The sequence below is a fragment of the Clostridium amylolyticum genome, from assembly GCF_900142075.1.
GTDB classification, from domain to species: domain Bacteria; phylum Bacillota; class Clostridia; order Clostridiales; family Clostridiaceae; genus Clostridium_AA; species Clostridium_AA amylolyticum.
In genome coordinates, this window is record NZ_FQZO01000012.1 from 1 (window position 1) to 84,372 (window position 84,372).

Annotated in this window: 68 protein-coding genes, 1 pseudogene and 3 riboswitches; of the genes and pseudogenes, 58 read left to right on the forward strand and 11 right to left on the reverse strand. The window is 31.3% G+C overall.

Annotated elements, in window-relative coordinates; translation table 11 throughout:
- Nucleotides 1-428: 428 nt before the first annotated feature.
- The 3 genes from BUA82_RS18760 (at nucleotide 429) to BUA82_RS18770 (ending at nucleotide 1,812) form a co-directional block, all read left to right on the forward strand.
- Nucleotides 429-629: a hypothetical protein gene (locus tag BUA82_RS18760; protein ID WP_073012208.1), complete on the forward strand. Its 201-nt coding sequence runs from the start codon at nucleotides 429-431 to the stop codon at nucleotides 627-629.
- Between the two features lie 2 nt (nucleotides 630-631).
- Nucleotides 632-1,270 carry a hypothetical protein gene (locus BUA82_RS18765; protein WP_073012212.1) on the forward strand — a complete coding sequence of 213 codons (639 nt, stop codon included), beginning with the start codon at nucleotides 632-634 and terminating at the stop codon, nucleotides 1,268-1,270.
- A gap of 77 nt (nucleotides 1,271-1,347) precedes the next feature.
- Nucleotides 1,348-1,812, forward strand: coding sequence for a toxin-antitoxin system YwqK family antitoxin (locus BUA82_RS18770; protein WP_073012216.1), 465 nt, complete (start codon nucleotides 1,348-1,350; stop codon nucleotides 1,810-1,812).
- 191 nt (nucleotides 1,813-2,003) lie between these two features.
- Here the strand turns inward: BUA82_RS18770 and BUA82_RS18775 are convergent, their stop codons facing one another.
- A complete protein-coding gene (locus BUA82_RS18775; RefSeq protein WP_073012219.1) occupies nucleotides 2,004-3,197 on the reverse strand; it encodes a L,D-transpeptidase in 1,194 nt (397 codons plus the stop codon).
- Between the two features lie 175 nt (nucleotides 3,198-3,372).
- On the opposite strand from BUA82_RS18775, the gene BUA82_RS21050 reads away from it, so the two are divergent.
- The 6 genes from BUA82_RS21050 (at nucleotide 3,373) to BUA82_RS18800 (ending at nucleotide 9,773) form a co-directional block, all read left to right on the forward strand.
- On the forward strand, nucleotides 3,373-4,122 hold the full coding sequence (locus BUA82_RS21050; protein ID WP_242949008.1) for a hypothetical protein: 750 nt from the start codon (nucleotides 3,373-3,375) through the stop codon (nucleotides 4,120-4,122).
- Between the two features lie 19 nt (nucleotides 4,123-4,141).
- On the forward strand, nucleotides 4,142-5,443 hold the full coding sequence (locus tag BUA82_RS21055) for an alpha-1,6-glucosidase domain-containing protein (protein ID WP_242949009.1): 1,302 nt from the start codon (nucleotides 4,142-4,144) through the stop codon (nucleotides 5,441-5,443).
- A 252-nt stretch (nucleotides 5,444-5,695) separates the two neighbouring features.
- On the forward strand, nucleotides 5,696-5,893 hold the full coding sequence (locus tag BUA82_RS18785) for a DUF4177 domain-containing protein (protein ID WP_073012222.1): 198 nt from the start codon (nucleotides 5,696-5,698) through the stop codon (nucleotides 5,891-5,893).
- A gap of 235 nt (nucleotides 5,894-6,128) precedes the next feature.
- Nucleotides 6,129-7,637: a DUF1846 domain-containing protein gene (locus BUA82_RS18790; RefSeq protein WP_073012226.1), complete on the forward strand. Its 1,509-nt coding sequence runs from the start codon at nucleotides 6,129-6,131 to the stop codon at nucleotides 7,635-7,637.
- A gap of 222 nt (nucleotides 7,638-7,859) precedes the next feature.
- The gene (locus tag BUA82_RS18795) at nucleotides 7,860-8,753 is read left to right on the forward strand and encodes a CPBP family intramembrane glutamic endopeptidase (RefSeq protein ID WP_073012228.1); all 894 of its coding nucleotides are present in this window, start codon (nucleotides 7,860-7,862) and stop codon (nucleotides 8,751-8,753) included.
- 510 nt (nucleotides 8,754-9,263) lie between these two features.
- A complete protein-coding gene (locus tag BUA82_RS18800) occupies nucleotides 9,264-9,773 on the forward strand; it encodes a GNAT family N-acetyltransferase (RefSeq protein ID WP_073012232.1) in 510 nt (169 codons plus the stop codon).
- A gap of 270 nt (nucleotides 9,774-10,043) precedes the next feature.
- Here BUA82_RS18800 and BUA82_RS18805 read toward each other — a convergent pair whose 3' ends face one another.
- Nucleotides 10,044-11,258, reverse strand: coding sequence for a M20 family metallopeptidase (locus BUA82_RS18805; RefSeq protein ID WP_073012235.1), 1,215 nt, complete (start codon nucleotides 11,256-11,258; stop codon nucleotides 10,044-10,046).
- 73 nt (nucleotides 11,259-11,331) lie between these two features.
- A riboswitch (SAM riboswitch) is annotated at nucleotides 11,332-11,443 on the reverse strand.
- Nucleotides 11,444-11,635: 192 nt separating this feature from the next.
- Nucleotides 11,636-11,745, forward strand: a riboswitch (SAM riboswitch).
- A gap of 285 nt (nucleotides 11,746-12,030) precedes the next feature.
- Here BUA82_RS18805 and BUA82_RS18810 point away from each other — a divergent pair.
- From BUA82_RS18810 to BUA82_RS18855, 10 genes are all read left to right on the forward strand, one after another.
- Nucleotides 12,031-13,089, forward strand: a complete 1,059-nt coding sequence (locus tag BUA82_RS18810) for a methionine ABC transporter ATP-binding protein (RefSeq protein WP_073012237.1) — start codon at nucleotides 12,031-12,033, stop codon at nucleotides 13,087-13,089.
- Complete coding sequence (locus BUA82_RS18815) at nucleotides 13,058-13,738, forward strand: methionine ABC transporter permease (RefSeq protein WP_073012241.1); 681 nt, start codon at nucleotides 13,058-13,060, stop codon at nucleotides 13,736-13,738. The genes BUA82_RS18810 and BUA82_RS18815 overlap by 32 nt, the downstream gene beginning before the upstream one ends.
- 64 nt (nucleotides 13,739-13,802) lie before the next feature.
- Nucleotides 13,803-14,642: a MetQ/NlpA family ABC transporter substrate-binding protein gene (locus BUA82_RS18820; protein WP_083600031.1), complete on the forward strand. Its 840-nt coding sequence runs from the start codon at nucleotides 13,803-13,805 to the stop codon at nucleotides 14,640-14,642.
- A gap of 346 nt (nucleotides 14,643-14,988) precedes the next feature.
- The gene (locus BUA82_RS18825; protein WP_242949010.1) at nucleotides 14,989-16,425 is read left to right on the forward strand and encodes an aspartate ammonia-lyase; all 1,437 of its coding nucleotides are present in this window, start codon (nucleotides 14,989-14,991) and stop codon (nucleotides 16,423-16,425) included.
- A gap of 138 nt (nucleotides 16,426-16,563) precedes the next feature.
- A complete protein-coding gene (locus tag BUA82_RS18830; RefSeq protein WP_341430631.1) occupies nucleotides 16,564-17,487 on the forward strand; it encodes a carbohydrate ABC transporter permease in 924 nt (307 codons plus the stop codon).
- A 148-nt stretch (nucleotides 17,488-17,635) separates the two neighbouring features.
- Nucleotides 17,636-18,307, forward strand: a complete 672-nt coding sequence (locus tag BUA82_RS18835; protein WP_423230467.1) for a carbohydrate ABC transporter permease — start codon at nucleotides 17,636-17,638, stop codon at nucleotides 18,305-18,307.
- 47 nt (nucleotides 18,308-18,354) lie between these two features.
- On the forward strand, nucleotides 18,355-19,704 hold the full coding sequence (locus BUA82_RS18840; RefSeq protein WP_073012244.1) for an ABC transporter substrate-binding protein: 1,350 nt from the start codon (nucleotides 18,355-18,357) through the stop codon (nucleotides 19,702-19,704).
- A 136-nt stretch (nucleotides 19,705-19,840) separates the two neighbouring features.
- Nucleotides 19,841-20,788 (forward strand): metallophosphoesterase family protein, encoded by a 948-nt coding sequence (locus BUA82_RS18845; RefSeq protein WP_073012247.1) that lies wholly within the window; start codon nucleotides 19,841-19,843, stop codon nucleotides 20,786-20,788.
- Between the two features lie 79 nt (nucleotides 20,789-20,867).
- On the forward strand, nucleotides 20,868-22,892 hold the full coding sequence (locus BUA82_RS18850; protein WP_073012249.1) for an alpha/beta hydrolase family protein: 2,025 nt from the start codon (nucleotides 20,868-20,870) through the stop codon (nucleotides 22,890-22,892).
- A 194-nt stretch (nucleotides 22,893-23,086) separates the two neighbouring features.
- Entirely contained in the window at nucleotides 23,087-23,638 is a 552-nt protein-coding gene (locus BUA82_RS18855; RefSeq protein ID WP_073012251.1) for a hypothetical protein, read from the forward strand.
- A gap of 70 nt (nucleotides 23,639-23,708) precedes the next feature.
- On the opposite strand, the gene BUA82_RS18860 is transcribed toward BUA82_RS18855, so the two are convergent.
- On the reverse strand, nucleotides 23,709-24,896 hold the full coding sequence (locus BUA82_RS18860) for an anaerobic nitric oxide reductase flavorubredoxin (protein WP_073012253.1): 1,188 nt from the start codon (nucleotides 24,894-24,896) through the stop codon (nucleotides 23,709-23,711).
- A 331-nt stretch (nucleotides 24,897-25,227) separates the two neighbouring features.
- On the opposite strand from BUA82_RS18860, the gene BUA82_RS18865 reads away from it, so the two are divergent.
- The 3 genes from BUA82_RS18865 to trhA are packed head-to-tail and all read left to right on the forward strand — an operon-like array spanning nucleotide 25,228 to nucleotide 28,807.
- Nucleotides 25,228-26,994, forward strand: coding sequence for a M3 family oligoendopeptidase (locus tag BUA82_RS18865; protein WP_073012256.1), 1,767 nt, complete (start codon nucleotides 25,228-25,230; stop codon nucleotides 26,992-26,994).
- Between the two features lie 20 nt (nucleotides 26,995-27,014).
- Nucleotides 27,015-28,106, forward strand: a complete 1,092-nt coding sequence (locus tag BUA82_RS18870) for an SGNH/GDSL hydrolase family protein (RefSeq protein WP_073012258.1) — start codon at nucleotides 27,015-27,017, stop codon at nucleotides 28,104-28,106.
- 59 nt (nucleotides 28,107-28,165) lie between these two features.
- Nucleotides 28,166-28,807, forward strand: coding sequence for a PAQR family membrane homeostasis protein TrhA (trhA, locus tag BUA82_RS18875; RefSeq protein ID WP_073012260.1), 642 nt, complete (start codon nucleotides 28,166-28,168; stop codon nucleotides 28,805-28,807).
- Nucleotides 28,808-28,884: 77 nt separating this feature from the next.
- Here the strand turns inward: trhA and BUA82_RS18880 are convergent, their stop codons facing one another.
- The gene (locus tag BUA82_RS18880) at nucleotides 28,885-29,484 is read right to left on the reverse strand and encodes a 50S ribosomal protein L25 (RefSeq protein ID WP_073012262.1); all 600 of its coding nucleotides are present in this window, start codon (nucleotides 29,482-29,484) and stop codon (nucleotides 28,885-28,887) included.
- A 239-nt stretch (nucleotides 29,485-29,723) separates the two neighbouring features.
- Nucleotides 29,724-29,907: riboswitch (cobalamin riboswitch) on the forward strand.
- Nucleotides 29,908-30,148: 241 nt separating this feature from the next.
- On the opposite strand from BUA82_RS18880, the gene BUA82_RS18885 reads away from it, so the two are divergent.
- From BUA82_RS18885 to BUA82_RS18920, 8 genes are all read left to right on the forward strand, one after another.
- On the forward strand, nucleotides 30,149-31,033 hold the full coding sequence (locus BUA82_RS18885) for an energy-coupling factor transporter transmembrane component T family protein (RefSeq protein WP_083600033.1): 885 nt from the start codon (nucleotides 30,149-30,151) through the stop codon (nucleotides 31,031-31,033).
- The gene (locus BUA82_RS18890) at nucleotides 31,014-32,720 is read left to right on the forward strand and encodes an ABC transporter ATP-binding protein (RefSeq protein ID WP_073012265.1); all 1,707 of its coding nucleotides are present in this window, start codon (nucleotides 31,014-31,016) and stop codon (nucleotides 32,718-32,720) included. Before BUA82_RS18885 ends, BUA82_RS18890 begins: the two co-directional genes overlap by 20 nt.
- Entirely contained in the window at nucleotides 32,707-33,393 is a 687-nt protein-coding gene (locus tag BUA82_RS18895) for an ECF transporter S component (RefSeq protein WP_073012267.1), read from the forward strand. The genes BUA82_RS18890 and BUA82_RS18895 overlap by 14 nt, the downstream gene beginning before the upstream one ends.
- A gap of 19 nt (nucleotides 33,394-33,412) precedes the next feature.
- On the forward strand, nucleotides 33,413-35,653 hold the full coding sequence (locus BUA82_RS18900) for a DUF4430 domain-containing protein (RefSeq protein WP_073012269.1): 2,241 nt from the start codon (nucleotides 33,413-33,415) through the stop codon (nucleotides 35,651-35,653).
- Nucleotides 35,654-35,680: 27 nt separating this feature from the next.
- On the forward strand, nucleotides 35,681-36,445 hold the full coding sequence (locus BUA82_RS18905; protein ID WP_073012271.1) for a DUF4430 domain-containing protein: 765 nt from the start codon (nucleotides 35,681-35,683) through the stop codon (nucleotides 36,443-36,445).
- Nucleotides 36,446-36,859: 414 nt separating this feature from the next.
- On the forward strand, nucleotides 36,860-37,945 hold the full coding sequence (locus tag BUA82_RS18910) for an ABC transporter ATP-binding protein (protein ID WP_073012273.1): 1,086 nt from the start codon (nucleotides 36,860-36,862) through the stop codon (nucleotides 37,943-37,945).
- 13 nt (nucleotides 37,946-37,958) lie between these two features.
- On the forward strand, nucleotides 37,959-38,828 hold the full coding sequence (locus tag BUA82_RS18915) for an ABC transporter permease (protein ID WP_073012275.1): 870 nt from the start codon (nucleotides 37,959-37,961) through the stop codon (nucleotides 38,826-38,828).
- A gap of 2 nt (nucleotides 38,829-38,830) precedes the next feature.
- Complete coding sequence (locus tag BUA82_RS18920; protein WP_073012278.1) at nucleotides 38,831-40,666, forward strand: extracellular solute-binding protein; 1,836 nt, start codon at nucleotides 38,831-38,833, stop codon at nucleotides 40,664-40,666.
- Between the two features lie 48 nt (nucleotides 40,667-40,714).
- Here BUA82_RS18920 and BUA82_RS18925 read toward each other — a convergent pair whose 3' ends face one another.
- Nucleotides 40,715-41,167 (reverse strand): MarR family winged helix-turn-helix transcriptional regulator, encoded by a 453-nt coding sequence (locus BUA82_RS18925; RefSeq protein ID WP_073012280.1) that lies wholly within the window; start codon nucleotides 41,165-41,167, stop codon nucleotides 40,715-40,717.
- Nucleotides 41,168-41,331: 164 nt separating this feature from the next.
- A complete protein-coding gene (gene greA / locus BUA82_RS18930) occupies nucleotides 41,332-41,799 on the reverse strand; it encodes a transcription elongation factor GreA (protein WP_073012282.1) in 468 nt (155 codons plus the stop codon).
- A gap of 203 nt (nucleotides 41,800-42,002) precedes the next feature.
- Here greA and BUA82_RS18935 point away from each other — a divergent pair, with 203 nt between their 5' ends.
- From BUA82_RS18935 to BUA82_RS18950, 4 genes are all read left to right on the forward strand, one after another.
- Entirely contained in the window at nucleotides 42,003-42,731 is a 729-nt protein-coding gene (locus tag BUA82_RS18935) for a DUF421 domain-containing protein (protein WP_073012284.1), read from the forward strand.
- Nucleotides 42,732-42,776: 45 nt separating this feature from the next.
- Entirely contained in the window at nucleotides 42,777-43,142 is a 366-nt protein-coding gene (locus BUA82_RS18940) for a DUF4363 family protein (protein WP_073012286.1), read from the forward strand.
- A gap of 20 nt (nucleotides 43,143-43,162) precedes the next feature.
- The gene (locus BUA82_RS18945) at nucleotides 43,163-43,534 is read left to right on the forward strand and encodes a DUF4363 family protein (RefSeq protein WP_083600034.1); all 372 of its coding nucleotides are present in this window, start codon (nucleotides 43,163-43,165) and stop codon (nucleotides 43,532-43,534) included.
- A 108-nt stretch (nucleotides 43,535-43,642) separates the two neighbouring features.
- Nucleotides 43,643-44,275, forward strand: coding sequence for a DUF421 domain-containing protein (locus BUA82_RS18950; protein ID WP_242949011.1), 633 nt, complete (start codon nucleotides 43,643-43,645; stop codon nucleotides 44,273-44,275).
- A gap of 32 nt (nucleotides 44,276-44,307) precedes the next feature.
- On the opposite strand, the gene BUA82_RS18955 is transcribed toward BUA82_RS18950, so the two are convergent.
- A complete protein-coding gene (locus BUA82_RS18955; protein WP_073012290.1) occupies nucleotides 44,308-45,213 on the reverse strand; it encodes a Gfo/Idh/MocA family protein in 906 nt (301 codons plus the stop codon).
- 143 nt (nucleotides 45,214-45,356) lie between these two features.
- Here BUA82_RS18955 and BUA82_RS18960 point away from each other — a divergent pair, with 143 nt between their 5' ends.
- Nucleotides 45,357-45,773: an acyl-CoA thioesterase gene (locus tag BUA82_RS18960; protein WP_073012293.1), complete on the forward strand. Its 417-nt coding sequence runs from the start codon at nucleotides 45,357-45,359 to the stop codon at nucleotides 45,771-45,773.
- A gap of 50 nt (nucleotides 45,774-45,823) precedes the next feature.
- Here the strand turns inward: BUA82_RS18960 and BUA82_RS18965 are convergent, their stop codons facing one another.
- A complete protein-coding gene (locus BUA82_RS18965) occupies nucleotides 45,824-46,435 on the reverse strand; it encodes a sugar transferase (RefSeq protein WP_073012295.1) in 612 nt (203 codons plus the stop codon).
- Between the two features lie 296 nt (nucleotides 46,436-46,731).
- Here BUA82_RS18965 and BUA82_RS18970 point away from each other — a divergent pair.
- The 11 genes and pseudogenes from BUA82_RS18970 to BUA82_RS19020 form a co-directional block, all read left to right on the forward strand.
- A pseudogene (locus tag BUA82_RS18970) lies at nucleotides 46,732-47,832 on the forward strand (UDP-N-acetylglucosamine 4,6-dehydratase family protein); the annotation flags it as partial.
- Nucleotides 47,833-47,836: 4 nt separating this feature from the next.
- Entirely contained in the window at nucleotides 47,837-49,006 is a 1,170-nt protein-coding gene (locus tag BUA82_RS18975; RefSeq protein ID WP_207650321.1) for a glycosyltransferase family 4 protein, read from the forward strand.
- A gap of 4 nt (nucleotides 49,007-49,010) precedes the next feature.
- The gene (locus tag BUA82_RS18980) at nucleotides 49,011-50,357 is read left to right on the forward strand and encodes a nucleotide sugar dehydrogenase (protein ID WP_073012299.1); all 1,347 of its coding nucleotides are present in this window, start codon (nucleotides 49,011-49,013) and stop codon (nucleotides 50,355-50,357) included.
- A gap of 2 nt (nucleotides 50,358-50,359) precedes the next feature.
- Nucleotides 50,360-51,343 (forward strand): NAD-dependent epimerase/dehydratase family protein, encoded by a 984-nt coding sequence (locus BUA82_RS18985; RefSeq protein WP_073012301.1) that lies wholly within the window; start codon nucleotides 50,360-50,362, stop codon nucleotides 51,341-51,343.
- A gap of 6 nt (nucleotides 51,344-51,349) precedes the next feature.
- A complete protein-coding gene (locus tag BUA82_RS18990) occupies nucleotides 51,350-52,459 on the forward strand; it encodes a glycosyltransferase (protein WP_073012303.1) in 1,110 nt (369 codons plus the stop codon).
- A gap of 5 nt (nucleotides 52,460-52,464) precedes the next feature.
- A complete protein-coding gene (locus BUA82_RS18995; protein WP_073012305.1) occupies nucleotides 52,465-53,673 on the forward strand; it encodes an O-antigen ligase family protein in 1,209 nt (402 codons plus the stop codon).
- Nucleotides 53,660-54,427, forward strand: a complete 768-nt coding sequence (locus tag BUA82_RS19000; RefSeq protein WP_073012307.1) for a hypothetical protein — start codon at nucleotides 53,660-53,662, stop codon at nucleotides 54,425-54,427. Before BUA82_RS18995 ends, BUA82_RS19000 begins: the two co-directional genes overlap by 14 nt.
- An 8-nt stretch (nucleotides 54,428-54,435) precedes the next feature.
- Complete coding sequence (gene murJ / locus BUA82_RS19005) at nucleotides 54,436-56,766, forward strand: murein biosynthesis integral membrane protein MurJ (protein WP_073012309.1); 2,331 nt, start codon at nucleotides 54,436-54,438, stop codon at nucleotides 56,764-56,766.
- A 111-nt stretch (nucleotides 56,767-56,877) separates the two neighbouring features.
- Complete coding sequence (locus BUA82_RS19010; RefSeq protein WP_073012311.1) at nucleotides 56,878-57,996, forward strand: THUMP domain-containing class I SAM-dependent RNA methyltransferase; 1,119 nt, start codon at nucleotides 56,878-56,880, stop codon at nucleotides 57,994-57,996.
- 90 nt (nucleotides 57,997-58,086) lie between these two features.
- Nucleotides 58,087-59,844, forward strand: coding sequence for a helicase-related protein (locus tag BUA82_RS19015; RefSeq protein ID WP_073012313.1), 1,758 nt, complete (start codon nucleotides 58,087-58,089; stop codon nucleotides 59,842-59,844).
- 133 nt (nucleotides 59,845-59,977) lie between these two features.
- A complete protein-coding gene (locus BUA82_RS19020) occupies nucleotides 59,978-60,205 on the forward strand; it encodes a glutaredoxin family protein (RefSeq protein ID WP_083600035.1) in 228 nt (75 codons plus the stop codon).
- Nucleotides 60,206-60,732: 527 nt separating this feature from the next.
- Here the strand turns inward: BUA82_RS19020 and BUA82_RS19025 are convergent.
- The 3 genes from BUA82_RS19025 to BUA82_RS19035 form a co-directional block, all read right to left on the reverse strand.
- Nucleotides 60,733-61,359, reverse strand: a complete 627-nt coding sequence (locus BUA82_RS19025) for a TlpA family protein disulfide reductase (protein WP_073012315.1) — start codon at nucleotides 61,357-61,359, stop codon at nucleotides 60,733-60,735.
- Nucleotides 61,360-61,374: 15 nt separating this feature from the next.
- Nucleotides 61,375-62,079, reverse strand: coding sequence for a cytochrome c biogenesis CcdA family protein (locus tag BUA82_RS19030; protein ID WP_073012317.1), 705 nt, complete (start codon nucleotides 62,077-62,079; stop codon nucleotides 61,375-61,377).
- Between the two features lie 249 nt (nucleotides 62,080-62,328).
- Nucleotides 62,329-63,636, reverse strand: coding sequence for an APC family permease (locus BUA82_RS19035; RefSeq protein ID WP_423230468.1), 1,308 nt, complete (start codon nucleotides 63,634-63,636; stop codon nucleotides 62,329-62,331).
- Between the two features lie 712 nt (nucleotides 63,637-64,348).
- Here BUA82_RS19035 and BUA82_RS19040 point away from each other — a divergent pair.
- The 12 genes from BUA82_RS19040 to BUA82_RS19095 all read left to right on the forward strand — a co-directional run bounded on the left by BUA82_RS19040 (nucleotide 64,349) and on the right by BUA82_RS19095 (nucleotide 84,323).
- Nucleotides 64,349-67,039 (forward strand): sigma 54-interacting transcriptional regulator, encoded by a 2,691-nt coding sequence (locus tag BUA82_RS19040; protein WP_073012319.1) that lies wholly within the window; start codon nucleotides 64,349-64,351, stop codon nucleotides 67,037-67,039.
- A gap of 35 nt (nucleotides 67,040-67,074) precedes the next feature.
- On the forward strand, nucleotides 67,075-67,485 hold the full coding sequence (locus BUA82_RS19045) for a PTS sugar transporter subunit IIA (RefSeq protein WP_073012322.1): 411 nt from the start codon (nucleotides 67,075-67,077) through the stop codon (nucleotides 67,483-67,485).
- Between the two features lie 22 nt (nucleotides 67,486-67,507).
- Complete coding sequence (locus BUA82_RS19050) at nucleotides 67,508-68,299, forward strand: PTS mannose/fructose/sorbose/N-acetylgalactosamine transporter subunit IIC (protein ID WP_083600036.1); 792 nt, start codon at nucleotides 67,508-67,510, stop codon at nucleotides 68,297-68,299.
- Complete coding sequence (locus BUA82_RS19055) at nucleotides 68,286-69,140, forward strand: PTS system mannose/fructose/sorbose family transporter subunit IID (protein ID WP_073012325.1); 855 nt, start codon at nucleotides 68,286-68,288, stop codon at nucleotides 69,138-69,140. Before BUA82_RS19050 ends, BUA82_RS19055 begins: the two co-directional genes overlap by 14 nt.
- A gap of 15 nt (nucleotides 69,141-69,155) precedes the next feature.
- Nucleotides 69,156-69,641, forward strand: a complete 486-nt coding sequence (locus BUA82_RS19060; RefSeq protein WP_073012328.1) for a PTS sugar transporter subunit IIB — start codon at nucleotides 69,156-69,158, stop codon at nucleotides 69,639-69,641.
- A gap of 58 nt (nucleotides 69,642-69,699) precedes the next feature.
- A complete protein-coding gene (locus BUA82_RS19065; RefSeq protein ID WP_073012331.1) occupies nucleotides 69,700-70,890 on the forward strand; it encodes a glycoside hydrolase family 88 protein in 1,191 nt (396 codons plus the stop codon).
- A 25-nt stretch (nucleotides 70,891-70,915) separates the two neighbouring features.
- Nucleotides 70,916-71,746, forward strand: a complete 831-nt coding sequence (gene kduI / locus BUA82_RS19070; RefSeq protein WP_073012335.1) for a 5-dehydro-4-deoxy-D-glucuronate isomerase — start codon at nucleotides 70,916-70,918, stop codon at nucleotides 71,744-71,746.
- A gap of 19 nt (nucleotides 71,747-71,765) precedes the next feature.
- Nucleotides 71,766-72,548, forward strand: coding sequence for a 2-dehydro-3-deoxy-D-gluconate 5-dehydrogenase KduD (gene kduD / locus BUA82_RS19075; protein ID WP_073012338.1), 783 nt, complete (start codon nucleotides 71,766-71,768; stop codon nucleotides 72,546-72,548).
- 13 nt (nucleotides 72,549-72,561) lie between these two features.
- Nucleotides 72,562-73,206, forward strand: coding sequence for a bifunctional 2-keto-4-hydroxyglutarate aldolase/2-keto-3-deoxy-6-phosphogluconate aldolase (locus tag BUA82_RS19080; RefSeq protein WP_073012341.1), 645 nt, complete (start codon nucleotides 72,562-72,564; stop codon nucleotides 73,204-73,206).
- A 10-nt stretch (nucleotides 73,207-73,216) separates the two neighbouring features.
- A complete protein-coding gene (locus BUA82_RS19085; protein WP_073012344.1) occupies nucleotides 73,217-74,236 on the forward strand; it encodes a sugar kinase in 1,020 nt (339 codons plus the stop codon).
- A 22-nt stretch (nucleotides 74,237-74,258) separates the two neighbouring features.
- Nucleotides 74,259-76,364 (forward strand): alginate lyase family protein, encoded by a 2,106-nt coding sequence (locus BUA82_RS19090; RefSeq protein WP_073012348.1) that lies wholly within the window; start codon nucleotides 74,259-74,261, stop codon nucleotides 76,362-76,364.
- A 933-nt stretch (nucleotides 76,365-77,297) separates the two neighbouring features.
- Entirely contained in the window at nucleotides 77,298-84,323 is a 7,026-nt protein-coding gene (locus BUA82_RS19095; RefSeq protein ID WP_083600038.1) for a DUF6531 domain-containing protein, read from the forward strand.
- Nucleotides 84,324-84,372: the final 49 nt, after the last annotated feature.

The following is an 84,372-nucleotide window of genomic DNA, read 5'->3' on the forward strand; positions in this document are numbered from 1 at the left end:
ATAAAAAACGATGGTCTTAGTTTAATTATAATTTAACTGTGAGGGGGGTCAAATTTCAGTGTAAAAGGGGGTCAATTTTGCTTGACAATCTACAAATATTAATAATGCAGTAAAAAGATGAAATGAATCAGCTGGATTTAAGTAGGCTGGTTCATTATTTTTAGAAGTTACTAGATGCTATAAATACATTTTTCAAAAGAACTATATTAAAAGGCGACGATAACACATCAAAAAAGAGAGTTTTAATAGACTATGAATAAGAGTGGCATTAAATTTAAAAGTGATGAATAAAGGCTAAAACAACTTATTTAATAAAAGATGAGACTTTAAGTCATTCAGAAAAAATTATTAATGGAAAAGATTTATGGGATCAAAAGGCTAAAGATATATTAACTGGTGATGGTTCAAATTTAGGTGATTGGTACAAGATGGAATCAGATTTTAAATATACAACTGAATATGGTACTGGAAGAATTCATTATTATAAAAATATTGAAACCGGAAAAATTAGTCCATTTGATATCAAAATGAAAATAAGTAAGCCTAAAGATCTAAGAAAGTATGTTGGAGATGATTTTTGGATACTAGATTTAGATGAAAACTTTAATCCAATAGGCATAAGGAGGTAATCATGAGGGTAAAATGTAAAAATAATAAAAATAAAGAACAGCGCTTAACTTTAAATAAAAATTATTCTGTTTATGAGGCAGAATATCTTATAAAAGATGGAATAAAGGAATATATTACATTTAAGATAGAAGATGATTATGGTAGTGTTATTCCATATGAAGCAAATAATTTTGAAATTATTTCGGATTTAAATAATAATTATACAAAAGAAGTAATAGGCGATAACGAGGTTGCATTAACGCATAGTTTCATTAGTACCAAGTATTTTTGGGCAAAGTTATATGATGATGACCATGAAATGATAAGATTATTTATAAAGGCAAAGAAAGATATATATAGTAGTGAGATGAAAAATGACGAGATTTTAGAAATAATAAATGGTAATAATTTTGATGAAAGAGATTTTGTAATAGATATGTTAATAGATCAGAGAAATGATTACTTTATAGAAAATATAATTAGAATTTGTAAGATTCAATTAGAAAAATGGATAGATAATTCAAATTTAGAGACATTATTTAAATATTTAAGTACGTTTGAAAATGATAAAGTTAATGAATTTTTTATTGATTATTTATCAGAAAATGAAAAGGGAAATGAGATTTTAGATAATATAGTTTATGACTATTTTAATAATTAGGATTTAAGGCACTTCTGATTTAGTTCATAGTAAGTTTATAACAGATGGAGCAAATTATTTTCCGGAGGTGTTAAAGTATGGAAATTAAAGTATTAACTAAAGAATATGTATTGAATAATGGAGTTGATTTTGAAGAGCTATGGAATGAATATTGTAGTGATAGAATTTTAGATAAACCAGAAAATGAGGGAGGAAAGCCATTTACAGGATTGGTATATGAATTATATAACAATAATGAATTAAATTATTATTGCTTTTATAAAGATGGCTTTGAACATGGAGATTATGTTGAATTTTATGAAAATGGAAATATACAAAGTGCTCAATACATGAAATACGGAAGTATAGTAGGTAAAGAAGAAACTTGGTTTAAATCTGGAATGCTAAAGTCTGTAGCAGAATATGAATATGGTGTATGTTTAAACTTAAAAGAGTGGAATGAAAAAGGAGTTTTAATTAAAGAGAAATTAGAGCCAACAGAAGATGATTTAAAAATTATAAATAGTCAAAAAGATTGGTATAAATCAATAGGAATGGAGTAGTATGGAAATAGAAGAAGTTCATAACTTTAATATTTATGAGGAATCGGAGTTTATTGAGGTACAGAATGAATTAAAGAAAAAAATAATGTGAAATGAACCAGCTGAAATTAAAGTGGGCTGGTTCATTATTTTTAGTAGTTAACATATCAACAAATTCAAATTTAGTATATTACATTAACAATTATTTAAAATTACTGCACTATTACCTTAGTACCATTAGGGATGTTATCATGGATCCATTTAGCATCTTCAACAGTCATCCTTACACAACCATGGGAGGCTGGCTTTCCTAGGGTGTAATCTAAAATATTTTTATTTCTATCCATGGGGAAGGAGTGGAATAAATAGTTTCCGTAGAAGCTTGTCCAGTATTTTGCTCCTTCTTGGTATTTCTGGCTGAAAAACCAGTTTCCTCTGCTGCTTATCCTAAAGGTTCCTTTAGGGGTTTCAGCTCCCGGTAAACCAGTAGAAGAGTTTATACTTTTAATAAGCTCCCAGTTTTCTTCTGATCCTTTAAATATTTTGGTAAGCTGCTCATTTAAGCTAACTATTATACGATAGCTCGTATAACTTTTTTCGCTGGCTAAAGTGTTGTTATTAGAAGCTGCTCTAGCTGCTTCTACCTTTCTTTCTTCTTCTCTCTTTTTAGCTTCTTCAGCCTTTTTCCTTACTTCCTCTTCAGCTTTTTTCTTTTTAATCTCTTCATTTTTCTTATCTATTAACTTATTGATATTATCTACTTTTTCTTTCCAATCCGTTTCAGTATAAACATCTTTAACTTCATTTAAAAAATTTAGCCCTTCTTTATATTTTTCATCTTTTATTAGCCCATCTAAGGTTTTGTCACTAAATTCTTTATAATCCTTATTTATACTATCCTTAAGTTCTTCTATTTCAAGGTTTTCTCTACTACCTTCAGGAATACCTTCTAGTATTTTTAAAGCATTTTTATATTCTTTATTATTATATAATTCTTTACTATTCCTATAGGAACTCTTTATTACTTCTTCCTTTGACATTTCATCTTTAACAGATTTAATTTCATTTTCATCTAATATGTTAAAGCTCATTATTTCTTCAAGATAACTATTTAATTTAGAAATATTAATTTTATCTTCTAAATAATCTTTTTCTAAATTATCTATGTGTTTTGTTAAGATATCTTTAGCAGCATTATTAAATCCAAAGGCTGTACTAATTATTTTATCCCTACTAGCCTTATTAATTACATTTAAAGCCTCTGTATACTCATCATTTTTTATATAATTTTCAAGGCTAGTTTTTAATTCAGAAGCTTGTACATTTTTGTTATAGATAAAACCAGCACTAATACTTAAGATTAATACTACAACTATAGTTAATATAAAAGGCTTTTTAAACTTCATTGTCATTCTCCTATCTGTCTTTTAATGTCATAATAAATTATTATATTAAATTCATAGGGAAGTAGCAATAAATAAAAAACTATTATTGATAATGTAACTATAATATAATAAAATCAATATAAGTATGCAAGCGATTGCATAAATTAAATAATGGTATTAAAGAGGTGTTATTAACATGGATTTAAATGTTATAAATAATAGTTTACAAGAGATTATTAAAAATAAAGTGTATGAAAGCGATGATTTTAAAAAAGAATATAATTTTTCTGGAGAGCTAGGAGCTATATATTCAAGAGAAAAGACAGTCTTTAGGGTGTGGTCTCCCGTAGCTCAAAGCATAAAAGTAAAGCTTTATAGTGAAGGTATAGGGGATAATTTATTAGAAAGCCTTAGTATGATAAGGAGGGATAAAGGAGTTTGGAGCATAGAGAAGGCTGGAGATTTATATGGGGTATTTTACACTTATGAAATAAAGGTTCTTGGAGAAACCCATGAAACTCAGGATATTTATTCTAAAGCTGTGGGAGTAAATGGAGATAGGTCTATGGTTATAGATTTATCTAGGACTAATCCTGAAGGATGGGACAAGGATAAAGGAACTAAGCTGACACATCCAACAGATGCCATAGTCTACGAGGTGCACCTAAGAGATGTTTCTATAGATGAAAACTCAGGAATAACCATGAAAGGTAAATATTTAGGACTTACAGAAAGAGGAACTAAAAGTAGAGAAGGAGAAGTAACAGGATTAAATCACCTAAAAGAAATGGGAGTCACCCATGTGCAAGTTCTTCCTTTCTTTGACTATGCAACCATTGACGAAACAAGGTTACAGGACAATAGGTATAATTGGGGCTATGATCCGAAAAATTATCAGGTGCCTGAAGGAAGTTACTCTACAGATCCTTTATTCAGGCACTGTTAGGATAAAAGAATTAAAGACTATGATAAAAGCTCTACATGACGAAGGTATAGGAGTTATTATGGACAGCGTATATAATCACACCTTTGATATAGAAAATTCCTGTTTTCATAAAACGGTTCCAGGATATTATCACTGTTATAAACAGGATGGAACAGCTTTTAGTACCTCTGGATGTGGAAATGATACAGCTTCAGATAGGTTTATGTTTAGAAAATACATTATTGATTCAGTTTGTTATTGGGCTTTAGAATATCACGTAGATGGCTTTAGATTTGACTTAATGGGACTTCATGATATAGATACTATGAATGAAATAAGAGAAGCTTTAGATAAGATAAATCCAGAAATAATAATGTACGGTGAACCTTGGAATCTTGGTGAAGGTGGAATAGAAGAGGAAAAGAAGGCTACTAAGGATAATATGAACAAGCTAAATGTAAGGATTGGTGCTTTTAGTGATGATATGCGAGATGCCATCAGAGGACATGTGTTTAGTGGTAATATTGGAGGCTTTGTTAATTATAACGGTAAGTGGATGAGAGATGAGAGAGGTAAAGAAATAAGCTATACTATGGAGGAATTAAAAGAACTTGTTAAGTTTGGTATAGTAGCTTCCACTAAACATCCTGGGGTGAATTATGAAAAAGTATATTACTCAAAAGCACCTTGGGCATTAGAACCTACTCAGACGGTGAATTATGCTTCTTGTCATGATAATAATACCCTTTGGGATAAACTAAAGTTATCCCATACTGATGCTTCTCTAGAAGAACTTATAGATATGGACAAAATGGCCAATTTTATAGTGTTAACTTCTCAAGGTATAGTTTTTTTACATGCGGGAGAAGAAATGCTAAGAAGCAAGCCTGGTGAAAAGGGTGAAGATTATGTAGAAAATAGCTTTAAATCACCAGATAGCGTAAATAACATTAAATGGATAAGAAAGAGTAAGTACAATGATGTAGTAGAATATTATAAAGGATTAATTAAACTTAGAAAAGAGCATCCTGCCTTTAGGATGGCAAAAACCTCTGATATTCAGAATAATTTACTCTTTCTCAACACCAGCGACAGCAGCATAGCTTATACTATTATTAACCATGCTAATGGTGATAAATGGGAGAATATAGTAGTACTAATCAATGCAGGAAAAGTAGCTGAAGAAATTATACTGCCAAAATCTCATTGGACAGTAGTGGTTAACAAAGAAAAATCAGGCACTGAGGCATTAGATATTATAATGGAAGATAAAGTTATTATTCCTGGTAGAAGCTCCATGGTGTTAGTAGACTCTCAAAGCTATAATTTATCCGATAGCTAACCGCCCCTAATCCCCCAACTTCTTTAAGTGATGGGATAAGGGGCGCTAAGCTCCCGGATAAGTTCTTCTAAGCTTCAGCTAGGAGGGTATTCTTTTTAAGTAAATCCATGTGAAGCTAAGAATCACTTGATATAAATAAATAACTAAAGACATACAAAAATTTTATCAAGAAACTTTTGTATGTCTTTGTATTTGTTATAAATATTGGGGATAATAAATAAAATCAATAAGATCATAGGAGGGGAATATTATATGTCATGGAAGTATAAAGTATTAACTATGGATCATTTTTTAAGTTCTGAAAGCGGATTAACTTTAGAGGAAGAGTTGAATAGGTATGGAGAACAAGGATGGGAACTTGTAGGTGTTATGGAAAAACCTTTTGATACTTTGGGGACATCACCAAAGATAGATAGTAATTCTATAGTATTTAAAAAAGAATACAAATAATCCTAGACAATATATAGGTCATAATTATATAGTAATTATGACCTATATTATATATTTTTAATAACCGTTACAGTTCATTTATTTGCTAAAATATACAAGATTAAAGTTTATATTCATTATTTACTTTAATTAAAATTTGTGCAATAATAGAACCTTGTAAGTAATGTTTTTAGTTTAAATTTTATCAAAATTAATACATAATAAACATAAAAAATCAGTGTGTAAGGAGTAAAAAATGAAGATAGGGTTTGATCACAAAAAGTATTTAGAAGAACAATCCAAGTATATTTTAGAAAGAGTAAACAACTACGATAAGCTTTATCTTGAATTTGGAGGTAAGCTTTTATTTGATTTACACGCAAAAAGGGTTTTACCAGGCTTTGATGAAAATGCAAAAATAAAACTATTACAAAAGCTAAAAGATAAAGCAGAAATAATCATCTGCGTATACGCAGGAGATATTGAAAGGAACAAGATAAGGGGAGACTTTGGAATCACCTATGATATGGATGTATTAAGGCTTATAGACGATTTAAGATCCTATGAGCTAGATGTAAATAGTGTGGTTATAACAAGATATGAAGGACAACCAGCTACCACTGTATTTATAAAAAAATTAGAACATAGAGGTATAAAAGTTTATACTCATAAAGCTACAAAAGGATATCCTACGGATGTGGATACCATAGTAAGCGATGAAGGATATGGAAAAAACCCTTACATAGAAACCACCAAACCTATTGTGGTGGTTACAGCCCCAGGACCTGGAAGTGGAAAGCTTGCTACCTGCTTAAGCCAGCTTTATCATGAATATAAAAGAGGAAAAGTAACAGGATATTCAAAATTTGAAACCTTCCCTGTATGGAATGTCCCTTTAAAACATCCGCTTAACATAGCTTATGAGGCTGCCACTGCAGATCTTAAGGATGTAAACATGATCGATTCCTTCCATTTAGATGCTTATAATAAGATGTCTGTAAATTATAACCGTGATATTGAAATGTTCCCTGTACTTAAAAGGATTATAGAAAAGATTACAGGAGAAGAGGCAGTGTTTAAATCTCCTACAGATATGGGGGTAAACAGAGTAGGTTTTGGAATAATTGATGATGAGGTGGTAAAAGAAGCTTCAAGACAAGAAATTATAAGAAGATATTTTAAAACCAGCTGTGAATATAAAAAAGGTTATGTAGATGAAGAAACCCTTCAGAGAGTTAAGCTTATTATGGAAGAGCTTAAGCTTAAACAGGAAGATAGAAAAGTGGTAATACCTGCTAGAGATTATTCTGCAGAGCTTAAACATAAATTTAATAAGAATGAACCATGTCCGGTGGTGGCTTTAGAATTAGAAGATGGAACCATACTAACCGGAAGGAGTTCAGAGGTTATGAACTCTACAGCAGCAGTTATATTAAATGCAGTTAAACATTTTGCTAATATATCTGATGGTATACATCTTATTTCTCCACTTATACTTGAGCCTATTATAAACTTAAAGCTAAAAACTTTAGGAAGCAAGAATACGGCTTTAGATTGTGAAGAAATATTAATTGCCCTAAGTATATGTGCAGCTACTAACCCCACAGCACAAGTAGCTATGGAAAAGTTAATTATGCTTAAAGGTTGCCAAGCTCATTCTACAACAATTTTAAGCAGAAGCGATGAACAAACTTTTAGAAAGTTAGGTATAGATATTACCTGTGACCCAGAGTACCCTTCTGAAAGTCTTTATTATAATAATTAGTTCTTACCTAAAAGCGTAGAGAGTTATAATGCTTGTATAAAAAAGCATTATAGCTCTTTTTTTATTAGAAAGTATCTTAATCATAAAATTTATAGTTATCATATGGAAATAATTGAGATTTAACTTGAAATAATGTATATTTAGTTTATAAAACCAATAATCATAATAGTGATTGTATATAAAGTTTTTATTGTAATAGCAGGTGAATTAAGGAGGTTGTGTATGTTATTTAAAAAAAGAGGATTGTTTAGAGAGGCTCAAGAATCTAAGTATCTTCCTAATGTGTTCCTTGCCTTGATTATAGCTTTAGGATTTTTAATTGCAGGCAGCATTATAGGAGGTATATTTGGAGGTATACTATCTTTTTTTGTTACTAATGAAGCATTAAAATTACTTATAAGCCTTGTATTTGGCTTTATATTTACTTCTATATTAGTATTTGTATGGGTAAGATATGTAGAAAAAAGAAGTATAGCAAGTATAGGATTAAAAAAAGAAGGAGCTTTAATAAAGTTTTTTACAGGATTTATAATAGGATTTATATTGTTTGCAGTGGTAATATTGATATTATTTATTTCAGGGAGCGTAGAAGTAAACCAAGCTTCTACTTATAAAATTGGGGCTTCAGCACTAGGAAGTATACTTATTGTTTTACCAGGTTGGATAGTTCAGAGCAGTACCGAAGAAATATTATCTAGAGGATGGCTTATGAACGTTATAGGAGCTAAATACAATGCTGCTTTAGGATTGTTTGTATCATCAATATTATTTGGATTACTCCATTTAGCAAACAATGAGGTAAGCATTTTAGCTATAATAAATATAGTATTAGTAGGACTATTATTCGGATTATATGTAATAAAGACTGAGGACCTTTGGGGAGCTTGTGGAATGCATGCAGCCTGGAATTGGGCTCAAGGAAATATTTTTGGATTAGAGGTCAGCGGCAGTTCAGTAAATGCAGGAAGTTTGATGGATTTAGAATTAAAAGGAAGCACACTCTTTACTGGAGGAAAATTTGGACCTGAAGCAGGAATTGCAACTACCATAGTGCTTACTTTAGGAATCATTATACTTTTAATACTTGTGAGAAAAGATGATCATAATGAAAAATAGATTTAAAATAGAAAGTTTATAATATAATAAAATCATATAAGCTGGACTATTTCCAGCTTATTGGTTATAATCATTAATGGGTAGACGTACAGATTTATTATTGAATATTGATTTTTCAAAATTAGAGCTAATTATAATTTTAGCAATAATTTTAAGACTACATTAAGTTTTTTGCTTAATGTGGTCTTTTGTATTTTTTAGGCAATTGCTATTTAAAGTAAGTTTTTAACTTTAAAAGGTATATATTATCCATTCATTAGAATTATTTTATTATATTTTCTGGAAAAGCTTAGAATATGGAGATAAATACAGGGAATATGCCCTTTCCCAAGTTATTCTTAAGTAAATGTAAAATAACTTATTTATTGACGAAAATAGGTCTATACAGTATTTGACTTAAATGATTAATGTTAGTACAATTTACATATGTTAGAAACAAAGCTGTAAATGGGCCTTTCTTAGGCCTTTTTAATTGGGCTTTTTTATTATCATCTTGGAGGATTAATAGTAATGAAAAGTAACAATGTAGAATTGCGCCAAGAGATCTTCACATCGGATGCTTGGAAAATTATTGACTGGCTAGGGGATAATGAAGTAACTCAATATCTAAATGAAAGGCAAAATGTTGAACAAAGTATAAGACAGATAATTTACAGAGTGAACATGCCTATACTTACTCATTTATTTAATCAAGATGGAAGTTTCTTCATGATAACAGAAACAGAAAAAAATCCTGTAGGTTTTTTAAGGCTAGTGCCCAAGTCCAATGGAGCAGAAATGGTTATTGTCATCGGTGAAAAAGAAAAATGGGGTCATGGACTAGGAAAAGAAGCCATATATGAAGGTTTAAAACATGCCTTCTTTCAGTGGAGAGTAGACGAGGTTATTGCAAAAATTAGCTTTGAAAATGAAAGATCTAGAAGGGCTTTTAAAAAAATGGGGTTTTCTAAAGATAAAGACCTGTCAGCAGAGGTACAATATTCTATATCCATGAAAGAGTTTTTAAAATTAGCAGCATAAAATAAGGGATACCGATTACTGGAAGTTATTTTTCATTTATATCTAGTGATTGGTATCTTTAGTTTTTATATGGTAGTTAATTTTTTAAATTAGCTTCTATAGAAGAAGTGAATAACTATACAGTTAACTTGAAGGAATTATCACTAAAACTCAAAGATACTATAGAACAATTTAAAATGTAATTATTGATGTAATAGTAAAACATCGAAGTGATATAAAGAATCTACAATTTTAAAATTATATTAAAATTGTAGATCTTTTTACAATTCTCTATTTATAGTCCTGTTTTGCTAAAAGAAATTCCTTTTTAACCGCGCTTAAAACTTCTTTTTCAGTTAATAGAGTAAAGGCTGTAAGAGCTAATGACTTTGAACCTAAGATTAAAGCATCATCACCATCTTTAGAAGCAGCAGCCATACAAAATTCAGGAGTATGTCCTACAAGTGTATCCTTACCTATTTTTATGTAAGGGTGTATGGTGGGTACCACTTGACTTATGTTACCAGCATCTGTGGAACCTAAACCTTTGTTTGTATATTCATCTATATCAATTCCAAGATACTTAGCATTTTTCGCAAAAACTGCATCAAGGTTTTTATTTATAAGAAAGTTATCTACAGGATTTTGAAAGGCAATAATATTACATTTAGAACCTGTAGATAAAGCAGCACCTTCTGCTATTTTTTTTACCTTTTCTGTTACTTTATTTAGTGCTTGTCTCGTAGATGCTCTTATGAAGAATCTTGCCTTTGCGTATTCAGGTATTATGTTGGGAGCATCGCCCCCATGAGTTATGATTCCATGAATTTTAACATCGCTGGTTAAATGTTGCCTTAAAGCATTAATTCCATTAAAAAGTTGAATAACAGCATCTAAGGCATTGATTCCTTCTTCAGGACAGGCGGCAGCATGAGCTGACTTTCCTATAAATTCAAAATCTAAAGGATCTACAGCTAAGGTGGTTCCGGTAACAGAATTCTTATTTGAAGGATGTATCATCATACAAGCATCAATATCCTTAACAAGATTATGTTTAACAAAGCTTCCTTTAGCGCTTCCATTTTCTCCGCCTTCTTCTGCAGGAGTTCCCAATACAACAACTTCTCCTCCTACAGTATCCAGCAGTTTAGACAAAGCTATAGCGGCAGCTATGCTAGCAGTTCCTATAATATTGTGGCCACAAGCGTGCCCTAAGTTCGGTAATGCATCATACTCAGCTAAAAATCCAATTACTGCTCCGGAAGTCTTTAAAGATTTTTTACGTGCAATAAATGAAGTTTTATGTGAAGCTACGGCCTTTTCTACCATGAAACCTTCTGCTTCAAGAGTTTCTATAAGAAGATTAGAAGCAAAAAATTCTTTATTCCCTATTTCGGGATTTGAATGAATTGAATGGCTTATATCTAAAAATTTGTGCTTATCTTCATCAATATGATGAATAACTTTTTGTTTAAGATTTTCCAAGTTATTTAATGTATTTATCATAATATTTCCCCCATTTCAATAAAAAAACCTCTTCTTTAACTAAGAAGAGGAATAATTATTAAAATAACCCCTCTTCTTATCTCTCAAGATTAATCTTGTTGGATTTGGCACAGTTTTCTCTAAATTTAAGAGAGTCCGCTGCCGAGGTTTCAAAGGGCCAATCCCTCCACCTCTCTTGATAAGAAGTCGTTTTTTACTATTTAGTGACTATAATAAAGCTAAATTTAAATAATGTCAATAAAAATCTTTTTAAAAAATATAAGGTTAATTAAAAAGTTAAACTCTACCAAGTAAAAAAGTGTTGACAATGAAAAAAATGATAAGTATAATCATATCCAAGCAATCCGGAATGCTTGAAAATTAAAATTTAATAATTATCCTTATCAAGAGAGACCGAGGGACTGGCCCTATGACGTTTCAGCAACCACATGTTTCATTCGCATGTAAGGTGCTAAATCCAGCAGAACTATGTTCTGGAAGATGAGGGAAGGTGCAAGTTTACAAAGTGAACCCTTCCATGGGTTTTTTTATTGCATATTATTTCCTCTTCTTTTTTGGAAGAGGATTTTTATTTTATCCCATAGTTAATTCCCACTAATCTACACTCTTATTCAAGTGACTGGATTAGGGAGACTAAGCTCATGGATAATTTCTTCTAAGCTTCACATGGAGGCATATTGTTTTTAAGCAAACCGTCTTTGAAGCTAAAAATCACTTCATAAAGTCTTAGTGTAATGAAAAAATTAAGTGAATAAATAAAGGAGGGTAAGCCTTGATTTGGATTAAGAATGTTAAAAAAGTTTTTAATACTAAAAGCAATAAGGTAGAAGCATTAAAGGGAGTTAATCTTCATATAAAACAAGGACAAATCTATGGAATTATTGGCTATAGTGGAGCGGGAAAAAGCACTTTAATAAGATGCATTAACCTTCTAGAAACACCAACATCGGGAGAAATTGTTGTAAATAATAAAAATCTTATGGAGTTATCTCCTAGAGAATTGAGAAAAAGTAGAGAAAAAATAGGGATGATATTTCAGCATTTTAATTTAATGAAAAATAGAAATGTATTTCATAATGTGGCTTATCCCCTTAAAAGTAATGGAGTAAGCAAAGAAGATATATATGAAAAAGTATTAAAATTATTAAGTTTAGTAGGGTTATCTGACAAGGCTAGCGCTTATCCTTCAGAGCTTAGTGGAGGACAAAAACAAAGAGTTGCTATTGCCAGAGCTTTAGCCAATGATCCTCAGGTACTTTTGTGCGATGAAGCAACTTCAGCTTTGGATCCTCAAACTACAAAATCTATTTTAAAGCTTTTAAAGGATATAAATGAAAAATTGAATTTGACCATAGTTATAATTACTCATCAAATGGAGGTAGTTAAAGAAATATGCCATAGCGCAGCAGTAATGGAAGGTGGAACTATCGTAGAACAAGGAGATGTACTTGAGATATTTTCAAATCCAAAAGAGAAAATAACTAAAGATATTGTATCCACTGTTTTTAATTATGATAAGATTTATGAATTTTTAAAAGAAAAAGAGTTTATAACTAGACTATTAGAAGGAGAGATTCTGGCAAAAATATCTTTTTTAGGAGCTAATACAGGTGAAGCATTTATATCAAAGTTATCAAGAAAGTTTAGTGTGGATGCTAGTATCCTATTTGGAAATGTTGAAATAATACAGAATACTCCTTTAGGGAATCTAATAGTTAAATTCAAAGGATCCAAGGAAAGCATAGATAAATCTTTGAGATATCTTACAGGTAATAATATTAGTGTGGAGGTGATTGACCATGCTTCAATGGTTTCAGAATTGTTTGCCTAATGTAATTGAGCTATTTCCAGATATGATTACTGCTCTTAAAGAAACCCTGCTTCTAGTAATTATATCAGGGGGCATTTCAACAATTATAGGACTACCTTTAGGGGTTATTTTAGTGGTTACAAGACCAGGACATATTTTAGAGAATAATTTTATTTGTAATTTAGTAGGAAAATTAATCAATGTATTTAGGTCTATCCCTTTTGTAATATTATTAGCTGCAATAATACCTATTACTCGTTTTATTGTAGGTACAACTATTGGAATTAAGGGAGCATTAGTACCTTTAGTATTTGGGGCAACTCCCTTTGTAGCAAGGCAGATAGAATCTGCATTACTAGATATTGATGAAGGAGTCATAGAAGCTGCTAAGTCTATGGGGTCCAGTAATTTTGAAATAATTTATAGAGTGCTTTTGAGAGAAGGATTGCCAGGTATAATTTATGCTCTTACTATATCAAACATAAGTCTTATTGGATTTACAGCGGTAGCTGGCACTGTAGGAGGGGGAGGACTTGGAGATTTTGCTATACGATATGGCTACCAGTACTTTAAAACTGATGTTATGGTGGTTACAATAATTATTTTATTGCTGTTAGTAACACTAATTCAAAATCTTGGAGAAATGCTACAAAAAAAATTAAGTCATTAAGAAGAAAAAAACAATACAAAATTTTTAATATTAAAGAAATATAAACCAATGGGAGGCAACTAAAATGAAAATAAACAAATTAATAACTGTACTAATTACAGCTGCATTGATAGTAGGAGCTTTAACAGGTTGTAATAATAGTAATATAAAGGATAGAAAAAGTGAAAAGAGTAAAAAAGAAGTGATCAAATTAGGAGTTACAGGTGATGAACATAAGATATGGGATAATATAAAAGATAGGCTGGCAAAGGAAAATATAGAACTCAAAATAATAAGTTTCGGAGATTATATAAGGCCTAATATGGCATTAAATGATGGAGAAATAGATGCAAATGCTTTTCAAACTGTAGCATATTTTGAGAAGTTTAAAGCTGACCATAAACTAGATTTATCTTCCTTAGGTTATACTGTTCTGGCTCCTATGGGCATATACTCCAGCACTTTAAAGAATATAAATGATGTAAAAGAAGGCGGAAAGGTAGCTATACCTAATGATGCCAGCAATGGGGGAAGAGCACTTTTACTTCTTCAAGATGCTGGACTAATTAAGTTAAAGGAAGGTACGGGAATAAACCCTACTTTAAAGGATATACTAGAAAATCCTAAAAACCTTAAAATATCTGAGTTAGTAGCTACACAAATACCAAGATCTATTAAAGATGTAGACATAGCTGTTATTAATAATGGTGTAGCTGTGGAGGCTGGATATTCTCCTTTAAAAGATTCTATTTTTATAGAAGATGTTAAAAAGGATAGTGCTAAAAATTATTTTAATATTATTGCTGTAAAAAGTAGTGAGAAGGATAATCCTATTTTGAAGAGGCTGTTGGAGATTTACCAAACTGAAGAAACAAAAAAACTTATTGAAGATATATATAAGGGGGCTAGTTTACCAGCTTTCTAGAATAAAGGCAACTACTACCTTAATAAGGATATTTGTTAATTCCTTTTAAGGTAGTAGTTGCCTCTTATTTTTCCAACTTGCAAGGTACTTTTTTGCTTAATATAGCATAGGAACTAGATATTCTTTAAAAAACTCACTATTTTAATGAAAATGAATAATAAATTGCAAGGTTTCTTGTATATAGCTATAAATATGAAATTATTCATGTAAACGTTGTTGATTTTATTCTGATTAAGAACTATACTTAATCTAATGAATGAAAAAAATCATTTTTAAGTAAAATATGAATTATTTTCTTGCAATAATAATTATTTTTACTAAATTATTTATCTGGAGGTAATAGTTAATGGAACAGTTTATGAATTATAAAAGTGAATATAGAGTAGAAAGTGATTCTATAGGTAATAAAGAGGTACCAAAAGAAGCATATTATGGTGTACAAACTCTTAGAGCAGCAGAAAATTTTAAAATAACAGGGCTTAGGACTCATAAAGAGTTTATAAAAAGCCTTGCAGAGATAAAAAAAGCATCCGCTATTACCAATAGAGAAATTGGAATTTTGAATAATGATGTTGAAAATGCAATTGTAAATGCCTGTGATGAGATTATTGAGGGAAGACTTCATGAGGAGTTTATAACAGATCCTATTCAGGGAGGTGCAGGAACCTCTATGAATATGAATGCCAATGAGGTTATTGCCAATAGAGCAATTGAATTATTAGGTGGAGAAAAAGGAGAGTACTCTATAGTACATCCTAATGACCATGTGAATATGGGACAATCTACTAATGATGTTATTCCTACAGCAGGGAAGTTAACAGCTTTAAAGCTTATTCCCAAAGCTATTTTTCAGCTAAAGAGGCTTCAAGATACATTAAAGAAAAAATCTGAAGAATTTAATGATGTTATTAAAATGGGAAGAACACAGATGCAGGATGCTGTACCTGTTAGATTGGGACAAGAGTTTGCAGCCTATAGCAAAGTAGTAGGAAGAGACATTAAAAGGATTAATAGAGCCATGGAAAGCTTAACAGTAATAAATATGGGTGCCACTGCCATAGGCACAGGCATTAACGCTCATTGTGAATATGAAGCTAAGATAATACCTAACTTAAGAAAAGTTACTAATATTATGTTAAATCAATCAGAAGATTTAGTAGATGGAACACAAAATATAGATTGTTTCGTAGAGATTTCAGCAGCATTAAAAGCTTGCGCAGTAAACTTATCAAAGATTGCTAATGATTTAAGGCTAATGTCCTCAGGTCCAAGGACAGGCTTCGGAGAAATTAACTTACCTGCAAAGCAAAATGGATCTTCTATAATGCCTGGTAAGGTTAATCCTGTAATTCCTGAAGTGGTGAATCAAGTAGCTTTTAATATTATAGGAAATGACACTACCATATCCATGGCTGCAGAAGCTGGACAACTTGAACTAAATGCCTTTGAACCAGTTATTTTTTATAAACTATTTGAATCTATAGAAACACTAACCCATGGAGTGAACACCTTCGTAGATAATTGTGTCTCTGGAATAACAGCAAATGATAAAAGATGTAAAGAGCTAGTGGAAAATAGTATAGGAATTGTAACAGCGCTTTGTCCACATATAGGCTATAAAGAATCTGCACGAATAGCAAAGATAGCCATGAAAACAGGAGAACCTGTTAGAGATATAACCTTAAAGCTGGGGATTCTAAAAGAAGATGAAGTAGACAAAGTCTTTGACCCTATGGCTATGACTGAACCAGGAATTTGTGAAAGAAAACTTGTAAATAAATAAAAAAAGCTTCTTTTCCGAAAACTACGGAAAAGAAGCTTTTTCAATTAATAAGTTAATTTTAATTAACTTCACCTTAATCTTCCTATAATCTTCTTTAAGTATGATCTTAGTAGAGACTGTTAGAAAGGAGGTTAATTTGTGGAGCAGACTTTAAACATAGAAAAGTCAAAGAATGAAGAAAAAGAATTAGAATATAAGCTGCCTAAAATAAAGTTCAGCTATATACCATATCTTTACATTTTACCTAGCATTGCTTTATTTGTTACATTTGTGTACTACCCATTTATTAGAACCATATATCTTAGTATGGCTCTAACTAATAGTAGAGGTAAAGCCGTAGAGTTTTTAGGGTTGGAAAATTATTTAGAGATTTTTAAATCACCAGAATTTTTAAATAGTCTTAAGATTACATTTAAATTTGTTCCAATGATTGCTATACCTTCAATAATTATTGGATTTATACTTGCTATACTAGCAAATAATAAGGTAAAAGGAAGAACTGCTTATGAGGTGATGTTTGCTATGCCTATGGCTGTGGCGTCGGCGCCAGCAGCTATAATGTGGAGCATGATTTTCCATCCTACCATAGGTATATTAAATTACATATTAAATAAAGAAATTGGTTGGTTAACAGATGAAAGATGGGCACTAATAGCTGTGGCGGTAGTGACGATTTGGCTTAATATAGGTATTAATTTTATATTCTTACTTACTGGACTTAAAAGTGTGCCTCAAGAGATTTATGAGAGTTCTGAAATAGATGGAGCTGGTTTTTTTCAAAAGCTATTTAAAATAACTCTTCCTATGGTTTCTCCAACTTTATTCTTTGTGGTATTTATAAACATAATTAGTTCCTTCCAAGCTTTTGGACAAGTCAAGCTTCTAACAGGAGGCGGACCAGGAAATTCTACCAACGTGTTGGTGCATTCTATATATAGGGAAGCCTTTTTGAATAATAGGTTCGATATAGCTAGTGCTGAATCCATAGTTTTATTTTTAATAATGCTTGTGGTGACTCTAATTCAATTTAGGTTTGAAAAGAAAGGAGTACATTATCAGTGATTACATCTAAAAGCAAGAAGATGTTATTGAGTATAGTAAATATAACTGTAGGAATAATTATAGTTTCCCCTATACTATTTACACTTACCCATAGTTTTATGACTCAAGGAGAAATATTTCAGTTTCCTCCTAGGATATTTTCAAAAAAATGTATTTAGGCAATTACAAGCAAGTTGTTCAATCAGTTCCAATATTTAGATTTATATTAAACAGCATTCTTGTATCATCAGCCGTAACTTTAGGACAAATATTAACAGCTAGCCTTGCAGCTTATGGATTTTCATTTTTTAATTTTAAAGGTAAAAATTTAATTTTCATTGCTGTACTAGCTACTATGATGATACCAGGGGAAGCAACAATAATTTCAAACTATTTAACTGTGAGTTCTTGGAGGTGGCTTGATAGCTACCAAGGATTGATATTTCCTTATCTTACTTCTGCTATGGGAATATTTCTCATAAGACAATTTTACTTGACTATCCCTAAAGAGTTAAAAGAAGCATCATTAATTGATGGATGTGGAAGTTTTAAATTTTTCACAAAAATAGTGATGCCTATTTCAAAACCTGCAATTGCATCTTTAGGTATATATGTATTTTTAAATACTTGGAATCAATATATGTGGCCTCTGTTAATAACTAATGCACCAGAAAAAAGGACTGTTCAAATAGGTATAAGTATGCTGCAGTTCTCTGAGGCTCAGTCCTTCGGTGTGATATTTGCAGGTATTGTAATGATACTTATACCATCAATTTTTATATTTATATTAGGTCAAAAGCAACTCATTAAAGGAATGACTGCAGGAGCAGTTAAAGGGTAAAAATAATTTTAAATTCTCAATTCTCAATTTAAAAAGGGGGTTTTGTAATGAAAAAAAGATTGCTTTCAATAATATTAGCAGCATCCATGGTAACTGCGGTGGCTACTGGGTGTACGCAAGAGGCTTCAAGTGAAACTAATAATGAAGGAAAGGGTCAGGAAATTGTGTTTTGGCATTCTATGGGTGGTGCTGGAGGAGAAACCATAAATAAAATGGTAGAAAACTTCAATAATTCAAGGAAAGATATAAAGGTTACTGCTCAATATCAAGGTTCTTATGATGATGCTATTAATAAGATGAAGAGTTCTCAGCAAGGCAATGCAGGCCCAGATGTAATGCAACTTTATGATATAGGAACCAGATGGATGATAGATAGTGGATATTCTGTTCAGATACAGAAGCTGGTAGATGAAGATAAATTTGATCTTTCTTCTTTAGAAGAAAACTTGTTAGGGTATTATTCTATTGATAATAAGCTTTATTCTATGCCTTTTAACTCATCTACACCTATATTATATTATAATAAAACTGCTTTTAAAGATGCAGGACTTGATCCTGAAAAGGCTCCTAAGAATATGGAGGAGCTTAAAGGGATGATACCAAAGCTAACTAAAAAGGATGGAAGTGGAAGGGTTACTCAGTATGGATATTCCATGGCGGTTTATGGATGGTTTGTAGAGCAGTTTATGTCTAAACAGGGGTTGACATTTACAAATAATGAAAACGGAAGAAAAGATAAGGCTACAGCAGTGGAATTTGACAAAAATGGTGGAGGATTAAAAGTACTTAAGTTATGGAAAGAGTTAAATGATTCTGGAAATATGGGCAACTTTGGAAGAAAGACAGCAGACACTCAGAATGCATTTAAAGCTGGACAAACTGCTATGTTTATTGACTCTACAGCTGTACTTAGTTCTATACTTAAGGGAGTAGATGGTAAGTTTGAAGTAGGTACTGCCTTCTTACCGGAAATAACCTCTGGCGATAAAGGTGGGGTTTCCATAGGTGGAGGTTCCTTATGGATAATGGACAAGAAGGATGATAAAAAGCAGAAAGCTGCTTGGGAGTTTGTTAAATTTATGGTTTCACCTGAACAGCAGGTATTATGGAATAAGAATACAGGATACTTTCCAGTAACTAAAAAAGCTTATGATTTGGATGAAATGAAAGAGCATATTAAAAAATATCCTCAGTTCCAAACTGCTATAGATCAGCTTCATGCATCACCAGTAGAAGCAAGAGGTGCACTTTTAGGTGTATTCCCTGAAGCAAGACAAACTGTGGAAACAAATATTGAGAGTATGCTGCAAGGAAAGGTAACTCCTGAACAAGCTGTAGAAAATTCAGCTAAAAACATTAATTCTGCCATAGAGAAATATAATAAGACTAATAAATAAATTTCTATAAAAGCATCAGGTATTCCTGGTGCTTTTATTATTGAAAATTAACCTGTTGCTATAATCTAGAATTAATTCTATCATTAACTTAATATCTTATAATAATAGAATTAATTTTCAAGAGGAGGTATTTATTATGAAGCGAATTATTTCAATTATTGCTGTTATTGCAGTAGTAATCTTATATATAGGAATTAATAAGTATATGAAAAAACCTGAAGCTGTAGTTGTTAGCAGTTTAAGGGTAGGAGATAGCTATAATGCAGACTTAAGCTTTTCTGTCCTTGGAGATGTGCATACAAAAGATGATCACTTTAAGGAAGCGATATTAGAGCTATATGGAATTAATCCTAAAATGGATGCTTTAGTGCTAAATGGAGATACAGTGGATGAAGGAACCATTAAGGATTATGAGATTATTAAAAACTCTCTTAATAAAAATAAAAAACATCTTCCTAAAACAATTATTAAAAATATAGGAAATCATGAATTTTTTGATTATAAAAAGGAAATTAACTCTCCAGAGGATGTATTAGTTTTCATCAAAAGATATTTAGAGTTTTCAGGAGAAAATAAAGTATATCATGATAGATGGATAAAGGATTATCATTTTATATCTTTAGGCTCTGAGGATGGAAATTCTAAAACAGCAAATTCTGTTAAGGCTCATATATCAAAGGAACAGCTACAGTGGTTAAAAGAAAAACTGTCAGAAAAACATATTAAAGGTAAGCCTATATTTGTATTTTTACATCAAAATTTAAATAAGACTTCTGGAGGGTGGGTAGGAACTGACCATGGTGAAGAATTAAAAAAGATATTATCACAGTACCCTGAGGTAATTATTTTTAATTCGCACACTCATCAATCTTTAAAGCACAATAATGTAAAGCCTAATGAGCCTTACACAGTAGTTCACACTGGTGCAGTAAAGTATACAATATTATTTAATGAAGGTAAAATGGAAAGAGTCCCATACAATCAAGGTTTGTATGTAGAGGTAAAAGGAAATAATGTCACTATTAAAGGTATTGATTTTAAAGAGAAAAGTTGGATTTTTAAGCAAGAAGTAGTTGGTAAATAATCATAGAATATTTTCTTTCTCACCATATGTATAAATTTAGGGGTATAATATAAATAAAAACTAACTTGGGGGGATACAAATGGAAAATTTAAAAATTGACGATTTTACTAGGTATAAATTTTTATCTGGTGTAAAACATTCTCCAAATGGTAGCCATGCATGCTTTGTAGTGCATAATATGGATTTTGAAGAAAACAAGTACCTTTCAAATCTTTGGCTTATGGATGTAGAAAGTGAAAAATATAAACAGCTTACATCTTTTGATAGTGAAAGAAGCTTTTTATGGCTAGATGATGAGGATATTATTTTTCCAGATGTAAGAGATTCAAAGGACAAGGAAAAAGTTCAGGCACTAGAAGAATTTACTCAGTTTTATAAAATAAATATCCATGGCGGAGAAGCCGTAAAATATTTTAGAATACCAAGAAATGTTAGCTCTATAAAAAAAGTTGATGAGGACACTTTCATATTTACTTCTCAGTATAAGATAAATGAAAAGGATATGAATGCTTTAAGTGATGAAGAAAAGAGTAAAGTTCTGAAAGAAAAGAAAGAAGAAAAGGATTATGAAGTTTTAGAAGAGATCCCTTTTTGGGCTAATGGCGGGGGCTTTACTAATAAAAAGAGAAATAGACTATATATTTATCATGTAAGCACAGACAAAATAGATGCTATAACAGAGGAACATACTAATGTAGATTTGTTTAATTTAGATGATACAAGAACTAAAGCAGTACTATTAATTTCAAATTTTAAAGACAAGATGGCTCTTACTAATAATATTGCAATTTATGATATAAAAAATAACAAACTAGAAATTATTAAAGAAGATAATATAGATGGACAAGCTATTCATTTAACCTTAAGCCATAGCTTCGCTGATTTTATAGAAGAAAATAAAATTATATACTCAGCTACAGACATGAAGCGTTTTGGAGTAAATGAAAATGATAAATTTTATATTATGGATTTAAATAATTTAAAAGCTACTTGTATTACTCCAAGCTTAGATGTACCTTTAACAAACTCAGTAGGGTCTGATTGCAGATATGGCGGTTCTTCATTAAAGCAAGTTCAAGATAACTATTTATACTATGTTACCACTGAAGGCCATAGTTCATATTTAAATAGGATAAATGCACAAGGCAAAATGGAAAAGTTAACTACTGAAGAGGGCTCTGTAGATGGTATAAGCATAAATAAAGAAAACATTTTGTTCATTGGAATGAAAACTAATAAACTTCAAGAAATATATAAACTAAAAAATAATGTAGAAAAACAAGTAACTAGCATAAATACATGGTTAAATTCTGAAAAGTATTTATCTATACCTGAAAAGATAACTGTAGAAACTGCACCTGGAGTAAATATAGATGGATGGATTTTAAAACCAGTGAATTTTGATGAAAATAAAAAATATCCTGCCATATTAGATATTCATGGAGGGCCAAAAACCGTATATGGTACAGTGTTCTATCATGAAATGCAGTATTGGGCTAATGAAGGCTATGTGGTATTCTTCTGTAACCCTAGAGGAAGCGATGGTAAAGGTAATGAATTTGCAGATATTAGAGGCAAATATGGCACCATAGATTATGACGACTTAATGAAGTTTACTGATGAGGTTATTAAAAAATACAGCTTTGTTGATAGTGAAAAAATAGGAGTTACTGGTGGGTCCTATGGTGGTTTTATGACCAACTGGATAATAGGCCACACTGATAGATTTAAAGCAGCAGCTTCTCAAAGAAGTATATCCAACTGGATCTCAAAATTCTGTACTACAGATATAGGATATTTCTTTGTAGAAGATCAAAATGCAGCTACTCCTTGGGACAATCATGAAAAGCTATGGGAGCATTCACCTTTGAAATATGCTGATAAAGTTAAAACCCCTACTCTTTTCATTCATTCCGAAGAGGACTATAGATGTTGGCTAGCAGAGGGAATTCAGATGTTTACAGCCTTAAAATATCATGGAGTAGAAGCAAGGCTATGCATGTTCAGAGGTGAAAATCATGAGCTTAGCAGAAGTGGAAAACCAAAGCATAGATTAAGAAGATTAAGGGAAATAACAGATTGGTTTAATATTTATCTTAAATAAAAAATAATAGCAATGGTATAAAAATACTTAAAATTTTAAAAGTGCCAAGGGCAAATGTTTATTAATGAACAGTTGACCTTGGTACTTTATATTTTTATAAGTTTATACTAAGCTATTGTATCATTATCAACATATGTTATAATATTAATGGCCATAATATATTATGGAATAAATATTATTAGGAGGTATTAATTATGAAACTGAAAGGACTATTATTATCTTTAACTGCAGCTGCTGTTATTCTATCAGGGTGTGGAGCTAAAGCCGCAAAAGATACTAAGACAACTGATGATAAGAAGACAGATGTAGTATCCGGTGCTTCTATAGCAAAAGATGAGACAACCTTGGAAAAAGCGTTAAGTAAAGATGGAACATGGATTATCGTTTTAAAAAGTGATTTAACTGTGAATAAAGATCTAGTAATGGAAGGAGAATTTACAAAGGCAGACAAAAATGATGCGTCTAAAAAGGTTCCAGCAGGACGTAAATTAGCCCTTTATGATCAAGATGATAAAAAGGTAAAGACTGCTTCTTATACCTTAAAAGCACCTAAATTAACTGTTAAGAGCCAGGATGCTAAAATTCAAGGTGGGAACTTTGTTGGTGATGTTTATGTAGAAGCTAAGGGATTCTCTATAGTAGATGGTAAAGTAGAAGGAAATGTTTACTTTGCTAATGAAGAAGCAAAAAATTCATTTAAGATGGACAAAGGTTCTGTAACTGGAAAAGTAGAGATTAAAAAGTAAATCTGTGTACATATGTTAATTTATATAAAAAGTCTTCTAGAAGTTTTTAAAACTTCTAGAAGACTTTTTATTATAACTTTTGTACAAAGTTATACCCATATTCTTTACAAAGTTCAATAGCTTCATCGTTAGGATTCCATAGAACTTTGATTCCGTCGTCTATTATATCCATTCCTGCTTCTTTAAGCTTTGTAGTTATTACTTTTGTGCATTCAACACTCCAACCATAAGAGCCAAAGGCAGCGGCTTTTTTATTTTTAAACTCCAACCCTTTTATCATTTCTAAAAGACCTGCAGCGGAAAACATAATAGTTTTATCTATGGTTGGAGAACCTACCATTATGGCCTTAGATTTAAATACTTCTGTTATAATATCGTTTTTATCGGTTTTAGATACGTTATATATTTTTATTAAAACATCTTTATCAGCTTTTCTTATACCTTCAGCAATGGCTTCTGCCATTCTTCTAGTACCTTCCCACATACTGTCATACAATAATGTAATTTGGTTTTCTTGATAATTATCTGCCCATTCTAAATACTTTTTGATTATCTGTGTAGGATCGTCTCTCCAAATAACTCCATGACTAGTACATATTAGATTTACAGGAAGGTTGAGGCCTAGAACTTCCTCAATTTTATTTTTAACTAATTTACTAAAAGGAGTTAGTATATTTGCATAATATTTGATAGCTTCTTGAAATAATTCACATTGATCTACACAATCATTATATATTTCCTCAGAAGCATAATGCTGACCAAAAGCGTCGTTACTAAATAAAATATTGTCACCACTCATATAAGTGAACATTGTGTCAGGCCAGTGAAGCATTCTAGCTTCAACAAAAGTAAGTTTGCTTTCACCAATATCTAAAGTATCTCCAGTTTTTACAGGGACAAAGTTCCAATCCTTGTGATAATGACCTTTAATGGACTTAATACCGTTGTTAGTACAGTAAATGGGGGTATCAGGTATTTCTCTCATAAGCTCTAAAAGAGCTCCACTATGGTCTATTTCAGCATGATTAATAATTATATAGTCAATATCCTTTAAGTCGATCTCTTTTTTTAAGTTTTCCACAAATTCCTTTGTATATGGAATCCAAACTGTATCAATAAGAACATTTTTCTTATCTCTTATAAGATAAGAGTTATAGGATGAGCCCCTATGGGTGGAGTATTCATTTCCATGAAATTTTTTTAAATCCCAATCAATTTTTCCTACCCAAGAAACCTTGTCTGTAATTTTGTTCTTCATAAAATACCTCCTAAAATATTGGAATTAATATAAATATTGTAGCATTTAATGAATAATCTTTGTTAAAGAATAATCTTAATATTCTGTAAAATTTATTCTGTAACATAATACCTTTAATATTATAGACATTAAGTTAAATTATTAACCTAAATAAACGTATATAAACAGTTAGAAATATTAATCCTTAAGAAAAAAATAAATTTTTATGATATTATTTTATATAAGGGTTTAAATAAATTATTATTTTGGAGAAAAGAGGTGAAAGTAGTAAGCTTACTATTAAATTTAAGTAAACTTGCTATAGATAAGAATGGAAAATAATAACAGTAGTATGCAGTGGAGTTTAAAAGAACTATATTCTTCTTTTAACGGGGAAGACTTTCAGAAGGATTTAGAATTATTAGATTATAAGATAGACTATTTTATTAACTGGAGCAATGTAAATTTAAATGGTTATGAAAATATAGTAAATAAGATAGAAGAATATATAAATTTAATGAAGGAGTATAAAGGTATTTCAGGAAGATTAAGTTCTTTTGCTAGCCTTAGGGTTTCTGCTGATGCTAATTGCAGTGATGCCAAGAAATATATAGATATTATTGAAAAAAAGAATACTAGAATAACAGCAGTTCAGGTTAAGTTTTCAAAATGGCTTATAGGTATTAAAGACCTACAAGAAAGTATAAATTCTTCAAAACTTCTAAAAGAGCATGAGTTTTATTTACAAGAGATAATTACAAATAACAACCATATATTAAGCGAAAAAGAAGAAATGATTATATCTAAAATGAAGTTAACTGGATCAAGTGCCTGGGCAAACTTAAAAAATTCCTTGGCTTCAAATCTTTTGGTGGATATTGATATAGATGGTAAAACACAAGAAATTGGCATTAATAATATAAAGAATATGTACTTTAGTAATAATAGTGACCTTAGAAAAAAAGCCTTTTATGCAGAAAGAAAAAGCAATGAAAAAATTGCGGAGGGAGTAGCAGCGGCATTAAATGGTATTAAGGGAGAAGTACTAACCTTATGCGAAATTAAAGGATATAATTCTCCATTAAATAAAACCCTTGAAGATTCCAGAATGGATGAAGAAACCTTAAATACTATGTTGAAGGTTATGAAGGAAAATTTAGGTGAGTTTAAACCATATTATTTAAAAAAAGCACAATTACTAGGGCATAAGGATAAATTACCTTTTTATGATATCATGGCACCTGTAGGAAAATTAGATAAAGAATATACCTTTGAAGAGGCTAGAGATTTTATTGTTAAGCACTATAGCTCCTTTTCAAAGGATATGGGAGATTTAGCTTTAAGGGCTTTTAATAGTAGGTGGATAGATGCTGAAGTGAGAGAAGGAAAGAGAAGTGGAGCTTTCTGCAGCAACCTCCATTCTATAGGAGAAAGTAGAGTATTGTGCAGCTTTAGTGGTAGTTTTAAGAATGTATGTACCATAGCACATGAACTAGGACATGCTTATCATGGAAGTATCCTGCAAAAGGAAAGTGTACTTAATTCATCCTATCCTATGCCGCTGGCTGAAACTGCATCTATATTTGCAGAAAATATAGTGAGAAATGCAGCCTTAGAAGAAGCGGATAAGGAAGAAAGCCTAGTGATATTAGGGGCCGAACTTATAAACTGCAGTAGCGTTATAGTGGACATATACTCTAGATTCCTATTTGAAAAAGAGCTGTTTGAAAGAAGAAGAGAGTCTCAGTTACCATTGAAAGAAATTAAAGAATTAATGGTATGGGCTCAAAAAGAAGCTTATGGTGATGCCATTTTAGAAGAGACCTTTGATGCTTTCGGCTGGATTCATAAACCACATTATTATTATGCGGAAAGGAATTTCTATAACTTCCCTTATGCTTTTGGTCTTTTATTTGCAAAGGGACTTTATAGCATATATCTAAAGGAAGGAAATGATTTTATTAATAAATATAATGAAGTATTAAGATTAACTGGACAGGCAAACATATATGATGTGGCTAAGTATGCAGGTATAGATATACATGATGAAGAATTTTGGCAAGGTTCCATGGATATGATTAAAAAAGATATAGAGAAATTTTGTAATATTGATATTTAAATATATAAAGAGGGTATATTATGAGTAATAAAGGTATTGATGCACAAAAGTTAGATAAGAATATGCATATTGATTACATAAGGCAGGAAGAGATAAAATGGTACTCCCCTAAAGAAAGTCCGTTTAAAATCAGCGGTTTTTCATGGTTTCATAAGGATAAGGTCTATAGAAGATTACCCTGCAGCAAGGGACTTAATATTTCGATGGAAGTAGATATGCTGGCTAACTGCACCTCAGGGGGACAAATTCGCTTTAGAACCCAAAGTAAAAAGATACTCCTTAAAGTAAAATTATCTGGCATTGCTAATATGGTACATATGCCTGCCACTGGTCAATGCGGCTTTGATATATATGTAGAAAAAGATCATAAGTTCTATTACTATAACACTACCAAATATGATCATACAAAGGATGAATATGAAAGTGTCTTATTTGAAGGTAAAGGGAATATGTGGAGAGATATTCTCATAAACTTCCCATTATATCAAGGGGTAGAAGAAATTCTAATAGGAATAGAAAGTTCTGCAAAGGTAGATAGTCCTCTAGAGTTTTCTTCTAATAAAAAACTTATATTTTATGGCACATCTATAACTCAAGGAGGATGTGCTTCAAGACCAGGTATGTCCTATACAAATATTTTAAGCAGAAAGCTAAATATGGAAGTTATAAACCTAGGTTTCTCAGGTAACGGTAAAGGAGAACCTGAAATGGCAGAAATAATTAGCGGAATTGAAAATCCAGCTTTATTAGTTCTAGATTATGAGCCTAATTGCGTAAGTACCCAAAGCTTAAAAGAAACTTTACCTAAGTTTATTAATATATACAGAAAAAAACATCCTGACATTCCCATATTAGTGATTTCAAGACCATTATATGCTCTGGATAGATTTGATAAAGAATTAAACAAAGAAAGAATTGAGAGATTCACAATTCAAAGGGAAACGGTGGAATATTTTAACCAAAAGGGATATAATAATATATACTTTTATTCTGGTGAAAATTTACTGGGAGAAGATTATGAGGAATGCACCGTAGATGGCATTCATCCCACAGATTTAGGCTTTATAAAAATAGCAAATGCTTTGGAACCTATAATTAAAAAAATAATATAAAGGTGCCAGGCAAGTGACAAATTTCTCACTTGCCTGATGCCTAAAAAAGAGGTGTTTTTATGGAACAAAGTTTTTATACAAAACAAGAAGAAATAGTAAATGCAATAACCCATGGGGCTGGAGTAGCTCTTGCTATAGCTGCCTTAGTTATTTTAATTGTATTTTCTGCACTTAAAGGAACACCGTGGCATGTGGTGAGTTTTTCTATATATGGAGCTACTTTGGTTATTCTTTATCTAGGTTCTACCTTATATCATTCTTTGACTAATAAAAAAGCAAAGAGTCTTTTTAGAAAGTTTGATCATATGTCTATATATTTACTTATCGCTGGAACATATACTCCTTTTTGTTTAACGGTTTTAAGAGGATATATAGGTTGGATAATATTTGGCATAGTATGGGGGTGTACTATTTTAGGAGTTACTCTTAAAGCTATTACTATAGGAAAGAGGGAATGGCTTTCTACCATGCTTTATATAATGATGGGATGGTTAATAGTAATTGCAATAAAGACTCTTTATATAAAGATGCCTTTATCAGGTCTTGTGTATTTAATATTAGGAGGCTTGTCATATACAGGTGGGGCTTATTTCTTTATGAAAGATAAACTGAAGTTTAATCATGGAATATGGCACCTCTTTGTTTTAGCAGGAAGTGTGTTTCATTTCTTTTCTGTTATGACCTTGCTACAAGTTGTATAAATATCAAAAACCATGTTGATTTAAATCAACATGGTTTTTAATATTAATGTGTAATAATATTTTTATAGTTTTTATAACTATTCTTCAGATTCTGAACTTTCAGATGAATCTTCTTGAATGTCCTTAAAGGTAACTGAAGCATTTACTACAGCTAATAAGGTTTCAGGGTCAGTAAGTAACTTAATATCTTCTGGTAACTCAATATCCTTAGCGTATAGCTTGTCCTCAAATTGCATTTTAGATACATCTACGTCGAAATGTTCTGGGATTTTTTCTGCAGGACCTTGAAGCTCTAATTCCGGCTGGAAGGTTCCAAGAACCAATCTATTAAGTTCAAGGTTTTCACGTCCAGTGTAAGTTATAGGTATATTCATCTTTATTATTTCATCAGACTTTACATATTGGAAGTCCACATGTAAAACTTCATCTGCAATGGTATCCTTCTGTACTTCTTTAACAACACAAGACCAAACTTTATTATTTAAATTTAATTTTAAAATCGAACCCTTAGAATTATTCTTTAATAATCTTAATAAATTTGTGTTTTCCACTTTAACAGGTACAGCTGTGTCTAATGACTCACCATATATTATTCCAGGTACCATACCTTCTCTTCTTAAAGCTTTTGGATTTTCAGTAGCTTGTCTTTCCATTATATTAACTGCTAACTGTGACATAATAAACAACTCCTTCTTTTTGTCTTAGTTAAACATTTCATTGTCTGTAACCTATATTCTATCGCAATGGTGGAAACTATAAAGCATTTTTGGCAAATGTTAACTGTTTATTTATACTTTGTTTACATTGTTTATAAATAAGTATTTTAATGTAAAATAAATAAATCTAGTTTAATAACATTTATGCCATTGAATTTTCATCCAATATATAGTAATCTTAGGTTGTTATAACTATTTTAAAATTTAATAAGTTAACAGGCACATTTAATGTTTAATAGGGAAAGTGGTATAAGCCACTGCAGCCCCCGCTACTGTAAACGACGACGATTTTCTTGAGTGTCCACTGATGCTTTAATGTATTGGGAAGGAAAGAAAAAAGGTTGACTCGTGAGCCAGGAGACCTGCCTGTTTAACAATGCTAATCCTTCGGAGGGAAGGGTAGTGGCCGTGGATTTATAATTCCAAATTTTATGTATGCCTTGAGAAGGTACTAAAAGTTTACTCAGTATAATTTGTATCTGAGACTTTAGTATATTTTATAAATTTTCAGTATTAGGTATGATAAAGAAAATAAGGAAGTCCTGTGTTGCCACAGGACTTTTAATTTTGCCTAAAAATAAATTTTTATAATAAAAATTATTAAGAAAGGGAGAAATCAATAAGATTGGGAAAAATAAAAAAAGTAAATAATTTTCATGTGGTTACTATAATTTTAATTTTTACAGTTATTATGTTTATGGTGTTTTCCAGTGATAACCCAATGGTAATATTGTCTACCTATATTTTAACTTTAGGAATTACAATATTCACAAAAAGTTACAGAAAGCTTTTTAATGGCTTATTCTATTTTGCTCCTTTTGCAGTGCTTATTATTATTGCAAACTTAATATTCGTTACCCAAGGAAGTACAACTTTGTTTTACATAGGAAGTAAAAAACTTACCTTGGAATCTCTTATATATGCTATTGTGCTATGTTTTAAGTTCCTAGCTGTGATCTATCTATTTATGTCTTTTCAGCTTATGATAGATTCTGACAAAGCTGTTTCATACTTTTCCTCTAAAATGCCAAAATCTACTTTAACCTTAATGTTAATATTTAAGCTTATTCCTGGATTAAAGAACAAATTTTATTCTTTGAAAGAAATATATACTGTTCGTGGGGTAGACTTTAAGGTTGGAGATAATAAGAGCAAGGTAAAAAGTTATAGTGAAGTAATGACAGTGTTATTGGAAAGCTCCTTGGAAAGCTCCTTTGATATAGGAGAAGCAGCCTTCGTAAGAGGTTTCTTAAGCAATAAAAGGAGTGTTTATGAGAGAGAAAGTCTAGGGAAGAAGGATATATTGTTAATAATTAGCAGCTTGCTTTTGATTATTATTTATATTTTATCTAAGATAATGGGTTTTGTTACCTTTGAAATATATGAAGGTGTAAATATTTCTAATATATTTAATGCAGCTACGATTTTAATTCTTTCCATGATATGCTATATAACATTTTTAATTTGCATTTTTAGTAAGGAGGTATATTTTGGGTTACATAGAGATTAAGGATTTAACTTATTACTACCCTAAAGATAAGGGCAATGATAATCATAATAATACTCCAGCTTTAAAGGATGTTCAATTAACACTGAATAAAGGAGATATCTTACTGGTTCTAGGAAAGTCAGGCTCTGGAAAATCTACTTTAGCTAAGGCTATAGTAGGATCTGTACCTCATTTTTATGGGGGAAGTATAAAAGGCAGCATAACAGTAGGTGGAAAAAACCTTGAAGAGCTACAACACTTTGAAAGGGCAGAAGAAGTAACTATGGTTTTTCAAGATCCTGAAAAGCAGCTTATGATGAACAAGGTACATAGAGAAATAGCCTTTGGACTAGAAAATATAGGCTCTGAGGAGAAAACTATAAAACGAAGAGTATGGGAAGCTATGGAGTTTACTAATATATTGCATCTAGCTCATAGGGATATAAACACTTTATCCGGTGGGGAAAAACAAAAGGTAGCTATAACTTCTGCCTTATCATATTTACCTAAATGTATTATATTAGACGAACCTCTTTCTCAGTTAGACCCATTGGCTGCTGAGGAGATAGTGAGCCTGATAAAAAAGATAAACGAAGAATTAGGCATAACTATTATAATCATAGAACAGAGAATTAATCCATGGTTTCAAACAGCAGATAAAATTGCACTTATGGATCAAGGAAGTTTAAAGCTCTTTGAAACTAAAGAGGAATTTTCCTTTGCTTGTAGTGAAGATAATATTAATTTCCTGCCGGATTATGTAAGGATATTTAAGTTAGCTGAAAATAAATTTATTCCTAAGAATTTTAAAGAAGCAAGAAATTTTATAGAGAAATTTTATAATGAGACAGACCTCTTAAATATTAAAACACCTAGGGAAAGTCAATGGGAAATTTCAAAGAATAAAGAAGATGGGCATAAGGAATTAATAGTAAATGTTCATAAAGTCAAAAGCTTCTATGGAGAAAATGAAGCAATAAAAAATATTTCCTTAAAGATTAACAAAGGGGATTTCATTTCTATAATGGGAGCTAACGGAGCAGGAAAAAGCACCTTTTTGAAAACACTCATAGGGCTTCAGCCATATACAGGGAATATTAAAGTATTTGAAAAAGAAGTTAAAAAAACTAGTGTAAAAGAAATAGCAAGACATATAGGATATGTATCTCAAAATCCAAATGACTATATATCAAAAGATACTGTATTTGAAGAATTGAAATTTACCATGGACAACTTTCAATGCTTTGATGAGGAATATTTGGATAGGGTTCTTAATGACTTAGACATACTTCCTTTGAAATATAAAAACCCTAGAGACTTAAGTGGTGGTGAGAAACAGCGAGTGGCTATTGCATCTATACTAGTGAATACGCCTAGGATACTAATATTAGACGAGCCTACAAGAGGTATAGACATTCATCTTAAGCATAGACTAGGGGAAATGCTTAAAGCACTTCAGAAAAGTGGAGTTACCATAATTGTTGTAACCCATGATGTGGAGTTTTCCAGCCTTTATAGCGATAAACTTATGCTTATGTTTAATGGAGAAGTGATTTGTGAAGGGGATGTATCTGAGGTGATTTCTGATGGTATATATTATACAACCTGTGCTAATAAGCTCTTTAGAAATAAAAACAAGAGCATATACACCATTAATCAAGGTGTAAATGCGTTAAAAAATCTGGGAGGAAGCCATGAAGAAGCTTAGTGTTTTTCTTAGTATATCTGTAATCCTAATGCTTATGGTATTTACCTTTAATAAAAATTTACAAGAAAGCTTCACTATATTATCTACCTTTGGCATTTTTCTATTGCTATTCTTTAGCTATTTCTATTTTGAAAAAAGTATGCTAGGCACTAAGGAAATAGCCATAATTGCCACCTTAAGTGCTTTTATTGCCGTATCTAGAATGGTATTTGCACCGTTGCCTAATGTGAAGCCAGTGACTTTTTTAGTAGCTTTATCAGGCTATGTATTTGGACCCTTTGAAGGCTTTATTATTGGAAGCTCTTCAGCTTTTATCTCCAATATTTTTTTTGGACAAGGACCTTGGACACCTTGGCAGATGTTTTCTTGGGGACTTATAGGTGCTATATCAGGTTTTTGGGGTAAAAAGAACAGTGATGTATCAGCATTGAAGTTTTCTATTGTATGTTTTTTCTACGGCTTTATGTTTGACTGGATAATGAATCTATGGTTTGTCCTAGGGTTTGTAAAACCCATAACCTTTGAAAGTGTAGCCTTTGCCTATGTATCAGGACTAACCTTTGACATATTACATGGAGGAGGCAGTTTTATATTTTCAATAATATTCTATGACAGCTTTTTAAAAGTTCTTAACAGATATAAAAAAAGGTTAGAAATAACCTATTTAAAATAATTAAAAGAGAGGTTAAAATATGTCAAAAAAAATTAGAGTTAATATTTTAAGTTTTATGCTATCATTTATTTTCGTAGTATCACAGATTTTTACAGGAGTTACAGTAAAAGCAGAGGAAGTACAAAAAAACCTTAAGGTTAAGGTGAGAATAGAAGCTAATGACCGCACTATAATACCCGAAACAGAGGTGGAGGTATCAAATTTCGATTTAAAACCCTATAATTGCGACAATTTGCAAGGTGATCCTAAAGCCATCCATGCAATAATAAGAGCCCTAGAAAAGAATGGATTAAACCCTAAAGACAAAGAAAAGTTTGATTTTGGCAGTGGGATGTATATATCAAAGGTAGATGGAGTGGCGCAAGGATCCTTTGGCTCTTTAGACGGATGGGGATATTATATTAATGACTCCTATACAGATAAATATGTATCACAACAAGATTTATTACAAGGAGACAGTATAGTATTATTTTTTATGGAAAACTATGCTTATGCTCGTTATGGTTTTTTTGATAAAAAGTCTGTAAATGTAAAAGTAGGTGAAGAGTTTACCCTTGAATTAACAGGAAAGTACTTTTTCTCTACTGGTATTCCTAAAGTTGTTAAACTAATAGACAATGCTAAGATATTAGTTAATGATGCGATTTCAAGCTATGTAACTGATGAAAATGGTAAGGTTACTATGAGCTTTGACAAGCCAGGCACATATATAATTTCTGCAGACAAAAAGGTTAATGAATGTGATCCTTTAGATTATTCTAAAAGAAATAAACCACTTAAGTATACTGATAGAATGCTATCTAGAGCTTACTCAAAAGTAGTGGTAGAACTTCCAGATACTAATGCGCCTATTATAGATACAGATTTAACTAACAAAAAAGTACAAACCCCTAATTTTCAATTTAAGGTATCCGCTAAGGATGATATTGATGGAAACATTATTCCAGCAGTTAAATTGGGCGATAAAATACTTGAACCTTCAGAGCCAGGGATTTACAATGTAACACTCAATAAAGGAAAAAACAGCATTTATATAGAGGCTATAGATAAAGCTTTTAATAAAGCTTTCAAGGAAATAATTATAGAATATAATGAAGTATTGCCACCAGCTTCCTATGATATTAAGAAAGAAGTGGAAGATACCCTTAAATATATGAAACTAAATAATGGTGATGAGTGGGATGCTTTAAGCTTAAGTAAGTTTAATATTAAGGGTAATAAGGAGTATCTTAATTCTGTAGTTAAGGACTTTAAACAAGGAGTAAAAGAGTATGGTTTAAGTGATTATTTCTATAAAGACACAGATCTTGAAAAAATGATAATTTATCTTGTTAGTCAAGGATATAATCCATATAACTTTTTAGGTTATGACTTAGTTAAGGAGCTATATAACAGAGATATAGAAGAATTTAATATGTTTGCCCAAATATTTGCACTTATAACTTTTGACTATGCAAATATAAAAGGAGATTATAAAATAACTAGAGATGGACTTATAGATAAACTACTTGAAGCAAAATCTACTTATATAGATGAAAATGGAAATAAAGTTGTTGGATGGACATTTTTTGGTGACACAGTAGATATAGACACTACTGCAGCTGTAATCAGTGCACTTTCTAACTATTATGACACTAATAGTAAGGTAAAAGAAACTTTAGATGACTCTGTAAATACACTTTCTCTACTTCAAAAAGGTAATGGAGGATATGAGGCTTGGGGAAGCTATGCCAGTGAGAGCGTTAGCTTCACTATACTTGCACTTACCTCCTTAGGTATAGATCCAGAAGGAAAACTATTTACAAAAAATGAAGATGACATATCTAATAATCTTGTATCAGCATTATTAAGTTTTAAAGGTAGTGATGGAAAGTTTAAACATACAAAAGCTGATGAAGACAATGCCATGTCTACGGAGCAGGCTTTTAGAGCTTTAATTGCTATAAATGAATTTAAAGTAAAGGGAAGATATAACTACTATTCAAGTGAAATTCAAGCAAGAGACTTGCCTATATATTATGAAAAGGACAATAGCTTATCAGAGGATAATAATCCTACACAGCAAAATAACTCCAAAAGTGAAGCTGCTAATATAGACAGTACTGAAAACATAGATAAAGGTGAAAAAGAAAATATTAAATCTAATAATAATCTTCCTAAAACAGGTTCAAGTGCAAATATCAATTTAGTTGTTTTATTGGGTATTTCTTCTATTGCAGCGGGATGTTTTTTTATAGGAAAGCGAAAAATGGCTAAATAAATAAACATTTTATACAAGGAGGATATTGTGAAAAAGAGAAATAAGATTATATTAGTTTTGTCTTCTTTAATGATTTTTTCTTTAATGTTTATTTTTGCACAAAAGCTGCAAGATAACCTTAGAAGTAAAAGCTTACAGTCAAATAATCAAATTATAGAGGAAGCTTCCAAGGATAAGAAAGAAAATCTTTCAGAAAGTGAAAATAAGGGAGAAAATCCCTCTAGGGAGGAAAAGCAGAATTCTCAGTCAGAAGGGGTAGCCGACAGTGAGACTAATAATTATAAAGAGAATAAAGAAAGTGAAAATAAAGCTTCAGTAGATAAAGGTACTGGTAAGAGTAATAGCAGTAAAAGCAGTGATACTAAAAATACATCTTCTGCTGTTATAGATAAAGGCGTTAAGGAAAGTAAAGGAACTACTGAAAGTAAACAAGAAAAACCTACGGAGCAAAAAACACCCAACTTTATAGTAAGGGATATGGTAAATAACAAGGAGATTCTGTCAAAACATGTGGATTATGAGAATATCACTGTGGCAGATTTAACTAAAAAGGTATTAGATGAGTCAAAAGTAAAGTATAAGGCTACTGGGGCTGGTGCTACCACATATTTTGCTTCCATTGCTGGATTAACAGAAAAGAAGCATGGACCTTTAAGCGGTTGGTGTTATTATGTAAAAAGAAGCGGTAGTAATGCCTTTGAAAAGCCTCCAATAGGTGCTGGAAGCTTAAAATATAAAAAAGGTGACATTGTGGAATGGAAGTATTGGTCAGACGGTATTAATGAGAAATAAGCTAATTCTTAGCTTCACATGGAGTTTGATTAAAAGGAATACTTACTTCATCTGAAGCTTAGAAGAACTTATTCAGGAGATTAGTGCCATTATTCCTCCACTTGAAGAAGTGGAGACATTAGGAGCGGTTACTATGGGATAAGTTATGGATTTAAGGTGTTTAAAAGAACTGTATTTGTAGTACAAAAAGGGTAATTTAAAATTGGTAAAAAATTTCGTGAAAAATATTTAAAAAAAGTTGTAAAAACTATTGTGATTTAAAAATAATTATAGTATATTCAGTTATGTTATAATTATTCAGAACCGTAGAATAATTATAAATTAAATTAATAACTTCTTTTTGGCTTGCGGAGGCCATAAGGAGGTTTTTTCTTTTTATTATAATGAATTTACAAAAAAAGGGGATGTTACGGTGTGAAAGACGATGTTTTCGTTCAATTGCGAAAAGTTTGTAAAAGTTATGATCAAGAGGCGACAGTAATAAATAACCTGGACCTGGAGATTAAAAAAGGAGAATTTTTAACGTTGCTTGGTCCTAGTGGTTGCGGAAAGACTACAACCCTTAGGATGATAGCAGGATTTGAAAGTCCAACTAGTGGAGAGATTATTATAGATAATGATAATGTCACCAATAAGGCACCTTTTCAAAGATGCGTAAATACAGTGTTTCAAAGTTATGCACTTTTTCCACATATGAATATTTTTGATAATGTAGCCTTTGGATTAAAGATGAAAAAAGTATCCAAAGATGAGATTAAAAATAGAGTGATGGAAATGCTGAAGATAGTTCAGCTGGAAGGATATGAAAATAGAATGCCTGCTCAATTAAGCGGTGGTCAGATGCAACGTGTAGCCATTGCTAGAGCTTTAATTAACAGGCCAAAGGTTCTTTTACTGGATGAGCCCCTAGGTGCTCTTGATTTAAAACTTCGCAAGCAGATGCAGTTAGAGCTTAAGCATCTTCAAAGACAATTGGGTATCACCTTTATTTTTGTTACTCACGATCAGGAAGAAGCATTAACTATGTCTGATAGGATAGTAGTTATGAACGGAGGGAAAGTTGAACAAATTGGAACTCCTGAAGAACTCTATGAAAGACCTGTGACTAAGTTTGTAGCTGACTTCCTGGGAGAGACAAATATTTTAGAAGGAGAAGTTATTAAGCTTAAAGAAACTGAAGTACTTCTTCATTTAGAGCAAGAAAGCGATATAATTAGAATACCTAATCATAATTATGTTTTAGGTGAGAAATTTATAGTTTCTATAAGACCAGAAAGGATAAAGATAAAATATGCTCCTGAAGAAGGAGATGTTTGGCTTCCTTGCAGGCTTAAAGAAAGAATATATAACGGATCTGTAATTAAGAATGTTGCTATTTTAAATAATGGAAAAGAAATTCTCATAAATGAACCCATTGCTCAGAGCTTTACCTTCAATAATCATGATGACGAGGTTTTTGCCACTTGGAGTGCTAATAAAACTGTAGTTATTAAGGCTTAGGGGGAGATAACAGATGAAAAAAAGATTATCTCTTAAAAACAAAAAGGGTATTTTGGTTACCATATTACCAGTGAGCCTATGGATGTTAGCTTTTTTCATAGTACCTCTTCTCCTTATTTTGGTGGTTAGCTTTTGTACCAGAGGAGAAACAGGAGATATAATATTTAAATTCACATTATCAAACTATGAAAGAATGTTTAATAAGTTATATCTTGTTATATTTTTAAAATCCCTAATGGTAAGTATCTTTACTACACTGATATGTTTGATTTTTGGATATCCCTTTGCTTTTATCATAGCAAGAGCCAATAAAAAAATTAAACCATTGCTTTTACTTTTAATTATATTACCGTTTTGGACAAACTCCTTAGTGAGAACTTATGCTATGATAATACTTCTTAGAACAGAAGGAATACTTAATACATTTTTTCTTAATATAGGGCTTATAAAGGCGCCATTAAAGTTAATGTACAATAATGCTGCTGTAATGATAGGCATGCTTTATATGATGTTTCCCTTTATGGTATTACCTCTTTATGCCACCATTGAAAAGTTAGATTTAAGGGTACTAGAAGCAGCAGATGATTTGGGTGCAAACCCAGTGAAAAAATTTATTAATGTTACACTACCTTTAACTAGGTCAGGTATACTTTCAGGGTCAATATTAGTGCTTGTACCTACATTAGGGCTATTCTTTATTACTGATCTTATGGGGGGAAGCAAGGTTGTACTTATGAGTAATGTTATTAAGAATCAATTCCTTACTGCTAGAGATTGGCCTTTCGGTTCTGCTATATCGGTAATTTTAATGATAGTTATGGTAATAGTGATATTCTACTACACTAAACTAGGCGGAGATACTAAGAAGGGGCAGGTGTTGTAGATATGAGTAAAAATACCAGTAAAATATTAAAAACCCTTTATGTATTTTTAATGTATCTATTTTTATATATACCTATCATGGTACTTATAGTGTTTTCCTTTAATGAGTCCAAGCTTAATGTAGTGTGGACTGGGTTTACTTTTAAATGGTACAATAGCCTTTTACGTAATGTAGGAATATTGGAAGCTGTAAAAAATTCATTTATAGTAGCTGTGGCCAGTACAGTAATATCCACAGTCATAGGTACTTTTGCAGCTCTAGGACTTTATAGATATAAATTTAAAGGTAAAAATATAATAGATTCAGTACTTAATATACCTTTAGTTATACCTGAGATTGTAATGGGTATTTCACTATTAGCTTTTTTCTCTATAGTTAAAATTGATACAGGGAAAATCGCTTTAATAATAGCTCATGTAACCTTTAGCATAGCTTATGTGGTTTCCGTAGTTAGAGCTAGACTAGAGGGCTTTAATACTTCTTTAGAGGAAGCAGCCATGGACTTGGGAGCTACACCGTTAAAGACATTCTTATATGTTACTTTGCCGGTTATTATGCCTGGGGTGGTAGCAGGAGCTCTTTTAGCCTTTACCTTATCTTTAGATGATGTAATTATCAGCTTCTTTGTAGCTGGAGCAGGAAGTATGACTTTACCCTTAAAGGTATTTTCTATGGTGAAGTTTGGGGTAACTCCTGAAATTAATGCTTTATCCACCATAATATTGTTCCTTACCTTCTTAGCGGTGGGATTATCTATACTTCTAAAAAATATAAATCTAAACATGAAAAAAGTAGGAGCTATAACTTTATCTATAATATTTATAATCTCTATAATGAGCTATAGCTTGTTCAGATTTGCAAAAGGAAATGAAGGACCAAAACAGGTGCTGAATGTTTTCAACTGGTCGGAGTATCTTCCCCAATCAGTAATAGACAAATTTGAAGAGACTTATAATATAAAAGTAAATTATTCCACCTTTTCTTCCAATGAAGAAATGCTGGCAAAGCTTATGGCAGGAGGCGCTAACTACGATATCGCCGTGGCCAGTGACTTTATGGTGGAAGTTTTACAAAAACAAGGGCTGATAAATGAAATAAATAAAGATAATCTGCCTAATATTAAAAACATGGGAGCTCAGTTTATGGACTTACCTTTTGACAAAGGTAATAAATATAGCTTACCTTACATGTGGTTAGCAGGCATAATAGCCTACGATTCTTCTAAGATTCCAGAAGGAAGTATAACCAGTTATGCAGACCTATGGAAGGGCGAATTTAAAGATTCCTTAGTGGTATTGGATGATCAAAGGGCTATTATAGGAATTACTCTTAAAAAATTAGGATATTCCTTAAATGAAACCTCTCCTGAAGCTTTAGCCAAGGCCAAAGAAGAGCTTAGAAAATTAAAGTCTAATATTAAAGCTTATGATAGCGATAGCCCTAAAACCAGCCTTATCAACGGAGAAGCCAAAGCAATATTTGCTTGGGGAGCAGAAGGTGCTTTAGCTCTTAGAGAAAATCCTAATGTTAAATACGTTATACCTAAAGAAGGTCTTTTCCTTCAGCAGGATAATTTTGTTATTCCAAAAGATGCAAAGAATGTTAAAGCAGCAGAGCTTTTCATAAATTTCATAATGGAGCCTGAAATCTCTGCAGAAATATCTCAGTATTTCCCATATGGAAATCCAAATGTAGCTGCTTATCCTTTAATAGAACAAGAAATTATGCAGGACAAGGCTGTATACCCTCCTGGAGAAGAGTTCAACAAAGGTGAATATCTTAAAGATGTTGGAGAAAAGATTACAGATTTTGATAAAATTTGGTCAGAAGTAAAATAGATATAAAAGTCCAAAAATAAATAAAATAAGCCTTTCCACGGGGAAGGCTTATTTTTTGTATTGTTCATTAGTTTTATCTAGAACATCTAAGAGTTTTTGAAGATGTACTCTTAAATAGAGAGATTCATCTTTTGAAAGCCCACTGCTGCAGAATACTTTAGAAGGTATATCTAAGGCTTTATCTTTTAAATTATGTCCTTTATCTGTAAGCTTTATATATACGTTGCGTTCATCTTTTTTATCCCTTAGCCTTTCTAGTATGTCCATGGATTCTAATTTTTTTAGTAATGGTGTAAGTGTACCTGAATCCAGCCGCAATCTAGTGCCTAGTTCTTTAACAGTGATATTATCACTTTCCCAAAGTACTAATAAGGATATATATTGAGTATAAGTCAATCCTATTTTATCTAAAAAAGGTTTATATAACTTTGTTATCTCTCTGGAAGCAGCGTATAGAGAAAAGCAAAGCTGATTATCCAATTTAAGAATATCATAATTCATTAGTGATTTCTCCCTTTCATATTATTCAATTTATATTAAATCATATAAAATTAAGTAGCATGCAATTTGAATTTAATTTACCACAATAGATGTATTAAGTCAATAAAAAAGCTTGTAAACTATTAAATAGGTTACAAGTTTTTTATGAGCACATTTATATCTAATTAGTTTAATATAATATTTTCTATTTGTACTGAATATTCACCTTCAGGGGACTCTACTTTAACCTTATTTCCTATCTTTTGCTTGTAAATAGCCTTTCCTAAAGGGCATTCTATGCTAATCATATTATTAAGTGGATCAGCTTGTATGGTGGTAACAATTTTAAAATCATCTACTTCATTATCTTCTAAAAAATTTAAAGTAACAGTTTTACCAATGCCTACTTCATCCTTAGTGGTAGTGTCTTTTATTATGGTGGATGTGTTTATCATCCTTTCAAGATAACGTATTCTTCCTTCATTTTCTGCTCTATCCTTTTTAGCAGCTTTATACTCGAAATTTTCACTAAGGTCTCCGTGAGCTCTAGCTTCTTTTAGATCTTCATTTATCTTACGCCTGACCACTGTTTTTCTGTGCTCAATTTCTTCTTTTAAAATTAGTACTGCTTCTTCAGTAAGATAATTATGCAATTAAATCCTTCCTTCTCCATGTATTTTGATATAACTACATCATAACACTATTGACAGAAAATTTCCAGTATTCACATTTATTAGATGTAATTTAATAATATTTAACAAGAGCAAGGGGTAGCCCTACCAGTGAAGTGGCATGAATAAATAGTAATTTATTAAGCATAATATGAGTAAATAATTACTTTAGAGAAGGGGATATTATGAATGAAGGATTAGTTGTGGCTATTAGGTCTATTATAGGCTTTTTTTCTTTGCTGATTTTTGCTAGGATACTTGGAAAGCAACAGATAAGTCAATTAACTTTTTTTGACTATGTATTAGGAATAACCATTGGTTCTATAGCGGCTTCTTTAACCACCGATTTATCCAGTAGAGCATGGCCACACTGGATTGGTCTTATTACTTGGGCAGTGCTTGGATTTATGATGGAATTTATGGCTATGAAATGGAGATATATTGGAAAGTTTATAGATGGAGAACCAACCATAGTAATAATGAATGGAAAGATTCTTGAAAATTCTCTTCGTAAAGTAAAATATAGAGTTTCAGATATAATGGAGCTTCTCAGAAATAAAGATGTATTTAATTTAAACGAAGTAGAATTTGCTATTATAGAACCTAATGGTCAGCTTTCAGTTTTGAAAAAATCAGAGGATCAGCCAGTTACTAGAAAGGACTTAAATTTATCTTCTCAGCCTTCAGATATAAGCACTGAAATTATTTACGATGGAATGATATTTGATGAAAATTTGAGGACTTTTAATTTAGATAGAAAGTGGCTAATGCAAGAGTTAGCCAAAAAAGACATAAAAGATGTTAGTGAAGTTTTTTTATTTACTTTGGACCATAATAATAATATTTACATTGATAAATACAGTGACCATATAGATAAAACTGCTAAAATAGGGGATTATAAAGGTCCATATTGAGTAAATATATTCATTTGATATTAATAAAAATCCAGGAGGTAATTTATGAGAAAATTCTTAGTGGTATCTATACCTATAATTACTCTAATATTTTTTATTCTTATAATGCTAAGTGGCAGCATATTAAAAAACCCCTTGGGCAACAATGATAATTTCCCTTTTTCTATTAATACTATTATAGAAGATGTAAATGCTCAGCATTGGGAAAAGGCTTATGAAGATACGGAAAAACTGGATTTGACTTGGAACAAAATTATTAAAAGAGTTCAGTTCAGTTCTGAAAGAGATGAGATAAATGCTTTAAGTGTTAGTATAGCAAGGCTAAAGGGGGCGATTATAGCAAGGGACAAAGCTTCTGCTCTAATGGAAATAAATGAAGCCTTTGAACATTGGAATGGACTAGGTAGATAAAGCAAAGGAGAAGTGATAATTTGTTAAACGACACTGATATGAGAAAATTTATAGTTGTTATTTGGATTATTGCTTTTATTCTACTTTGGGGAGGCTTTTATTTGCTTTTGCCAGAAAAGGCTTTAATAAGGGAAATAGATAAGATGGAAAAAAGCATTGTAAAAGAAGATTGGGATAGCGCACAAAAGCAATTGGATGACTTTAAGAAAACTTATTATGATAAAAAAATACTGATACAATCAAATAATGCTACAGAGGCATTTATAAATTTTAATAATAACTTAGGTCAATTAGATTATTGTATTAGAAATAAAGAGCCTTCTGCACTAGAATATCTGGGAGCCTTAAAATTCTCTTTAGATTATTCAGTGAAAGGTTTCTCAGGTCCTTAGTACAAGAGATTCTTATGAAAGGAGTAAGTTCTTAAAAAATATATTTCATGATGGTTAAGAACGAAAAATATGGAATATTTCATCTCTTACAGTATAAGAGTATTGCTAGTGTACTTCTTCACATATACTTGTGCCAGAGCTTTAAGTAAAAAAGCTATTGCACAAATGACAGCTTATGAATTTGCAGGTATGATGATACTTGCTAACGTAGCAGCGGAACCCATAGTGGATAAAGTGGTTATTAAGTCCGTTTATGGTTCAGGGCTTTTAATTTTTTTTATGTTTTTAACCTCCAGATTAGCATTATTTAATAAGCTTACTCCAATAATGGAACACACACCACTAGTGCTTATAAATAAAGGGAAACTAGAAATGAAAAACTTAAAATATCTAGGCCTTAGCTTAAATCAATTTATGGGACTGCTGAGACAGCAAGGCTACGATAAAATTGATAAATTAGATATCGTAATTATGGAACCTCAGGGTAATATATCAATTTTTCCCAAAGCTGAAAATAAACCTATAGAACTTAAAGATATTAATATAAAACCTTTAAAGTCCGATTTTAGTATACCGCTTATAATGGATGGAAAAATAATTAAAACCAATTTAAAACATGTTAATAAAACTGAAGAGTGGCTAAAAACAGAATTAGTAAATCAAGGCATAGTAGATTATAAAAGAGAAATAGCCATGGTGGAAATGGATGCTTCCAGCAATATCATAGTCTTTAGAAAATAAAGGACTTTGCTCTGGCAAAATCCTTCACTAAGTTACTTATTCATCAAAGTTTCAACTACTTTTTCACAGATTTCATGGGTTATTATTGAATCTTCTATGGTAATAGAAGGTGTTCTGTTTTCTTCTACGGAGTTTAAGAATTCATCTATAATTTGATAAAAGCCTCTTCTGTAGAGTGTAGGATCCCAATCATTAAATTTAAATATTTCTTCTTTGTTATTTTCATATTTTGTGGTATGTACAAGATCTTCTATAAAGAACTTCTTACCGGAGCACATATAGTCTACTACTTCTTCAGCAACGCCAGTATCCCTATTCATCATTCCTATTGCTGTGGTAGCTTCATTGGATAACTGTAAAACTACATTATAAAGCTTGTCAGCTTTCTGTAACGCCCTTACACTTAATTCATTATGAGAGCTTCCCATGAAAAATCTAAGTGTATCTACTACATGAATAAAATCATCAAACACAAATCTCCTTACATTATCAGGTTGATTTATTCTATTTTTTTGTATAATAACTATATCAGGTTTCTTTTCTTCCTTAAGGTTTCTGTACATAGGGGCAAATCTTCTGTTAAAGCCTACCATTAACGTTTTATCAACCTTCTTGGACAATTCTGCCAGCGATAAAGCATCATCATAATAATAGGATATAGGTTTATCTACATACACATGGATACCATTCTTAAGAAGCTTTTCCACAACTTCTTTGTGAGATTCTGTGGCAGTGTGAACAAATGCAGCATCCACTCCAAGTTTAATTAAATCATCAATAGAATTAGTAAATTCACTAATTCTATATTTTTGTGAGAGTTTATTTAGTGTGGCTTCATTTCTAGTGCAAAATACTAAATCAGTATTTTCTCTTGCTGTGATTACTGGAAGATACGCCTTTTGAGCTATACCTCCTAAGCCTATAATTCCAACCTTCATATTTCAAACCTCCTATAAATTAGTGATAATAACTGCTATTAGATTAACTAATCTAATTATAATAAACATACAAATTAATGACAAACAAATAATTATGATGTAAATTATTAAGTAAGCAGTTTTAAGTGAAAGAAGGAATGTTTATGTTTAAAAGCTCAACTAAGCTTAGAGTTAGATATGCAGAAACTGATGCTATGGGTATAGTACACCATTCTAATTATTACGTTTATTTTGAAACGGCAAGAGAAGATTTTATACAAGGTGCAGGGATTAGATATAGAGAAATAGAAGAAGCCGGTATAATGATGCCTTTAGTGGAAACACAATGCAGATATATACAGGGAGCTAAATACGATGATGAACTAATCATTGAAACCACCATGAAGGAGCTTACCCCTGCTAAGGTAGTGCTATTATATGAAGTTAGAAGAGAAAAGGATGGGGCATTAATTGCTAAAGGGAAAACCCTACAGGCCTTTGTAGATACTCATAGCTTTAAAATAATAAATCTAAGGAACAAATATCCTATGCTTTGGGAAAAGCTTCAAAACTTACAATAATGAATTTAAAAATTGTTGTCTAATGTAGACAACAATTTTTTTATAAAGAATTATCTAAAACATTTTGAAATAGTCTTTAGAATTATTTTCACATCAATAAATAAATTATTTTTTTCAATGTATTTTTTATTTAAATTTATTTTATCTTGCATAATGGTGTTTATATAATATTCTTCAGGGTATTCTACTGTACTAAGCAGATCATTTTCATTTCTATATTCTATAGAGGCATAATCTGTTATTCCAGGTTTTACTTTAAATATTTCTTTCTGATCATTAGTATATAAATCCACATATTTTTTAACCTCAGGTCTGGGACCTACAAAGCTCATTTCTCCTAAAAGCACATTGATAAGCTGAGGAAACTCATCAATCTTATATCTTCTTAATACTTTACCTACCTTTGTTATTCTATTATCACCTTTTACAGTTATTTGCTTACCAAGACTTTCAGCATTTATCACCATGGTTCTAAACTTGTAAATAAAAAAGGGCTTTTCATATTGTCCTAACCTCTCTTGTAAAAAAAATACAGGCCCTTCAGAAGTTATTTTAATTATTATAGAAACTATTATGAGGAAAGGACTTATTAAAATAAGTCCAAGTAGAGAAAAAAATATGTCAAATAACCTTTTAGAGATTTTGTTTTTTAATTTAGCCATTAAATTCCATCTCCTTTATATTAAAAGTTTTTATATCAAACAAGAAAATTAGATAAAATGCATATTATATATTATTCAGTACTAATAAATATTTTACATATATTCATGCTTTTAGTTGTTTTTGTAAGGTGTCGCTTAAGTAATAATATTTTTAGAAATTACAGTAGCACTTTATTAATCTGCACATATAAAGATATTAAAGAATATATATGTATTTATGCACAAAAATTTTTGTGAAAAGGTGACTTAAGATGAGTATTTTTAAAAGGTTTCTAAACTTACAGTTATTGAAAAAGAATAATTCAAAAGAAATAGATTTTAGAGAACTTCTTCATAGGGAGAAAGTTGAACTAGATACTTTAGGAATTTCAGAATATATAGGAGATAAAAGAGTGCTGGTTACTGGAGGGGCAGGTTCCATTGGCTCGGAATTATGTAGACAGATAGCTAATTTTAGACCAAAGAAATTATTAATACTGGATATATATGAAAATAGTTCTTATGAGCTACAAATAGAACTGGAGAAAAAATTCCCATATTTAGATTTTAAAATAATTATTGCCTCTATTACTGATATGGAAAGGGTAGAAAATATATTTAAGTTTTTTACTCCAGAGGTAGTTTTCCACGCAGCAGCCTTTAAGCATGTACCATTAATGGAGGATAATCCTACAGAGGCTGTTAAAAACAATATATTCGGCACTCTTAATTTAATAGAATGTGCAGATAAATTTAATATAAAGAAATTTGTTCTTATTTCAACAGATAAAGCTGTAAATCCTACCAGTGTTATGGGGGCAACAAAAAGAGTATGTGAAATTTTAGTACAAACCTATGATAGGGTTAGTGATACTGAATTTGTAGCAGTGAGATTTGGTAATGTACTAGGAAGTAATGGTTCTGTTATACCCATATTTAAAAAGCAAATAGAAGAGGGTGGACCAGTTACCATAACACACTCTGATATTACAAGGTACTTTATGCTTATAGATGAGGCGGTGCAGCTAGTGCTACAGGCAGGAGCCTTTGCCAAGGGTGGAGAGATATTTATTTTAGACATGGGTAGTCCAATAAAAATATATGATTTAGCTTGTGACTTTATACGTCTTTTAGGCTTGGTTCCAGAAAAAGATATACACATTGAAGTAGTAGGCTTAAGACCAGGTGAAAAACTTTATGAAGAGTTATTAATGAAGGAAGAAGGCCTTAAAGAAACAAACCACGAAAAAATATTTGTAAGTAAAGCTGAACAAAGGAAGATAGAAGATATCAAAGATAAGTTAATGGAATTAAAAAAGTATACAGAATGGGGACAAGAAGAAAACCTTCTTATGAAGTTAAAGGAATTAGTTCCAAACTACACTTTAAGCCATAACTGTGAAAGTAATCTGAGGTGATTATATGAAAGAAATAAGAATAGTTCAGCTTACAGCTATTGAAAGTACTATGAATACTATGCTCTATGCCTTAAACAAAGGTATTTTAAAAGAAGGTTATTCCCTTACAGCACTATACTCACCCAGTGAAACATCAGATGAAATAGTAAGAGATAGAGATATTAATGTGGTTAATGTGGAGATAGAAAGAAAGATTGCACCCATATCAAATATAAGGTGTATTTATAAAATATATAAAGAACTAAAAAAGATAAAGCCTCATATAGTCCATGTGCATACTCCCATTGCAGCAGTATTAGGGAGGATAGCAGCTAAGTTAGCCAAAGTTCCAATAATAATATATACAGCTCATGGGTTTTATTTTCATGAAAATATGTCACCATTAACTTACAAGCTTTTCTATAATATTGAAAAGTTTATGGGTAAATATTTTACTGATTTTTTATTTACTCAAAGCCTTGAAGATTATGAAACAGCCATTAAGGGTAAATTCAAGCCTAAAGATAAAATATTAGCTATTGGTAATGGTGTGGATGGTAGAAATAAATTTAATATAGAAAATATACAGGAGCAGGATATAAAAAATCTAAGAAGTGAATTTAATATAGGTGAGAAAGATAAAGTTGTTACCTTTATAGGAAGATTAGTAGAAGAAAAAGGTATATTAGATTTGCTAAAGGCTTTTGAAAAGATAGAAAGGGATGATATAAAGCTTTTAATAGTAGGTAGATTAGAAAAGGGAGAGAGGGATACAAAAACCTTTGAAGCTTTAAAGAAATATTATAATAAAAAAAATATTATTTTTACAGGACGGCGGGAGGATATAAATAATATTTTGTATATTACAGATATCTTTTGTCTACCTTCCTATAGAGAAGGTATGCCCCGCAGCATAATTGAAGCCATGGTCATGGAATGTGCCGTTATAGCTTCAGATATAAGAGGGTGTCGTGAAGAGGTGGTACAAGATAACACCGGGTATTTGATAAAGGTTAATTCTCCAGAGTTTATAAAGGAAAAAATAGAATTATTATGTGAGGATGAAGAAATGTTGAATGCTATGAAGAAACAAGGGAGAGCTAGAGCATTACAACTATATAATGAAGAAAAAGTTGTACAAAAACAGTTGGAAGTATATAAAGTACTATTAAAGTCTAAGGTACTGGGAGGTTAATATCTTGAAGCTTCATGAAAGATTAATTTCGCATAAAGAAAAGTTATCTGTAATTGGATTAGGGTATGTAGGACTGCCTTTAGCATATGCTTTTAGTAAAAAATTAGAGGTGGTTGCTTTTGATATAAATGAAGAAAAAGTTCTGGGTTATAAAAGAGGAAAAGATGTAACTCAAGAAGTAGGGGATGAAGAAATTAAAAAGTGTACAGCCTATTTTACTTCTCAAAGTGAGAAGTTGAGGGAGTGTAAGTTCCATGTAGTAGCTGTTCCCACCCCTATAAACAAGGATAAGAGTCCAGATTTAACCTTCATTATAGGTGCAAATAATATCCTTGGACCTAATCTTATTAAAGGTTCAATAGTGGTATATGAGTCTACTGTATATCCAGGGGTTACAGAAGAGATTTGCATACCACAGCTGGAAAAGCTGTCTGGACTTAAATGTGGTATTGACTTTAAGGTAGGGTATTCTCCAGAAAGAATAAATCCAGGGGATAAATTTCATAAGCTAGAGAATATAGTTAAGATAGTATCAGCCATGGACAGTGAAAGCTTAGAGGATATTTATGAAATATATAGTTTGGTGGTAGCAGCAGGAGTGCACAAAGTAAGCTCTATTAAAGTGGCAGAAGCAGCGAAGGTAATAGAAAACTCTCAAAGGGATATAAATATAGCCTTCATAAATGAACTTTCCATTATATTTAACAAAATGGGTATAGATACCTTGGAGGTTCTTAAGGCTGCCTCAACAAAGTGGAATTTCTTGAACTTTTACCCAGGACTTGTAGGAGGTCACTGTATAGGTGTAGATCCATATTATCTAACCTACAAAGCAGAAAATTTAGGATATCATTCTCAAGTTATACTTTCTGGAAGAAGAATAAACGATTATATGGGAAAATATATAGCAGAAAATGCTGTTAAGTGTTTAATAAAAGCAAACAGCTTTATTAATAAAAGTAAGGTTTGTATTCTAGGTATAACCTTTAAGGAAAATTGCGGAGATATTAGAAATAGTAAAGTGATAGACATTGCAGAGGAATTAAATGAGTATGGCATAGAGGTTGTAATAACAGACCCTCTAGCAGACTGTAAACAAGTAGAAGAGGAATATAAGCTAAGGCTGACTCCTATAGAAGATATAGAAGATGTCCACATGATAATAGTGGCTGTAGCTCATGATGAATATAAAGATCTTGATATTAATATTTTAGAAAATATGTTTAAAAAACCTATGGAAAATTCTAAAGAGATTGATAAAGCTGAGGAAAAAAGAGTGATTATAGATGTAAAAGGTATCCTTGATAAAGAGAATATTATATCTAAAGGATATTTATATTGGAGGCTTTAGCGGTGAATATTGAAAGTGAAAAGGAAAATTATAATACAAGATTTTTAGTAACGGGTGGAGCGGGGTTTATAGGATCCAATTTAGTAGAAGAACTATTAAAAAAAGGCTATAAGGTAAGAGTTTTAGATAATTTTTCTACTGGAAAGATGGAAAATATAAAAGAATTCTTAAGTAGTGAGAATTTTCAGCTTATAGAAGGGGATATAAGAGATTTAAAAAAGTGCAGAGAATGCTGTGAAGATGTTGATTTTATACTGCATCAAGCAGCTTGGGGCTCTGTGCCAAGATCCATTAAGGAGCCATTACTTTATGAAGATATAAATATAAAAGGTACTTTAAACCTATTTAAAGCTGCCTTAGATAACAAGGTTAAAAGGGTGGTGTATGCATCTTCATCTTCCGTTTATGGAAATAGTAGCATTATTCCAAAAAGAGAAGGAGAAGAAGGTAGGGTGCTCTCACCCTATGCTTTAACGAAAAGGGCGAATGAAGAATACGCCAGGCTATTCTATGAATTATACGGTTTAGAAAGCATTGGGCTTAGATATTTTAATGTCTTTGGAAAGAAGCAGGATTCTCATAGCAGTTATGCAGCGGTGATACCTAAATTTATTACGGCATTATGGGAAGATGAAAGGCCTATTATCTATGGAGATGGCAATCAATATAGAGATTTTACTGCGGTAGAAAACGTAATTCAAGCTAATATTAAAGCCTCTACCGCTCCAAGTTCTGCTTGTGGCAAAGTTTTTAATATAGCTTGTGGTGATAACATTACCATAAATGAATTATTAAAATCTATTAGTTTAATTATGCATAAGCCCTTTAATCCTATTTACCAAGCAGAAAGACAAGGGGATGTGCTGTATTCCAAAGGAGATATCCATAAGGCTAAGGAATATATTGGATATGAACCTTTAGTAGATGTTAGTACAGGATTAAAAAGTACCATTAAGTGGTATGAAACTCAACTGACCATGAGGTGAAAAAAGATGAAACCTAAAGTTTTAATTTTTGGCAGCAGTACAAAGCTGGCGGGGAGTGAACTAAAGATATTAGAATTTATAAAGAGATTTAGTAAGGATAAGCTTTCTGTGGAAGCGGCATTTCTATATGAAAGTGAAATTATAGACAAAAAGATAGAGTCCTTAGGAGTAAAGGTAAAGTGTTTTGATATTAAAGATAAAGGTTTTATAAGAACAGTATTTACCATAAGAAAGCATTTGGCTAAAGAAAAGTATGATTTTATCTATTGCTTTGGATATAAAGTGAATTTTATAGTGAGACTTTTACAATTATTCCATAGTAAAACTAAAATATTCACTGCGGTAGAAAGCACTAAAAAAGATTTAAATATACTGGCAGCTCTATTTGACAAGATAACTTCCTTTAAAGTTTCTAAATATATATGTGTTTCTGAAAGCGTACAAAAAGTCTTAATGGAAAGAAATAAAATAAATAAAGAAAAAACTGTGATAATAAAAAATGGTATAGATTTAGGTAAATTTAATAATCATAAGGATAAAAATGAGATAATTAAATCTTTAAATATAAATATCAATGAAGATGATTTTATAGTAGGTTGTATAGGAAATTTTAGAAAGGCTAAAGGGCAAGATATTCTTTTAGAGACCTGTAATAAACTTAAGAAATACAATGATATAAAGTATGTATTCGTTGGTGATGGAGAGCTTAGAGAATATTATGAGAAGCTTATCTCTAATTATGGGATTGAAGAAAATGTTATTATACTAGGGGTTAGAGAAGATATACAGGATATAATTAAAAATTTTAATATTATGGTGGTACCCTCTAGATGGGAAGGGTTTGGATTGGTAGTTTTAGAGGCCATGGCAAGCCATGTGCCTGTAATTGCATCAAATGTTGATGGCCTTTTAGAGCTTGTTAAAGATGGATTTAATGGAATGCTATTTGAAAAAGAGAATAGTGAAGATCTAGCAAATAAGATATTAATATTAAAAGACAATAAATTTATAAGAGAAAGTTTAACAGATAACGCATATAAATATACTATAAAACCATATGATGCAGAAATAATGGTTAGGGAAATTGAAAATTTGATACTTTCAGAAAAAAGGTGAGAAAGTTGAACTTGCTTCTTATAATATTTTTATTAACCCTTCCTATGACATACATGCTTAGCTTAAAATATATCACTACAAATTATATTATAGTAATGCTAATCACCATAGCAGCATTTTTTAAAAAGAATCCTAAAAAGAAAGAAAAAATTTCTTTAGATTTTCTTTTATATATTGGGTTTATTATAATATGTGCTTTAGGTTTTTTATTTAATAATAACAGTAGTGACATGACCTTTGTAAAGCATACCTTATCTTATTCCTTTATACTAATATGCTATGGTATATTCCTTCCCAGGTATTTAGAGAAAAATGATATAAAGATAGAAATGATTTTAAAGTGGATAAGCATTATGGTATTAATAACCTGTTCCTTTGCATTGTTAGAGTTTTTTGCACGAAACTTTATGCCTTCATTATTAAATGTTTTTCAAATGCTTAAATTAGATTCTATAGCAAAATATGATGCTCTGTATTTTGAAAAGTATCAAAGAAGCAGGGCTTTTATGAGTGAATCAGGGCATTTTGCTATGTTTGTTAATGCATTTTTACCTGTAAGTTTATATTATTTAAATAAATATAAGAAAAAATCAATATTTATAATATACTCTATTATATGCATTTCAGGATATGTAGTAAGTTTCAGTGCCGGATCTTTTGTAAGTATAGCAGTATCTTTTTTTATAATTTATCCAATGTATGCCATAGAAGTTCGCAGTAAAAAAAAGATACTGTTTTTTATAATGTTTTTATTTATATCCTTGATAACTCTTTATTTTGTAAAGGATATACCTTTTTTTCAGGGAATAAAGGACAAACTATTTTTAGTTAATGATTCAGGAAGGTTTTGGCGTTGGCAGTTTAGTTATGAAAGTTTTAGAAGTAGTAGCTTAAGTAAGATACTTTTTGGCAGAGGGTTAGGATATTTATCTTATAACTTTGATACAGGAAGTACCAATTGGTTCATAGAAACTCTTGTAGAAACCGGTATTATAGGTTTATTAACCCTAGTATCGATTTTGGGTGTCAGTATTAAGAAAATAATAAGTTTAAAGTCTGAATTTAAATATTTTATACTCATAGGGCTCATATCTATGATTATTCAATATAATATAATATCTGATTACTGGTATCCATGGATTTGGACAACTATGGCTTTGACAAAATATTTTAAATATGTGGAATACCTAGAGGAAGGTGATGGAGATAATTAGGCTTAAATATAATAAATATATACTTTCCTTAGATGAAATCTGGGATTATTATGATGAGAAAGAAACTAATAAAGATAAAGGAACAGATATATTAATTAGCAAGATAACTCATAAAGAGCAAGGGGATCTATGCAGAAAAAGAAAAACTCTAATTACTGACCTAGAAGGCTCTAAAGAAGATATTTATCACATGTTTGACAACCAAGTAAAAAGAGCCATTAAAAAAGCATTAACCTTTGATATTAAATGTGAATTCTTTTCTTCAAAGGATATATTAGAAAATAATGAGCTTATAGAAGAATTTAAAATGAACTACTATGAGTTTATTAAGAAGAAGAATCTTCCTTCTAGTAATCTTGATAAAATAAAAATGTATGCACAAAATAATAACCTTATTTTAGTGAGAGGAAGTATAGATAATAAACCTGTAATTTTTCGTACTGTAATTCACGATGAGAAATATGCTAGAGGAATACTAATGGTTTCAAATTTTAGAAATTATGATACTAGAAAAGAGCAAAATAATATAGCTCATTTAAATAAATATGTAATTTACCAAGAAATGCTTTACCTTAAAGATAAGAATTTGAAAATATACGACTGGGGAGGTATATCTGAGGAAACTGAAGAACAAGCTCGCATTTCATATTTTAAAAGGCAGTTTGGAGGAAAAGATCTGGAATATTATGAAACTATAACAGCTTGTAGTCTAAAAGGAAAAGCAGCTTTAAAAGTTATAGATAAAATGCTGTGAGGTAATATATGACAAAAAACAGTGTTAAAAAATCGGTGTTTTATTTTACTGTACTAGCTGTGCTTTCCAAAGGTTTCGGTTTTGTAAGGGAGCAATTTATAGCTTATGGGTATGGAGCAGATTACTCTATAGATGCTTATGCAGTATCTTTGTTAATCCCTACTATGATTTTTTCCATAGTGGGGTCTGCTCTTACCACTGCTATGCTTCCACTTATTACTGAGCAATATGCTAAAGAAGGTAAAGAAAAAGCCTTTGACTTTATAAATAATGTCATAAACATACTTTTAATAATATCCGCTGTTATTTTTTTTGTGGGGAGAAACAATATTGGAGTTTTGGTAAAGATTGTTGCTCCTAGTTTTGGTGAAGAAGCCTTTAACCTAACAGTGCAGCTAGCCAAGATAACCATGATAAACATAATATTTTTAACTTTATCCAATGTACTAATCACTACTCTTCAATCCTTAGATGAATTTGCTCCTAGCAATTTAGTTAATATTCCTATTAGCGTTCTAATAGTAGCCTATATAACTCTATGGCCTAAATTGACTGTGCAAGGGCTTATTATAGCTACCATGATAGGAAATTTTCTAAGGTGCATAATACCTATACCTTGGCTTTTAAAGCATGGATATAGATATAAATTAATAATGAAATTTAATGATGATAGATTTAAAAGTTTATTAAAGCTCCTTTTACCAGTGGTTTTTGCCATCATAGTAAATCAAATAAATATATTGGTAGAAAATAATATGGCCTCTGCACTTCCACAAGGAAGCATAGCCATATTAGGGTATTCTGCTAAGGTAAGCGATATAATCTTCGGGCTCTTCAGCACTTCCATCGTTACTGTAATTTATCCTGTTTTATCTAGGGTGGTATTAGAATGTGATGACAATAAAACCAGTGATCTTTTGTCAAAAACCTTAAACTATCATAGTTTATTAATATTTCCCTTGGTAGCCATAATAGCCTCTAATAGTCTTCCTTTAGTAAACATACTTTTTAAAAGAGGAAAATTTGATGGTTATGCCGCGGTATTAACTTCTAAGGTTATTATTTATGGAATGATAAGCACGGTTTTTTGGGGAATTAGAGATATATTAAATCAAGCTTTATACTCTTTAAAGCTCACTAAAAAGGTTACCGTAAATAGTGTTATAGGGGTAGCGGTAAACATACTTTCAAACCTTATACTAGTAAGATATTTAGGACTTATAGGTTTAGTTATATCTGCTCTTATAGCCTCTGGGATTACAGCGTTACTAGCATTTATAAGCCTTTCCAGATTGTATCCTAATTTAAATAACCTAAAAATATGGAAAAGCTCCTTTCAGTCCTTAGGAGCATCACTTATTACTATAGTCGCTATTTATTTTATTAAAACCATCACGGATAAATATGGGATTAGTAGTGATATATTGTTATTGCTATTTTCTAGCTCTTTAGGAGTAATTACTTATGTAGCACTTTTATTTATATTAAAGAACGAAGATATCATAATGGTTTATAGAGAGAGTAAGCAGATGTTTTATGATAAAGCATTTATTAAATTAAGAGCAGCCTTTACCACATATTACATCTATCGAATAGACGATATTACACCTCACATGAACTGGGAGAATTTTTGGAAAGCGATAATGATATTTAAAAAGCATAATGTGGTGCCCATTATAGGGGTGGTGCCTAATAATAAAGATAAGGATTTAAATTATGGGGGTAAAAAAGATTATTTTTGGAAGATACTAAAATACATGCAAGAGAACCATATAGTAGAAATAGCTCAACATGGATATACTCATGAGGTGATTTTAGAAAGTGAGGGCATTTTTAAAGAAAAGTTTGGATATAACAAAACCTCTGAATTTGCAGGCTTAACCTATGAGGAACAGTTAATTAAGATTAAAGCTGGTAAGGATATATTTTTAATGCATGGTATAGAGGTAGAGACCTTCATGGCTCCTTGTCACAGTTTTGATCATACTACGTTAAAAGTTCTTAAGAGTTTAGGCTTTAAATATATAACTGATGGTATAGGTCTAACACCTTATAAGGTTGAGGAGTTGGTTTTTGTGCCACAACAGTTTGGAAAGCCTAGAAATTTTTTTTATGGCGTTATAACCCTTTGCCTTCACTTGAATTACAGCAGTGCTGAAGAAATACAGCAAATTGAAAAGCATGTAGAATCAAACAAAAATAATTTTATAAGATTTTTAGAAGCAGTAAATATGAAGGAGAGAAAGCTTCCTAATATGATTTTTAAAGCTGTTTACCTATTTTTAAGATATACTAAATACTCTATTAAGAGACATAAAAATAAAATTAGAAAATACTAAGGCATCATATTAAAGTAAAAATATTTATATACAATTTTTATATAAATATATATGAAAAGGGTAATATAATATATACTAGAGAATATAAACTTAAACATAGGAGAGAAGAATATGGATTTTACGATTATTGCTACAGCAACCTTTGGATTAGAAAAAGTAGTTGCAGATGAATTAAAGCAATTAGGCTATGATGATTTAATAATTGAAAATGGAAAAGTCACCTTTGAAGGCGATGAGATGGATATTGTTACTTGTAATATGTGGCTTAGAACAGCAGATAGAGTTCTTATTAAAATGGCAGAATTTAAAGCGGAAAGCTTCGAAGAGTTATTTCAAGGTACCTTAGCTGTGAATTGGGGAGATATTATACCTATTACGGGATTTATGCATGTTACGGGTAAATCTGTTAAGTCAAAACTTTTCAGTGTACCAGACTGTCAGTCCATAGTTAAAAAAGCCGTGGTAGAGTCTATGAAAAGAAAATATAGAAGAGATTTATTTCCAGAAACCGGAGCAGAATATAAGATAGAGGTAGCCATTCTAAAAGATGTGGTTACACTAACCATAGACACTAGTGGTCCAGGATTACACAAAAGAGGTTATAGAGAGTTCGCTGGAGAAGCCCCACTAAAGGAAACCCTAGCTGCAGCATTAGTATTATTAAGCAAGTGGGAACCTTCTAAGCAATTGGCAGATCCTCTTTGCGGTTCGGGAACTATAGCTATAGAAGCAGCTATGATTGGGAGAAATATTGCTCCTGGCCTTAATAGGAGCTTTGCAGCAGAGCAGTGGGACATAATACCTGAAGATATGTGGAGTGATATAAGAAGCTTTGCAAGAAATTCTATAAATAACAAGGAGTTTAGAATACTAGCTTCTGATATAAATGGAGGAATTCTTAGAATCGCTAGAAATAATGCAGAAAAAGCAGGGGTTTCTGATAATGTTGCCTTTCAGAAACTTGATATAAGAGATTTTGCAAGTAGAAAGAAGTGTGGATATATTATAACCAATCCACCTTATGGTGAAAGGTTAGGAGAAATAAATGAAGTTGAGGAACTATACACGGAGATGGGAAAAGTATTTAGAACCTTGGAAGAATGGTCATGTTTTGTTCTAACTTCTAATGAGGGTTTTGAAAATTTCTTTGGACAAAAATCTAATAAGAATAGAAAGCTGTATAACGGAAGGTTAAAATGCTATTTCTATCAATATTTTCCTTCAAAGTAATTATATTAAGAATGTTAAGTAAACCGTGCTGCTAATACAGTGCGGTTTTTTGCAAAAGGTTAAACTTAACTGTGAATTAAAGGAGGAGCCATGAAAAGAGGAGCAGCAGAGAGAAATTTTAGAAAGTTAAAAAATCAAATTGCCCAAATTGATGAAATAGTGAGAAATTCAAAGACGTCTGCTTTGTGGGAACATGAAGCTTCTGTAAGAAAGAAACTAAAGTCACTTAATGAAATGAAAAGTGAAGAGTTAAAGGATTTTAATAGGGTTTATGATAGATATTTAGAAATATTAGAGTATATATCTAAAAGGCTTATAGAGGACTACAATAAGAAAAATAATACGAATTTTAATTTTCAAGACATAGTGAAGAGCAGCTATCAGGGTTATTTAAGTTCTGGAATAATAAGTGTACTTATTTCTAATCATATACCTAAAATTGTGTCAGAGGATTTTAAAAAGGTATTTCCTTCTAATCCTAAAAATGAATACTTAGATACTCGTAAAATAAAAAGAAAATTTTATCTTCACTTGGGTGAAACTAATACTGGGAAGACCTATAATGCTATGCAGGCCCTTAAGAAAAGTTCTAAAGGAGTGTACTTGTCTCCCCTAAGAATACTAGCTTTAGAAAACTTCGAAAGGCTTAATAATGAAGGGGGTAAGTGCAATCTAATAACTGGAGAAGAGCAGATTTTAATAGAAGAGGCAGTGCATCTATCTTGTACCATTGAAAAATTAGATTTAAATGATAGTTATGATGTAGCAGTAATAGATGAAATTCAAATGATAAAGGATGATCAAAGAGGGGCAGCTTGGACGAGAGCCTTGTTAGGGGTAAAAAGTAGAGAGGTTCATGTATGTGGGGCTATAAATTCAAAGGAGTTACTTATAGACATATTAGAAGACTGTGGAGATGAATATGAGATAATTCAGTATGAAAGAAAGATACCTTTAATAATAGAGGACAAATCCTTTGCTTATAAAGATATTCAACCTGGAGATGCCTTAGTGGTATTTTCTAAGAAAAGGGTACTAGAATTAGCCTTATTCTATTCTAATTTAGGCATTAAATCTTCAGTTATATATGGGGATCTTCCTCCTGAGGTTAGAAGAAAGCAGTATCAGCAGTTTATAAATAAGGAAACCACAATTTTAGTTTCCACAGATGCCATTGGTATGGGAGTAAATTTACCTATAAGAAGAATAATATTTATGGATATTAAAAAATATGATGGGACTGAAGTTAGATTTTTAAACTCTCAAGAGGTTAAACAAATAGCTGGGAGAGCGGGAAGACAAGGTATTTATAATGAGGGGTATGTGGCTGCTTATGGAAATAGCACAGAATTTATGATGGAAAATATCCATATAAAAGATAAGTTAATAGGAGAAGCGGTACTGGGCCTCAGTGAAGCAATACTAAATATACAAGGGCTTTCTTTACGTGAAAAACTAGCTCTATGGAGCACTAAGGAAGAAACCATAGGATTTTATAGGAAAATGGACATCAGTGAATATCTTATAATACTTGATAATATTAAAGCTTATAAGCTTGACCAAAGGATTCAATGGAAGTTATTAAAAATACCCTTTGATGTTTCCAATGGTGAAATAATGAAGAGTTTTTTAAGCTATATGGATGAGGTGTTTATAGCAAAAAGAGAAGAGATAACAAAACCTTCTTGTTTTATAAGGGATTTATACAACTTAGAAACCCTCTATCAAAAGATAAATCTATACTACTCCTTTTCTAAAGCTTTTAAATTAGAAATAGATGAAGATTGGGTATATAGGGAAAGAAGTACTGTAAGTGAGGAAATCATTGAAATATTAAAGAATATATAGCATGAATTATTAATAAAAAAGTAATAATTATTTTCATAAGTATCTATATATTAGGGGTATAATAATATTATAAGAAGCTTCTGAATTGTCAAATGATTAAATTTTATTAAACATTGATAGGGAGGAATTTATTATGAAAAATGTAACTGTTTATACTACAACTACTTGACCATGGTGTCATAAGGTAAAGGCTTACCTAAAATCCAAAGGTATTGACTACACAGAAAAGGACGTGGCATCAGACCAAGATGCAGCCATGGAAATGATCCAAAAATCTGGTCAAAGAGGAGTGCCCGTGGTTGATATCGATGGAAACATAATAGTGGGCTTTGATAAGGAAGAAATAGATAAATTAGTTTAGAATTTAGAATTGAGAATGTAAAATGAAGGATGAAACTCCTGCCGGAGTTTCTACAAATATATTAACAAAAAGCCCAAAGGCCTGAGGCCTTTGGACTTTTGTTTTTTATAAATTGTTAGTTTTTCTGGTGCTTTTCCAGAAAAACTCTCCTTCATTCTCAATTCTCAATTCTAAATTTTAAATTCCAAATTGTATCCCCACTGTTTTCTTACTTAACCAAGAACTCTTAAAATTGTTGGATAATATATAAGTAATATCGAGAGAATTGCGCTTATCCAGAATATTATTTTGCTCTTTTTACCGGCTTTCTTTTTTTCTATGGTGCTGTAGGAGATGTATAGCAACACTGCGGTTAATATAACAAATAAGGGTTTGTATTTTGTTAGATTAGAAAAGTACGCAAAGCCTACGGTCCCTAGACCTAGGGACGCTAATATTATACCCCCGCCTCAGCAAAGGGCAGCAAATAGCCCTGTAAAAACTGAAAGTATGCTTAATATTCTTTCTTTCATGAGTACCTACCTCTTTTATTTTATCGCATCTATATTTTCTTTCATTTGGTCTAGTGTCATCATACCTATACTTCGTGATGATACATTACCTTCTTTATCTATAAAGTAAGAAGTTGGTATAGAAGCCACATTATATTTCATTGATATAGCCGTAGTATCATCTAAGAGTATAGAAAAATTTAGCTTATTGTCCTTTACAAATTTACTTGCGGTGGCTCTGTCCTCTCCAAGGTTTACTGCTAGTATTACTAAATCGGTGTCTTTGGTCTCTTGATATAATTTTTCCATATCTGGCATCTCGGCTCTACAAGGAGGGCACCAGCTGGCCCAAAAGTTGAGGAATACTTTTTTGCCTTTATAGTCACTTAAGGAAACTTCATTTCCTTTTAAATCCTTTAACTTAAAATCTGGAGCTGGAACCTTTTCTTCTTCTTTATCCTTAGTTTCTTCAGCAGTTTTCTTTTCTTCCTCTGTTTTCTTTTTTTCCTCTTCGGATTTTTTTTCTTCCTCAGCTTTTTTCTCTTGGGCTAATTTTTCTTTTTGAGCTTTTTCTTTGGCCAAATTATTATTGTAGTTATATACGGTAAAGCCAGCTGCACCTATAATAACAACTATAGCTATCCAAATTACTATTTTTTTCATAGTTCACTCTCCTGTTTAAATATTTATGAAGTTGAAGTAGTTACTTAGAAGTCCTACTTTGTTTGTAAATATAAGTACTCCTAATATTATGAGTAATATACCGCTAATAATGGAAACAACCTTTAAGTGCTTAGTAACCTTAGGAAGTTTTGAAGAAAGTTTATCCACTGCTAAGGCAGTTAAAACGAAAGGAACTGCAAGCCCTAGGGAATATAGTATAAGCAATAGTATTCCTCTGCCTATGGTATCCATACTGGTAGCATAAACTAAAATGGAAGATAATATAGGTCCTACACAAGGAGTCCATCCTGCTGCGAAGGCCATACCCATAAGCACAGAGCCAAAGGCCCCTTTAGAATTACCCAAATTCATAAATTTCTTTTCCTTAGAGAAAAATTTTATTTTTAAAATTCCCGAAGTGTGCAGACCAAAAATGATTATAAGTATACCTGCTATCCTTTTAAATATCATTTGGTTTTTAATAAATAATTTTCCTAAGGAAGTTATGGATGCTCCCATGATTACAAACACTATGGAAAATCCTATAACGAAACCTAAAGATTTATACAATATATAAAATTTATCTGTGGTTTTATTGTTACTTTGCACTGATTCACCAGTCATATAGCTTACATAAGCAGGAACTAGAGGTAGAACACAAGGAGATAAAAAAGAAATCAATCCTGCAGAAAAAGCTAAAAATAATGAAACATTATTCATTTAATCACCTACTTTTAAAGAAAATATATTTAATGTGCATATTTTTTATTAAATTAATAATATCATAAAGAAATTTATAATTGAATAAATATAAAAATTATTATGTAATAGATATTATTTAAGTATTAGATTTTGTAAATCATTAAAAATTTATAGTATAAAATAATAATAACACAATATACCACCTGGAGGTATATTCTTTTTAAATAAAAATATAGCATTAGTAATACTATGTTTTTATCTTAATAATTATATTCGTTTATTTACTTTCTTCATATAAAAGTAAACGGGAATACCTAATATCATAAGAAGGATTCCATATAGAATACTTTCTAGTCCTGACCCATATATAGCCCAAAGAGCATAAATAAATCCTAGAACTGGTATTATAGTTTTACGAAATAATAACGTAAAGGGAACATTTTTATTTTCTTTTCTCCATAACTTTATTTCCGCAGCGGAGGTGGAGGCATATACAGGGAGTCCTGCTAGTGTGGCTAAAAGTATCATGAAAGTAAACACCTGTTGAAGGCTCTTGGTATAATTCATGGCTAATAATATGTTTCCTAATACTGCAGCAATTATTAAGGAAGAAGAAGGAGTTTTGAATTTTGGATTTACCTTTTCAAATATCTCAGGAAATATCCTATCTTTAGAGGCTGCGTAGGACATCCTAGCTGTGGTAAGTACACAAGCAAAGGTAGTGCCTAAAATGCTTAAAAGCTCAGTGATTATTATTACATTGGTAAGCCCTCCGCCAAAATAAGGTGTAAGCACTTCTTTCCACCTACCATCCGCAGTTAATAAATCCTTAGGCGACACTGCGCCCATGGCTGTAAAGCTAAGAGCAAAATATAAAAGCACACCTAATAATATTCCAATTATGGTTCCACGTTTTACATTCTTTTCTGGATTCTTTACTTCACCAGCGGTGATAGCAGCTGTTTCGAACCCAGTAAAGGCCCATAATGTAAGAGCTGCTGCAGCGGTAACAGTACTTATTCCTTTACCCTCAGGAAAGGCTGGTTTAATGTACTCAGGGTTAAATCTACTTGCAGCCGCTATTATAAAAATAATAAATAAAATAATTTCAGCTACAGTGAGCACAGTTTGAAATATGCCAGCTCTCTTGACACCTATTATATTAATAAAGGTAAAAATCCATAAAATAGAACTTGTAAATAGGAAAGCAGCCATCCTACTTTCGCTTAATATAGGTATAAAAGAAGCTGCGTAGGCAGTGGTGCCAACTAGGGAGGCTATGCTTCCAATCCAAGAAGAGTTCCAGTATAGCCATGCATTAGAAAATCCAGCAAAGTTACCAAAGGCCAGCTTAGAATACTCATAAGGTCCACCCGTTACAGGATATTTAGAACCTAGATTTGCAAAAGACAAAGCCATGAATATAGCGCCTACCCCGCTGATGACCCAAGCCATCATAGAAGCTCCAGGGCCGGACACCTCTGTTAATGATATAAGTAATATAAAAATACCCGATCCCATCATATTACCCAGTACTAAGGCTGTGGTTATAAAAAGACCCAGGTCTTTTTTCAAGTTATCCTCCATATATACACAATCCTTTCCTGGAAGATGTTCCAAATTAAAATTTAGAATGCAGATTAATGAAACTTCTTCCTCGCACATAAAGCTTCAAGTGAAGGAATATGTAGCTTTATATGCTACGAAGAAGTAAGCGGCCATACCAAATTAAAATTTGGAATGTCTGCTTAAATATCACTGGTATATTTTACCGCACTAAAGTGCCCTAGTCAATAATAATTATCAAATGAAATGAGGTTTCATTTGATTTAGAATTTAGAATGTAAAATGTAGAACGCCAGAAAAACCAACAATATATTAAAAAAAGAGCCAAAGGCTTCAAGCCTTTGGCTCTTGCCAATTATATTTGTAGAAACTCCGCCAGGAGTTTCCTCCTTCATTCTCAATTCTAAATTCTCAATTCTAAATTGCACTTAGTGTAACGTAGTGCCGTGGTTAGAGTAATACTTTTTAGGAAAAAGTATTAATAGTGTCAATATTTTATTTTAAAAACATTCAGCTTAGTTTAAAATTATTATCATAAAAAATGTCGAATAATGACACAAGGGTAGGAAAATTAATTATAAAACATAATTACCATATGTAAATGGCTATAAATAAGGGGTTAAGGAATTAGATATATTTTTGGCACGAAGATTGCTATATATTTTTGTGTAACATTAAAAACCACAATATACATCCTTCACCCTAAGGAGGTTAGGAAGTAATGAACAATAAGGAAAAGATATTACAGGCTTTAATAGAATCCTTTAATAACAATAAGGGGGAGGAAAGTATTGGTGTCACATCTACAGAGTTAGCAGAAAAGTTAGATATGAGAAGAAATGTGGTTAGTTTACATTTAAATGAACTTTTTAGAGAAGGACTTGTGAAGAAGACCAATACTAGACCGGTTTATTTTAATGCGGTAAACAAGGATAAAGCTTTGCATATTGTCCAAGAGGAAGTTGATACCTTTAAAGAGCTTATAGGAAGCAAAGGAAGCTTAAAAGTACAGGTGGATCAATGTAAGGTAGCTGCTTCTTATCCAGATAATGGACTTCCAGTGCTATTAACAGGTGAAAGTGGAGTGGGAAAAAGCTATATGGCTCAGCTCATATGCGAATATGCTAGAAGCAATGGCTATATAGATGAAGACTCTCCTTTTGTAGTGTTTAACTGTGCTGAGTATGCAAACAATAAAGAATTGCTTTCCGCTAAACTATTTGGATTCCAAAAAGGTGCATTTACTGGTGCCAATACAGATATGATCGGTCTTATTGAAGAAGCTGATAATGGATATTTGTTTTTAGACGAAGTTCATAGACTCTCTCCTGAAGGACAAGAAAAATTATTTCTTCTAATGGATAAAGGCGTGTTTAATAGATTAGGAGAAACTGGTGAACTAAGAAAAGCAAATATAAGGTTTGTATTTGCAACTACAGAGCAGCCAGAAAACGTTCTGCTAGAGACCTTTATGAGAAGGATACCTCTTCAAATAAAGATACCATCTTTTTCAGATAGACCTTTAAAGGAAAAACTTCAACTTATCTATAGGTTTTATAAGGAAGAAGCTTTAAAGACTGGATATGACATTCAAGTGAGTAAAGTGGTATTAAATGCACTTATAACCAACAAGCTTAATGGCAATATTGGAAAGCTGATGAATCTTATAAAGTATAGTAGTGCTTATGCTTATAAAGAAAGTATTAGCACAAAAAAAGATAAAATTTATGTAAGATTAAATGACTTGCCTTATGACTTTATTAATTATGATGCTAACGACCAAAAATCTAATTTGAAGGATATGTATATCTCTTTAAAAGAAGATTATGAAGGCTTAGAAGAAGTGATTAATGATAAAAATGCTATTAATGAAAGAATAATAAGGTTAGCTGAAATCACAGAGGAAAATGAAAATAACTTTGAATCTAAGGAGCTTATTTTCAAAGAAGCCGCAGAAGTATTAAATGAAATTACAGATGAAATTATATTTAATAAAGATGAATTTGATTTTGAAATATTTCCTTTAGAAATATTAGAAAGAACAGTGGTAGATGGTCTTAAGTTTTTAGAAAATCACTATGGATTAAAATACTACGGCAATACTTCTGATGTTATAAGCAAAAGTTTAAGTTATTTTATGCATAATGCTTATGATGCTTCAAAGAAAGAAAAAAAATTATTATTAAAAGCAGAAGAGATATTAAGAAAAACTTTACCGAGATATTATCTTATAACCAATAAGCTTATCAGCATAATAGAACTAAATATAGATTATAAGTTTGACGTGAGAGAAATGATATTTTTCATATATTTCTTATACAGTATTAACAGTAAAAATGAGCCAGCTATTAATTCTATAATAATAGCTCATGGATATTCTACAGCCAGCAGTATTGCTAGTGTTGCTAATAAGCTAGTGGGAGAATTTATATTTGAAGCCTTTGATATGCCCTTAGATGTATCCAGTGAAGAAATATCCAAAGAAATAAAAAAATATTTAGAAACTGCAGATACTTCCAAGGGGTTAATAGCATTAGTGGACATGGGATCTTTAGAAAACCTCCATGAGTCACTTAGAGATGTTGTGAAGAATGACATAGCTGTTATCAATAATATTACAACCCAGATAGCATTAGAGGTAGGTTTCAAAATTAATCAAGGTTCTACCATACGAGAGATAGTAGAAAGTGTTGATAAATGGAACAAAATAAAGTGCCAATATGTAAGGTACAGCAATAACAAGAAAAATGTAATTTTAACCACTTGTATATCTGGTATGGGTACAGCCATTAAAATAAGGGATTTAATGAGAGAGTGCATTGACGACACAGGTATTGAAATTATGGCTTATGACTTCAATAAGCTTAAGAACAATAATGTTGAAGATGAGATTTTCAAAGAATTCAATGTGCTTTTGGTGGTAGGAACAAGTAAGCTAAGTATTTCAGGGATACCTTATATAAATATGGAAGAGCTGGTATCAGGAGAAGGACAAAGAATACTAAATATAGTGCTTAAAAATAAACTGAAAAACAAAACCATAGAGGATATTAACACCAATATAATAAAGAAATTTTCTATTGAGAACATTCTTAATAGGTTAACCATATTAAATCCTAACAAGATAATAGACCAAGTTGAAAGAGCTATTTCAGATATTGAAATAGGTATAAGAAAGCAGTTTAGCAACAATTTAAAGATAAGCTTACTAATTCATATATCTTGTCTTATTGAAAGGCTTATAGTTAGAGACTATATAGACATTATGCAAGGACATGAAGAATTTGAAGTTTTGCATGAAGATTTTATAAATTTAATAAAAGCTGCTTTTAGCGAAATAACAAAGATATATAAAGTTGATATGCCTATTGGTGAAATACAAATGATATATGAAATTATAAATAATATGTAGAAATTTATAGCTTTAGTTTTAGGAGGAAGGATTAAATGTATAACATTATATTAGCATCTCATGGAGACATGGCAAAATATACATTAAAGACTTGTGAGATGATTTTAGGGGAACAAGAAGGGGTAGACTCCTTATGTCTTCAGCCAGGACAAACAAAAGATAATTATGAAGCAGAGCTGAAGGAAAAAATAAATGCTTGTGAAGGAGGTGAAGTGCTAGTTCTTGCAGATATATATGGTGGTACACCCTTTAATTCAGCTATAACCCATATTTTAAGAGGCAATAATAACATAACATTATTAACTGGTTTTAATCTACCTATGGTTATCCATGCTCTTATGAATAGGGAGAGAGAAATTAAAGAGGTAATAGCAGAAATTCAAGATGTAGGGACAGAAGGAATAAGAGATGTAAATGAAATGCTGAATTCAAAAGATAATGAATAAATTTTAACGGGGGTGCAGTTTAATGCAAGCTATTAACATTAGTAACATTCAAATTATATTACTAGTAGTATTTGCAGCAATAGCAATACTAGATCAGCTTACAACGTTATTATGCCTAGATAAGCCAATATTTGTGGGACTTTTTGTAGGACTAATAATGGGGGATTTAAGAACAGGATTAATAGTAGGTGGAGCAGTTCAGCTTATGAGTTCAGGTCTTATTACTGCTGGAGGTACCACTATACCAGATTATATATGCGGAACTACACTAGGAATAGTTATAGCATCTGTAAGTGGACAGGGGCCAGAGTTTGGAATAGCTATGGCAGCAGCATTATCAGCAATATTTGCTTATTTTGATATAGTAGCTAGATATACTAATGTATTCTTCCAAAGAAAAGCAGAAAAATATTGGGAGAATGATGACTTTGAAGGAGTAGAAAGAATGAATATCATGGGAGCAATTCCATGGGGACTTTCTAGAGCATTACCACTTTTAATAGTTTTAGTAATACTTAAGACAGCTGGAGTAGATACAGTGCAATTTGCCATAGCTCAGATACCAAAATGGCTTATGAGTGGATTAAAAGTGTCAGGACAAATATTACCTGTAGTAGGAATAGCAGTACTTCTTAGAATATTAAACACCAAAGAATTTATACCATTTTTATTAATAGGTTTCGGATTAGCAGCTTATTTAAACATACCAATGCTAGGAGTAGCTTTATTTGGACTATCGATGTCACTAATAATGTTTAAAAGCAGAACAAGATTAGTACCTGCAGTAAATGGAGGAGATGATGAAGATGAATAATCAAGTAGTAAATACAGAAGATAGAAAAGTAACGGAAAAAGACCTTAAAAGGGTTTATAAAAGATGGTTATTCACATCACAATTAGGTTGGAACTATGAAAGAATGCAAGGTTTAGGCTATACCTATACCATGATGCCTCTTCTTAGAAAATTCTATAAGAAACCTGAAGAACTAAAAGAGATGGTTAAGGTTCACATGCAGTTTTTCAATACTCATCCTCACGTAGCACCTATAGTTCTTGGAGCAGATATAGCTATTGAGGAAAACAAAGGTATTGAAGGTAAGGAAGCTGTTCTAGGAATAAAGACAGGTTTGATGGGACCACTAGCTGGTATAGGAGATACCTTAAATGGGGTAATTGCAAAATCAGTATTTGGAGGTATTGCAGGTTCTTTAGCTTTAGGCCTAAAGTCTGGTGGAGCTTTAATGCTACCACTGGTAGGAATATTTTTATACACTTCTTACAACTTCTTTGCTTGGTGGTTAAGATGGGTATTCTTAAAGCTTGGATATAAAGAAGGGGTAAAGCTGGTAAGCAACCTAAGCGGAAAACTTAAATACATTACTGAAGCTGCCAATGTACTAGGTGTTACTGTAATCGGTGCTATGATACCACTTACTGTAAGAATAGGTACTAAATATAGCTATAAGATAGGTGAGAAGGTAACCAATGTTCAAACTGACTTTATAGATAAATTAATGCCAGCATTAATACCAGCTTTAATGGTAGGACTAATATACTGGTTATTAGGAAAGAAAAAGATGAGCTCAACTAAAGCTATATTAGTAGTTATAGTAATAGGAGTAATTTTTGGAGGGCTATTCCCTATATTAGGATAATGGAAGGAGAAGATTATGGTACTTAACGTAAGAATAGATGACAGAATGATACATGGCCAGGTAGCAGCTATATGGTGCAATAAGCTAAAAACCACAAGAATAATGGTAGCTAATGACGAGGTAGCTAGCGATGAAATAAGAAAGATGACACTTAAGATGGCTGTACCAGCAGGAATAAAATCATCCATTATTTCCAAAGAAAAAGCTGCTACTAATATGGCAGCAGGTAAATATGATGCAGAAAGAATGCTTTTAATATTAACAAAACCTCAAGATGCTGTGGAATTAATAGAAAAAGGCATGAAAATTGAAAGTATCAATGTAGGAAACTTAGGATTTAGAGATGATACTATCCAAATTAAAAGATCAATAAATGTTACTAAAGAAGAAGCAGAAGCTTTTAGAAAGTTAGATTCTATGGGAGTTAAGCTAACAGCAATAATGGTTCCTGATGAAAGTGAAAACAATCTAATGGATTATTTAAGCCAAGCTGGATTATAAAATTTAAAATAGGGTGCTTTACTGCATCCTATTTTAATGATAATTTGGAGGATTTCATATGATTAAGGCCCTGAACTTAGAAAAAATTCAGAACAAAGATAAATTTGAAAATGAAAAGATTCTTACTAAGGAAGAAGTAAAAAAAGCTTTAGATTTTATAATAAAGAAAATAGATGAGAATTTAGATACTTTCACAGATAAATATCCTACTCCTGCTTCCTTTAACAATATTTATAAGCCTATAGACAATATTGAGTGGACCAATGGGTTTTGGACGGGAATGCTTTGGATGGCTTATGAATATACCGGTGATGATAAGTACTTAAAGGCAGCAGAGATTCAAGTGGAAAGCTACATTCATAGAATTGAAAATAAAATTGAGGTATCACATCATGACCTTGGTTTTCTATATTCCTTATCCTGTGTAGCTGCATATAAAATTACAGGAAATAAAGCTGCTAAGGAAGCGGCTTTAAAGGCAGCAAAGCACCTTACTACAAGATATCAAGAAAAGGGTAAATTTATTCAAGCTTGGGGAGATTTAGGGGCAAAAGACAATTATAGACTTATAATAGATTGTCTTTTAAACATACCACTACTTTATTGGGCGGCTGAGGAAACAGGAGATAAATCCTATTATGAAATGGCTTATAACCATTACATATCTGCAGCTAATAACGTAATTAGAGATGATGCTTCTACCTTCCATACCTTTTACTTTGACCCTGAAACCGGTGAACCTATAAAAGGGGTAACAAGACAAGGTTATTCAGATACTTCCTGCTGGGCAAGAGGACAAGCTTGGGGAATTTATGGGGTTCCATTAACTTATATATACACTAAAGATAGTGATGCTGAAAGGGTTTATAAATCCCTGCTTAACTATTTTATTAACAGGCTACCTGAAGACAAGGTATGCTTTTGGGATTTAATCTTCAATGATGGAGATGATCAAAGCAGAGACTCTTCTGCCGCTGCCATTGCAGTTTGCGGTATGTTAGAAATGGATAAATGGCTAAAAGAAGAAGACGAGTGTAAAGAGTTTTACAAGAAAACCGCTCATGGAATCTTAAGAAGCTTAATAGAAAAGTATACTTCTGAAGACTGTGAAGAGTGCAATGGAATATTGCTTCATGGGGTTTACTCCTGGCATTCAGGAAAAGGTGTAGATGAGTGCAACATATGGGGAGACTACTATTACATGGAAGCCCTAATGAGACTTTATACTAATTGGAAACTATATTGGTAAAAATAAAAAGAATGGAGTGATTTAAATGGATATTAGATATGCTAATCATCCTGAGGATTCAAAAAAATATACTACAGAGGAACTTAGAAGGCATTATTTAGCTGAAAAAGTTTTTGAAGCAGATAATATATGCCTTACTTACAGCCATGTGGATAGAATAATTTTTGGTGGTGCTATGCCTGTAAAGGAAAGCCTTACCCTAACTGCTGGCAAGGAAATGGGAGTAGACTATTTCCTTGAAAGAAGAGAAATGGGAGTTATTAATATTGGAGGAGATGGCTACATAGTTCTTGATGGTGTGGAATATGACATGAAACATCAGGATGGAATATATATAGGCATGGGTACAAAAGAAGTAACTTTTAAAAGTACAGACAGCAGTAATCCTGCTAAGTTCTATATAAATTCTGTACCAGCTCATAAGAGCTATCCTACAGTAAAAATTGATATAAGCAAGGCAAGCCCAGTACACCTAGGAGAGCAAAGCAGCCTAAATAAAAGAACCATATATCAGTTCGTTCATCCTAATGTATGTGAAAGCTGTCAGCTTTTAATGGGAATGACTATTTTAGAACCTAATAATGTATGGAATACTATGCCTTGTCATACTCATGAAAGACGTATGGAAGTTTATTTCTACTTTAACATGGAAGAAGACACTAGGGTTATACACCTTATGGGAGAACCTAGCGAAACTAGACATTTACTATTATCAAATGAGCAAGGAGTAATATCACCAAGCTGGTCCATTCATTCAGGAGTAGGTACAAGCAACTACACCTTTATTTGGGGTATGTGTGGAGAAAACCAAACCTTCAATGACATGGATCACGTGGCAATGAAAGATTTAAAATAAAAAATACGAGGTGAATATAATGGATAATCAATTAAATACATTTTCAATGGACTTCTTTTCATTAAAAGGAAAGGTAGCTATAGTTACAGGAGGAAACACAGGTCTTGGTCAAGGTTATGTAGTGGCTTTAGCTAAAGCAGGAGCAGATTTATTTGTTCCAACTTACGATACAAATTGGGATGAAACTAGAGAATTAGTAGAAAAAGAAGGTAGAAAGATAGTATTTTATCAAGCAGACCTTACTAAAAGAAATATAATTAATGAATTGGTAGAAGCTTGTATGAAGGAATATGGAAGAATAGATATCCTTATTAACAATGCAGGTACTATTAGAAGGGCACCACTTTTAGAGTACAAGGATGAAGATTGGCAGGCAGTAATGGATATTAACCTTAACTCTGTTTACTACTTAAGCCAAGAGGTGGCTAAGGTAATGGTAAACCAAGGCAGCGGTAAAATAATAAACATAGCATCCATGTTAGCTTTCCAAGGAGGAAAATTCGTACCACCTTATACTGCAAGTAAGCATGGTGTAGCTGGTATAACTAAAGCTTTTGCTAATGAATTAGGCTGTCATAACATTCAAATAAACGCCATTGCACCAGGATATATAGAAACTGCAAATACTGCGCCTATAAGAGCAGATGAAAATAGAAATAATGAGATTCTTTCTAGAATACCTGCAGATAGATGGGGTAGACCTTTTGACTTAATGGGAGCTGTAGTATTCCTTTCCTCCAGAGCATCTGATTATATGAATGGTCATATTATGGCTGTTGATGGTGGATGGTTAGTAAGATAATAGAGGTAAAAATATGATAAAAAAAATTGAAACACTAAAGAAAATTACGGATGTAGGAGTAGTGGCTGTAGTAAGAGCAGACTCTGAGGAGCAGGCAGTAAAAATAGCTGAAGCCTGTATTTTAGGGGGCATATCTTCTATAGAAATAACCTTCACCGTTAAGAATGCAGATAAGGTTATAAGCCTTTTAAAGGAAAAATTTAATTCAAAGGAACTTATAGTGGGTGCAGGAACGGTTTTAGACAGCGAAACTGCAAGAATAGCTATATTAGCTGGAGCTGAGTATATAGTTAGTCCAGGCTTTGATTTGGAAACTGCTAAGCTTTGTAACAGATATCAAATCCCTTATATGGCAGGATGTATGACCATTACTGAAATAATTAAAGCCATGGAAGCTGGAGTGGATATAATAAAATTATTCCCTGGCAGTGCTTATGGTCCAGGCATAGTTAAAGATATAAAAGCTCCTCTGCCTCAAGCGCCTATAATGCCCACAGGAGGGGTATCCCTAGATAATGTAGATAAGTGGATTAAAAACGGCTGTGTAGCAGTAGGGGTAGGTGGAAGCTTAATAGAAGGAGCTAAAACTGGAGATTATGCTTCTATAACTGAAAAGGCAAAAGCCTTTGTAGCAAAGGTTTTAGAAGCTAGAAAATAAGGTGAAGAAAATGACTAATAAAATAGTAACCTTGGGGGAGATAATGGTAAGATTATCTCCTCCAGAAAATAAATTAATTACTCAGTGTGAGAGCTTTAAAGTAAATTATGGCGGAGCAGAGGCTAATACTGCTGTTATGCTTGGTAATTTAGGCATGAAATCTTATTTTGTATCTCAGCTTCCAAATAATTCTGTGGCTGAAAGCTCCATGAACTATTTAAGAAGTCATGGGGTTAATACAGATTATATAGTTAAAAAAGGAAAACGCATGGGCCTTTATTATTATGAAAAGGGCAATTCCTTAAGACCTTCCAGGGTGATTTATGACAGGGCAGATTCATCAATTACTGAGGCGGATTATAAGGATTTTGACTTTGATGAAATATTTAAAGGAGCTCAGTGGTTTCATTTTTCTGGTATAACCTTAGCTTTAGGAGAAAACTGCAGAAAACTTGTAAAAGAAGCGGTAGAAGCAGCTAAGAGGAACAATGTTAAGATAAGTATAGACTTAAATTATAGAAAACAGCTATGGAGCTATGATGATTTTCTTGAAGCGGTGACTCCTTTTTTGAGGGATGCTTATCTAGTTATAGGCTGGGTAGACTTAGATGTAAATTTAAAGGACTATAAGCCTTATGATTTTACTTCAAAGGCATTGGAGGAAGAATATTTTATTAGGGTTATGAAAGCTATGCAGCATAACTTTAATATTAAATATGCCGCTACAACTTTAAGAGAAAATTTCTCATCTTCTCATAACGCTTTGCGTGCTATAGCTTATGATGGAAATAAGCTTCATAAATCTAATAGATTAGAGTTTAATATATTGGACAGGGTAGGAGCGGGAGATTCCTTTGCAGCAGGCATGATATACAAATTGGTACAAAGCTCTGAAATTCAGGAGGCTTTAGAATTTGCCAATGCAGCTGCGGCTATAAAGCATACTATAGAAGGAGATGCAAACTTAGCTTCCTGCCAAGACATAATGGAAATAGTTAATGGAAACACTTCTGGAGCGGTAAAAAGATAAAGCTTAATAAGGGGTAATAAAAATGCCAAATTATAATTTATTTGAAATTATTGATTTAGATTATCCAGGGCTTCATAAGGTAAAGGAGGCTTATAGTAAAAATGACATTAAAGGAGCCCTGGAGCTCTTTTTTTCTTACTTTATTCATAGAAAAAATGTTGATTTATATATAAAAGAAGACATAACAAATATAGCAGAGTATTGCAGGACAAGCTTCCCAAAAGAAGTGAAAGATACTATTAATACAGCAGAAGAGGTGCTAAATCACAATTTTGTGTTTAGATACACCTGGGACATGGAAAGGACCAATGTACCTTATAAGTTTGAGGATGAGGTATTATGGGATTACTGTCCTAATGGAGATGAGGAATGGGTATTTATGCTTAACAGACATAGATATTTTACATCCTTAGGTCAAAGCTATGCCCTTACAGGTAATGAAAAGTATGCTAAAGGATTTTTTAATTTAATTGATCATTGGATAGATAATAATCCATTAGGTGTTGAAAGGTATAAGACCACTTGGAGAACCATAGAAGCAGGATGCCGATGTGAAAATTGGATTAAAAGCTTGATGTATTTTATTAATAGTAAAGAGTTTAATGGAGAAATCTTAGAGAAGATTATTATCTCTTTATATGAACATGGAAACTATATATATAATAGCTATAATCACTTTAGAAGGCTGAGCAATTGGGGTGTCATAGAAAACCATGGACTATTTATGATATCAGTATTTTTGCCGGAGCTAAAGGATAGTGCTTTATATAGAAAAGAAAGCATTAATAGATTGGAAGAAGAAATTAAACTTCAGGTTATGAAGGATGGAATGCATTGGGAGCAGTCTCCTATGTATCACAATGAAGTGCTCCATTGTTATTTAGATACCATAATGCTAGCGGAAAGGAATAAGCTTTCACTGCCTTCTATAATTTTAGAAAAGACCAAAGCCATGAGCTATGCAGATTTTTATATGGCCAAGCCTAATCATCACCAGCCTATGCAAAGCGATAGTGACGATACTGACTTAAGAGATATAATTACCAAAGCAGCGGTGATATTTAAGGATGGAACTTTAAAGTATGGCACATATCCCTATATAGATTTTGAAAGCATATGGGATTTAGGCTACAAAAGCTTAAAAGAGTTTGAAGATATTTCTATAGAAGAGCCTAAGTACAAATCCTACGGCTTTAATTACAGCGGTAATTACTATATGAGAAGCGGCTGGGGAGAAAAGGATCATTACTTGTATTTTCATTGTGGAAACCTAGGCAGTGGTCATGGACATGCTGACTTGCTGCACTTTGATCTCTTTTCAAAAGGGGAAAGCATATTAATAGATCCAGGTAGATACACCTATGTAGAAGGCAACGCCCTTAGAGATTACCTAAAATCCTGTAAAGCTCATAATACCATTACAGTAGATGATAGGGATTTCACTCTCTGTGAAGGCTCTTGGAAGTATGCTAAGGCGGCTACTTCTATAAAGCAGGAGTTTACAAGCGAAGAAGCTTTCGATTTTGTACAAGCCTCTCATTTAGGATATATGGATTTAAATGATCCGGTATTTATCACTAGAAAAGTTATTTTTGTAAAACCTTATTATTATGTTTTAGTGGATGAGTTTTATTCAAAAGGAAAGCATAACTATAAACAGTATTTCCACTTTGATAAGGGGGAGGTTACCCTAGAAGAAAATAAAGTGGTGTTTAGAGGCAATAAAGCAAAGCTGACAATGCTTCAGTTAAATTCTCAGGTGACTAACACCCTAAAAGATGATTACATCTCTAAAGAATATAACAAGCTTGAAAATTCTACTACCCTAGTAACCAGCTTAGAAGGTGAGGGTTTCACTTCCATAATAACAGTGCTTTACCCTGAAGAAATAAATGATAAGGATGTTATAACCGCAGAAAATCTTAAAATTCTTAGAGGGGATAGCAAAGAAGTAGAAGAGGAAGAAGCAGAAGCCATAAAAATATGCTTTAAAGATAAAGAACATATTATTACCATCTCTCACAATGAAGCCTTCAAAGGCTCAAAGCTTTATGTGGTAGAAGATATTCCGGTTTATGGGAAGGTGGTAATTGTGAATGAAAATAAAGAAAGGATAGTTGTAATTTAGAATTTAAAATTTAGCCTGAAGGAGATTTTTCTGAGAAAGCATTAGAAAAATTATGAATTTAATTTAGGTTTTAAAAGAAACTCCCAGCGGAGTTTCTTTTAATTTTAAAGGAAATTTAGCGAGGGATATAAACTATTTTCTTAAGAGAACGCAAGTAATTAATAGTTAATATTAGTAAAGTTAATTATTTATATCATTAGATTTTATTTGATTAATTTACATTAAATACCTTACTTCGACAAGTTAATTACTATATAATAATCTCACAAATAATTTGTTTTAATAAATAGCTAAAAGGGGGGATAGTGTATAATTTATTTTTTTTTGTAATAATATCCTAATTTGTTAGATTGAGAAATCTTTAATTTAGGACCTTTTAACCTTAAAAGTATCTTAATTAATAACTAAGTTAGGTAGAAAATTCTATTAACAGACATGGAGTTTAAGATATAAAGTATGAGTTATTACAATTGTATAAGTAAATGATAAAACATTCAAATCAATGAAAACGTTATCTCTAATAAAAGTTTATCGTGGTAAAACAATAAGAGCGATAATTATAATTGAATAATTTTAGAAAAGTAAGGATTTGCTTTAATTCATAAATAAATCTGAATCATTTTTAAAAGTTGTTAGGTGTATAGATTGCTAATATTAGTTCAAATCAACTAGATGATTTTATAAATTTATCATGTAATGGTTCAGTTATGATGGAGATAATTGGTTTCTTTTTAATGCTATCTTTTATGAAAACTTTTATTCAATAATGTTAAAGTTGGACAATCCTAGGTAAAAAGATAGTTAAGTAGTTTTAGAAATTTAGGAGCGAAAATATCATCTCAATTGTGAAAAGTAATTAAAAGTTACTTATACTAATATAATTATTTTAAAAATAGATGAATTCTATTTTTATAAGAAAGGCAGTGTAAAATTATGTCAAAAACATACAGGAGAATGCTCTCAATAACATTAATAATTATACTAATATTTCAACAGAGTTATGAAGTACTTGCAAAGAGCAATATATCTGAAGGTATTACGAATTTAACTTCTATTGGTATATCAAAATTTAACTTTAGCAACATTATAAAAAATAGTAATAACACTAATAAAGAGGACAAGATAAAAGAGGAGGAAAACAAGAAGCTACTTGAGGATATATCAGAACTGAAGGCTCAAGAAAAGAAAAGAGAAGCAACAAATGAAGAATATACTAAATTGCAGGAACCTGTAATTACACTAGTTAGAAGTGTAAATGAAAAAACAAATATAATAACTTGGAGTGGCATGTCTAACTCAAAGTATGAAATTGAGATTGATGATAAGGTTATTGATGTAAATTCTAATAGAACATATATACACAGAAATTTAAAGCCTGGTTCAGAACATACCTATAGAGTAAGACTGAAAAATGATAAAGGAAAAAGCGAATGGAGCAAAAAAGCTACTGTAAAAACCTTGGATAAACGAAATAAAAGTAATAATATCTTAGATAATATTACAAAATCTAATGAAATTACTAGTAGGGCAAGTACTAATTTTAGTTTTACTGAAGAGTATACTCACGCCCATTTAACTACTTCAGTTCATATAATTAATAGAGGATGGTTAGAAACTGAAGATGATGAAGTTTCTGGTGATGTAGGTGACACTGTTGATCAAATTAAAATTAAATTAAATAATGTAGCCTATGGAGTAAAGATAAAATACAGGGCATACGTAGAAGGAATAGGATGGCAACCTTGGGTATACGATGGAAGTATAGTTGGTGTATCAGGTAAACAAATTCAGGCTATTGAAGCTAAAATAGTTCAAGTTATTGAAGGAAATGTGGAGAAAGATGCTGAAGGGGTATCTATACAATATGTTTTATATTGTGCAGATTTTAGCAACGTGAATACAATATCACGTAATGGTGAAACAAGTGGAATTATAGGAAAGTCTGCTTCAGCTTTTTGGGCTTCTTTAATAAACTCCGATGAGTATATTAAAGAAGTTATTAGTAAAGATACAAAATGGACACTAGCTGGGAGTCCTTATGTAATAAAGGGAGAATTAATAATAAACCAAGGTGTTAGGCTTGAAATAGATCCAGGTGTTAAAGTTATTTTTCAAAAATATGCATCTAGAACAAATGGGGTAGAAGTAAACGGTAAACTTGCGGTAAATGGAACAGCATCCTCACCTGTACTTTTTACCTACTCTGAAGATGGAAAATTAGTTACACAAGATAGATATAGCTATAAGGGTATAAAAATAACACCTACTGGAGAACTGGTTGGTAATAATATAAATATTGAATTTAAAGGAAAATCATTTTCACATATTACTAATAACGGAAAATTAGATTTGAACAATTCTAAAGTAACTACTATAAATGGGGCGGCAGGTAATTATAGTACAGGTATTTTAGTACAATCTCAAGTTAATACTTTAGTACAAAATTCTATAATTACTAATTGTATAAATGGATTTCTTCTTAGAGATTCTGGAGGTGTTATACAACTTCAGGGGAATAAAATAACAAAAAGTATCTTTGGAATATCAATAGTTAATTCTTTTGTCTCTAACTCAGGACAAATAAATATTAATAATAATGAGCTTAGTGATAACGAAAATGGTATAGAAGTTGAGAATAAGGAAAGTAAAATAAACAAAATTTCTATTGAAGGTAACAGAATTTTAAGATCAAAATATTCAGGAATAAAATACTATGCGGATGACATTACAAACGTTACAATTATAAAAAATACAATAACAGAGACAGATAGTGCTAGACAATATTCTGGTGGTGGCCCTATATACATAGAATTGAATGGGCTCAGAACATCATCAGGAGTTAATTTTAATAATATCAATCCAAAAGATATATCTTTAAAGAATAATCTTACAAATAATAATTATGATAGTGTAGTAATATCAGGAACTTTAAGTGAGAATTTGTTTTTATCTAAAGGATTATCTAATTATCTTATAGATACTCATCTAATAATTCCAGAGAATGTGACACTAGATATTGAACCTGGAACGGTTATTAATATTAGAGGTTATATACAGGTAAATGGTAAGCTAAATGCAGAAGGAAAGAGTTTATCGCCTATTATATTTACTTCAATAAATGATAGTACAAATGGAATTACTCATAAACCTACAACAGGATATAATGTTTATAGAGATAATAACTTTGAAGCTATTTATGTGTCAGATAAAGGTGAATTTAGAGGTGTTAATACTAGAGTAAGAAACGGAGGAAGAAATTTTCAAGAAGGAGTAGAGAATTATCCATCTAACTTTAAGGTATGGGGAAATTTAACATTAATTAATTCAGAAGTAGGTAATTCTTTAACAAATGGTATATTTGGAACAGGGAATCTTATAATAATTAATACAAAGTTATATGATTGTATTAATTATGGAGTATTTGCAGCAGGAAATCTTACACTGACAAATTCTAAATTAGTAAAAAATAAAAGAGGATTGACATTTTCGTATGATAAAGCATCACCATCAATCATTTCAAATTCATTTATTGAAAACAGTGAATATGGTATATTTAATGGTTCAAATATTACTATAGATGCTGCATATAATTATTGGGGATCACAATATGGGCCATCGTTCTATGATTGGGATAATTCTCAAATGATTAAAAACGGCGATGAGGTAAGTAGCAAGATTAACTTTAAACCATATTTGGCTGCAGAATATAGCAGTAATTTAGGTGATGATTTTAATAAATATATAAATAGTTTAGAGTATAGAAATGAAAAACATTTTGGATTAGAAGGAACAAATAGTGCTACAGGTAACTTTTCTAAAAGTTATCAAGATTTAGAAGCAAAATTTGGTGATCTTGATATAAAGTTAACTAGGACTTACAATTCTTTAGATAATAAAGATAGTATTATGGGTAAAGGATGGAGATTTGGATTCCAGGGAGAAATAAGTGACTATACTAATGAAGCGGGATTGAAATCAAAAATTATAAAATTACCTAATGGAAGTGCACAGAGTTTTAGGCAGAATAGTGATGGTACTTATACAGCTAATGATTCAAGAAATAAATTAGTAAAACAAAGTGATAATACTTTTGTACTTACCACAAAAGAGCAAAACAAATATTGCTTTAGTAATGGAAAACTTGTTTGGATAAAAGATAAGAATGATAATACTATTTCTATAGAATTTAATTTGGAAGGTAAAATATTTAAGATTACTGATTATACAGGGCGTATTTTTACTATTAATTATGCTAATGGACTATTGACCAACATAACAGAAACTATTAATGGAGTAGCTGGAAGAAATATTAATTACAGCTACCTAAATAGTCTTCTTAGCAAAGCTGAAGATTCAATGGGTAATATAACAATTTATGAGTATGATACAAATAAGCAGTTAAACAAAATTAAAGATAAGAATGGAAATATACTTGAATCAATTATTTATATTCAAGAAGGCGATAGTAAGGGAAAAGTAAAAGAACATAAAGATATTTTTGGAAATAATCATATATATAATTATGATAATTTAAATAATAGAACATTAATTACTGATAGTAATAATAAAACTATTGAACAATGGTATGATAATGAAAAATTTATAACATTTACTGTATATCCTGATAGAACAATATCTTTTATTGAATATTTTCTTGAAGATGGAATAAATAAGTATGGAGAAATCAAAAGTGAAGTAAATAGAAATAAGGTAACTAATAACTATGAAAGGGATTCTAACGGGAACATTATAAAAATAGTAAATGCAGATTTGTCACATAAGTCCTTTAGTTATGATGAAAATAATAATTTAGTCAGGGAATCAGATGAGAATGGACATTTTACATTTTACATTTATGATTCTAAAAAAAGAAACTTAATAAAAAAGGTGCAGCCTATTGATGGCATAAGTGAATATAAAGAAGGTGTGGATGATTCTAAGTATGCTATTACAAAATATGAATACTATTCAGAAGAAGAAACAATTCAACAAGGATATAAAATTAAAGCACTTTTAAAGAAAGTAATTGATGCTGAAGGAAACTCTATTACAAATACTTATGATTCAAGTGGAAATATTTTATCAGTTACAAATCAAGAGGGTAAAGTAACTACATTTCAATATGATAATTTAGGAAATATGAAAAACGAAATTTCCCCCAATAAGTATATTACACAGTTTGTACACGATAAAAACGGAAATCTTGAGAAAAAAGTAATGCATGGTGGTGAAACTACAAGAATTATATATGACTCATTGGGAAGAAAAGTTAAAGAAATAAGTGGAAAGCTATATAATTCATCTCTTGATGATTTATCAAACCATTCTTATAGTGGCGACCATGGTAGTAGATCTTCATATTTATTAAATGGCAAAATAGAATGGATTAAAGATGCAGAAAATAACTTAACAAAATACAATTATGATTTATATGGTAATGTTAAAACAGAAATTAAGCCAAATGGTGCTATATATATTTATGAATATGATGACATGAATAGAATTACAAAGATTTACTTTAAAGAAAATGCAAGTTTATCACAAATTTTACTTGAAGAAAATGAATATATCATAATTTCTGATGGAGCAACTCAAAAAATTAATAAAAAGTATGCGAATGATAACGAAAATATTATAACTTATTCAACTTATGATTATAATAATAGACTTATAGAACAAAAAAATGCTGATAACACTGTAATAAAAATTAAATATAATCCAAATGGAACAAAGAATAGTGAGACAGATGAAAATGGTAACACCACATATTTTGAATATGATGGTTTAAATAGGCTTATAAAGCAACTGGTTCCTTTTGAAGATACAAGTGGTATCAAAAAATATACTTATTCATATTTAGACTATGATAAGAACGGTAATAAAGTCGTAGAAAAAACTGGCAAGCACGGTGTGGAAAAAGACAAGCTTCCAGAAAGTTATATTACAGTTAATTATTCGTATTATAAAGATGGAAAGATTAAGTCTACTATAGATAATGAAGGAAGAAAGAATGAGTATTTTTACGATGATGATGGTTACTTAAGTTCAGAGCATAATTATTTAGCCGCTGATAAAAAGATTATTACTAATTTTACAAACAATTATTTAGGAAAGCCAATTACCAAAACTCAATATATTCAGTCATGTGATTTATATGGAAATGAATTAAATGATTTAAGGGAAACTCAATTAGTTACAACATATACTTATGATAAAAATGGTAATCTTGAAACAATTACAACTCCTTCTGTGAAGACTTCTTCTAACTATACTCATCCTAGTATAACTACAACTTATACTTATGATAATTTAAACAGAAAAACAGGAGAAGGCCAACCTGGTAAGGATGAGTATGGAAATGATACAATAATAAAAAATACTATCGAGTATAATTGGGAGGGTAACAAAAGTAAGAATACAGATCCTCTTAATCGTATAACTCAATATATATATAATCAAAGAGGCTGGATAGATAAAGTAATAGATGCTAAAGGCGGAGTTACCGCATATTATTATGACAGAATAGGCAGGAAAATTGCCGAGGTTTCACCAAAAAATTATGACACATCAAAGAATCTAAGCCAAATGGAGAGAACTGAATTTACTTATGATCCTATGGGTAGAGTTAAAACCATAGTAAATAAATTTAATTCAAAGGAAGTTAATCAAACAACATATCAGTGGATAGACAAATGGGTTGAAGTAGTTTTCAAAGCCTATAAGTATGATGGAAAAGGGAACATTATTAAAGAACTTGATGCCCTTGGCTATGAGTCTGGGACGGGAACTATTGCTGATGATAAAATAAATAGTGGCTTTGGTACAGAATATACTTATAATTTAGCAAATAAGTTAATAACTAAGTTAGATCCAGTTTCAAAAGAGAAGAATCTTCAATATACCACTAAGTTTGATTATGATGCCTTAGGAAGAAAAATATCTGAAATAAATGGAAAAGGTATCATTACTATTAACGAGTACGATGATGCTGGTAATATCACAAAAGTTAAAATAAAAAAAGGAATAAATGAACCAGAACAGATTCTTCAAACTAAGAAATACGACCTTCAAAATAGATTAATACAATTAGTGGATAGTAAAAATAATGCAATAACTTATGAGTATAATACATTTAATAAAATTAAGAAAGAAGTTCATCCAGGGGATGACACAATATCAGAGAATGTAATATCATATCAATATAGTACTTCAGGCGATTTAATTAAGAAAAAAAATTCAGAAGGAACAACTAATATTTATAGTTATGATAATCAAGGAAGAGTACTTAGTGAAACTATATCTAAAGATACTAGTGATGAACCCAACAATATAATAATAAAATCAGCATATGATAAGGTCGGAAATAAAAGGTTTGAATATGATGGGAATGGAAATGTAAAGGAAAATGCATTTGATGAAATAAATAGAATTAAAACAAGCAAAGTTACTGTAACAAATATAGATGGAGTTAAATCAAACCAAGTTACCACCTTTGATTATGATAAAAATGGAAATGAAATTAGTGTAACTGATTGGAGAAATAACACTTATTCTAAATCTTACGATGGAATCAATAGACTTGTAGAAAAAAGAGATCCATACGCTATAATTCAAAAACTTGAGTATAATCATAATAATGTTCAAATCAAATCCTATGATGCTTTAAATAATTTAACGGAATATAACTATGATAAGAATAATAGATTAATTGCTACTATAGATCCTGAAAGAAATCGAATTACCCAATCTTATGGTAGTGATGGTAATATAGAGTGGAAGGCAGATGGGAAAAATAATAAAACTGTATATGAATATAATGAATTGAACAAGCTGTCAAAGGTTATTAATGCTAAATATGAAACTACACTTTATTCATATGATTTAAATGGAAATTTGTTAACTCAGGTTGATGGTGTAGATTGTCAAGCAAAATTGACCCCCTTTTACACTGAAATTTGACCCCCCTCACAGTTAAATTATAATTAAGCTAAGGCCATCATTTTTTATA

Excerpts from the sequence above, each read along its gene's own strand:
- BUA82_RS18965 (WP_073012295.1), bottom strand. The coding sequence starts at position 46,435 with ATGGCTAAATTAAAAAACAAAATCTCTAAAAGGTTATTTGACATATTT.
- BUA82_RS19025 (WP_073012315.1), bottom strand. The coding sequence starts at position 61,359 with ATGAAAAAAATAGTAATTTGGATAGCTATAGTTGTTATTATAGGTGCA.
- BUA82_RS19045 (WP_073012322.1), top strand. The coding sequence starts at position 67,075 with ATGTATAACATTATATTAGCATCTCATGGAGACATGGCAAAATATACA.
- BUA82_RS19040 (WP_073012319.1), top strand. The coding sequence starts at position 64,349 with ATGAACAATAAGGAAAAGATATTACAGGCTTTAATAGAATCCTTTAAT.
- kduD (WP_073012338.1), top strand. The coding sequence starts at position 71,766 with ATGGATAATCAATTAAATACATTTTCAATGGACTTCTTTTCATTAAAA.
- BUA82_RS18850 (WP_073012249.1), top strand. The coding sequence starts at position 20,868 with ATGGAAAATTTAAAAATTGACGATTTTACTAGGTATAAATTTTTATCT.
- BUA82_RS19030 (WP_073012317.1), bottom strand. The coding sequence starts at position 62,079 with ATGAATAATGTTTCATTATTTTTAGCTTTTTCTGCAGGATTGATTTCT.
- BUA82_RS18870 (WP_073012258.1), top strand. The coding sequence starts at position 27,015 with ATGAGTAATAAAGGTATTGATGCACAAAAGTTAGATAAGAATATGCAT.
- BUA82_RS19085 (WP_073012344.1), top strand. The coding sequence starts at position 73,217 with ATGACTAATAAAATAGTAACCTTGGGGGAGATAATGGTAAGATTATCT.
- BUA82_RS18815 (WP_073012241.1), top strand. The coding sequence starts at position 13,058 with ATGCTTCAATGGTTTCAGAATTGTTTGCCTAATGTAATTGAGCTATTT.
- BUA82_RS18935 (WP_073012284.1), top strand. The coding sequence starts at position 42,003 with ATGAATGAAGGATTAGTTGTGGCTATTAGGTCTATTATAGGCTTTTTT.
- BUA82_RS18900 (WP_073012269.1), top strand. The coding sequence starts at position 33,413 with ATGTCAAAAAAAATTAGAGTTAATATTTTAAGTTTTATGCTATCATTT.
- BUA82_RS18925 (WP_073012280.1), bottom strand. The coding sequence starts at position 41,167 with ATGAATTATGATATTCTTAAATTGGATAATCAGCTTTGCTTTTCTCTA.
- kduI (WP_073012335.1), top strand. The coding sequence starts at position 70,916 with ATGGATATTAGATATGCTAATCATCCTGAGGATTCAAAAAAATATACT.
- BUA82_RS18775 (WP_073012219.1), bottom strand. The coding sequence starts at position 3,197 with ATGAAGTTTAAAAAGCCTTTTATATTAACTATAGTTGTAGTATTAATC.
- BUA82_RS18760 (WP_073012208.1), top strand. The coding sequence starts at position 429 with ATGGAATCAGATTTTAAATATACAACTGAATATGGTACTGGAAGAATT.
- BUA82_RS18825 (WP_242949010.1), top strand. The coding sequence starts at position 14,989 with ATGGAACAGTTTATGAATTATAAAAGTGAATATAGAGTAGAAAGTGAT.
- BUA82_RS18855 (WP_073012251.1), top strand. The coding sequence starts at position 23,087 with ATGAAACTGAAAGGACTATTATTATCTTTAACTGCAGCTGCTGTTATT.
- BUA82_RS18880 (WP_073012262.1), bottom strand. The coding sequence starts at position 29,484 with ATGTCACAGTTAGCAGTTAATATAATGGAAAGACAAGCTACTGAAAAT.
- murJ (WP_073012309.1), top strand. The coding sequence starts at position 54,436 with ATGACAAAAAACAGTGTTAAAAAATCGGTGTTTTATTTTACTGTACTA.
- BUA82_RS18840 (WP_073012244.1), top strand. The coding sequence starts at position 18,355 with ATGAAAAAAAGATTGCTTTCAATAATATTAGCAGCATCCATGGTAACT.
- BUA82_RS19010 (WP_073012311.1), top strand. The coding sequence starts at position 56,878 with ATGGATTTTACGATTATTGCTACAGCAACCTTTGGATTAGAAAAAGTA.
- BUA82_RS18955 (WP_073012290.1), bottom strand. The coding sequence starts at position 45,213 with ATGAAGGTTGGAATTATAGGCTTAGGAGGTATAGCTCAAAAGGCGTAT.
- BUA82_RS18915 (WP_073012275.1), top strand. The coding sequence starts at position 37,959 with ATGAAAAAAAGATTATCTCTTAAAAACAAAAAGGGTATTTTGGTTACC.
- BUA82_RS19060 (WP_073012328.1), top strand. The coding sequence starts at position 69,156 with ATGGTACTTAACGTAAGAATAGATGACAGAATGATACATGGCCAGGTA.
- BUA82_RS18920 (WP_073012278.1), top strand. The coding sequence starts at position 38,831 with ATGAGTAAAAATACCAGTAAAATATTAAAAACCCTTTATGTATTTTTA.
- BUA82_RS18845 (WP_073012247.1), top strand. The coding sequence starts at position 19,841 with ATGAAGCGAATTATTTCAATTATTGCTGTTATTGCAGTAGTAATCTTA.
- BUA82_RS19050 (WP_083600036.1), top strand. The coding sequence starts at position 67,508 with ATGCAAGCTATTAACATTAGTAACATTCAAATTATATTACTAGTAGTA.
- BUA82_RS18785 (WP_073012222.1), top strand. The coding sequence starts at position 5,696 with ATGTCATGGAAGTATAAAGTATTAACTATGGATCATTTTTTAAGTTCT.
- BUA82_RS19055 (WP_073012325.1), top strand. The coding sequence starts at position 68,286 with ATGAAGATGAATAATCAAGTAGTAAATACAGAAGATAGAAAAGTAACG.
- BUA82_RS19090 (WP_073012348.1), top strand. The coding sequence starts at position 74,259 with ATGCCAAATTATAATTTATTTGAAATTATTGATTTAGATTATCCAGGG.
- BUA82_RS18770 (WP_073012216.1), top strand. The coding sequence starts at position 1,348 with ATGGAAATTAAAGTATTAACTAAAGAATATGTATTGAATAATGGAGTT.
- BUA82_RS18860 (WP_073012253.1), bottom strand. The coding sequence starts at position 24,896 with ATGAAGAACAAAATTACAGACAAGGTTTCTTGGGTAGGAAAAATTGAT.
- BUA82_RS18795 (WP_073012228.1), top strand. The coding sequence starts at position 7,860 with ATGTTATTTAAAAAAAGAGGATTGTTTAGAGAGGCTCAAGAATCTAAG.
- trhA (WP_073012260.1), top strand. The coding sequence starts at position 28,166 with ATGGAACAAAGTTTTTATACAAAACAAGAAGAAATAGTAAATGCAATA.
- BUA82_RS18990 (WP_073012303.1), top strand. The coding sequence starts at position 51,350 with ATGAAACCTAAAGTTTTAATTTTTGGCAGCAGTACAAAGCTGGCGGGG.
- BUA82_RS18800 (WP_073012232.1), top strand. The coding sequence starts at position 9,264 with ATGAAAAGTAACAATGTAGAATTGCGCCAAGAGATCTTCACATCGGAT.
- BUA82_RS18895 (WP_073012267.1), top strand. The coding sequence starts at position 32,707 with ATGAAGAAGCTTAGTGTTTTTCTTAGTATATCTGTAATCCTAATGCTT.
- BUA82_RS18790 (WP_073012226.1), top strand. The coding sequence starts at position 6,129 with ATGAAGATAGGGTTTGATCACAAAAAGTATTTAGAAGAACAATCCAAG.
- BUA82_RS18820 (WP_083600031.1), top strand. The coding sequence starts at position 13,803 with ATGAAAATAAACAAATTAATAACTGTACTAATTACAGCTGCATTGATA.
- BUA82_RS19095 (WP_083600038.1), top strand. The coding sequence starts at position 77,298 with ATGTCAAAAACATACAGGAGAATGCTCTCAATAACATTAATAATTATA.
- BUA82_RS21050 (WP_242949008.1), top strand. The coding sequence starts at position 3,373 with ATGGATTTAAATGTTATAAATAATAGTTTACAAGAGATTATTAAAAAT.
- BUA82_RS18865 (WP_073012256.1), top strand. The coding sequence starts at position 25,228 with ATGCAGTGGAGTTTAAAAGAACTATATTCTTCTTTTAACGGGGAAGAC.
- BUA82_RS19065 (WP_073012331.1), top strand. The coding sequence starts at position 69,700 with ATGATTAAGGCCCTGAACTTAGAAAAAATTCAGAACAAAGATAAATTT.
- BUA82_RS18960 (WP_073012293.1), top strand. The coding sequence starts at position 45,357 with ATGTTTAAAAGCTCAACTAAGCTTAGAGTTAGATATGCAGAAACTGAT.
- BUA82_RS18765 (WP_073012212.1), top strand. The coding sequence starts at position 632 with ATGAGGGTAAAATGTAAAAATAATAAAAATAAAGAACAGCGCTTAACT.
- BUA82_RS21055 (WP_242949009.1), top strand. The coding sequence starts at position 4,142 with ATGATAAAAGCTCTACATGACGAAGGTATAGGAGTTATTATGGACAGC.
- BUA82_RS18805 (WP_073012235.1), bottom strand. The coding sequence starts at position 11,258 with ATGATAAATACATTAAATAACTTGGAAAATCTTAAACAAAAAGTTATT.
- BUA82_RS19015 (WP_073012313.1), top strand. The coding sequence starts at position 58,087 with ATGAAAAGAGGAGCAGCAGAGAGAAATTTTAGAAAGTTAAAAAATCAA.
- BUA82_RS18835 (WP_423230467.1), top strand. The coding sequence starts at position 17,636 with ATGTATTTAGGCAATTACAAGCAAGTTGTTCAATCAGTTCCAATATTT.
- BUA82_RS19080 (WP_073012341.1), top strand. The coding sequence starts at position 72,562 with ATGATAAAAAAAATTGAAACACTAAAGAAAATTACGGATGTAGGAGTA.
- BUA82_RS19000 (WP_073012307.1), top strand. The coding sequence starts at position 53,660 with ATGGAGATAATTAGGCTTAAATATAATAAATATATACTTTCCTTAGAT.
- BUA82_RS18975 (WP_207650321.1), top strand. The coding sequence starts at position 47,837 with ATGAAAGAAATAAGAATAGTTCAGCTTACAGCTATTGAAAGTACTATG.
- BUA82_RS18940 (WP_073012286.1), top strand. The coding sequence starts at position 42,777 with ATGAGAAAATTCTTAGTGGTATCTATACCTATAATTACTCTAATATTT.